Raw genomic sequence first — 113,195 nt, forward strand, 5'->3', positions numbered from 1 at the left:
CTGTCGCTGTCGCTGTCGCTGTCGCTGTCGCTGTCGCTGTCGCTGTCGCTGTCGCTGTCGCTGTCGCTGTCGCTGTCTAGCGTCTCGTCGGCGAGTGCATCCATCCAGGCGTCACCTTCGGCTTCGCTCATGACGGAACTGTACGGCAGCTCTGCGTGTCGCTACGGTACGAGACTCAGCCTCTGCTCTAGGTCAGGCTCCTGTGGTCTCATCCGTTGAGCTTCTTCGGGAAGTGCCCACCCAGCTCGCCGGTCGTGAACTGACACCGGTTGGGGCAGTTGATGCCCACCGCGTCTTCCCGGACCGGTCCGGCTGAGCCGAAGGCGTCGGCGCCACTCCAGGTGACGGCGGCGGCCTCGCCGCACTTGGGGCAGGTCTCGGAGGTAGTGCGCTGCGACATGGTGATCTCCTCATGTCTGAACTTGGGTTGGTGTGATGCCGATCACGACGGTAGGTCGAGCATCTGGCAAGGAGCTGTGAGTCGCAGCGAGGCTCCCATTGCGGGTGAACGCAGAACGGCCCCGCCTCCCAGGAGACGGGGGCGTTCTCGTGCGCAGCAGCAGTCAACGTGACGAGCGGAATCGCTCGGGAGCCGCCGGGGGTCCGTGAGTGCTCGGCATCGAAGATCTTGTTTCCTAGTTGCGCTGAGAGAACAGGCGGCGTAGCCGCTTCCTCTCGTCGGGCTGCGACGTTGCCGTTCGTTCTTCGTCGACCGTGCGGTGCAGTTCGAGAAGCACCTCGTTCGCTGCCCGCTGCCACTCGGGCAGCGACGAGTCGAGCGTCGCTCGGATCTCATCCAAGGAGTTCTTCGCGCGAACTCGGTAGGCGAGTGCGCCGAGGGCCTGTCGACCCGGTCAACCGTGCGGCCTGCCAGGTTGGGTTTGCTTATCGCGATCTGACCGCGCAAAGGTCAGCCCTTATCAATTGCTGACGAGAGTCACTTGCCATTTTTGGGCCGGGCACGATACAGAAGAACCCCGGTGGTAACACTCAACAACGCTATGACTCCGTACCAGATCTCTCTCAGGGGAGGGGGTTCAGCTGCTGCAAGAATAGTGACGAAGGCGGCGATTGCTGCCCCGCCGAGGAGGCTCGCAATGGCTAGCAGCCAAGCCGACCACGCGTCTGGTGGCTCCGAAAGGCTTCGGGCGGCCGTGCGGACGTCCTCAACGTCGACCACCGTCGCGTGTCGGTCGCGGGCGAACTGAACCGCCGTGACGCCTAAACTTCGCGTGAATTCATCGCCCCTGGCAATCAGTTCGCTCCGCGCTTCAACGACCCATCCGGATAGCGTGGGTGGGGCGGCCATTGCCTTGTTGATAGCGTCTGTGACTGCGGCCTCTGTCAGCGCTACGGCTGGGCTGATGTCGGCTTCGGGAAGCTTCGGCTCCCTGCTCTCTGTCACCTCTAGGTCTTCTCCCCGTCTTTAGCGACGCCATAGACAGGGCCATCTTCGGGGGGTGATTGCAGTTGATTGGCTATTGTGAATCGGCGACTCAGCAGCCAATCTTGGATCTCTGGTGCAATATCCGAGTCTAGGCGATGGGCCTCGAAGTTCCTAAGCTCGTTCGGCCCATAAGCTTCAAGTGAGGCCGTTAAGCGGTCAAGCGCTCTTGCCTGTAGCTCTATTCGAGCCTCCGCGATCAGTCGCTCCGCCTCGTGCGTCCTTCGAGCAGAAAAGAACCCGACGATTCTGCCGACGACGCCTGTCGCGGAAGCCCCAGCCAAAAGACCGGACAGTGTGGCAAGCAGGTGCGGGGAGAGGCTCACAAGGTCGATCGGCGCGCTGAGGATGTCGCCGACGCCTGTCATGCGGCGAATCTACCCTGCTAACGGATAGATCAGTATGGGATGGCACTGGCATGTGCCCCACCAGCAGTCTCCGGGGTCAACGCGGCGATCGGAGTCGCACTGGTTCTCCGGCGTTGCGCGGGCCGCGCCTCGCCAACGCCGTCGAGCAGCTCCGACGCCGCCGTGAGCGGGTAGTTCTCCGCCCGGTCGGGGCCGTCCTCGACGTCGACCGCGATGCGGCCAGCCTCGAAGTCGGAGGTGGCGCAGGCGAGCGAGGCGTCGGCGGGCGTCGTCGGCTCGACCGTCCTCCGGCGCTCCCTCCGACTGCTCCGCACCGCCCTCACGGCGACGACGCGCAGCGGCTCGACGGCGGAGGGCGGTCGGCGACAACGGGCTGAACATGGTCATCGAGGACACGCAGGCTTCTGCCGAGTAGGCCGCCTACGCTCGGGTCTGCCTCCGCCGGGTACCCCCGTGTCCGGCGGAGGCCCTCGTGTAGCTGCTCACTCAGCATGGTCCAGCGCTAAGCCTTACGGCACTGAGCCCCATCACCGTAATGACGGGGCTCAGTGCCGCACTGTCACTGTTGACCGCTAGCGCGGGTCGATCTCGCAGGCGATTCCGTCGTAGTCGCGGTCAAGCCTCGGCGCCTTATCCCGGTTCCCCGCGGCGGAGCGGACGGTTTCTGGTGTTCCAGACGTCCGTGCAGTTGTCGTAGTACGCGTTCACTGGAGGAGTGGTGCCGCAGCCGACGACGACAGTGCCGCCGCTTGGGGTCCACTGAATCGATCCGCATTGGAAGTCTTAGGCGCGACCACCGGGGATGGAGAACTCGTCGGTGACCGGGAAGCCGAGTGCGCTGTTCTCCCAGCCCAGCCGTGCCCAACGGTCGCGAATCGCTCCGCCGATGTTGTGCGCTCCGGTGGCGGAGACCAGTAGATCGAGCCGCCCTGGAAGTGGTTGTAGCGCCCGTACTTAAACGGTTTGCCGGACTCGTTGGTCAGCGGGAAGCCCAGGAACGAGTTCCCCAGCCCTGTGAACTCCACTTCTCCCAGATGGCGCCAGGCACTCCGTGTGCACCTGCCCCCGGCGTCCAGTAGATCCCCCCGTTCTGGAACAGGCTGTAGCGACCGAAGACAGCTGGGGTGACGCGCTCGTCCGTCAGCGGCAGCCCGAGCGCGCTCGCCGCACCACCGAGCGCACGGTAGTTGTGGAGGATGGCGCCTACTACTTGCCGGGTGCCACCATCCGGCGACGGATAGGGGTCGGCTGTGGCGGTCGGCGCCAGGGTGACTGCTGCGGCGGTCGTTCGTTGCTTGGACGCCCCGAGTCAGTACGGCGGGCACTGAGCCCCCGGCCTTGGTCGTTCGCTGGTGGCTGTGGTGCAGTCGGTCACCGCTCTGTTGGCCCTGTGACCGCTAAAAAGGTACTTGGCCACGCACGGGCCCGTTGGCCCGGAGTCCTGGGTCGACAAGCCACAGCTGCGTACGTGTCGCACGGACCCGAAGAACTGGCCCATACGATTCGGGGGCGTCCGTCCGAGAGTTGGCCGACCTGCCTAGCATGCGGGTAGGCATACGCGCCGTGCTGGGGCAGACCGAAGCCGGACAGTGCAATTAATCTTGTCGTACAGGCATCGCTTACTCATCGAAAACGTGCTGAGACGAGCTCATGCAGCCAACGTCGCCCAACGGTATACGTGCTGGTGAGAGCTAATGCTCGCCAATATCCAACGTTGATCAACTACGTCAAGATCAATTCGCAGGGTTATAGGTTCACGTCCTATCGGGGGAGCCGCGTCGGACCGCTCACCGGCGGAACGTCGATCCGGGGTGTCGGCTCGGCAGCCTCGACGTGATCGGATCGATCGACTTCGTGATCGGGCTCGCTGACTCGGGTCAGGGGCTCCGCCCTGAGGGCGTTGAGCGATCCAGCACCTACCCGGCGGCGCCGCTGCTGCGCGCACCGCTGCCGGACGGCGTCAACTGCTCGAGGCCTCTCGTGTCCGTCCTCGCCGCGGACCTCGGTGCGACCCCGGCACCATCGACCGCCGCGGTGGCCGGCCAGACGTCGTCGCGTGTCATCGGGGTGGCGCGTTCGGGGACCGAGTGCACCGCGCTCTCCAGATCGGGGCGGGTCGATGGGTCGTCGAGGCGAAGAACGCGATCCGCCCGGGCGAGGAACGCCGAGGAGTGCGTCGCCACGATCGTGACGCGGTCGTCGCGCTGCCGGTCGATGATGTCGAGCACCGCGGCTTCGGTGGCTGGGTCCAGGTGAGCGGTGGGCTCGTCGAGCAGCAGCAGTGGCCGATCGCTGGCGACGGCTCGAACGATGGACAGGCGTTGCCGTTCTCCGCCCGACAGGCTGGTACCGCTCCGTTCGAGGGGGGTGTTGAGCCCCTCGGCACTGAGGCGATCGGCGAGTCCGATCGCGGTGAGCAGGTCGAGCAGCGTGGAGTCATCCACCGATCCGGGTCCGCCCGGGGCGAGGAACGTGCGGATCGTGGCCCCCAGGGTCGGCGTTCCCTGCTCCACGTACGCGATGCTCCGCCAGAGGTCCGTGGGTGACCAGTCGGCCAGTTCGCGGCCCCCCACCGTGATGCGTCCGGATCGAAGTGGGGCGAAGCCGGCGATGGCCGACAGCAGCGTGGTCTTCCCCGATCCGCTGGGGCCGACGAGACACACGAGTTCCCCCTTCCTCGCCAGCACGGACACCGGGCCTATCTCGACGCCTTCACTCGCTGAGACGACGGCCTGCTCGATCTCGACCGAGGGAGCGGGCCGCGGCACATCGAGGGCGCTGTCACGGCGTTCGGGCCGCGAGGAGTCCGCAGGCAGTTCGTCCAGTCGCGTTTCGGCAGCACGTGCCCGCTGCACCTGCTGCAGCATGTCGGCATACCTCGCCGCGGGGGCGAGCAGGATCGCGAGCGCGCCGAGGAAGCCGGAGATCTCGGCTCCCGAGGCAGCTCCGCGGGACACGAGGACCATGCCGAACGATCCGAGGGAGATCAGCAGGAGCAGCGAGGTGGATTTCACGATGAGGTCGACCAGGGCCTGAGCGTGGCCGACCCGGCGTTCCGCCACGGCGACTTCCCCGAGTTTCGTGTCGAAGCGGCGCAGATAGTCGGGGGCCAGTCCGAAGACGGTCGCAGATCTGATGGACCGCAGGTACTCGCCGATGTCGGCCGTCGTGGCCGCCAACGCGCTGAGCCCCTGGGACGCGCGCTCCTTGACCGGGCGTATGACCACGCCGATCACGAGACCCACGATGATCAGAGCAGCGAAGAGCGCCAGGGTCAGTCGCCAGTCGAACACGACCATCAGCCCGAGGCAGCCGACGACGGTGATCACGGCCGTGCGCCGTCGGATCCGGTCGGCGGTCAGGAGCGGTTCGAGCTCGTTGACGTAGTGGCTGTAGAGCGCCGTGGCCTCTTCGACGCCGAGCCGCTCGACGTTGCGGGGCGCCAGCCGGATGAGGCGCTCTGCGACAGCGACCCGCAGTCGCTTCATCTCGGTCGCCGCAACGCGGGTCAGGAGCAGCACCTGCCCGGCCGCGAAGCCGCCGGCGACCAGCACGGCCAGCAGCATGGGGGCCCAGATGGGCGGTCCGATGGGGTCACCGTCGAGCACTCGAGCGACGCCGTAGGCGACTGCGACCGGCACGGCCAGCTCGACCACCGCTGCGAGCACCGCGAAGGCCTGCGCGATCCAGCGAGCTCGCCGGCTGACCCGGGCACCCGCGATCGGCGCTGGTCGACCGTCCTGCCCACTCGAGGTGCTCATCGGGCTGCCCGGTCGCGCCGGAGGCTGAGGACGGCCATGGTGGCGAGCACGAGCGCGCAGGCGACTGTGGGCGCCACGTGCGCCAGATCAGGTCCGGGCACCAGCAGTTCCGATGTCGCTGCCCGGGGCAGCCACACGCTCCCTCGACCGAGGAGACCGGTGAGCAGAGGTTCGAGTCCGACCAGGTAGACGATCATCGCGATCGTGATCGCGACCCACCGGCGGGTCAGGGCCGCCAGTCCGAACGCGATGAGACCGATGAGCACCCCTTGCGCGGCCGCTCCGGCAATGGTCGACCCAGCACTGTGCCACGCGGAGAGATGCGCGACCTCCGGTGCTCCCGAGATCGCCGCGTCAGTTCCGGCGAGCGCGACCACGGCCGATGCGGCACCAGCGACACCGACGAGGACGAGGACGATCCCGGCGCGCACGAGGAAGAGGCGCCGCAGGCGTCGGGTCGCCACCGCGAGCTGCAGCAGTGCCCCCGACGACATCTCGCCACCAGCAGCGCGTACGCCGAGGGCGATCGCCGCGATGGGGACGAGCATCGTCAGGCTGCTCCGGGCCATCGCGGCGAGCTCGTCGTCGGTGGAGCCGGCGTCGAGGACGGTGCTGGTCTGGAGCTGGAGTCCACCGCCCCCGGACGACGCGTCTCCCGTGGCGACGTTCACGGCGAGGTAGCTGAGCACCCCGCACAGACCGACGAGGGCGCCCATCGTGACGAGCGTGACCGGGTCACGGGTCCATCGGGGGAGTTCAGCCTTCACCGTGCGCAGGCTGTCGGGGACGGTCATGGAACCTCTCCTCAAGGGTCGCGTGGCGTTCCTCGGAAGTGAGCACGGGGATCCCTGCCTCGCCGAGGACCCGGTTCGCGGCGGAGGCGTCGTGGCTGAACACCACCGGGGCTCCGGAGCTGTCTCGTCGGCAGTGCAGGCCGGCGTGGGTGAGGAGGACCTGGGCGCGGTCCGTGTCGGCCCTGCTCATCCGCAAGATCGTCATCTGGTGCGTGCCGACGAAGTCGTTCGTCGGACCGCCGAAGACGAGCCGTCCTCGGTCGAGCACCAGCAGGTGGCTGCACGACGACTCGACCTCGTGCAGATCGTGGCTGGACAGCAGCACGGTCCGCCCCTCACCGGACAGCTGGATGAGGAGCTCACGTATCCGTTGGCGGGCGTCTGGATCCAGCCCGTTCATCGGCTCGTCGAGGAGCACGAGCTCGGTGCCGACCAGGATCGCGGCGGCGAGCGACAGGCGTTGCCTGTTGCCCAGCGACAGACGGCTCAGTCGGGTCCGCATCTCCGCGGCGATGTCGACCAGCTCGGCCACGCGGGCGACGTCCCCTCGTGAAGCGCCGGACAGTCGCGCGAGGTAGGTGAGGTTCTTCCGCACGGTCCACGTCGGCCACATCGCCATGCCGTCGGTGGCCGCGCCGACGCCCCGCCCCACCGATTCGTGAGCGGAGATGTCGGTGCCGAACTGCTCGACCCTCCCAGCCGATGCCCGCTGGACGCCGGCGAGGATCCGGAGCAGCGTCGACTTGCCGCTGCCGTTGGCTCCGACCAGGCCGACGACCGTTCCCCGGTGGAGGGAGAACGAGATGTCCTCCAGTGCGGTTCGGTCCCCGTAGACGTGGCGGAGGTGCTCGACGGTGCAGATCCCGGCTTCGTTGACGATGATCGTCTTCCTCCTGCATGGAGGGATGCCCCTCCCCCGGCGGGGAGCCGGAGGGAGGGACACCCTGTGAAGGTCGGACCGGCTCAGCCGCCGTAGCTGGCGCAGACGACCACACCGACGCTGACGCAGAAGCCCATGCGCGGGTCGAGACCCGGGCGGACCTGCACGAGCGGCGACTGCGAAGCGTGCCCGTCCTCGGGGAGCTCGAACTCCCGTGTCGTCAGACGGAGTCCCTCCGGGGTGGGCACGCCGTAGCTCTGGAGCGTGGGCACGTTGGCGGTCTCTGCCGTGTACTCACGCCGCTCCGAGTACGTCGGCATCGCGGCGATGCCGTTCACGTAGTCGAGGAACCCGTCCGTCGAGATGATGTCGATGAACTGGTCGATCTGCTTCGTGACCGCTTCCTTGTTGACCCGGTGGCGGATCTCGGCGATCGTCCGGTCCACCTCGGTGGGCTCGGCGGTGCGGGTGTCTGCGAGGGACATGACAGTTCCTTTCATCGGGGGACCTTCCATTGCTGGAACCTCAGGGAGTGCTAGGAGGACTGAGCCGCGTAGGCCTGGAGAGCGGGAAGCCACGTCGCGTCCTTCGTCGTGCCGGACCACCACGTGTAGCCGACCAGGACGGCGATGCGTTCGCCGCTCCTCAGGTCGAGCACCAGGGGAGCACCGAGGCGCTTGACGGCGCCGAAGGACGGAAATCCTCCACGGGCTCCGGCAGCGGTGACCCGGCTGTACTGCGGGAGGAACTCCATGGAGACGTTCAGCACGTCCGCGGAGGACAGAGTCCGCCACGAGCCGAGCGTGAGGACGTCACCCGCCAACTCGATTCGGCCGCGGTGGGGAAAGAGGACCCGCTGGTCCACGACAGCGGCGACCCGGCGGGGTTTCGTGCTCTTCCGGAGCTCGTCGACGGTCGCTGCGTGATAGGTGTCGGACAACGACGTTCGTCCCTGTGTCACGTTCGCCTCGACCACTTCCTACACCCCGGCAGGGATCGAGTCGCTGTCGAAGGTGTACGTGACCTTTCGGACGCCGTCCGGCATGAGCTTGGTGACGCAGAAGATCGTGGGCCGGTTGTCGCCGAACTGCGACCGCTGGATCTTCATGCCCTCGGGGATCGTGATGTTCCTGGCCCGGAGCCTGGCGCTGTCGAGCAGCTCGGTCCGGACGAACTCGTCGCGGTCTTCGGGTGCACGGTCGTAGAGGTCGCCCAGCAGGGTGATGAACTCGTCCGTGGTGATGAAGTCCCGGATCTCCTCGAGGCCTGCCCGAGCTTCGTTGCGCACTGCTTCACGAGTCAGGGGCGGCAAGGGCGAGTCGTCCTCGACCCTCGGGTAGTCGATCCGTTGCAGATTGGCGTACGAATGTGTGCGGTCGTCCATCGCCGTCCTCCAGGTGCGAAGCCGAAGTGCGACAGGATGTCCTGTCGAATTCGACCTTGTCAGCGATGGACGGTTGGTCACATCGGCCGCCTGGCCAGAGGTCGAGCCCGCCGACCGGGCTACTCCGGGCCTGCGGGAGATCCGCCGAACGGATCGGGCGGGCGTCCCCCGGCTCCTGTGGGCGGTTGCCGGCTTCGCGCCAATCGGGCAGCGGGAGCGGCCTGCAGACGAGTGGTCGCGGGCCCTCGAGTGGCCTCGCATGATGGCGGCCGTGGCCGGTCGGCCCACTACGATCGATGCGAGGTGAGACACAACGACCGCGCTGAAGTGACCGAGGGGCGGTGAGGTCGTGACCACGAGGTCGGCGCCGGATCGCGAGCGACGCCTCCGGTCATGGGCGTGGTCTGGGCTCTACCTCGTGGTCATCGCCTCGTTGACCGTCATCGCGACAAGTGGGATGGACGGTTGGCAGCAGACGGTGTTCCTCGCTCTCGCCGTCGCGGCCGGAGCTGCGACGCTGGTGCGCCATCGATGGCCGCATGCCCTCGTGGTGGTCGCCTGGACCACCACCGCGTTCGCGACGCAGGTGCTCCTCATCCCCGCGCTGTTCAACTTGGGCGTCCGGAGACGGCATCGTGGGGACCTGGTCGTGCTGGTCGCAACGGTTCTCCTGCTGGCGGCTGTTGCCCCCAGGGGAGAACGACTGGTGTCCATCGACGGCGTGGACCTCGAGAGCTGGATGAGTCTCGGCAGTTGGGTGCTCAACGGGATCGTCGTCGTCATCGTCCCCTACCTGATCGGCACGGCCATCGGCGTGCGTCGCGACCTGGTGGAGAGCTACCGGCTCCGTGCTGAGCACGCCGAAGCCGAGCGGACTGCGCGAGCGGCCGAGGCCGTGCTCCTCGAACGCGCTCGGATCGCGCGTGAGGCACACGACGTCCTCGGCCACAAGTTGTCGCTCCTGACCATGCAGGCCGGGGGTCTGGAACTCAACGCAGGCGCCGATGCCGAGGTGGTCGAGAAGCAAGCCCGGCTGATCCGGCAGAGTGCCCGCGATGCGCTGCAGGACCTGCGGTTCATCATCGGCTCCATCGAGACACCAGATCCACTCGCTCCCGGATACGGTGACCGCTCGCTGACACCCGAGGACCTCTGCGGAATACACAAGCTGGTGGGAGAGAGCGTGTCCAGTGGCGCGATCGTCGATCTGGCGGAGTCGAACCTCCGTCATCCCGAACAGTTGCCCCAGGACATCTCCCGAGCCGCCTATCGGGTGGTACAGGAGGGCCTCACCAATGCTCATCGGCATGCGCCCGGGGCGCCGGTGATCGTCTCGCTCTCCGGCGCCCCGGGGGAGCAGTTCGTGGTCGAGGTCCGGAACACCGTCACCGTGCCCGAGGGAAAGGACCATGCGGAGCACTCCGGGGGGCGGGGCATACCCGGCCTGGAGGAACGGGCGCGCGTCGTCGGGGGTGAGCTGACGGTGACGGAGGCCGATTCCGTGTTCATCGTCCGCGCACGGCTGCCATGGCAGGACACCCACGCTCAGCGAACGGAGAGACGACCGTGACGCGCATACTGATCGTCGACGACGACCCGCTCGTGCGGGCCGGTCTGCGTTTCATCCTCGGTACGGCCGACGACTTCGAGGTCGTCGGTGAGGCATCGGATGGAGCCGAGGGCATCGAGCAGACCATGCTCGTGGCGCCCGATGTCGTGCTCATGGACCTCCGGATGGCCGGCATGGACGGGCGTGAGGCGACCGCTGAGCTCATGACGTTGCCCGCTCCGCCGAAGGTCCTCGCCCTCACGACTTTCGACACCGATTCCCACGTCATCTCGGTACTCGATGCCGGGGCCAGTGGGTACCTGCTCAAGGACACGCCGCCGGCGGAGATCATCGATGCGGTCCGGGAGACAGCCAGAGGGGGCACGATCCTGTCGTCCCGCCACACCCGAGTCCTCCTGGACAAGTACTCCGAGAACAGCATGCACGCGCGTCACCACCAAGCCAGAGAGGCGCTCGACCGACTCACCCAACGTGAACGGGAAGTGGTGCGCTATGTGGCGGAGGGGCTCACGAACGCGGAGATCTCCGAACGCATCTACTGCTCACCCGCGACCGTGAAGGCGCACCTGGCGAGCATCTTCTCGCAGCTCCAGCTCGCCAATCGAGTGCGTCTGGCGATCATCGGCCACGACGCAGGCGTGCTCGAGGACAGGAACTAGTCCGAATCGCCGATCGCGCAGAGGCGCAGCGACCTGGGTCCCTCGGCCGGCAGCACGCACCGAGCGGTGTGCTGGACCACGTCGGCTCGGTGGGCGACTCCCAGGAGGACTCGACCTGCCGGACGGCGCCGACCCGCTGGCTGCCTGGGACGACTTCCTCGCCCGGGTCGGCGTGCCCTGAAGCCAGCGGAACTCCAGCTCGGCCCTCGAGGACCCGGACGGCGCCGGCCCGCGGCTGTCGTTCCAGCAGTCCCCGGAGGGCAAGGTCGCCACGAACCGGCTGCACCTCGACGTCCGGGCCGCTCCGGGGCTGGAGGGGGAGGAGCGGATGGCGGCGCTGGAGGCCGAGTGCGCCCGGCTCGTCGGGCTGGGCGCGACGCGAGTGCGCCGCGCCGAGCCCGAGCCGCCGTTGAGCCTCGGGTCCATCGTGCTGACCGACGCCGAGGGCAACGAGTTCTGCCTCGACTGAGCCGGGCGCTCAGTCCTCCAGCAGCCAGACGGCGGTGTTCGGCGGGAGGGCGATGGTGCCGGCCCGATCGTGCACCCGCGCGGCCGAGGCCAGCAGCACCGAGCCCGACGTCCGCTCCAGCACGGTCTCGCTGCCCATGTTGACCACGCAGCGCACCACCTCGTCGTCCCCGACGCAGCGCACGGTCAGCACGTCGCCCTGGGTGCTGACGACCGCTTCGCCGGAGCCGAGGGCCGGGTGTGCCGCCCGCAGCGCGAGCGCCCGGCGGTAGAGGGTGAGCATCGAGCCGCCGTCACGCGTCTGGGCGGAGACCGCGTAGCGGTCCCAGTCGGCCGGGATGGGCAGCCACGGTTCCGCGGAACCGTCGGGGGAGAAGCCGACGCCGTCCGAGGCGTTCCACGGCATCGGCACCCGGCAGCCGTCACGGCCGGCGCGGGCCCCGCCGCTGCGGAAGAAGATCGGGTCGGTCTTCGCCTCGTCCGGCACCACGGCCTGCGGCAGGCCCAGCTCGTCGCCGGCGTACAGGTAGGGCGAGCCGGGCAGCGCCAGCACCATGAGCGCGGCCGCCCGGGCCCGCGCGGTGCCGAGGTCGCCGCCGCCGAAGCGGGTGACTTGGCGGTCCTTGTCGTGGTTGCCCAGCACCCAGGAGACCGGGGCGCCGACCTGGCTGAACGCGTCGAGCGCGGTCTGCACGCCGTCGGCGAAGGCGGCGGTGTCCCACGGCGACTTCAGCAGCCGGAAGGAGAACGACTGGTGCATCTCGTCGGGGCGGGAGTACAGCGCCACCTGGCTCAGGTCGGCCAGGCAGACCTCGCCGACCAGCATGGCGTCCTCGTACTCGTCGCAGACCGACCGCCACTGGCGCCACACGTCGTGCACCTCGGGCTGGTTCCAGGTCATCGCCTGCTCCGGGCCGTGGCCGAACAGGGTGGGGGAGTAGGCGCCCGGGTTGTCGCGCAGCTGCGCGTCCTTGAACAGGCCGTAGGCGACGTCCACCCGGAAGCCGCTGACACCCCGGTCCAGCCAGAACCGCAGGGTCTTCTCGAAGTCGGCGGCCACCGCCGGGTCGCGCCAGTTCAGGTCGGGCTGCTCGGGGGCGAACAGGTGCAGGTACCAGCGGCCGTCCGGGGTGCGCGACCAGGCCGGCCCGCCGAACAGCGACTGCCAGTTGTTCGGCGGCTCCTCGGACGCGGGTGCGAAGTGGTAGCGGGACGCCTCGGGGGAGTCCGGGTCGGCCAGTGCCGCCTGGAACCAGGGGTGCCGGTCGGAGGTGTGGTTCGGGACGACGTCCAGCACCACCCGCAGGCCGAGCCGGCGGGCGTCGGCGACGAGGGCCTCCAGGTCGGCGACGTCGCCGTAGTCGGGGTCGACCGCCCGGTAGTCGCAGATGTCGTAGCCGCCGTCGGCACCGCCGGAGGGGTAGTGCGGGTTGATCCACAGCGCGTCGACGCCCAACCAGGACAGGTAGGGCAGCCGGGCGCGCAGCCCGGCCAGGTCACCGATGCCGTCGCCATTGCTGTCGGCGAACGAACGCAGGTAGACCTGGTAGACCACGGCCGTGCGCCACCAGGGCGAGGCCGAACGCTCGGGGGCGACCTGCTGCTCGGTCGCGGTCCCCACAGAGGCGAGCCGACGTGACATGTCGCCATCATCGGCACGCTCGTCGTCGAGTCGTGTGCTCTGGGTCACCAATGACGAATGAGATGTCTGTCGGATCTCGCCAACCAGCGGGCGTCTGCGCTGGTGGGCCTGGGTGTCCGGTGGTGTGCGACCGGATGTGCCACGCTGGGTTCAGGGCCCGACGCGGCCCCCGGACGAGGGTGCCGTACCCGGACTGCGACAAGACGGCACGGAGGAGACCCCCATGTCCTGGCTCGTGCTCGTGCTGTCCGGCGTCCTCGAGGCCGTCTGGGCCACCGCTCTCGGTCGGTCGGAGGGCTTCACCCGGCTCGTCCCGACGCTCGTGTTCGCCGTCTCCGTCGTCGCCAGCATGGTCGGCCTCGCCTACGCGATGCGCACGCTCCCGGTGGGAACGTCCTACGCGGTCTGGGTCGGCATCGGCGCCGCGCTCACCGTGGCCTACGCGATGGCCACCGGCGAGGAGGCGGCATCGGTGGCCAAGGTGCTGCTGCTGCTCGGCATCGTCGGCTGCGTGATCGGGCTCAAGCTGCTGCACTGACGCCGTTCACCTGATGGTTGAGCGGGTGTGGCCTGGGGCACACAGTCGAGCGTGAGCACGTACGCCGTCGGATTCGCCCGCCCCGACCGCAGGTCGTGGGCGCAGCCGGTCGACCAGCCGATGTCCTGGCACGCCGTGGAGGCGCACCGCCCCACCGACGAGCTCGACGGGGAGGTCGAGCTCGCCGTCTGCGGGGCGATCGTGCAGGTCTGGGGTGCCCAGCGCTGGGACCGGATGAGCGCCGGGCGGTCCACCTGCGGGGAGTGCCGGCAGCGGACCGCACCGGAGCTCCGGCGCGTCGGTTAGATCGACTGCGGCGGCTCGGCCGGCTTCTGCTCCGCGCGGGCCGACCGCCTGCCGGTGATCGCCGAGATTCCGGTGATGTCCCGGCCCACGATCAGCGCCTGCACGTGGTCGGTGCCCTCGAAGGTGTAGATCGCCTCGATGTCGGCGTGGTGCCGGGCGATGTGGTGCTCCAGCAGGATGCCGTCACCACCGAACAGGTCCCGGGCGTCGGCCACGATCTGCCGGGCCTTCTTGCAGTTGTTCATCTTCGCCATCGAGGCCATCGCCGCGGTCATCCGACCCTCGTCGGCCAGCTTGCTCAACCGCCAGCTCAGCAGCTGCATGCTGGTGATCTCGGCCAGCATCCGGGCCAGCTTCTCCTGCACCAGCTGGTAGCCGGCGATCGGCTGGCCGAACTGCTCGCGCTGCATCGTGTGCTCCAGCGCCAGCTCGTAGGCGGCCTCCGCGATGCCCAGCGCCCGCCACGCGACGGTGTACCGGGTGCGGTCCAGCACCACCGACACGTCCTTGAACGAGCGGCAGTTGGCCAGCTTGTTCTCCGCCGGCACCCGCACCTCGTCCAGGGTGATCTCCGCCTGCCACACCGCCCGCAACGCCGTCTTGCCGGTCATCCGGGTCGCCGTCCAGCCGATCGACCCCTTCGGGACGACGTAGCCGCCGACCGCGCCGTCCTCGTCCCGGGCCCAGATGAGCACCAGGTCGGCGATGGTGCCGTTGCCGATCCACTTCTTCGCACCCGTCAGCACCCACTCGTCGCCGTCGCGGCGGGCCCGGGTCTCCAGCGCCACGGCGTCCGAACCGTGCTGCGGCTCGGTCAGCCCGAAGGCGCCGATCAGCTCCATCCGGGCCATCGCCGGCAGCCAGCGCTCCCGCTGCTCCTCATCGCCCAGCAGCGCGATCGACTGCATCGCCAGGAAGCTGTGCACGCCATAGAAGGTGCCCAGGCTGCCGTCGGCGCGGGCCCACTCCGCGGCGACCAGGCCGGCGGCGACCGCGCTCATCCCGGCCGAGCCGTAGCCGGCCACGGTGCCGCCGGCGATGCCCAGCTCGGCAATCTTCGGCACCAGCTCAAAGGGGAACTCGGCCCGCTCCCAGTAGTCGTTGATCACCGGGGTGACCTCGCGGGTGCAGAACTCCCGGACCCGGTCGCGGACCTCGATCTCCGCAGGCTCCAGCAGGTCCTCGAGGGCGTAGAAGTCGGGGGTGGTGGCGTCGTTGCTCACCGTTCGGACGCTACCCGCGGGTGGCACTCAGTGCCGTGTGCTCATCGCCGCTCCAGCGAGCCCCGCAGCAGGGCGGCCTGCCCAGCGTGCTGCAGGTCGTCGGTGATCACGCTGACCAGCCGGACGCCGAGGGTGACCGGCGGGTCCCAGCGCTCGTCCACCACCCGGTCCAGGTCGGCGGGGGAGAGGCCGCGGACGAACTCGGCGGTGCGGGCGTGCACGTCGGCGTGGTGGTCGACGAGCAGCTGCGGGTCGGTGATGTGCGTGCGGGCGACGTCCTCGCTGCTGAACCCGTAGCCGATGGCGCCGGCGTCGAAGGGCAGCGCGAACCGGTCGGCCCAGCCGTTGGCCGTGTAGGCCTGCTCGACGCCGGCGACCTCGGAGACGTGGTCGTCCTGCACCCGGGTGAGGTGCCAGACCAGCCAGGCGATCGTGTTGGCCTCCGGGTCGACCCGGGCGGTGAGCAGCTCGGGGTCGATGCCGTCGAGGGCGCCGCGCACGGCCTCCTCGACGTTGTCGAACGCGGTCAGCAGCAGGTCGGTGGCATCCATGCGCGGCGGGCTACCCGAGCCCCGGCGCGGTCACTCGTCGGTCGGCTCGCTGGCCTGCTCGAGCTCCTCGACCTGCTCGGGGGTGGCCTGCTCCAGCGCGATGTCGCGGGGCTCGGGCAGGTCGTCGTCCATCGGGGTGGTCATGGCACCACCCTGACCCGGGACGGGTGCCCACGCTAGGTTGCCTGGACCCGTCCGCGCTGGCAGGAGACCCGTGTTCATCTTGTTCTCGCGCTTCACCCGTGTGGTGCAGGCGCGGCTGCACGGCTGGCGGCTGCCGCTGGCCGTGCTGGTCTTCGTCTTCCTGACCAGCTGGCCGGCGATGGCGCTGGTGGAGCCCGCCGGCAGCGATCTGGCCGCGCCGGGCAACTACTGGTGGTACTTCGTCGTCACCTCCGCGACGGTCGGCTACGGGGACTACTTCCCGGAGTCCGCCGCCGGCCACGTGGTCGGCGCGTACGTGATCATCGGTGGCATCGTCACGCTGACGTTGCTGTTCACCCGGCTGGCCGACTACCTGCAGTCGGTCCGCAGCAGGCGCCTGAAGGGTGTGGGAACGCTGGAGCTGACCGACCACGTCGTCGTCCTGGGGTACTTCCCGGGCCGGACCGAGCGGATGCTGGCCGAGCTCGCCGCGGAAGGGCGCAGCCGGGTCGCGCTGTGCGCCTGGGAGGACGTGCCGGAGGACCCGGTGCCCGAGCAGACCGAGGTGTCCTTCGTCCGCGGCGACCTCAGCCACGCCGACGTGATGACCCGGGCCAACGTGGCCGCGGCCCGGTCGGTGGTGATCGACGGGCGGGACGACAACGAGACGCTGGCGATCGCGGTCGCCGTCCACCACGCGGCCCCCGGGGTGCACAAGGTGGCGGCGCTGCGCGACCTCGACCGCCGGGACAACCTGCGCTACGTCGACCCCGGGATCGCCTGCGTGCAGTGGCACATGCCCTTCCTGATCACCGAGGAGGCGCTGGACCCCGGGCTCACCGACGTCTACGGCGACCTGATGAGCAGCCACGGGCACGGGAACACCTACTCGCTCCAGCTGCCCGCCGGGCACCCGTTCCGCACGTTCGGCGACTGCCAGACGCGCTTCGGCGAGGCGTTCGGGGCCACGGTCCTGGCACTCCGCGGGCCGGACGGGCTGACGGTCAGCCCGGCCTGGACCACGCCGGTGCCCGAGGGGACGACGCTGTACTACGTGGGCCGCGCCCGGATCCAACCGCGCGAGGTGCTGGCCTCCCGCTGAGTCCGGTCAGTCGGGCAGGAGCGTGCTCAGCATCCGGGCGGTCATCTCCACCAGCGGCAGGTGCCGGGCCAGCGTGCGGGGCTGCGCGCGGGAGGAGACCCCGCACAGCGTGCCGAAGACCTCGCCGGTCCGGGTGATCAGCGGGACGCCGAGGTAGGCGGCGACCCGCACCGGGAGTCCGGTCTGCAGGTCGGCGTAGGCCGGGGTCGCCGCGGCGACCGTGGCCACCCGCGGGCCCAGGCCGCTGACCATCGGGCGGCAGAAGCTGCGCTCCCAGGGCACCTCCGTGCCGCGCGGCATGAGGCCCTGCGGATGGGAGTGCAGCACCACCTGCATCGGCTCCTCGACGTGGGTCACCATCCACACGTCCAGCCCCACGGTGCGGTGCAGGAAGGCGACGGAGGCACGGGCCGCCGCCGTCCAGTCCTCGAAGGGGACGACGTCGTCCACGACGAGCGGGAACATGACCGCGATGATCCTCGCTGTCGGTCGCGGGTCAATGCTCCCGGCCGCTCGGGATCCGGTACGGCGGCGTCCTTCCCCATGGTGATCACGTGAGCGCTGGCTGTGAACGGGGCGTGCGGTACACAGGACGGGTGCCTCCCGAGCAGCCGACGACGGCCGACCAGCTCCACCGCCCCGGTCCGCTGCGCTGGCTCTGGTACGCCCTCGGCGGCGGGCTCCCCGCCCGGCACCGCAGCTGGGTGCTGCACGACACGACCACCGGCACCTGGGCGTACCGGCACGTGGCCCGCGCCGCCGTGCAGATGAGCATCCCGATCGCGCTGGTGCTGCTGCTGGTGCCCGGCCCGTTCTGGATCCGCGGCATGACCGCCCTCGGCGGGGTGCTGTTGGGGCTGATCTTCTCCACCGCCTACATGACCGAGACCACCGAGAACCGGGTGCGCAAGGCCGGCTACCCGGCCGGGACGGCGCAGGCGGTGCGGGACGAGGCGCAGCTGGGCCGGCAGGCCGCCGAGACGGCGAAGCGGCGGGCGGCCGCGGAGAAGCGCGCGGCCCGGTACCGCGAACGCCAGGGCCGCTGAGTCACCGCGGGTCGAAGAGCGAGACCCGGTCCGGCTGCGCGGTGAACGGGTTGGCCCACTCCGAAGCGGTGCCGGTGATCGGCTGGGCGTCGGTGACCACGACGAACGGCGTGCCTGGGTAGATCGCCAGCACCCGGGTGGGGGAGGAGAGCTCCTCGGTGCGCTCGATCAGCTCACCGCGGCGCAGCTGCTGCGTCGTCCGGCGGCCGCGCAGCTCCTCACCGACCGCGGCGACCCACTCGGCGCCGTCCTGGGGAAAGGCGATCCACCGCACGCGCTCCCCGGGCGGCGCCGGTTCGCAGCCGGCGAACTCGGCCAGCGCGTCGTAGAGGCGTTCGGCCTGCTCGTCGTCGTCGGCGCGCGGGAGGAAGAAGGCCACCATGCCCGCCATCCTCGCCGGTGGTGCTGACGGTTCAGCCCAGCCGGCGGCGGAGCAGCTCGTCCTCCTTGCGCAGCACGACCGCCATCAGCTCACGGACGGCGCCCTCCGCCTGCCGGCCGATCAGCGGGGCGTCGACCGTGACGTCGCCGGTGACCGTCGACCGGGTGCCGTCGCCGTCGGGGACGAGGCGCCGCTCCCCGGTCACCCGCACCTGGCGGCCGAAGACCTCGCTCGTCACGTCCAGGTCGCTGCGGTGACCGCCGGCGCCGTCCGGGGTCCAATCGCTGCGCTCGGTGACCGACACCGAGTCGCCGACGAAGCGGGCGAACACCGGCGGGATGCCGGTGGTGGGCGCCGACAGGCGGGTGGTCGTGGTCGCGCCCGACGTGCTCGCCTCCTGCACCTGCGCGCCGAGCGCCGCGGCTCGGTCGCGGAGGAACTGCTCGTCGGTGAGCAGGGCGAGGACGGCGTCCGGGGTCGCGGGGTAGGTGTTCGAGATGTCGATGGCCACAGCCCCATCCTCTGCCGAGGAGGAACGGCCCGCCCGCGCGGATGCACAGCGACGCGATCACCTGGCCCGCCCGCTGCGGCGAGGCCGACGACGCACCGTCGAGGAGCCGAGACCCGGGGCGGCCTCTGCTCCGGAGGTCAGTGGCGGCGGGCCAGTTCGTCGTCCCGGGGCGGGCACTTCCACTCGATGAGGAGGAGCGAGGCGTCGTCGCTGGTGCGTCCGCCGCGGGCGTCCATCAGGGCGTGGCTGAGCCGTCGGATGGTCTCCGCGGGGCTGAGTTCGTCCGCCGAGGCGTTCTCGATCAGCTCGCGCAGCCGCCCCTCCCCGAACTGGCGGCCGTCGTCGAGGCGTTCCTCGACGACACCGTCGGTGAAGAAGAGCACCCGGTCCCCGGGTTCCAACTGGGTGGTCTGGAGGCGGGCCCTGCCCTCACCGAACCCGACCGGCCGGGTGATGGGTCCGGTGAGCTCGGCGATGACCGTGCTGTCGCGGACCAGGAGGGCGGCCGGGTGTCCGGCATTGACCCACGTGAGCTGCCCGGTGACCGAGTCCAGCTCAGCCAGCTGCGCGGTGGCGAACCGCCCGGGGAACATCGTGCCCAGGACGTCGTCCATGTGCGTGTAGATGTCGGCCAGGGAGTTGTCGGAGCGACGGCCGTGCCGGTAGGCGGCCACGATCATGGTGGCCATCATGGCGGCCTCCAGGCCGTGGCCCATGGCGTCGAAGACCGCCAGGTGCAGGACGTGGTCGTTGAGCGCGTAGTCGAAGCTGTCCCCGCCGACGTCGTAGGCCGGTTCCAGGATGCCGGCCAGGGCGATGTCGGGGGTGGTCATCACCAGCGGGGGGAGCGTCTGCCACTGCAGGTGTGCCGGCAGGCTCATCGGCTGTGCGGTGCGCACCCGGGCGAAGGTATCGGTGTAGCCGGACTTGGTGACGACCAGATCCGCGGCGAGTCCGGCGATGCGCTGGGCGAGTCGCCGGTCGTTGTCGTCGACCTCGGGCAGCGTCAGGGCGAGCACCCCGACCCGGTCGGAGCCATCGAGCATCGGGACGTACATCCGGGTGGAGCCGTCGGGCTGTTCCTGCTCCTGCCGTGCGTCGGTCCGGAACGCCAGGCCGGCCCAGCTGGCGTCGATCGGGACCGCTTCACCGCTCAGCCCCGGGCCGGCCAGTGGCTGCATCGTGTTGTGGTCGTAGTCCTGCAGGTAGATGCTCACGTCGCTCCCACCGATCGACTCGAGCTCCTGGGCGATCAGCTGCCCGACCAGCCGCGGGGGCATGAGGTGCGCCCGGTCCAGCAACGACCCGAGGATGCGCTCGCCCAGGCTCTCCGTGCGTGACCGTTCGCGGGCATCGGCGAACCCCGCACCGCGGCTGCCGTCCGCTGCGCTGTCGGGGCCGAGGTCGGCCTGCTGCTCGTCGTGCGGCGCCGCGTGCTGGGTCATGTATCTCCTACGCAGTCGAGCCGTGCAGTGCGACGCCGTGGTGGTCTGCCTGCACGGCCTGCAGCGGTGTGAGACGTGCCGGTCGCGGCACGACCCAGCCGGTGCTGGTGTCGTTGCGATCGAGCCTAGCAACGGCGGAAGGACCCTCCGGCGGACGAGAACGACTCCCGGCTGGTGTCACTGCAGGCAGCGCCGGAGAACGACGAGGCGAGTCTCGGCTCTGCCCACCGGAGCCGTTGCTGGGCGTGACAGGCTCGGCCGGTGCTCACGGAGATCGCCCTGCGACCGGCCAGGCCGGAGGAGGCGCCGTTGCTCAGTGAGCTGGCGCTGCGCAGCAAGGGCCACTGGGGCTACCCGCCCGACTTCCTGGCCGCCTGCCGGGCCGAGCTCACCGTCGAGCCCGCCGACTGCGACGGCGTCACGGTCCGCCTCGCCGAGCGCGACGGTCGTCTGCTCGGGTTCTCTCGAGTCGTCTCCACCGACGACCCGGTGCGCGGCGAGCTGGCCGACCTGTTCGTCGACCCGGGGTCCATCGGCACGGGTGTCGGCCGGCTGCTGCTGACCGACGCACTGGACGGTGCCCGGGCGCGCGGCTGGCTCAGCCTCGAACTGGACGCCGACCCGCACGCCGAGGCCTTCTACCGGCGCCTGGGGGCCGTACGGATCGGGGAGTCCGCGAGCACGGCCGTGCCGGACCGTTCGTTGCCCCGGATGTCGCTGGCCGTGCGCCTGGCGCACCACGTCGTCTGCGGCGCACTCGTCCGCGACGGGCGCGTGCTGCTGGCACACCGGGCGCCCGGCCGGCGCTGGTACCCCGACGTGTGGGACCTGCCCGGTGGCCACGTCGAGGACGGCGAGGACGAGCTCGACGCACTCCGCCGAGAGCTGTGGGAAGAGCTCGGTGTGACGGTCACCGAGCTGGAGACAGAGCCGGTCGCCCGGCTGACGGAGGACGGCGTCCAGCTCGGGATCTGGCACGTGCACGGCTGGTCGGGCCGGCCGGTGAACCGCAGTCCTGACGAACACGACGAACTTCGTTGGGTCTCCGCCGACGAGTTGCGACGGCTCGACCTGGCGGACGGCCGGTACGTCGGAGTCTTGACACAGCTGCTCGGTGCGGCCGCGCTCGAGGAGAGCGGCGCATCCGCGGGGCCAGTGACCATGCGATGAGGCCTGGTGGGGCGGGTGGGGCTCGAACCCACGACCCAGGGATTATGAGTCCCATGCTCTGACCGGCTGAGCTACCGCCCCAGGGCGATCACGCTAGCGGTCGACCTCAGTCGCCCAGCACGGTGCTGCCCAGCACGGCGCCATCGGCGTCCAGCGCCTCCACCGCCAGGTACGCCGGGTCGCCGTCCACCGGCAGTTGCGTCTCGAAGCCGTCGCGGGCGACGGGCTGCCCGGGCGTCGCGCTCGCCTCGTCGTCCCCGGTGACCAGTCGCCAGGACGCCACCTCGGTCGCCCCGTTCCAGCTGACGTGCACCGACCCGTCGGCCAGCACCGCGTCCGGCGGGTCGGCCGGGGCGCCGGTCCAGGGAGCCCGCGAGGCGCGGTAGTTGTCGCCGCTGCCCAGGGCGACGTCGTAGAGCAGGGTGCCGTCGGCGGTGAACTCCGAGTAGAACGGCCGCGAGCCCCAGCCGATCAGCACGTTCCCGTCCGGCAGTTGCTCGAGGTTGCCCTGGCTGCCGGCGAGCCGGTCGGGGTCCGGGGGCAGGTACTCGGTCACCAGCGTCGCCGTCCGGGTGGCCTCGTCCAGTGTCAGGCGCAGGCCACGTGAGGTCGGGCCGATGTCGGGCTCGGACTGGTTGTCGAACAGCGTCAGCGTGCCGTCGGCCTGACGCTGGGCGTCGTGCTGCCAGGCGAACTCGACACCCGCACCGAGGGAGAAGTCGCTGGCCTCGCCACCCAGCGTCCACTGGACCTCGCCGGTGGTGCGGTCGATGTCGTACACGGCCCAGGTGTTGCGCGCCGACACCAGCAGCGACCCGTCGGCGTCCTCGGCGACCGAGTTGACGTGGAAGTAGTCGAACGGCTGCTCCTCCGTGCCGCCGTCCTCCGGAAGCTCGCTCTTGGTCTCCTCCAGCGGCACGTGGTCCAGCGACCGCCAGGTGAGCAGCACCTCGCCGGTGGCGACGTCCACCTCCTGGACGACGCCCTCCCACACCCAGCCGTCCGCCGGCCCGCCGACCGGGGTGAGGTCGGCCGGCTCCTTGACGTAGGCGGTGATCAGCGCGGTGCCCGCCGGGGTGAGCCGGCCCTCGTGGAAGTCGGCCTGTCCCGGATCGATGTCCCCGCCGGTCGTGATGGTGGCGATCTCCCGGTAGGAGTCGTCGACGACGACGAACTCGCCGGCGCCCAGGCCGACGCTCGGGCTGGTGCCCCGCCACCAGGTCAGCACTGGCTCGCCGTCGAGCTCCTGCACCCGGACGTCGTAGACCCGGCCCTCGGTCGGGCGCACCCAGATCGGCTCGCCGGCGTCGTCCACGAGCAGCGCACCGGTGAGCGGTGCGTCCTCACCCTTCGGTCCCAGGACGACGACCGTGCCGTCCGGCGTCCGGGGCGACACCGACCACGTGACGTCCAGGTCGGGCGGCGTGAGGTCGGGCCGGCTCAGGTAGGTCAGGCCCTCGACCGGGGGTGGTGCGGCCGCCTCGTCCGCGCTGCCGCAACCGGTCATCAGGGCGCCCAGGCAGGCTAGGGTCAGCAGGCCGACCAGCCGGCCGCGAGGACGTCGCATGGTCGGGAGCTTCTCACCGGACGGCGCAGCGGGCATCCGGGCGACACGGTGGACGATCGTCGGCAGAATCGTCCACGTGTCGCGGCGGTTAGCGCTCTGACCTGCTAGATCATCCGCCTCGTTGGACGCATCCCGTCACATCCGTCTCATCTGCACCGACTCGGGCTGGCGCGATCGGGTCACGATCCGGCAAACTCTTGCTCGGTTGCTCTGAGAGCCGCCGAGGTACGACCGCAGCATCGCGCGACAGGTCCGTTGGGGAAGACGAACCAGTCGAGTCGATGGAGGTGCGCCGTGCAGCGACGGTCAACCCAGGGTGTCGTCTTCGTGCATGCGTGCCCGAAGGCGCTCTGCCAGCATGTCGAATGGGCGCTCGAGCGCGTCGTCGGCGCGCCGGTGTCTTTGTCGTGGGCCGAACAGCCCGTGACGCACGGGTCCTACCGTGCCGAGGTCGCCTGGACGGGCGCGCCCGGCACCGGGGCCAAGCTCGTCGCTGCCCTCAAGCAGTGGCCGATGCTGCGCTTCGAGGTCACCGAAGAGGCCAGCCACGGCAACGACGGCGAGCGCATGTCCTACGTGCCCGGCCACGGCGTGCACCGCTCGCCGGTCAGCGCCAACGGCGACCTGATCATCACCGAGCAGCAGCTGCGCCACCTCGCGGCCACCGCCAGCTCGGTCGAGGCCTTCCGGCACGGGGTCGACCAGCTCCTGGGCGCCGCCTGGGACGCCGACCTCGAGGCCTACCGCCACGCCGGCGACGCCACCCCCGTCACCTGGCTGCACCAGGTCGTCTGACGTAGGACCCCGCTGTCTCGCAGCGGGGCCGGTGTCCCTCACGCTGCTGAGGACGCCCCGCGAACGACACGGCCCGGCACCCTCACGGGGGTTCCGGGCCGCAGGCGTGGCCGCATGATCGGACTGTGTCTCCAAGACGCGCGGCTGACAGGTGGGCGATCCTGGTGGGGTCACGCTCATGTCCGAGATCAGTGATCGCCGCTGGGCCTTGATCGAGTCGTTGATGCCGTCGGCGAACGGCCGAGCGATGCTGTACCGGGCTCACCGTCAGGTCGTCGAGGGCGTGTTGTACCGCTGCGGGATGGCCTGGTGAACCTCTGCAAGCGGTTCGAGCCGCTGGGAGATGATGACCGGATGCCCAGTGTCTGGGTGTCAGACACTGGGCATCCGGTTGAGCGCTGATCGATGTCATGGACGGAGGGGGCGAGCTCCGCCCTCCAGCTCCGGTGAGCTCAGCGGGGTGGGTAGCGCACCTGGTCCCTGTGGTGGGAGATCTCCCTCATCCCACGGCCTCCGACCCGGGCGGGGGATCGCAGTCGCTCAGCTGTGGATGAAGTCCGGGCTGCTGGTGGTCCCCGACAGATCTCCCTGGGAGGTCTTCACCCAGGTGCATGGGCTGTTGTAGTGCCCCTTCTCCCAGTGGATCTGGTAGCCGTAGCTGCCCATCTCGACCCAACCCTGGCCCGTCCCCGGGACGGTCCAGCTGTAGCCAGCGGTGGTCGTGACGGCCTTGCTCAAGGCGACCGACACTCCGACGGACGCGCTCACCTTCGAGAAGATGACACCGGCTTCGACCGATGCCGTGGTCTGCAGAGTGCCGGTGGTGGTGGTGGTCTGCCCCTTGGTGATGGTGATCGTGCCCCCACCCTGTCCGTAGGCGCGGTAGGCGCCCTTGGAGATGTGGATGCCCCTCTGGGTGGTCTGGGTCTGCGTTCCCGGCGCGGAGCACGCCTGGGTGGACATCGGGGCGGCCATGGCCGGTGTCGCCCCCCCGAGAACGATCGCGGCAGCTGCGCACAGCGCGGTCAGAGCGGACTTACCCTTGCGGCTCATCTCTTCCATCCTTTGTCGTGGTAATCACCTGGGAACTCCGTAGACAGTCACGAAGTATTCAATGCCGGCTGGAATGTCCGTCGTCAGTTCGGTGGGGACGGCTGTCTTCTCGATGGGAGGTGTCTCATAACTGACGACAGCGCCGCCGCTGCAGTCATCCGCGCCGGTGTAAGCCCCGGGGACCGCATTTTCATCAATGAGTTGCACTCGATATCTCGCTGGCTCCGCACACGTCAGAGAGAGGATCAGCGTTCCGGAGTTCGACGTCTCTTCTGGCAGTGTCAGGCTGGCCGGACCTGTCAACTTCTCGTTGACCAGGAGCTCGGCCCCCGCCAGATGAGGCGGGGCTTTGTCCGGGTTCTCTTCCCAGTAGTCAACCGGGTTGATCAACGGAGCCGAGGAGGTGGTCGGGTCGTTCCCCGTGTCGGTGGTCGGTTCCCCCCCGGGGTTGGAGGGGGGCGTGGCTGACGGAGATCCGTTCTCCGACGGATCTGCTTGCACGGCCGCTTCCCCCGTGCAGGCGACAAGGAGACAGCCGCCGGCGAATGCGAGAACCGTGGTCGCGGCCACTTGCCGCATTGCATTCATGGTCAACCCACCTTCATTGCAGAATGCGGCGCCGGCTGAGTCGGCGAACTCGTGATGCGGCGTCGGGCTGCGTCAGAGCATTGCATGAGGGAGGGTGGGTGGCCAGCACTTGTGGCGAGTCTTTTCGCGTCGGCACAGATGGGCCGGACAATCTCTCTCAGTCTTGAATGACCGGGTCATACGCCACCGCATTGGGATCGTTTTCAAGGCCCTCGCCCTGCGGAATTCCTTGACAGGACACAGTCCAAGCTGATAACAGGCTGTAGCTCGCCGATCACAAATCGTATTACCCGGGCGTCGGCGACGAAGGGGTGCCGCAGGCTGCCCGGGGCCACCGGGGACGGCAGTTCCCGGAGCCCGGCACAGCCGGCCCAGGTGCCGGCGAGCGTGGCGCTCTCGGCGCCGCCCCGTGCCGTCTGAGGCGAGGGAGGTCGACCCGATCGGCTGGACCAGGTCGTGCGACGCAGGACCCCGCTGCTCTCGCGGCGGGACCGGGACCGACGTCCCGCGCGCTGCTGAGGACGCCCCGCAAATGACAACGGCCCGGCACCTCCGCGAGGTGCCGGGCCGCTGTCGTGCTCGTCGGACTACAGCGGGATGTTGCCGTGCGCCCCGCGCCCGGACGGCGCCTCGGCCAGCGCCGCCACCAGCCGGCGCTTGGTCTGCGCGGGGTCCACGACGTCGTCGACGACGCCGATCTCCCGCGCCCGGTTGACCCCACCGGCGATCAGCTCGTGCTCGGCGGCCAGCTGGGCGTGCAGCGCCTCGCGCTCCCCGGGCGGGGCGGCGGCGAGCTTCTTGCGGTGCAGGATGCCGACCGCGGCCTTCGCGCCCATGACGGCGACCTCGGCACCCGGCCAGGCGAACACCGCGGTCGCGCCCAGCGAGCGGGCGTTCATCGCGATGTAGGCGCCGCCGTAGGACTTGCGGGTCACCAGCGTCACCCGCGGCACCACCGCCTCGGCGAAGGCGTGCAGCAGCTTCGCGCCGCGGCGCACCACGCCGTCCCACTCCTGGCCGACGCCGGGCAGGTAGCCGGGGACGTCGACCAGCACGACCAGCGGCACCCCGAAGGCGTCGCACATCCGCACGAACCGGGCCGCCTTCTCCGCCGAGGCGGAGTCCAGGCAGCCGCCCAGCCGCAGCGGGTTGTTCGCGATGACCCCGACGGTGCGCCCGGCCAGCCGGCCCAGCGTGGTGACCACGTTGGGGGCGAACCGCGGGTGCAGCTCCAGCCCCGGCCCGTCCAGCAGCGAGGCCACCACGGGCTTGACGTCGTAGGCCCGGTTGCGCTGCTCGGGCAGCAGCGCCATCAGGTCGACGGCCGGCTCGTCGGCGGCCGGGGCGAACGTGCCCTGGGCGGCCAGCAGGTCGACCGCGGTGCGCGCGGTCTCCAGCGCCTCGGCTTCGGTGTCGGTGACCACGTGCACGACGCCGGAGCGCCGTCCGTGGGTGTCCGGGCCACCGAGCTGCTCCTGGTCCACGACCTCGCCGGTCACCGAGCGGACGACGTCCGGGCCGGTGACGAAGACCCGCCCGGCCGGCCCCATGACCACCAGGTCGGTGAGCGCCGGGCCGTAGGCGGCGCCACCGGCGGCCGCGCCGAGCACGACGGAGACCTGCGGCACCCGCCCGGAGGCCCGCACCATGGCGGCGAACACCTCACCGACCGCGTGCAGGGCGGTGACGCCCTCGGCCAGCCGGGCACCGCCGGAGTGCCAGATGCCGACGACCGGCACCCGCTCGCGCAGTGCGGTGTCGATGGCGTCGACGATGTGCCGGCAGCCGTCGACGCCCATCGCGCCGCCCATGATCGTGGCGTCGGTGCAGTAGGCGATCGTGGGCGAGCCGGCCACGGTGCCGCGGGCGGCCAGCACACCTGAGGTGTCCCGGGCCGCCAGCGTCTGCATCGAGCCGGGGTCGAAGAACCGGGCCAGCCGGTCCTCGGGGTCGCGGGGGTCGACGGTGGTGGCCGGCGCCGGTGCGGCGTGCACGGTGGTCATGAGCAGCTCCTCAGAGCGTTCGAGCGGTGCCGGCCCCGTTGCAGGGGCCCGCCGCGAGCCTGCGAGTGATGGGGGGCAACGGGGTCCTTCATCAGACCGTCGTGAAGACCAGGGCCATGTTGTGGCCGCCGAAGCCGAACGAGTCGTTCAGCGCCGCGGAGAAGGTCGCCTTCCGCGGCTCGCGGCGGACGATGTCCAGCGCATGGACGGCCGGGTTGTCGTCCAGGTCGTCGAGGTTCGCCGTGGCCGGCACGATCTGGTCGCGCAGCGCCAGGATCGCGAACACCGACTCCAGGGCCCCGGCGGCGCCGAGCAGGTGGCCGGTCTGGCTCTTCGTGGCCGTGACCAGGGTGTGGTCGCCGATCGCGTCCCGGATGGCGGTGGCCTCGGCGGTGTCGCCCAGCGGCGTCGACGTGGCGTGCGCGTTGACGTGGCCGATGTCGGCGGGGGTCAGCCCGGCGTCCCGGATGGCGGCGCCGATCGCCCGGGCGGCGCCCTCGCCCTCCGGGTGCGGCGCGACGAGGTCGTAGCCGTCGGAGGTGCCGGCCGCGCCGGCGAGGCGGGCGTAGATCGTGGCGCCGCGGGCCTGGGCGGCGTCGGCGCGCTCCAGCACCAGCGCCGCGGCGCCCTCGCCGAGCACGAAGCCGTCGCGGCCCTTGTCGAACGGGCGGGAGGCGCGCTCGGGCTCGTCGTTGCGGGTGCTCATCGCGCGCATCGCGGCGAACCCGGCCATCGGCAGCGGGTGCACGCAGGCCTCGGTGCCACCGACCACGACCATGTCGGCGCGGCCCAGGCGCAGCAGGTCCAGGCCCCAGCGGATGGCCTCGGCGCCGGAGGCACAGGCGCTGACCGGGGCGTGCACGCCGGCGCGGGCGCCGACGGCCAGCCCGACCGCGGCGGCCGGACCGTTGGGCATGAGCATCGGGATGGTGAAGGGGGAGACCCGCTTGGGGCCCTTCTCCTCCAGGATGTCGTCCTGGCCGAGCAGGGTGAGCGCGCCGCCGATGCCGGTGCCGAAGACGACGGCGATCCGCTCGGGGGCGACACCGGAGTCGGCCCCGGCCGCGTCGCGCCAGGCCTCCTCGGCGGCGACGACGGCGACCTGCTGGCTGCGGTCGAGGCGCCGGGTGCGGACCCGGTCGAGGGTCTCGGCCGGCTCGCTGGTGAGCCGGGCGACGAGCTGGGCGGGGAACTCCTTGACCCAGTCGTCGGTGAGGCGGCTCACCCCGGACCGGCCGGCCAGCAGTGCCTCCCAGGTGGAGGCCACGTCACCACCGAGGGGCGTGGTGGCGCCGAGCCCGGTGACGACGACGTCGGCTGTGGGCGTGCTCATGGGACGTTCCTTCCTGGGACTGTCTGGCCGGACGGCCTGGTGCGGTGCTTCGGCCACCCTTCAGGGGCCCGCGCCGAGCCTGCGAGGCGTGGGGGGAAGGGTGGTCCTCCTACTGGTTCTTCTCGATGTAGGACATGGCGTCGCCGACGGTCTTGATGTTGGCGAGCTCGTCGTCCGGGATCGCGACGCCGAACTTGTCCTCGACGGCGGTGGCGATCTCGACCATCGACAGCGAGTCGACGTCGAGGTCCTCGGTGAAGGACTTCTCCGGGGTGGCGTCGGCGGGGGTGACGCCGGCGACCTCCTCCAGGATCTCGGCGAGACCGGCCTGGATGTCTGCGGTGCTGGGCACGCGGGGTCCTCTCTCTGGCTGGTGGCGGCGGCCCGGGTGCGGTCCGCCGTCGTCGTCCGGGACGGGTGTCCCGGCAGTTGGTGTGCCCCTCAGGGCAGCCGGATCACCTGACCGGCGAAGGTGAGCCCGGCGCCGTAGCCGAGTACCAGGGCCAGGTCGCCGGACTTGGCCTCGCCGGACTCCATCAGCGCGGTCAGCGCCAGCGGGACGGAGGCGGCCGAGGTGTTGCCCGACTGCACGATGTCGCGGGCGATCGCGGTGTCGGGACCGAAGCCGAGCTTCTTGGTCATCGACTCGACGATGCGCAGGTTGGCCTGGTGCGGGGCGAAGACGTCGATGTCGGCGGCGGTGACGCCGGCCTTCGCCATCGCCTCCTCCAGCGTGGCGGTGAGCTTGGTGGTGGCCCAGCGGTAGACCGCCTGGCCGGCCATCGTCATCGTGGAGCGACCGGCGGCGATCTCGATGGCGCTGTACTGGTCGCCGTCCGAGCCCCAGGCGACCGGGCCGATGCCGGGCTCGTCGGACGCGCCGATCACGGCGGCCCCCGCCCCGTCGGCGAAGATCACCGCGGTGCCGCGGTCGGTCTGGTCGGTGACGTCGGTCAGCCGCTCGACCCCGACCACCAGCGCGTTGCGCGAGGAGCCGCTGCGGATGGCGTCGTTGGCCACGCCGAGGGCGTAGCAGAACCCGGCGCAACCGGCGTTCAGGTCGAAGGCGCCCGGCCGGGGGATGCCGAGGCGGTGCGCCACCTGCGGGCCGATGCCCGGGATGGGGGCCTGGAGGCTGGCGCTGGCCAGGATCACCAGGTCGACCTCGTCGGGGGCCAGGCCGCTGGCCGCGAGCGCCTTGCCGCCGGCGGCGACGGCCATCTCGACGAGGGTCTCGTCCTCGGAGGCCCAGCGGCGCTCGGCGATGCCGACCCGGCTCTGGATCCACTCGTCGTTGGTGTCCATCACCTGGGCGAGCTCGTCGTTGGTGACCCGGCGGCGCGGGCGATAGGCGCCCAGGCCGAGGATCCGCGCGCCGGGCGTGCCTTCCTGCAGCTCGATCGTGCTCACTGGGACACCTCCGGGTAGAGACGGGCGATCGGGTCCCCGGCGTCGACCAGGTCCCCCTCGTGCACCAGCCACTCGGCGAGGACGCCGTCGTAGCCGGCCGAGACGTTGACCTCTTCGCGCCGGCTGCGGATGGACCCCAGCGGGCTGCCGGCGGGCAACCGGGTGCCCTCGGCGACGTCGGCCGGGCTGACGGTGCCGCGCACCGGGGAGACCACCACCCGCCAGTCGGGGGAGTGCTCGGCCTCCGCGCGGCCGCGCTCGGCGGCGATGAGCTCGCGGGCGCGGTCCAGCTCGGCCGGGCCGGTCAGGGCCAGCACCTCGATGCCGGCGCCCTTCCACTCCCGCTTGGCCAGGCCGGCCAGCGCGCCGGCCGGCGGCAGCTCGAGGACGGCGGTGACGCCCAGGTCCCGCAGGGTGGCCAGGCACGCGTCGAAGCGCACCGGGCTGGTCACCTGGCTGACCAGCCGGGAGACGACCTCGGCACCGCTGCTGACGGCCGCGCCGTCGGCGTTGGACAGCAGCAGCCGGCTCGGGTCGGCCGGGCGCAGACCGCCGACCAGCGCCTCGAGCTCCTCGCGGGCGCTGGCCATGTACCGGGTGTGGAAGGCGCCGGCCACCGACAGCGGCATGATCCGGGCCTTCGCGGGCGGGTCGGCCTTGAGCGCGGCCAGGCCGTCCAGCGAGCCTGCGGCCACGATCTGGCCGCCGCCGTTGCGGTTGGCCGGCACCAGGCCGTGCCGCTCGATCGCGGCCAGCACCTCGGCCTCGTCGCCGCCCAGGACGGCGGACATGCCGGTCGGCGTCTGGGCGCAGGAGCGGGCCATCGCCCGGCCGCGGACCGCGGTCAGCGCGATCGCCGCCTCGACGGAGAGGACGCCGGCCAGCGCGGCCGCGGTCAGCTCGCCGACGCTGTGCCCGGTGATGACGACGTCCCGGCCGGCGTGCGGGGAGTGGACCACCGGGCCGGGCATGCCGCCCAGCTCGCGGGCGATGAACAGGCTCATCGCGACGACCAGCGGCTGGGTCACCGCGGTGTCCTTGATGGCCTCGGCGTCGCCGGTGGTGCCCAGGGTCAGCAGGTCGGCGTCGGCGATCGCCCCGGCCCAGCGGAAGAACGACTCCGCTCCGGGCAGGTCGAGCCAATCGGTGAGCATCCCGGGCTTCTGAGCACCCTGTCCGGGGGCGAGTACGGCCAGCACCCGTTCACCGTGCCAGCAACGTGGGCTCGGCAGGGGTGGGATGCCCGACGAAGAACCACACCGGTGTCTTGGAGGATCCCTACAAGAGGGAGACGCGCAAGCCGGGTCGGGCCCGCGTGTCGGTGGGGGAGGGCACAACTCAGTGCCAGAGCGAGCGGTCACCCTCCAGCTGGGCCAGGGCCAGCGCGACCTGCAGCGTCCACGCCCCGCGCGGGTCGGTGGCGGAGTAGCCGGTGAGCTCGCCGGCCCGCTTCAGCCGGTACCGCACGGTGTTGGTGTGCACGAACAGCGCGCGGGCGGTGGCCTCCAGGTTGCCGCCGTTGCCGAGCACCGCGCGCACCGTCTCCAGCACCTCACCGCCGGCGCCCTGCAGTCGGAGCGCGACCCGTTCGGCCAGCGCGGTGCGGGCCAGCGGGTCGCCGTCCAGAGCGCGTTCGGGCAGCAGGTCCTCGGACTCGACCGGGCGGGGAGCGTCGGGCCAGGCGGGCGCGGCGCGCAGCCCGGCCAGCGCGGTGGCCGCGGACTCCCCGGCATGAGCGAGGGAGTCCACCCGCGGGCCGAGGACGACCGGCCCGGGGCCGAACTCGCGGCACACCCGGCTGGTGACCGCGGCGAGGTCGGTCGCGCCGCCGAGGACGACGACCAGCTCGTCGGCGTGCACCCCGACCAGCACCTCGCAGCCCAGTGACCGGGCCGCCCGGCGGACCGCGGCCCGGGAGTCCTCCGCCCCCGGCGGCGCCGAGCCGACCAGGACGGCGACCGGCTCGGTCTCCGTCCAGCCCAGCGCCGCCGCCCGGCCGGGGAGCTCGTCGGAGCGGTCACCGCGCACCAGGGCGTCGACGACCAGCGCCTCCAGCCGCGCGTCCCAGGCGCCGCGGTTCTCGGCGAAGCTGGCGTAGACGTGCGCCGCGGCGAAGGCGATCTCCCGGCTGAACTGCAGCACGGTGATCCGCAGCCGCTCGGCGTCCCCGGGCTCGGCGACCTGGTCGACCCGGTCCTCGACGACCTCCACGGTCACCTTGATCAGGTCGACCGAGCGCTTGAGCGGCACGGCGTGCATCAGCTCGCGGGGGGCGGCGCCGAACACCTCGCCGGTCAGCCGCGGCGGCCGGCCGGGGTTGCGGCACCACTCGACCAGGGAGGCGATGCCGGCCTGCGCGACGAGGGTGACCCAGGAGCGCTGGGCCGCCGGCATGGAGCGGAACCAGCTCAGCTCGTCGTCCATCCGGGCCACCGCCTGGGTGGCCAGCGCACCGGAAGCCCGCTCGAGCCGGCGCAGCGTCGCTTCCGAGGGGTGCGTGGCCCCCCGGGCTGCCGCTGCGTCCTCCACCGCTCCAGCGTGTCATGACGCCGGCGCGTCGGGGGTCGCGGCGCCGGGCGCACCGCCCGTCCGGGTACCTCCGCCGTCCCGGTGCGGGTGGCGTCGACCCGGCGGTCGGGCGGCATCGCACCCCCGGTCGGGCGGCATCGCGCCCCCGGTCGGGGACGATGGCCGCATGACCGGACTCGACTCCCGGGTGCTGCTGGACCCTGCCGACGGCTCGCTGGGCCCGCTGCTGCGGCTGGCCGACGACCGGCTGGACGGCGGCGCGGGGTACGGGCGGCACGCGCACGCCGCCGTCGACGTGGTCGCGGTCGTGCTGGCCGGGTCGCTGCGGCACGCCTGGGGCCGCGAGGCCGTGCTCGGCCCGGGGGACGTCGCGGTGCTGCGTGCCGGGCGGGGCCTGGAGCACGACGAGGTCGCGGGTGCCGACGGCGCGCACGTGCTGCAGACCTACCTGCGGTCGGCGGAGCCGGGTGCACAGCCGGCGCACGACGCGCTGCTGCGACCCCGCGGCTGGGTCGACCTGGGCCGCGCCGACGCCCGGCTGTGGGTCGGCTCCTCCGACGACGCCGACGACGTCCCGCCCGGCCTGCGGGTGGTGCTGCGGGACGGCGAGGTGACCGCCACGCCGGGGGAGGGGCCGGTGGCGGACGCCGCGACCGTGCTCGTCTGGCAGCTGGACGCCGCCCGCCCGGCGTGGGCCGAGTGACCCTTCCACGATCGTGAGCACTGCTACAGACTGAGCCGCATGCCCGCCGACGCATCCGTTGCCGCTGACCTGCTCGCCGCCGCCACCGCCGACGCCGCCTTCACCGTCGACCTGCGCCGCCGGCTGCACCGCCACCCCGAGATCGGGCTGCAGCTGCCCACCACCCAGGCGATGGTCCTGGAGGCGCTGGCCGACCTGCCGATCGAGGTCAGCACCGGCACCACCACCAGCTCGGTGGTCGGGGTGCTGCGCGGCGCCCGCCCCGGCCCGACCTACCTGCTGCGCGGGGACATGGACGCCCTGCCCGTGGCCGAGGACACCGGCCTGGACTTCGCCTCCGAGGTGCCCGGCGTGATGCACGCCTGCGGCCACGACACCCACGTCGCGATGCTCGCCGGCGCCGCCCGGCTGCTGTCCGCGCGCCGCGACTCCCTCGCCGGGCAGGTCGTGTTCATGTTCCAGCCCGGTGAGGAGGGCTTCCACGGCGCCCGGTTCATGCTCGAGGAAGGGCTGCTGGACGTCGTCCCGGAGGCTCCGGTCAGCGGCGCGTTCGCGCTGCACATCACCACGATGTTCCCCACCGGCACGATCAACGTGCGGCCCGGCCCGATGATGGCCTCGGCCGACCAGTTCCGGATCACCCTGCACGGCCGGGGCGGGCACGCCTCCACCCCGCACATGGCCGCCGACCCGGTGCCGGTCGCCGCGGAGGTCATCCTGGCGCTGCAGTCGATGGTGACCCGCCGCGTCGACGTCTTCGACCCCGCCGTCGTCACCGTCGGGCACCTGGAGGCCGGCCGGACCGACAACATCATCCCGGAGACCGCGCTGGTGCACGGCACGATCCGCACCCTGTCCGCGGAGCGCCGGGCCGACATGGTGGCCTCGGTGCAGCGGGTGGGGGAGCACGTCGCCGCCGCCCACGAGCTGCGGGGCGAGTTCGAGCGGGTCGAGGGCTACCCGGTCACCGTGAACGACGCCGGCGTCGCCGCGCAGGTCACCGCCACCGCCGCCGCACTGCTGGGCGAGGACGCCAGCGCCGTCATGGAGTGGCCGCTGATGGGCGCCGAGGACTTCTCCTACGTCCTGGAGCGGGTGCCCGGCGCGATGGCGTTCCTCGGCGCCTGCCCGCCCGACCTCGACCCGGCCACCGCGCCGGGCAACCACTCCAACCTGGTCGTCTTCGACGAGGCGTCCTTCCCGGCCGGCGTCGCGATGTACGCCCAGATGGCCCTCACCGCCCTCGCCGGCTGACCGGGCTCGCCCCCCCCGGCTGACCTGGGTCGACCCCCGCCTGACCTGGGTCGTCCTCGCCGGCTGACCGGGTCGACCCGCTCGGGTCGGGGTGGAGCCGCGGTCGCACGCGGCCCCACCCTGCCCGACGCGGCTCAACCCTGACGCGGCTCAACCCCGGTGCGGCTCCGCCTGGTCCGGGGCGGACGACGGAACGGCCCGCCTCCCCGAGGGGAGACGGGCCGTTCGTGTCCACGACCTGCGGTCAGGTGGCCGGGTGGTCGTCCGTGCGCTCCTCGGCGGGCGCGGCCTGCTCGTCGCGCTCCTGGTACTTCTCCAGGGCCTGCCGGACGACGTCGCGGTCGATCTCACCGCGCTGCGCCAGCGAGGCCAGCGTGCGGACGACGATCGCCTCGGCGTCGACGTGGAAGTGCCGCCGCAGCGCCGGGCGGGTGTCGGAGAGCCCGAACCCGTCGGTGCCCAGGCTGGCCATCCCACCGGGGACGAAGGGCGCGATGAGGTCGGGGACGGCCTTCATCCAGTCCGACACCGCGACGATCGGGCCCTCGACGCCGGAGAGCTTCTGGGTGACGAAGGGGACCTTCGGCTCCTCGGCCGGGTGCAGCAGGTTCCACTCGTCGGCCTCGAGCGCCTCGCGGCGCAGCTCGGTCCACGAGGTCACCGACCACACGTCGGCCGACACCCCCCAGTCGTTGGCCAGCAGCTCCTGGGCGCGCAGCGCCCACGGCACGGCGACACCCGAGGCCAGCACCTGCGCCTTGGGGCCCTTCACGTCGGGGCCCTCGGCGTAGCGGTACATGCCGGCCAGCAGTGAGGCGACGTCCAGGTCCTCGGGCTCGGCCGGCTGCCGGTAGGGCTCGTTGTAGATCGTCAGGTAGTACATGACGTTCGGGTCGCGGTGCCCACCGAGCGGGGCGCCCGGGTCGTTGCCGTACATCCGCGCCAGGGCGTCCCTGGTGATGGCCCCGACCTCGAAGGAGAACGCGGGGTCGTAGGTGACGACGGCGGGGTTGGTCGCCGCCAGCAGCAGCGAGTGCCCGTCCTCGTGCTGCAGGCCCTCGCCGTTCAGCGTGGTGCGGCCGGCGGTGGCGCCGAGCAGGAAGCCCCGGGTCATCTGGTCGGCGGCCGCCCAGATGGAGTCGGCGGTGCGCTGGAACCCGAACATCGAGTAGAAGATGTAGATCGGGATCATCGCCTCGCCGTGCGTGGCGTAGGAGCTGCCCGCGGCGATGAAGGAGGCCGTGGAGCCGGCCTCGTTGATCCCCTCGTGCAGGATCTGGCCCTGCTCGGACTCCTTGTAGGCCAGCATGAGCTCGCGGTCGACCGACGTGTAGTTCTGCCCGTGCGGGTTGTAGATCTTGATGCTCGGGAAGAGCGAGTCCATCCCGAAGGTGCGGGCCTCGTCGGGGATGATCGGCACGAACCGCGGAGCCAGCTCCTTGTCCTTCATCAGCTCCTTGAGCAGCCGGACGAAGGCCATCGTGGTGGCCACCTCCTGCTTGCCCGAGCCGCGCTTGAGGACGTCGAAGGCCTTGTCTTCCGGGGCCTTGAGCGGCTTGTGCTCCGACCGGCGGCGGGGCACCGCCCCACCCAGCTGACGACGCCGCTCGAGCATGTACTGCATCTCGGGGGAGTCCGGGTCGGGCTTGTAGTAGGGCGGCAGCGTCTTGTCCAGCTGCTCGTCCGGGATCGGGATCTCCAGCCGGTCGCGGAAGCCCACGATGTCCTCGGCGGTCAGCTTCTTCATCTGGTGCGTGGAGTTGCGGCCCTCGAAGTGGCTGCCCAGCGTCCAGCCCTTGATCGTCTTGGCGAGGATGACCGTGGGCTGGCCCTTGTGGTCCATCGCGGCCTTGTAGGCGGCGTAGACCTTGCGGTAGTCGTGCCCGCCACGGGCGAGGTCCCAGACCTCCTGGTCCGACATGCCCTCGACCAGCTTGCGGGTGCGCGGGTCACGGCCGAAGAAGTGCTCGCGGACGAAGGCGCCGTCCTCGGCCTTGTAGGTCTGGTAGTCGCCGTCCGGGGTGCTGTTCATCAGGTTGACCAGCGCGCCGTCGCGGTCGGCGGCCAGCAGCTTGTCCCAGCCGTGGCCCCAGATCACCTTGATGACGTTCCAGCCGGCGCCGCGGAAGAAGGACTCCAGCTCCTGGATGACCTTGCCGTTGCCGCGGACCGGGCCGTCCAGGCGCTGCAGGTTGCAGTTGATGACGAAGGTGAGGTTGTCCAGCTCCTCACGCGCGGCCAGGCCGATCGGGCCCAGCGACTCCGGCTCGTCGGTCTCGCCGTCGCCGAGGAAGGCCCACACGTGCTGGTCGGCGGTGTCGGCGATACCGCGGTTGTGCAGGTAGCGGTTGAACCGCGCCTGGTAGATCGCGTTCATCGGGCCGAGGCCCATCGAGACGGTGGGGAACTCCCAGAAGTCCGGCATCAGCCGGGGGTGCGGGTAGGACGACAGCCCGCCGCCGGGGTGGCTGACCTCCTGGCGGAACCCGTCGAGCTGGTGTTCGGTCAGCCGGCCCTCGAGGAAGGCGCGGGCGTAGATGCCGGGGGAGGCGTGGCCCTGGAAGTAGATCTGGTCCCCGCCGCCGGGGTGGTCCTTGCCGCGGAAGAAGTGGTTGAAGCCGACCTCGTACAGCATCGCGGACGACGCGTAGGAGGAGATGTGGCCGCCGACGCCGATCCCCGGCCGCTGCGCCCGGTGCACCATGATCGCGGCGTTCCAGCGGATGGCGTGGCGGATCTTCCGCTCCGCCTCCAGGTCGCCGGGGAACCACGGCTCCTGCTCCGGGGAGATCGTGTTGATGTAGTCGGTGCTGCGGAGCGCGGGGACGCCGACCTGCTGCTCACGGCTGCGCTCGAGCATCCGGAGCATGAGGTAGCGGGCCCGGTTGCGACCGGCGTGGTCGACGACCGCGTCGAGCGACTCGATCCACTCCTGGGTCTCGTCCGGGTCGGTGTCGGGGAGTTGGCTGGCCCGCCCATCGGTGATGACCGCGCGGGGGGTGCCGATGGTGCGGGCGGGGTCTCCGTCCGACTGCTGCGGTGCGCTCATGCCCCCATCGTCTCCTGCCGGGGCGGCGTACGTCACGTCTGCCCCGTGTCGCGTCCTGCCAGACGGGACGACGGCCCGCCCACCGACCTCGTCGCGGGGCCTTGCGCGTGGTCCTCCATGGCCTACGCTCCGCTCCAACGGTGGCCCCGGTGGTGGTCGACCCGGAACGCCGGCCGAGCCGGGGGACGGGCTCCGCAGGGCCTCCGTCACCCCACGGAACGGGTGGCTGGGGGGTCCCGGGCGGGCAGGACGGCCCGGGACAAGGCACCATCCCCCCAGAGCCAACGCCCCGCCGCACACCGCGACGGGGCACCGCACACCGCACCGCCCGAGCAGACCGGGCAGACGAGCACACGGAGGAACAGCAGGGATGAGCGTCGACTCGGGGAGCACCAGCATGGCTGCCCGGCTGGGGATCAAGCCGGGCATGGTCGTGCAGGAGCTCGGCTGGGACGAGGACGCCGACGAGGACCTGCGTGACTCGGTCGTCGAGCTGTCCGGTGGTGAGATGGTCGACGAGGACTCCGACGAGGTGGCCGACGTCGTCCTGCTGTGGTGGCGCGAGGAGGACGGCGACCTGATCGACGCCCTCGTCGACTCCATCGCCTCCCTTGCCGAGGACGGTGTGGTCTGGCTGCTCGTGCCCAAGTCCGGGCGCCCCGGCCACGTGGAGCCCGGTGACGTCACCGAGGCCGCCCCCACCGCCGGGCTGCAGCAGACCTCCAGCATCTCCGCGGCCAAGGACTGGTCGGGGATCCGGCTGGTCACCCCGAAGGCCGCCCGCTCCCGCCGCTGAACAAGGACCCCCTCGCCCCCACGCCTCGCAAGCTCGGCGCGGGCCCCTGCGAGGGGGCCGGAGGGTGCTGCCCGTCGTGGGTGCGGCACCATCGGGGGATGACCGTCTCCGTCGGTGACACCGCGCCTGAGTTCAGCCTCCGCGACCAGGACAAGCAGGTCGTCTCGCTGTCCGGGCTGCGGGGTGCCCCGGTGCTGGTGGTGTTCTTCCCGTTCGCCTTCTCCGGCACCTGCACCGGCGAGCTCTGCCAGCTGCGCGACGAGCTGACCACCTACACCGACGCCGGAGTGCAGGTGGTGGCGATCTCCACCGACCCGACCTTCAGCCTCAAGGCCTTCCGCGAGGCCCAGGGGCTCACCTTCCCGCTGCTGTCGGACTTCTGGCCGCACGGGGCGGCCGCCCAGGCCTACGGGGTGTTCAACGAGCGGGCCGGGATGCCGCTGCGCGGCACGTTCCTGGTCGACGCCGCGGGCACCGTCGTGTTCACCGAGGTGAACGAGGTCGGCGACCCGAGGCCGCAGTCGGGCTGGAAGGACGCCGTCGCGCAGCTGGCCACGGCGGCCTGATGCACACCCCCGTCCTCCTCGGGACGGGGCCGACGGGCGCGTAGCTCAGCGGTAGAGCGCTCGCCTTACAAGCGAGTGGTCGGGGGTTCGAACCCCTCCGCGCCCACCCCGCCGCCGCCCCGCGCCGGTTCACCCGGAGGGGTGGCCCCAGCTCAGCCGGCGTCCGCACCGCGTCGATCACCACGCCATGCGCCTCCAGCCGTCGTCCCGACCGCGCCGTGGCGTGCCCCTGTGGGTGCACCTGCTGGCACTCGTCCTGGTGCCGCTGGTGGGCGTGCTGGCGCTGACCGCGGTGATCGTCCGGACGGCGGTCTCCGAGGCGCGGACCGCCGAGCGGGCCGAGGCCGCCGTGCAGGCCGTGGCGCAGCTGGACGCCGCGCGCAGCGGGATCGAGCACGAGATCGTGCCGGTGCTGTCCGTCGCGGTGCTCAGCGACCCGGCGTTCTCCGCGGCGGTGGGCATCAGCCCGCTGCAGGCCCAGGTGCAGCTGGTGAACGTGGAGCGCACCCGGGACGAGGCGCAGGTGCTCACCGACCTGGCGCTGGCCGCGGTGCCGGCCGGTTCGCCGGGTGCCGCATCGGTCGAGCTGGCCGCCGGCCGGCTCGCCGACCTGCGGGCCGGTTCCGCGGCGCAGCAGGCCGCCCCCCAGGACACCTACGCGGGGTACTTCGCCGTCTCCGGCATGCTGATGGACGCCCAGCAGGCCGCGGCGGCGTCCACCACCGGGGAGGACGTCTCGATCGGCACCTACGAGGCGGCGCACGACGTGGCGCTGGTGGCCCGGGCAGCCCGCACGGCCAGCCGGATGATCCCGCTCTACGTCGGCACCCAGCTCCCCCTCGGCGGGGCCGAGGGCGGGCAGGCGGGGTGGCACGCCGCCTGGCAGGACTACCTCGACGCCAAGCGCGGGCTCGACCAGCTCGCCACACCCGGGGCAGCGGCGGCCTGGGAGGTCGTCCGGAACTCCCTGGCGGTCGTCCAGGTGGACGCCCAGCTCGCCGAGCAGCACGCCGCGGGGACGGCTGCCCCGCTCGCGCAGGTGGTCTCGCTGGTCAGCCAGAGCACCGTGCGGGACGCCGCCTACACCGACCTGCTGGACAGCGCGGTCGGCACCGCCCGCGCCGCTGCTGCTGCCGACCGCGACGCCGCCACCGACCGCCGGACGAGGACCCTGCTGGCCGGGCTGGGCGTGCTGCTGGTCGCCGGCCTGGCCGTCGGCCTCCTCGGCCGCAGCGTCACCCGCTCGCTCCGGGTGCTGGCCGGGCAGGCCGTCCGGGTCAGCCGGGGCGAGCTGGTCGAGGTCGGCAGCGGCGGTCCGCGCGAGGTGCGCACCGTCTCCGCGGCGCTCGACTCCGCGGTGGCCAGCCTCCGCCGGATCCAGGACCAGGCCCGCGCGGTCGCCCGCGGGGACCTGTCCAACGCCCTGCTCGACGAGCCGTTGCCCGGCCCGCTCGGTGAGGTCGTGCACGCCTCGGTCCGGCAGATCGTGTCCTCCGTCCGCCAGCGCGAGGAGCTGCAGTCCGCCCTGGCCCACCAGGCCTCGCACGACCCGCTCACCGAGCTGCCCAACCGGGCGCAGGCGCTGCAGCTCACCGCGGCGGCGCTGTCCCGTGGTCAGCGGTCGGGGTCGATGACCGGGCTGCTGTTCGTCGACCTGGACGGCTTCAAGGCGGTCAACGACAGCCTGGGGCACGCCGCCGGCGACGACGTCCTGTGCGAGGTCGCCGTCCGGCTGCGGGACGCCGTGCGCGCCGGGGACGTCGTCTGCCGGCTGGGCGGCGACGAGTTCGTGGTGCTGGTCGAGGGGGTGGACGACGAACGGACGCTGGTCGAGCTGGCCGAACGGCTGATCGACGCGGTCAGCGGTCCGCTGCTCGTCGGGGGCCAGCCGGCGTCGGTCGGCGCGAGCGTCGGGGTGGCGGTCAGCCGGGACGGCGTCACCGATCCCGACGTCCTCCTCGTCGAGGCCGACACCGCCGCCTACCGGGCCAAGCGGCACGGTCGCGGCCGGGCGGAGGTCTTCGACGAGGCGCTGCGGGCTCAGCTCGCCGAGCGCGCCGCCCTCGAGGCGGCGATCGCCGCTGGGCTGGCCGGCGGGGAGATGGTGCTGCACTACCAGCCGGTGATCGACGTGGCCGGCAGCCGGCTCACCGGTTACGAGGCGCTGGTGCGCTGGGAGCGGCCGGGCCACGGCATGGTCCCGCCGGACCTGTTCATCCCGGCGGCCGAGGAGTCTCGGCTGATCTGCGAGCTGGACCGCTGGGTGCTGCACGAGGCCACCCGGCAGCTGGCCGAGTGGCGGGCCGACGCCGGGGTGGCGGACGGCGAGCCCGAGCCGACCATCGCCGTGAACATCTCCGGCCGGCATCTCGCCGACCGGCGGGTGGTGGCCGACGTCGCCGACGCGCTGGCCGCCTCCGGGCTGCCGGCCCACCTGCTGGTCCTCGAGGTCACCGAGACGGTGCTGGTCGACGACCCGTCGGCGATCGACAACCTGGCCGCCCTGCGCGCGCTGGGCGCGGCCATCGCCATCGACGACTTCGGCACCGGGTACACGTCGATCGGCCAGCTCCGGCACATGCCGGTGGACACCCTGAAGATCGACCGCAGCTTCATCGCCTCGGGAGAGCCGGGGCACGGCGAGCTCGTGGCACTGATGATCCGCGCAGCGCACACCTTCGGCATGACCGTGGTCGCCGAGGGCGTGGAGGAGCCGGCGCAGCTGGCCCGGCTGCGGGCGGAGTCCTGCGACCAGGCCCAGGGCTACCTGCTGCACCGGCCGCTGCCGGCCGCCGCTGCCGGTGCGCTGCTGCAGGCCCGGCACCCGGTGGCCGGCCCGGCCTGACGGGACGGCGGGCCGGTTCCGCAGCCCGGTGTGCCGGCGGCCCGCACGGCCACCGGCACACCGGTTCAGCTGATCGGCGCCCCGGAGGTGGTCTGGCCCGGTGCGGTGGTGAGGACGACGGTCGCGCCCCCGGCCTCCACCGCCTGCAGCGTCCGCAGCTGCAGCAGGGCCGGCTGCTCGGCGACCATCCGGGCCGCGTTGGCCAGCGCCCGGGTCGCCGCCACCTCCGACCGCGCCCGCTCCAGGGCGGCCAGCCCCTGCGCCCGGGCGGTGGCGACCTCCGCCGCGGCCCGCCGCAGCTCGGCCGGCACCATCACGTCGCGCACCGCGACGTCCGCCACGGTGACGCCGACCGCCGCCGCCCGGGCCGCGACCGGCTCGCGCACCGCGGACGGCAGCGACTCGCGGTCGGTCAGCAGCTCGTCGAGGGTCCGGCCCGCGACCGCCTCCCGCAGCGCCACCTGGAGGGCTGCGTAGACGAACGCGTCGGCGTCCTGGACCGCCTCGTGCCAGCGGCGGGGGTCGGTCGTGGCGCAGGTGGCGAAGAGGCTCACCCGGACGGTCAGCCCGTCGGCGGTCAGCACCTCCTGACCCGGCACCACCAGCAGCCGCGGGCGGACGGCGACCCGGACGTACCGCTGCCGCCGCCGCGGCCGGCGGTGCCGCCCCGGTGCCAGCACCTCGGTGAAGCGGCCGTCCCGGTAGGCCAGGACCCGCTCCCACTCCTCGACGACGATGCGCACGTCCCCGCCTCCCTCCACTGCTCGCTCGGCTGCCTGCGCCGGGGCGACCGGCCGGCGCGTGGTCGGGCACGGACGGGGGACGCCGAGACGCCGCAGGCCGACCGCACCGCCGATGACCGCGCGCCGGACGGCCTGGGGAGTCGAACCCCGGACGTTCCGCAGACGTCTGCCCTGACATGGCACGTCCGGGGCCGACCCGCAGGACCTGCGACGGCGATGCCACCCGGCTGCTGACCCCGAACGGGGAGGACGGTAGGCGGCCGGCCGGTGCCCCGGCCAGCGGTTTTCAGTCGTCGGCGCCCCGGACGCCGGTGCGCCGTCCGGGGGTGGTCTCCCGGACCAGCCGGCGGGCGGCGTCGACCTCCCGGGCGACCGGGGCGAGCACCCCCTCGGCGTGGATCTCCGCGTCGTCGGGGAGCCGGTGCTCGCGCAGGTCCTGCTCCAGCTCCCGGACCGCCTTGCGCAGCACGGCCACCTGCGCGGGGTCGGGGGTGGGCTCACCGGCGCGCATCGCGATCACCGCCTCGGTCACGGCGTCCGACGTCCGCTCCAGCTGCACGATCACCGGCCACCAGGCGGCGGCGCGGGTGCTGATCGGCGGCGGCTCGGCGAGCCGGCGCTGGAGCTGGGTCTGCACCTCGGTCAGCGCCCGGTAGCTGCCCCGCCGGGCGCGGCGGGTGGCGTCCGGGCCGGCGGTGAACGCGGCGTCGACGAACCGGTCCAGGGCCAGGGTGGCGGCGCGCAGGGCGTCGTCCAGCGGGGCCCGCCAGGTCTGCGGCCACAGCAGGTAGCCGAACACCAGCACGATGCCGCAGCCGATCAGGGTGTCCACCAGCCGGGCGCCGACCAGCTCCGCGCCGCTGGGGGTGGCCAGGTCCAGCAGCAGGATGATGAACGGCGTCTGGAAGACCGAGAACAGGCCGAAGTTGCCGCTGCGGGCCCACGGCAGCGCGCCGGCGGCCAGCGCCATCGGCAGCAGCACCCAGGCGTCCCGGTGCAGGAAGGTCAGCAGCAGCGACCCGATCAGCACGCCGAGCAGCGTGCCGGCCCCGCGCTGCACGGCGCGGGTGAACACCGAGCCGTAGTCGGGCTTGAGGATGATCGCCACGGTCAGCAGCACCCAGTAGGGCCGCTCGATCGGCAGCAGCTGCCGGGCCACCTCGGCCACCGTCATGCACAGCGTCAGCCGGACGACGAAGGCGCGGGAGTCGGCGTTGCCCACGGTGCGGTCCAGCAGGTCGTGCCACCGCACCCGCCACTCCAGCTCGGCGCGCACCACCGCCGCCGAGGCCCGCTCCTCGGGGTCGCCGACGACGTTCCAGACCAGGCGCAGGCCGTGCCGCACCGCGCGGCGGGGGGCGGGCCCGTCCTCCACCGGGGGCGGCCGCTCGCCGAGCAGGGGACGCCGCTCGGTGACGGCGGTGGCCAGCGCGTGCGCGGCGCCGATGTCGCGGGAGTCCGGCGTCACTCCGCCGCGAGCGCTGGCCACGGCGGCCTCGATCAGCGGCGCGGCGGCGTTGAGCACCCCGGCCAGCTCCGCGAGCTCCCGGCTGCGGCCGGCCGAGCGGCTGCGCGCGTGGATGACCCGGTCGTACCCGGCGTTCAACGCCAGGGTGAGCTCCCGGCGGGCCTCCTCGACACGGTCGCCGCCGATCGCCTCGAGCAGCTCGGCGACCCGGCGGAAGACCGCCCCCACCGCCGACCGGTCCGGGTCGACCTGTTCGGTGCGCGCCTGCACCAGCACGGCGAGGGTGCCCCAGGCGGCGCCGGCCAGGAAGAAGCCCAGCTCGACCACCGGCGACAGCGGGGTGACCAGCCCGGAGGAGATGGCGGTGTAGACCAGCAGCTGCAGCGCGCCGAGGGAGAACGCCCCGCTGATCGAGCTGAGCAGGGCCGCGATCGCCGACACCGCCGCGAGCAGCAGCACCGGCTGCCAGCCGCCGCCGGTGAGCGCGTGCCCGACGAGCAGGCCGGTGCCGCCCAGCAGCGAGGCGGCGGCGACCCGGCGCAGCCGCACCCGCAGCGGCCCCGACTGCGGGGCGAGGGTGGCCGCCAGCGACCCCATGGTGGCGAACACCCCGGCGCCCAGCGCCGAGCCCTGCATGCCGCCGACCGCCAGCGCGAGGGCCAGCGGTGCGGGGATCACCAGGGCGAAGCGGACGACGTCGCGCCACGGCACCCCGGCCGGGCTGGTGCGCACCAGCTCCTCCAGCCACGCCGGTGCCCGCAACCCCCGCTCCGCCACGGACCGGAGCCTCCCACCCCGGGCAGGGCGCGGCCGGGCAGGGCGTCGCACACTGGACGTCGTGCCGCGCCCCCTCGTCGTCCCGCCCGGGCCGGCGGGACACCGGTGACGGCCACCGCCGAGCGGGCGCCGGGCCGGCGGTCGGTGCCGGTCGAGCCGGTGCCCGAGGGCGGCTGGTTCCGCCGGCTGGTCGGCTACTGCCTGCGCCACCGGGGCGACCTGGTCGGGGCGTTCACCGCAGCGCTGATCGGCTCGGTGATCGCCGCCGGGGTGCCGCTGCTGACCCGCGAGGTGGTCGACCGGGTGGTCGCCGGCGCCGAGGCGGGCACGCCGGTCGACGTCACCCCGTTCGTGGTCGCCCTGGTGCTGGCCGGCGTGGTGCGGTTCGCCGCCGGGTTCGTCCGCCGCTACCTGGCCGGGCGGCTGTCCCTGGACGTGCAGGTCGACCTGCGCAACGACGTGGCCACGGCGCTGTCCCGGCTGGACGGCCCGGGGCAGGACCGGCTGCAGACCGGCCAGACGGTCAGCCGGTCGATCAGCGACATCACCCTGGTGCAGGGGCTGCTGGCCTTCCTGCCCAACCTCGCCGGCAACGCGCTGCTGTTCGTCGTCTCCCTCGGCGTGATGGCCTGGCTCTCCCCGCTGCTCACGGTGGTGGCGCTGGCCGTGGGCCCGGCGCTGTGGTGGCTGGCGCTGCGCTCCCGCCGCGACCTCTTCCCGGCCAACTGGGCCGCGCAGCAGCAGGCCGGGGTGGTCGCCGGCGACGTGGAGGCCGCGGTCAGCGGCGTCCGGGTGGTCAAGGGCTTCGGCCAGGAGGACCGCGAGCTCGACCGGGTCGAGGGCGACGCCCGTCGGCTGTTCGGCGCCCGGATGCGGGTCGTGCGGTACACCGCCCGCTACAACCCGCTGCTGCAGGCCGTCCCCGCGCTGGGCCAGGTCGGCGTGCTCGCGCTGGGCGGCTGGCTGGCCCTGCGCGGGTCGATCACCCTGGGCACGTTCCTGGCCTTCGCCACCTACCTCGCCGCGCTGGTGTCACCGGTGCGGCAGCTGGCCGCGGTGCTCACCATCGGCCAGCAGGCCCGGGCCGGGGTCGAGCGGGTGCTGGAGATCGTCGACGCCCGCCCCACGCTGGTCTCCGGCACCCGGCCGCTCCCCGCCGGCCCGCTGACCGTCGAGCTGGACGAGGTCACCTTCGGCCACTCCGCCGACCGGCCGGTGCTGTCGGGGGTGTCGCTGCGGATCGAGCCGGGGGAGACCCTCGCCCTGGTCGGCAGCTCCGGGGCGGGGAAGTCCAGCGTGGTCAGCCTGCTGCCGCGCTTCTACGACGTCTCCGCCGGCGCGGTGCGGGTCGGCGGCATCGACGTCCGCGACCTGGAGCTGGGCTCGTTGCGCTCGGCGCTCGGCGTGGTCTTCGAGGACAGCTTCCTGTTCTCCGACACGGTGCGCGCCAACATCGCCTTCGGCCGCCCGGACGCCACCGACGCCGAGGTGCGCGCCGCCGCCCGCGCCGCGCAGGCCGACGGGTTCATCAGCGAGCTGCCCGAGGGCTACGACACCGTCGTCGGCGAGCAGGGGCTCACCCTCTCCGGCGGGCAGCGGCAACGGGTCTCACTGGCCCGCGCGCTGCTCACCGACCCGCGGGTGCTGGTGCTCGACGACGCCACCTCCGCGGTCGACGCCGCGGTCGAGGCCCGCATCCACGCCGCGCTGCGCACCGCCGTCCGGGGCCGGACGACGCTGCTGGTGGCGCACCGCCGCTCGACGCTGGCCCTGGCCGACCGGGTCGCGGTGCTGGACGGCGGCCGGGTGGTCGACGTCGGCACCGCCGCCGAGCTGGAGGCCCGCTCCCCGCTGTTCCGCCTCCTGCTCTCCGGCGACGGCCCCACCCCCGACCACCAGGATGGCCGTTCTGGTGGTGGTGAGGTGACGCCGGAGGGCACCACCCCGGCGGCGTGGCCGGACCCCGCGCCGGTCACCGAGGACGGCGGCCCGGCGCGGCCGGCGGCCACCTCGATCGGGGGGCGCGGCTCCGCGCTGGCCTCCGCTGCGCCCACCCCGGCGCTGCGGGCCCTGGTGGACCGGCTGCCCCCGACGGTGGACGAACCCGACGTGCCGACCGGCCGGGCCCGCGCCGCCGACCCGCACTTCTCGCTGTGGGGGCTGATCCGCCCCTTCCGCTGGGCGCTGGCGGGCGCGCTGGTGCTGGTCGCGCTGGACACCGGCGCCCAGCTGGCCATCCCGGCGCTGGTGCGCGAGGGAGTCGACGACGGGATCGTGGCCGGCTCGACGTCGCTGCTGCTCGGCGTGGCCGGCATCGCGCTCGCCGTCGTGCTGGCCGACCTCGTCGTCGCCCGGGGAGCGGCCTGGCTGACCGGTCGCACGGGTGAGCGGCTGCTCTACACGCTGCGGGTGAAGACCTTCGCCCAGCTCCAGCGGCTCGGTCTGGACTACTACGAGCGCGAGCTCGGCGGTCGGATCATGACCCGGATGACCACCGACGTCGACGCGCTGTCGGCGTTCCTGCAGACCGGGCTGACCACCGCGGTGATCAGCGTGCTCACCCTGGCCGGGGTGCTGGTCGTGGTCTTCGTCTACGACGTCGAGCTGGCCCTGGTGCTGGTCGCCTCGCTGCCGGTGCTGGTGGTGGCCACCGTGTGGTTCCGCGCCCGCTCGGTGCCGGCCTACACCGAGGCCCGTGAGCGGGTGAGTGCGGTCAACGCCCGGCTGCAGGAGGACGTCGCCGGGCTGCGCACCACCCAGGTGTTCGACCGCACCGAGCGCTCCACCGAGGTGTTCCGCGAGCACGCCCAGGCCTACCGGGACGTGCGGCTGCGGGCGCAGCGCTACATCGCCACCTACTTCCCGTTCGTGGAGTTCCTCTCCGAGGTGGCCGCGGCCGCGGTGCTGGCGGTGGGTGCCGCCCGGCTGGCCGACGGCGACATCACCGCCGGCGTGCTGCTGGCCTTCGTCCTCTACGTCTCCACGTTCTTCGCACCCGTCCAGCAGCTGTCCCAGGTGTTCGACAGCTACCAGCAGGCCGCCGTGGGCCTGCGCCGGCTGCGCGACCTGCTGCGCACCCCGACGTCCACCCCGGCCGCCGCCGACCCGGCACCGGTGGGCCGGCTGCGCGGTGAGGTGCGGCTGGCCGACGTCACCTTCACCTACCGCGGCGCCCCGGCGCCGGCGCTGCGCGGGGTCTCGCTGACCGTCGCGCCGGGGGAGACGCTCGCGCTGGTCGGGGAGACGGGGGCCGGGAAGTCCACGGTGGTGAAGCTGGTGGCCCGGTTCTACGACCCGACGTCCGGTGCGGTGTGCGTGGACGGCGCGGACCTGCGCTCGCTGGACCTGCTGCAGTACCGGGCCCGGCTGGGCGTCGTCCCGCAGGAGGCGTTCCTGTTCGCCGGCACGGTGCGCGACGCGATCGCCTACGGCCGGCCGGACGCCTCCGACGCCGAGGTGGAGGCCGCCGCCCGGGCCGTGGGCGCGCACGAGATGGTGGCCGGGCTGGAGCACGGCTACCGGACCCGGGTGGGGGAGCGCGGCCGGTCGCTGTCGGCCGGGCAGCGTCAGCTGCTGGCACTCGCCCGCGCCGAACTGGTCGACCCCGACGTGCTGCTGCTGGACGAGGCCACCGCCTCCCTCGACCTGGCCACCGAGGCGGCGGTGACCCGCGCGTCCGACGCCGTCGCCCGGCGGCGGACCACGCTGGTCGTCGCCCACCGGCTCACCACCGCCGCCCGGGCCGACCGGGTCGCGGTGCTGGACGGCGGCCGGGTGCTCGAGGTCGGCACGCACGCCGAGCTGCTGGCCGCCGGCGGCGCCTACGCCACGTTGTGGGCGGCCTACACCGCCGACGAGGACGCCGACCCGCTGATGGACTGAGCCGGTCCCCGCTCGCCAGCCCCCGAGCCGGCCATGTTGGCGGACATGGCCGGGGATCAGGACTGGTCGGCCGGGCAGTGTGCGGTGGCGGCCCACTCCGGCCCGGTATTGGGCACCCCGTGCACATCGCCCAGCGCGACGGCACGTCGAGGGCGCGGTCGACCGACGCAGCCGCACGTGGCGGGCGCCGCATGGCACCGTGGCGCCGTGACCGTCGTGCGCGTCGCCCGCCCCGCGGACCTGGCCCGGCTCCGCGACGTCGAGGTCGCCGCCGACGAGCTGTTCGTCCCCCTCGGGATCACCGACCTGCCTGCGCCCGCGTCGGCAACCGAGCGGGCGCGGTCCTGGCGGGTGCTGGTGGTCGGTGAGCCGGTGCAGGGTTTCGCCGTCCTCGAGTTGCTCGACGGGGCGGTGCACCTGGAGCAGCTGTCGGTCGACCCGGAGCACGGCCGGCGCGGTCTGGGTGCCGCCCTGCTCGCGGCCACGGTGCAGGCCGCGGCGGAGCAGGGCGCCGACCGGGTCACCCTGCTCACCTACGCCGACGTGCCGTGGAACGCGCCGTTCTACGCCCGGCACGGCTGGCGGGAGACCGGCGAGCTCACGCCGGGCCTGCGGGCGCTGCGCCGCCGCGAGGAGGAGCTGGGGCTGGACCGGCACGGACGCCGGGTGGCGATGGTGCGGTCGCTCACCACCGGTTAGCGCCGCGCCCGCAGTGGGCACCGGTCGTGCATGACCGAGATGCGCACCGTCCCCTCGACCGACGCCGACGGGCTCCAGACCGACCGCCCGCTGGGCGAGCTGGAGGTCGTCCACGCCTTCACCGAGGGTCCGATGCCGACCGGTGTCTCGGTGTCGCACACCGGCCGGGTGTTCGTGAACTTCCCGAAGTGGGGCGACGACGTGCAGTTCACCGTCGCCGAGATCCGCGACGGCCAGGTCGTCGCCTTCCCCGACCAGGCCTGGAACGACCCGCGCACGGACGACGACCGCGAGGCGTTCGTCAGCGTGCAGAGCATCGTCGTCGACCCCGCCGACCGGCTCTGGGTGCTGGACACCGGCTCCCCGCTGTTCCAGCCCACGCAGGTCGGCGGCCCGAAGCTCGTCTGCATCGACCTGAGCACCGACACCGTGGTGCAGACCATCGTCTTCCCCCGGGAGGTCGCGCTGGAGACGACCTACCTCAACGACGTCCGCTTCGACCTGCGGCGCGGGGAGGCCGGCGTCGCCTACATCACCGACTCGGCCGACTCCGGCGAGAACGCGATCATCGTGGTCGACCTGGCCACCGGGGAGTCCTGGCGGCGGCTGCGCGACCACGCCTCGACCAAGGCCGTCACCCCGCCAGAGCTGCTCCTGATGGTGGAGGGCCGGCCCTTCCTCGAGCAGCCCGAGCCCGACGCCGAGCCGCAGCCGGTCGCGATGGGCGCCGACGGCATCGCCATCTCCGCCGACGGTGAGCGGCTCTGGTACTGCCCGCTCGCCGCACGGCACTGGTACAGCGTGGCCACCGACGCCCTCCTCGACCGGAACCTGGACGACGACGCGGTTGCGGCCACCGTCGTGGACGAGGGCGACAAGGGCAGCGCCGGCGACGGCCTGGAGACCGATGACGCCGGCAACCTCTACGCCACCGCCGGTGAGCAGAACGCCGTGCTGCGGCGCCGCCCCGACGGCACGATCGAGACGGTGCTGCACGACCCGCGGCTGCTGTGGCCGGACACCATGTCCGTGGCGGCAGACGGCCACCTCTACGTCACCGCCAACCAGCTGCACAGGCAGGCCCGGTACGCAGGTGGCGTGGACGGACGCCGGTACCCCTACCTCCTCGTGCGCACCCCCATCGGCGCCGGCCCCGTGCGGCTGGTCCGTTGACCGCGGGAGCGGCGTCCGCCGACCGGCAGATGCGGCACGCCGACCCATCCGGAGCGGACTCCGGACACGAAGAACGGAACGTGACCACGGTGAGCCATCCCCCGTCCGAGGGACTTCCGGCCGATGCGACGTCGATCATGTCGCGCACAACGGGCCGGCTCCGGCGGGCTGACCTACAGTCCGATCTCGTGGCTCTCCCGGTGTCCGACGAGACGGCGACGGCCCAGGTCCGGGAGCTGCCGCTCCCCGGCGTGGCCCTCGGCGAGGTGATCGCCGCGCTGGAGTCGCGCTACGACCCGGCGCTGGCCGAGGACTGGGACGCCGTCGGCCTGGTCTGCGGAGACCCCGAGGAGCCCGTCCGGTCGGTGATGTTCGCCGTCGACCCGACCACGGAGGTCGTCGACGAGGCGATCGCCGCCGGGGTCGACCTGCTGGTGACCCACCACCCGCTGCTGCTCACGCCGGTGCACGGCGTCCCGGCCAGCGACCCGAAGGGCCGGTTGGTGCACCGCATGGTCCGCGCGGGTGTGGCCCACTTCGTGGCGCACACCAACGCCGACCGGGCCGCCGACCACGGCGTGAACGACGCGCTGGCGGCCGCGCTCGGCCTGGTCGACACCCGGCCGCTGGAGTCGGTCCCGGCCCCGGACACCGACACCCTCGTCGTCTTCGTCCCGGTCGGGGTGACCGACGAGCTGGTCGACGCGCTCTCCGACGCCGGCGCGGGGGTGATCGGCGACTACACCCGCTGCGTCTGGCAGACCACCGGTACCGGCACGTTCATCCCGGGGGAGGACGCCCACCCCACCATCGGCCGGGAGGGGCACGTCGAGCGGGTGCCCGAGGTGCGGCTGGAGATGGTCGTCCCGCGCGACCGGCGTGCCGCGGTGCTGCGCGCCCTCCGTGATCTGCACCCCTACGAGGACCCGGGCTACACCTTCTTCGAGAACTCGGTCACGCCCAGCCGGGCGGGGCTCGGCCGGGTGGGGGAGCTGCCCTTGCCGGTGACCCTGCGGGAGTTCGCCGAGCGGGCGGCCACGGCGCTGCCCACCACGCCCGGTGGCGTGCGGGTCGCCGGCGACCCCGAGCGGCTCGTGCGCACCGTCGCCGTCTGCGGCGGCAGCGGCAGCTCGCTGCTCGGTGAGGCGACGTCGGCCGGCGCCGACGTCTTCCTCACCAGCGACCTGAAGCACCACACGGTGTCCGAGGCCATGGAGGCCCCCGGCCCGGCCCTGTGCGACGTGGCGCACTTCGCCTCCGAGCACCCCTGGCTGTCCTGCGCGGCCGACCTGCTGCGCCGTGACCTGGGTGCGCGGGTCGAGGTGACGGTCTCTGCCCGGCGCACCGACCCGTGGACCTGGCAGGCCGGGGGCGCCGGTGCCGACCCCACCCGCCTGCACCCGGCCGACTGAGGCCGCACGACCTCCGGGCCCGCTCCGCGCTGCGCGGAGCGGGCCCGGTGTGTCTCGGCGGCCGGTGCACGCGGGTAGTCGAAGGACCCCCGTGCCCCCCACCACTCGCAGGCTCGCGGCGGGATCCTGCACGGGGGCCGACGAGCGAGGATGCGCCCGGTAGGTTGTCGGGGTGCAGGCTGATCACTTCGTCCAGCAGAGACTGCTGACCCTCGCTGCGGAGGACGTCGCCCTCGCGCAACTCGCCCACCGCAAGCGCACCCTCCCCGAGCTCGCCGCCGTCGACGCCGCCGTGGAGGCGCAGCGGGCCCTGGCCGACGACGTCGTCCGGGCCGAGACGCAGGTGCGCGACCTCGACCGCGAGCAGAAGCGGCTGGAGTCCGACGTCGACACGGTGCGCCAGCGCGCCGCGCGTGACCAGGCGCGGATCGACTCCGGTGGGGCCACGCCGAAGGAGATCACCGGCCTGCAGCACGAGCTGGAGTCGCTGAACCGGCGGCAGGGCGACCTGGAGGACCAGGTGCTCGAGCTGATGGAGCGCCGCGAGGCCGCCGACGCGGCCCTGGCCACCGCTCAGGGCGGGCTGGCCGGCGCGCAGGCCCAGCAGGAGCGGGCCGAACAGGCACGGGACGAGGCCCTGGCGCAGATCGCCGAGGCCACCACGGCCCACCAGGCCACCCGCGACGAGGTGGCCGCCACCATCCCCGCCGACCTGCTCAAGGTCTACGACCGGGTCGCCGCGCAGACCGGGAGCACCGGCGCGGCCGAGCTCAAGGCCCGCCGCTGCCAGGGCTGCCGGATCGAGTTCTACGGCACCGAGCTGGCCTCCTACCGCAACGCCGACCCGCACACCGTGCTGCGCTGCGAGAACTGCGGCCGGGTGCTGGTGCGCACCGCCGAGTCCGGGCTGTGACCCGGCGCGTCATCGTCGAGGCCGACGGCGGGTCGCGGGGCAACCCGGGGCCGGCCGGCTACGGCGCCCTGGTCCGGGACGCCGAGACCGGCCGGGTGCTCGCCGAGCGGGCCGAGTCGGTCGGCCGGGCCACCAACAACGTCGCCGAGTACGGCGGCCTGGTCGCCGGGCTGCAGGCCGTGCTCGACCTCGACCCCACCGCCAGCGTCGAGGTCCGGATGGACAGCAAGCTGGTCGTCGAGCAGATGTCGGGGCGCTGGCAGATCAAGCACCCGGACATGAAGAAGCTCGCCGTGCAGGCCCGCGACATCGCCCGTCAGCTCGGCTCGGTCCGCTACACCTGGGTGCCCCGCGCGCAGAACGGCGCCGCGGACGCGCTGGCCAACAGCGCGATGGACGGCAAGCCGGTCCGCCGGGACCTGGCCGCCGAGCCGGTCGTGGTCGAGGACGACGTCCAGCCGGCCACCGAACCCGCCCCCGTGGTCACCACGCTCACCCACCTGCTGCGGCACGGGCGCACCGAGCACACCCCCGAGCGCCGGTTCAGCGGCAGCAGCGACCTGCCGCTGTCCGAGCTGGGCCGGGCGGATGCGGCCGCCGCGGCCCAGCACCTGGCCGGCCGGGGCATCGACGTGATCGTCAGCTCGCCGCTGCAGCGCACCCGGCAGACCGCCGAGGCCGCCGCCGCGGTGCTCGGCGTCCCGGTGGAGGTCGACACCGACCTGCGCGAGCTGGACTTCGGCGCCTGGGAGGGGCTCACCGCCGCGGAGGCCCAGCAGAAGAGCCCGCTGGCGTTCCGGCGCTGGTCCGGGGCCACCGACGTCCGCCCACCCGGTGGCGAGTCGATCGCGGACGTCTCCGCCCGGGTGGCCCGTGCCCGAACCCGCATCCTGGAGCGGCACGCCGGGAAGACGGTGCTGCTGGTCAGCCACATGATGCCGATCAAGCTGCTGCTGGCCGCCGGGCTCGGGGTCGGTGACGACGTCGTCCACCGGGTGTTCCTGGAGGCGGCCTCGCTGTGCACGGTGACCTGGTCCTCCGACGGCCGCGCCACCGTGCGGCTGGTCAACGACACCAGCCACCTCGGCTGACCCAGCCGCCCCACCCGCAGGTCACGCCCACCGGCACCGGCCCGGGAGCGTGGACACTGGGTCCGACAGGTGACCAGCCGCCAGCCAGGAGCGCCCGCATGACCGTCACGACCGCGCCAGCCACCCTCGTCGGGGACGAGCGCACGATGAGCGCCGCCGAGTACGAGAGATGGGCTGCCGAGGTGCGCCGGCTGGCCGACGAGCGTGGTGCCGTCGTCCTGGCGCACAACTACCAGGTGCCCGAGATCCAGGACGTCGCCCACCACACCGGCGACTCCCTCTACCTGTCCCGGGTCGCCGCGCAGACCGACGCCCGGGAGATCGTCTTCTGCGGCGTCCACTTCATGGCCGAGACGGCGAAGATCCTCTCGCCGGACAAGACCGTGCTGCTGCCCGACCACGCGGCCGGCTGCTCGCTGGCCGACAGCATCACCGCCGAGCAGCTGCGCGAGTGGAAGGCCGAGCACCCCGGCGCCGTCGTGGTCAGCTACGTGAACACCACGGCCGCGGTGAAGGCCGAGACCGACATCTGCTGCACCTCGTCCAACGCCGCCGACGTGATCCGGTCCATCCCGGCCGACCGGGAGATCCTGTTCCTGCCCGACCAGTTCCTCGGTGCGCACGTCAAGCGGGTCACCGGGCGGTCGAACATCTCGATCTGGGCAGGGGAGTGCCACGTGCACGCCGGCATCAGCCCGGCCGACGTCCGGTCGCAGGTCGCCGCCCACCCGGACGCCGACATCCTGGTGCACCCCGAGTGCGGCTGCACCACCTCGGTGCTGGACCTGGTCAGCCACGGTGACCTGCCCGCCGAGCGCACCCGGGTGCTCTCCACCGGCGGCATGGCCGAGGCCGCGGCGGCCACCCGCGCACCCCAGGTGCTGGTCGCCACCGAGGTCGGCATCCTGCACCAGCTGCGGGCGCTGAACACCGGCACCCAGTTCATCCCGATGAACGACCGGGCCGCCTGCCGCTACATGAAGATGATCACCCCGGCGAAGCTGCTGCACACGCTGCGCACCGGCGAGGGCGCGATCGACGTGGACGCCGAGGTGGCCACCCGCGCCCGTCGTGCGGTCGAGGCGATGATCGCCATCGGCGAGCCGGGCCGCGGCGGCGAGTAGCCGCCTCCTCGGGCCCCCAGCCGGCGGCCCCCTGGGTCAGCCGCGGAAGAACAGGTAGATCGAGACCGCGACGCCGAAGACGACGATCAGGACCCGCAGCGGGGTGCTCGGGATGCGCGTGGCGACCCTGGCGCCCAGGAACCCACCGAGCAGGCTGGCCGGGGCGCAGACCGCGACGTACTCCCAGGCGACCGGGCCCCAGATGCCGAAGACGACCACCGTCACCGATGCGGTGACCAGCGAGATCGCGCTCTTCATCGCGTTGGCCAGCTTCAGCCGGCCCAGCCCCAGGCCCAGCACGCCGACCAGGATCACGCCGAGCGCGCCGCCGAAGTAGCCGCCGTAGACGGTGGCCAGGAACAGGGCGACGTAGAGCCAGGCCGGGTCGCCGGGGCGGCCGGCCTCATCCCGGCGCTTGAGCCGGGTGGTCACCAGGGGCTGGGCGGCCAGCAGCAGGCTGGCCAGCAGCACCAGCACCGGGACGACGGTGTCGAAGGCCTCCGACGGCGTGGTGAGCAGCAGCACCGACCCGGCTGTGCCGCCGAGCACCGCGACGAGCCCGAACCGGATCATCCGGCCGCGCTGGCCCGCGTACTCCTTGCGGAAGCCGAGGACGCCGCCCACGTACCCGGGCCACTGGGCGATCGAGTTGGTGACGTTCGCGGCGACGGTGCCCAGGCCGAGGCCGACCAGGACGGGGAAGAGGATCAGCGACCCGCCGCCGGCGATGGAGTTGATCCCGCCGGCGAGGAGGGCGACCCCGGCGGCGATGAGGAGGTCGGCAACGGACACGGCCGCCGAGCCTACGGTGTCGGGCATGCCGAAGGACGTGCGCGCACTGGTCATGGCCGCCGGGATGACCGGCACCGGGGTGTTCCACCTGGTCCGCCCGCAGGCCTACGACTGGATGATCCCGCCGGAGCTGGGCCCGGCCCGCCCGTGGGTGCTGGGCAGCGGCGTGGCCGAGCTGGTCACCGCCGGGCTGCTGGCCGCGCCGGCCACGCGCCGGGCCGGGGGATGGGCGGCGGTGGGGCTGCTGCTCGGCGTCCTCCCCGCGCACGCGCAGACGCTGCGGGTGTTCCGCCACCGGCCGGGCAAGCTGGCGGTCGCTGCGGCCCGGATCCCGTTCCAGGTGCCGATGCTGCAGGCCGCCCTCCGCGTCGCCCGCGCCCGCTGACCGCGGGGCTCAGCGGCCGCGGGCCGGTGGCGGCTCGGGGTCGGTGAGCCGGGGGCCGTCCATCCGGCTGCCGGCCTGCTTGACCCGGCGCAGCACGGTGGCGGTCTCCATGCTGCGCACCGGCAGCGCGCCCACCCGCTCGGTGAGGAAGCGGTAGAGGTGCGCGGTGTCCCGGCAGGTCACCGCCACCATCAGGTTGACCGGGCCGGTGACCACCGCGGTGAAGGCGGTCTCCGGCTCGCGGGCCAGTGACTCCCCGACGTGGGCGATGTCGGCGGGGGCCACGCCCAGCCAGAGCATCGCGCTGACCGGGTGCCCGAGCAGCTCGTTGGCGATCTCCAGGTCGAAGTACAGCGCCCCGGCCGCGCGCAGCGCCTCCACGCGGCGGGCGACCCGGCTCTCCGACCAGCCGGTCACCCCGGCCAGTTCGGCGTAGGTCAACCGCCCGTCGGTGGCCAGCGCCGCGAAGAGCAGCTCGTCGTCGGTGTCCAGGGCCAGCGGGCTGGTCGGCGTCGTGGCCGGGACGGGCCGCAGCGCGGCGAGCTGGTCGTCGGTCAGCGGGTCCTCGAACCCGGTCCACTCGTACTTGCCGCCGACGTAGGCGTGCAGCACCGAGAACGCGGTCAGGTCGATCACCTGCACGGTGCGGGGCAGCCGGTCCAGCAGCAGCGCGTCGCGCTGGCGGGGCGTGCGGGGCCGGGTCGAGCAGGTGATCTCCGCACCCCCGGCGGTGATGCTGACCCAGGAGACCTCCGGACGACGGGCCAGCGCCTCGGCCACCGCGCCGGCCGCGGCCGGCTGGACCCGCACCCGGATGTGCCAGCTCGGCTCGGTGGTGGCGGGCGTCGCGAGGCCCAGGACGCGGACCACGCCGTCGGCCCGCAGTCGCCGCCAGCGGCGGGCCACCGTCTGCTCGGAGACGCCCAGCACGCCGGCCACCCGGCTGAAGGGCGCCCGACCGTCCACCTGCATGGCGTGCACGATCTGGCGGTCGATGGCGTCGATCACGGTGACGATCCTGCACCAGTCGGGTCTGCCGTGGAGGATCCCGTCACGACCGCCAGGTCGGTACGCGTGTTGTCACGGGCAACCGTCACAGTGGCGACATGCGCAAGTGGTTGCCGCTGGTCGCGATCTGCACCGGCACGTTCATGCTCCTCATCGACGTCACCATCGTGAACGTCGCACTGCCCGACATGGCCACCGACCTGGACACCAGCTTCGGGCAGCTGCAGTGGGTGGTGGACGTCTACGCCCTCGCCCTCGCCGCGCTCGTGCTCGGCGCCGGCTCGCTCGCCGACCTGTTCGGCCGGCGGAAGCTGTACCTGATCGGGCTGGTGCTCTTCGCCGTCGCGTCACTGGGCTCGGGCCTGGCCCCCGACGCGGGCTCCCTCATCGCGGCCCGCGCCCTGCAGGGCGTCGGCGGGGCGGTCATGTTCGCCACCACCATCGCCCTGATCAACACCAGCTACGAGGGTCGCGACCGGGGGACCGCCTTCGGCATCTGGGGCGCGGTGGTCGGTGCCTCGGCCGCGCTGGGGCCGATCCTCGGCGGCGCGCTCACCGAGCTCTCCTGGCGGTGGATCTTCTTCGTCAACCTGCCGGTCTGCGTCCTCGCCGTGGGGCTGACGCTGGCCGCGGTGCAGGAGGCCCGGCAGCCGAACGCCCCGCGCCCCGACGTCCCGGGGATCGCGCTGTTCACCCTCGGTGCCGGTGGGGTCGTGTTCGGCCTGGTGCGGGCGGCATCGGACGGGTGGAGCGCGCCGGTCTCCTGGGGGCCGCTGGTCGCCGGCCTCGCCGTCCTGGCCGGTTGGGTGCTGGTGGAGCTGCGCCGCCCGGCGCCGATGCTGGACGTCCGGTTGTTCGGCAGCCGGTCCTTCACCGGGATCATGGTCGGGGCGCTGGTGCTCAACGGAGCCGCCTTCGCCAACCTGATCTACACCTCGCTGTGGCTGCAGTCGATCGGTGGGCTGTCCCCGCTGCAGGCCGGCTGCGTGTTCATCCCGCTGTCGGCACTGAGCTTCGGCGTCGCCGCAGGGGCCGGCCGCTTCCTGCAGACCCGGCCGCCGCGGCTGGTCCTCGGCGGCGGGCTGCTGCTGGTCGGTGCCGGCGGGCTGCTGCTGGGCCTGGTCGACGCCGACTCCACCTGGCGGGTGCTGGTGCCCGGTCTCGCCGTCCTGGGCGCCGGCGTCGGGATGGCCAACCCGACCCTGGCGTCCGCGGCGCTGGCCGCGGTGCCGCGCGAGCGCAGCGGGATGGCCTCCGGTGCGGTGAACACCGCCCGGCAGCTCGGCTTCGCCCTCGGCGTCGCGGTGCTGGGCAGCATCTTCACCGCCCAGGCCGCCTCGGTGCTCCGCGACGCCGGCGCGACCGACCCGGCCGACACCGCCTCGGCCCTCACCGCCGGGCAGGCCGGTCAGCTGATCGGCTCCGCCCCGTCCTCGGCACGGGCCGACCTCGCCGACCTGCTGGGCACCGCCTACGCCGGCGGCCTGCGCGAGGTCTTCCTCGCCTGTGGGGTGAGCGGCATCGTCGGCGGGCTGCTGGTGCTGTGGCTGGTCCGCGCCGCCGCGCCGAGTCAGGGCCACCAGGCGCCGCGGCCGGCGGAGCGGCCGCAGGACGTGGCGGCGCACTGACCGGGCAGACTCCGGGCATGGCCACCGACTCGCTCCCGTTCCCCGACGACTGGCACCGCGCGCTGGTCGTGGCGGCACATCCGGACGACATCGAGTACGGCGCGGCGGCGGCGGTCGCGGCGTGGACGGCGGCCGGCAAGGAGGTGCACTACCTGCTGGCGACCCGCGGCGAGGCGGGCATCGCCGGGCTGCCGCCCACCGAGGCCGGCCCGCTCCGGGAGGACGAGGAGCGGCGGTCCGCAGCCGTGGTGGGTGTGTCGGAGGTGGAGTTCCTCGACCACCGGGACGGCGTCCTGGTCGCCGACCTCGAGCTGCGCCGGGACCTGGCCGCGGCGATCCGCCGGCACCGCCCGGACCTGGTGGTCACCACGTGGGGCGGGGACACCTGGACCCCGCCGGCGGTGTCGCCGGGGGCGCTCAACAGCCCCGACCACCGGGCGCTCAGCCGGTCGGTCCTCGATGCGGTGGCCGACGCGGCCAACGAGTGGATCTTCCCCGACCTGGCGGAGACGCCGTGGTCGGGCGTGGAGTACGTCGCCGTCCACACCGTCGAGCGGCCGGCGCCGCACGTCGTCGACGTCGGCGATGCGGTCGAGACCGCGGTCGCCTCGCTCACCGAGCACCGCCGGTACCTGGCGGCGCTGTCCGACGACCCGGTCGAGGAGCAGGCCCGTCGACAGGTCGACATGGCGACGCTGACCGAGGACGGCGACCGCCGGGTGGGCTTCCGGCTGTTCTGGGGATGACCGCCAGGTAGGCTGCCCGGCACGACGGACGAGTCGGCTGGGCGGTCGCGTCGGTGGGGGAGACCCTGCCGCCGAGGAACGTCCGGGCTCCACAGGGCAGGGTGGTCGTCAACAGCGACCCGGGGTGACCCGCGGGAAAGTGCCACAGAGAACAGACCGCCAGTGCTCGCACTGGTAAGGGTGAAACGGCGGTGTAAGAGACCACCGCACACCGGGTGACCGGTGTGGCTCGGTAAACCCCACCCGGAGCAAGGTCGAAAAGGGACGGCGGCCCGCCGTCGTCCTGCGCAGGCGATCGAGGGCTGCCCGCCCGAGCCTGCGGGTGGACCGCTCGAGCCTGCCGGCAACGGCAGGCCTAGATGGATGACCGCCCATCGGGACGCCGCGAGGCGCCCGGGGACAGAACCCGGCGTACAGGCCGACTCGTCCGTCGCCCCCGTCGCACCCGGGCCGCCAGCCCGCGGTGCGGCGTTCCCGTCAGCGCAGCGAGTCGCCGGCGACGTCGTCCACGATCGCCCGGAACGTGCGGGTGTCCACCTCGTCGTCCACCGTGACCCGGACGATGTCGCTCACCTGCTGCCGGGACGTCGTGCGGCAGGCGCTGACCCGCGCGGCGGCGATCAGCCGCAACTGGTGCAGGCGGGCGGTGGAGTCGGGGACCGGGGGAAGGCGGCGCTCGGGCATGGACGGACGGTAGGCAGTCCGTCCACCGTCGTCCGGCAGGTTCCGGCACCGTGTCGTCTCGAGTTCGTCCCTCCCGTCCCACCCGGCGCCAGGGCCCCGGTGGTGTCAGGCCCGGACGCCGGCGCGCAGCCGCTCGCGGACGGCGAGCCAGGCCTCCAGCTCGGCGGCCGGCAGCGGTGGGGAGTGCAGGTAGCCCTGGCTCTCGTCGCACTCCAGCGCACGCAGGTGCACCAGGGTGGCGGGGTCCTCGACGCCCTCGGCGACCACCCGCAGCCCCAGCTGGTGCGCCAGCCGGATGGTGCTGGCCACGATCGCCGCCGCGCGGTCGTCGGTGAGCAGGTCGGCGGTGAACGACCGGTCCAGCTTGAGCTCGGCCACCGGCAGCCGGTGCAGGTAGGTCAGCGACGCGTAGCCGGTGCCGAAGTCGTCGATGCTCACCGTCGCCCCGAGGTCGGCCAGCGCCGCGACAACGGCGAGGCTGCGGTCGGGATCGCTGAGCAGCACCGTCTCGGTCACCTCGAGCACGAGGGCGGACGACGGCAGGTCGTGGACGCGCAGCAGCTCGGCGACCCGCTGGGGCAGGCCGGTGTCGAGCAGGTTGCTGGCCGACAGGTTCACCGAGACCCGCAGGTCCCGGCCGGCCCGGTGCCAGACCGCTGCCTGGGCGACGGCCTGGGCCAGCACCTCGTTGGTCAGCGGGCCCATCAGCCCGTGCACCTCGGCCAGCGGCAGGAAGTCGCCGGGCTGCAGCAGCCCGCGGGTGGGGTGCTGCCAGCGGACGAGCGCCTCGACGCCCACGGTGCGTCCGGTCGCCACGTCGACCTGCGGCTGGTGGTGCAGCACGAGCTCACCGCCGACCACCCCGGCCCGCAGCTCCTCGACCAGGGCCAGCCGGCCGCTGCTGTCCCCGTGCCGGTCGGCCTCGTAGTGCACGACCCGGCTGCCCGACCGCTTGGCGTCGTACATCGCGGCGTCGGCCTGGCGGAGCAGCGCCTCCGGTGGCACGGGGGCGCCGGCGTGGCAGGTCAGCCCGAGGCTGAGCGCCACGTGCACGGTCAGCCCGCCGACCTCGAACGGCGCAGCCATGCAGTGCTGCAGCTCCCGGCCCAGGGCAGCGGCGCGTTCGGCGGGCGAGCCACCGGGGGACACCGTGGCGATGAGGGCGAACTCGTCGCCGCCCAGCCGGCCGAGCGCGTCGTCGGTGCCGAGCACCTGCTGCAGCCGCTGGGCCACCAGGCGCAGCAGGTCGTCGCCGGCGGAGTGGCCGAGGCCGTCGTTGACCTCCTTGAACTTGTCCAGGTCCAGCACGCCGACCGCCAGCGGGGTGCCCTGGGCGCACAGCTCCTCCACCCGGCGGAGCACGGCCCGGCGGTTGGCCAGGCCGGTGAGGTCGTCGGTGAGCGCCTCCCGGCGGCTCTGGGTCAGCTGGGCGAGATCGCGCACGTTGAGCAGCAGCCGGATGCCGGAACCGGTCGCGGCGATGCCACCGCACCAGGCCGCGGTGGGCCCGGCGTCGCAGAGCGCGAGCACCACCAGCACCACGGTCGAGGCGACGAGCACCACGAAGGCGCCGATGGTCGTGGTCGAGGGGTCGGTCGTCGTCCGGGGGACCGGAGTGCTCCGGAGGACGGCGGCCACGCTGAGGCAGCAGGCCCCGACGGCGGCCGCCGCCCAGCCCTGTGGGTGGCCCGCGGCGACGGCCGCGCCGGCGGTCACCTGGGCGGCCAGCGCCGCCGTCAGCCACCAGGCGCGCGGGTCGCGGGACATCCCGGAGATGAAGGGCACGGTCGCGGCCGTCCCCAGCAGCACGAGGCCGGCGGCCGTCTGCATCAGCGCCGGCTGCACCTGCCACCAGGAGGCCGTGGTCAGGCCGCCGACGTGGCCGAGCACGGTGTCGGTGACGGCGACGACGGCCAGTACCGCGGCGGCACCGAGCAGGGTGTCGCTCGGGTCGGCGACGGCCGTGCTGTCCCGGTTCCAGAGCACCATCCCGCCGTAGACGAGCGGGAACGCAGCGAGGTGGGCGACGGCCAGCGGCACGGTGGTGGCGGTGCCGGCACCGTGGGCGGCGGTGAGCACGGCGGAGGTGGCCAGCCCGGCGGCAACCAGCCCGGCGGCGACGGCCAGGCGCTGCCACAGCGAGCGGTCGGCACCGCCTCGGCGCACCCGCCAGACCAGCAGTGCGGCAACGGCGAGCTGGAGGGTGAGTGCGAGGACCAGCAGCACCACCCCGCCGGCGAGCTCGCGGCCAGGGGAGAGCGCCAGCGCGACCTGGGCGCCGGCCAGGACGCCGACGGTGCAGACCAGCCCACGCGGCATCCCGGTGAGGAGCTGCGGGCTGCGGGCGGCGGGCATGCAGCAGTCATCGGGTGCCCTGGCGGCGGAGTGGAGCGGGATCCGGGGGATTCACCCGATGGAGCGCTCCGGGCACGGCCGCGGGACGGGAGCCGACCCGGCCCCTCGGTGCGCTCCGGACCGCCGGAGCCCCGCCACCTGCACCTCGTCCGGAGCTCCGACTGCGCCAGGATGGTGCCGTGGACGCCTGGTGGCGCGGTCTGGCCGTGGTCGCCGTCGGGGTGCTGCTGAGCTGGTCGGTGCTCGTGCTGCTGGCCCGCCGGCTGCCGCCGGGCACGGCCCGGGACCTCGCCCGGTTCCTCCCGGACTCGGTGACCGCGGTCCGGCGGCTGCGCCGGCATCCGGCGGTGCCGCGGCGGGCGAGGGCGGCGCTGCTCGTCGCCGGGCTGTGGGTGCTCTCCCCGGTCGACCTGATCCCCGAGTTCCTGCCGGTGATCGGTCCGCTGGACGACGTCGTGGTGGTGGCGCTGGCCCTGCGCTACGCCGGCCGCCGGGTCCCGCGGGACGTGCTGCTGGCTGCCTGGCCGGGGGACCACCGGCTGCTGGAGCGGCTGCTGGGCCCTGCCGCCGCACCCTGATCGACGAGGCGCCGGCGCCCGGCGGGCCGAGCTGGCCTGCCGGGCGCCGGCGCGCGACGTCGAGCAGCGTGCGGCCCGGCGGCATCACGACGCCGCCGGGCCGGACCGACCGGACCTCAGCGGGGCTGCGCCGGGTTGGTCGGGTCGCCCTGCGACGGCGGGTTGATCTTCGGGCCGGTGGTCGCCTCGGAGACGGCCGAGCCACCGGACGGTGCGGGGGCCTGCTCCGGCTGGGTGCCGGCCGGGTCGCCACCGGAGGGCTGCGCGCCCGCCGACAGCTGGCCGAGCCGGTGGTCCATCGCCTGCACCACCTGGATGCGGTTGGCGTGGGCCTTCTCGTAGCTCAGCAACGTCCGCAGGTCGTCGACGTCCAGCGTGCGGATGCGGGAGGTGAGGCTCCCCACGGGCAGGTGGTCGTAGTCGGGCAGCGGGAGGGTCTCGTGCTCGGGCATCCCGGCTCCTTCCTGTTGTGCTTCTCGGCCCTCCTGCAGGGTCCCGCCGCGAGCTGGCGAGTGGTGGGGGGCAGGAGGGTCCTTCTGCTACCCGGGCGGCGCGGGATGACACACGGGTGTGAACGGGTCGCCGGCGTGGGTAGGCCGCGACGACGCACCGTCCGGGGCCCAGCCACGGCCCCGCCCGTACTCCCGAACACACGAAGGAGCTCCCCGTCCCATGGACGTGACCTTCCTGCAGCCGGTCTTCGCAGCCTCCGGCCCCTACGCCACGGTCTGCGCCGACATCACGCACAACACCGAGAACGCCGACACCGAGGTGGGTCTCCGGGTCCGCGCGGTGGGCGAGCAGCTGACCGAGCAGGGCGCGCCGGCCCAGGTCGTCGACGCGGTGCGCGAGCGTCTCCTGCAGACCAACGACGGCGGTCAGCTGGCCACCCTCCGCGGTCGCGCGCTCGTCGTGGCCGCCGACGGCTCGGTGGTGCTGGACGAGGTCCTCGCCGACGCGCCGCGCGACCCCGTCGCCCGCTGGTCGCCCGCCCCGGACCTGATGCCGGTGCTGCGCCAGCTCGCCGGCCGGGTGCCGCACGTGGTCGTCTTCGCCGACCGGATCGGCGCCGACGTCGCGGTGGCCACCCTCGCCGACCACCCCGAGGACCAGGACACCATCGAGGGCGACGGCTTCCACGCCCGCAAGGTGAAGGTCGGCGGCTGGGCGCACAACACCTACATGCACACCGCGGAGAACCAGTGGGAGGAGAACGCCGACAGCGTGGCGGGCGAGCTCCACTCGCTGGTCACCCGGGACGCGGCGCAGTTCGTCCTGCTCGCCGGTGACGTGCGGGCCCGCCAGCTGATCAGCGACAAGGCCAGCAAGGAGGTCGGCGACGTCCTCGTCTCGATCGAGGAGGGCGGCCGGGCCGCCGGCGCCGACCGGGAGGTCGTCGAGCAGCGCGCCGTCGAGCTGGTCGCCGAGCACGAGGCCCACGAGCAGGCCCGTGTGGTCGAGCAGGTGCAGGCAGCCTCCGCGCACGGCCTCGCCGTGACCGGGACGGCGCTGGTCGTCGAGGCGCTGCGCAAGGCCCAGGTCGAGACGCTGGTGCTGGCCGACCAGCTCGACGACGAGCAGCTGTTCGTCGGCTCCGACCCGCTGCAGGTCGGGGTGGGTGCCGACGACATGGCCGCCCTCGGGGTCGGCGACGCCCAGCGCGTCCCGGCCGACCAGGCGCTGCTGCGCGCTGCGGTCGGCAGCGACGCTGCGGTCGTCGTCGTGCCCCGCACCGCGATGCCCGGTGACATCCCGGTGGCCGCGGTCCTCCGCTACACCGACGACTCGACGCCCAGCTGACCCCGGTCGGCACCCATCCCACCGGCCGCGATGCGGCCACTGGACAGAACGGAGCACCACCATGACCGACCCCCACCAGGCCGCCACCCCGCCGGGCACCGACCCGGCCGACATCGAGCAGCGGGGCGCCATCGCCGAGGCGCTGGGCAAGGAGGTGTGGCCGGCCGACAAGGACGCCCTCGTCGCCAAGGCCCAGGAGTCCAACGCCCCCGACCGCGTCCTCGCCTCGCTGAACCGGCTGCCGGCGCACGCCCAGTTCGCCAACGTGCAGGACGTCGCCGAGGCCCTGGGCATCGGCACCGAGCAGCAGCGCTTCTGACGAAGGACCCCCTTGCCCCCCCCACCACTCGCGAGCTCGTGGCGGGACCCTGCAAGGGGCCAGCGGGGCGCGGTGTCGTCCATCGCTCCCGGGGTAAGGGGGACCTCATGCCCGACATGAAGGACCCCTCGCCCGAGGCGATCGCCAACGTCACCGAGCACAACGTCGAGACCCGGGCGCAGCTGCTGCCCGAGGAGCGCTCCAGCGGGCCGAGCGCCGACCCGGAGAAGCAGGCCGCGGTCATCCTGGCCGAGTCCGAGGAGCGCACCGTGCACGCCGACCCGGACGACGCGCAGGGTGGTCACCGGCAGTCCTCCGACACCGCCGACTGACCCGCACCGCCGACCGACCCGCACCGCCCCGGGGGCTCAGCGCCCCCGGGGCGGTGCGGTGCTCTCCCGGACCACCAGCGCCGTGGCCAGCTCCAGCCGCGGCACCTCCAGCTCCTCGCCACGGACCAGCCGCAGCACGGTGCGCGCGGCCAGCGCGCCCATCTCCGACAGCGGCTGGTGCACCGTGGTCAGCGGGGGAGAGGACCAGCGGGCACCCGGCAGGTCGTCGAAGCCCACGATGCTGACGTCCTCCGGTACCCGAAGACCCCGCTGCCGCACCGCCTCGTAGGCGCCCAGCGCCATCTGGTCGTTCGCCGCGACGATCGCCGTCGGCGGCTCGGGGTGGGCCAGCAGCTCGGCGCCGAGCCGGAACCCCGACTCGTGCTCGAAGTCGCCGACGAGCAGCAGTTCCGGGTCGACGGTGAGCCCGGCCGCCTCCACCGCGGCGCGGTGCCCGTCCAGCCGGGCGCGGCTGGCCAGCAGGGCCGGGATGCCGGCGATCACGCCGATCCGCCGGTGCCCGAGCCCGATCAGGTGCTCGGTGGCGCTGAGCCCGCCGGCCCAGTTGGTCGCCCCGATCGTGGGCACGTCCATCGCCGGGACGCCGGCCGGGTCGATGACCACCGCCGGGACGTGCAGCCGGCGCAGCTCCGCGGCCAGCGTCGGGTCGACCTCGTTGGTCACCAGGATGGCGCCGTCGCTGGCCCGGCCGGCCAGGTTGTCCAGCCAGCTGCGGGTGTCGCTGGCCCGGCGGTGGGTGGCGGTGACCACCGTGCCCACCCCCTCGGCGTGGGCGGCGTCCTCGACGCCCCGGATGATCTCCACCGCCCACGGGCTGTCCAGGTCGTTGAAGACCAGGTCGATCAGCCGCGCGGTGGTGCTCGTCCGGCCGCCCCGGCGGCGGTAACCGTGGTCACGCAGCAGCTGCTCCACCCGTTCCCGGGTGTGCGGGGCGACGTCGGAGCGGCCGTTGAGCACGCGGGAGACCGTCGGCACGGAGACCCCGGCCTCCGCGGCGATGGTCGCGATCGTGACGCCGCGGGCCGGGGTGTCGGTCACTGGGTCCTCCTCATCCGCCGACAGCCTAGGGCGCGAGCACGCAGCGCATGGTGCGCGTGCCCGCTGGGTAGACCCGGGCGCGACGAGAGGAGCCACCATGCCGAAGACGACGAAGAGCGGCGACGCGAAGCAGGACGAGATCCCCAGCACCCTGCAGCGCTCGGACGAGAAGGCCCAGCGCACGTTCGCCAAGGCCCACGACTCGGCCGCCGAGGAGTACGGCGACGAGCAGCGGGCCAACCGGGTCGCGTGGGGCGCGGTCAAGCACACCCACGAGAAGGTGGGCGACCACTGGGAGCCCAAGGACCACGAGGGGCCCAGCGACCAGCAGTCGGCCGAGGGCAACGCCGACACCGATCTGGACAGCAAGGGCGGGGTCGACGCCAACGCCTCCAAGGCCCACCTCTACGACCTCGCCAAGGACGCCGGCATCGAGGGTCGCTCGACGATGGACAAGGAGGAGCTGGCCGACGCGCTGCAGAAGTCGAACGACCGGAAGACCGCCGAGGCCCGCGGGAAGTGACCCGGCCAGACTGACCGGGTGACTCGGGAGGACCTGCGCCGGCGCTACGAAGAGGTCAGCCAGTGGCCGCTGGTGGTGCTGGCGCTGCTGTTCGTGGCGGCCTACGCCTGGGGAGTGTTGCGGCCGGACCTGCCCGGCTGGCTCCGGAGCGCCCTCGCGCTGGTCACGCTGGTGACCTGGCCGGTGTTCCTGGCCGACTACCTGCTGCGGCTGGCGCTCGCCGAGCAGCGCTGGCGGTTCGTCCGGCAGAACTGGGTGGACGGCGTCGCGGTGCTGCTGCCCCTGCTGCGGCCGCTGCGCATCGTCAGCCTGGTACGGGTCGCCCGGGTGCTCGACCGCCGGCTCACCGTCACCCTGCACGGCCGGGTCGCCGCCTACGTCACCCTCACCGCCTCGCTGGTCGTCTTCATGGCCTCCCTGGCCGCCTACGACGCCGAACGCGGCGCCCCGGACGCGCAGATCACCAGCTACGGCGACGCCCTGTGGTGGGCGCTGACCACGATCACCACGGTCGGCTACGGCGACGAGTACCCGGTCACCACCGAGGGCCGGCTGGTCGCCGGGCTGCTCATGGTCGGGGGCATCGCCCTGCTCGGTGTGGTCACCGCCGCGGTCGCCTCCTGGTTCGTGGGCCGGGTCGCCGACGCCGCCCGGGCCGAGGACGACGCCGCGGACGCCGCTGCCGACGAGGCGATGCGCGCCGAGGTGCGCGCGCTGGCCGAGGAGGTGCGCCGGCTGCGCGCCGAGCTGGCCGGGGACGGGCCCACCGCCCCGGCCCCGGCCCCGGCCGCTGGGGTCAGGCCGACGGGATGAGGATCAGCTCGGTCTGCCGCCGGTCCAGGTACTCCACCCCGGCCGCGGTGAGCGCGATGCCCTGCTCCAGCGCCATCCGGACCAGCTGACCGCCCCACTCGGGCACCGGCACCCGCACGCACAGCTCGAGGGCGTAGACGGTGTCCAGGTGCACGGGGGCCTGTCCCGCGCCGGGGACGCCGTCCTGCTGGTCCCACATGCCGATCGCCGGGCCCGCCCCGTGGCCGTGCACGCCGACCGGGTGGGAGTAGACGTCGCCGTCGATCCCGGCGGCGGCCGCGGCGGCGCGGGCCGCGGCCAGCACCTCGTCCCCGGTGCGGCCGGGGCGCAGTTCCGCGGTGGTCAGGTCCTGCATGCGATTGCCGACGCCCAAGGCGGCGACCAGCCCGGCCGGCGCGGCCGTCTCACCCGGGCGCAGCACGTAGGCGTTGCGCTGGGTGTCGGTCATCAGGCCCAGGCTGGACAGGCCCACGTCGCAGTGCACCAGGTCGCCGGGCTGCACGACGGCGTCGTAGGGCACGCCGGGCAGCACGGTGCCGCGCTCGTCGGCCAGCGGGCTGCCGGCGCGCTGCAGCCCGACGGTGGGCTGGAACCACGGGTCGACGCCGAGGTCGGCGAAGCGCTGCCGGATCCACCAGGCGACGTCCAGGGCGGTGGTCTCCCCGACGGTGATCACGGCGGGGGAGAAGGCCTCGTCGATCACCTCGTGCACCAGCCGGTTCATCGCGTGCAGCGCGCCGATCTCCTCCGGCAGCCGGGTCTCCAGCCAGCCGACCGCCAGCGCCTCGGCCGAGACCAGCTTCTCCGCGTGCGGCCCCAGGGCCCCGACCAGCAGCTGGTGCTCGGTGTGGGAGAGCCCGTCGGCGTGGGCGAACACCCGGGAGACGTCGACGCCGATGGTGCGCGGCGCGGCCTGGTCCACGAACCGGCGGACCGCCGCCCACTGCGCGTCCTCCGCGGAGAGCCCCTGCTGGTCGTCGGCCTCCCAGGCGGGGAGGAACTGCCCGACCGGGTACCGGGAGACGGCGACCGCGGTGACGCCGTCGTCGCTGCGGTGGAACATCAGGATCGTGCGCCGCCGGGCCGACAGCCAGGTCGCCGGCAGCAGCGTCGGGAGCACCGGGTCCTCGTTGTACTCCCGGCCGATGACCACCCACAGGTCGATCCCGGCCCGGTCCATCAGCCCGGGCAGGAGGTCCAGCAGCCGCTGGGTCAGCCAGCGGTCGCGGACGTCGGCCTGGTCCCGGAGGGGGAGGGGCACCGTGCGGGTGGGGTCCGGGGTGGCGCGCTCGGCGATCACGGTCATGCAGGCAGGAAAGCAGACCGGCCGCCGTCCTGCTCGGAGTGCGCCCGCGGGGGCCGGCCGGTCAGGCCATGCCCCCGGCGGTCGGGTGGGAGCTGCCGATCCTGCGGAACGGGACGACCGTGCCGCCGGCCACCACGACCCGGTCACGGCCGCCCTGCTTGGCCTGGTACATCGCCGCGTCGGCCCGGTCGACCAGCCGCCACAGGGCGTCGGTGGGGTCCTCGCCGTCCGCCGGGCCGGTCAGGGCCACCCCGATCGAGACGGTCACCTGGTGCTGGCCGACCACGCTGCCCTTGACCGCCAGCCGGAGCCGCTCGGCCAGCCGCCGCGCCTCACTGGGGTCGGCGACCAGGCCGAGCACAACCAGCTCCTCCCCGCCGGTGCGGGCCAGCACGTCCGGTGGGCGCACCGACGCCGCCAGCGCCGAGCCGACACCGCGCAGCACCGCGTCGCCCACGGCGTGCCCGAACTCGTCGTTGAGCCGCTTGAAGTGGTCCAGGTCGAGCACCAGGGCGCCCACCCGCAGGCCGTCGCGGCGGGCCTGGCGCCAGATGCGCGGGGCCTGGTCGACCAGCGAGCGGCGGTTGGCCAGCCCGGTCAGCGGGTCGGTGGAGGACATCTCCTGGGTGACCGCGAGCAGCCGCTGCACCCGGCGGCGCAGCAGGAACACCCCCAGCGTCGCGACGTCGAGGGTCAGGGCGCTGACCGCCACGTGCACCAGCAGCGAGGGGGTGCCCGGGTAGCTGCCGGCCAGGGCCACCCAGCAGGCGGCGACCACCGCCAGCATGTGCGCGGCCAGCGCCCGGGCGCCCAGGAACCAGGCGGCCATGAAGCAGCAGAACAGCAGCATCAGCGGCGGCGCGTGCCGCAGCGGGTCGCCGGTGGCCCAGGCCAGCAGCACGTAGGTGGCGTCACCGAGCAGCACCAGGACGGCGGTGAGCGTCTCCCCGGCGCGCTGCCGGACGACCAGCGCCAGGGCGATGAGCAGGCAGGCGCCCAGCGCGCCGGCGTAGAGCGGGCGGCTCACCGAGTCCCGCAGCGCGCCGTCGACGAGCAGGTTGATCGAGCCCAGCGCGGCGCCGGCGCAGAACAGCGCGGCCAGGCACCAGGCGACCAGGCGGTGCTCGCCACCCCGCTCGGGGCGCGGCAGGTCGTCGACCGGCCTGGACCGCTCGCGGTGCCGGTGACCCGTACCGGGCCGTCGCGCCCCCACCATGCGCAGCAGCATGCCGCAGCCCGGCCGCTGGCATAACCGGCTGGGGCGCGCCATTTCCGGAACCCGCAGCTCCGTTGGTGCCGCTGTGACAGGAGGGGCGTGCCGGCCCGCCGGGTGCCAGGCTGGACGGCGCACGTGCACCCATCCGGAAGGAGAGCGACGTTGACCCAGGGGCCCTGGTTCTTCTGCCTGAAGCACCACACCGTCGAGGACCGGGACGGCTGCGCCGAGCGCCACCGCCTCGGCCCGTACGCCACCCGTGCCGAGGCCGAGTCCGCGCTGGAGAAGGTCGCCGAGCGCAACGAGCAGCAGGACGCCGCCGACGAGGCGTGGGAGGAGGGCCGGCGCTGACCCGCGACCGGCCCGATCGGCCGGGTCGCGACGGTCGGGGCATGATCCTCGGGGGAGCGTCCGGCAGGGCGCCCGAGGGACTGGAGGGGTCGTGACGGACGGACGTGCGGTGGAGGACCTCGTGGTCGGCGTGCTCGGGGGCACCGGGCCGCAGGGCCGTGGGCTCGCGGTGCGGCTGGCCGCCGCCGGGCAGCGGGTGCTGCTCGGTTCCCGGGACGCCGAGCGCGCCGAGCAGGTGGCGGCCGAGGTCGCCGTCCGGGCCGGCGCGGCGGCCGGCGGGGTCGAGGTGTCGGTGCGGGGCGGATCCAACACCGACGTCGCCGGTGCCGCCGACCTGGTGATCATCGCCGTTCCCTACGCCGGGCACGCCGACACCCTCGCGGAGCTCGCCACCCCGCTGGCCGGCAAGGTCGTCGTCGACTGCGTGGTGCCGATGGGCTGGGACGAGCTCGGCGCCTACGTGCTGGACGTCGCCGAGGGCAGCGTCTGCCAGCAGGCCGCCGTGCTGCTCCCGGACAGCTCCGTCGTCGGCGCCTTCCACCACCTGTCGGCGGTGACGCTGGAGGACCTCTCCACGCCCACCCTGGAGGGCGACGTCATGGTCGTCGGCGACGTCCGCGAGGCCACCGACGTCGTGCAGGCGCTGGCCGGGCGGCTGCCCGGGATGCGCGGCGTCTACGCCGGCCGGCTGCGCAACGCCCGCCAGGTCGAGGCGCTCACGATCAACCTGGTCTCGGTCAACCGCCGCTACAAGGCCCACGCAGGCATCCGCATCACCGACGTGTGAGCATGCGCGTCTGAGGCAGCTCCCGGGAGCAACACGCACCTCAGACGCACATCACCGAAGGCAGGACGGACGGAGCGGCTCAGCGGCACCCGGGACGGCACCTGGCCGCGGTGCGATCCGGAGGATCGCTACTCGAACGAGTGCTCGGTGGTCGGGAACGTGCCCTCGCGGACCTCGGTGGCGTACTCCTGGGCGGCGCGCAGCAGCTCACCGCGCAGGTCGGCGTACTTCTTCACGAACTTCGGCACCCGGCCGGCGGTCATCCCGGCCATGTCCGGCCAGACCAGCACCTGGGCGTCGCAGTCGGCTCCCGCGCCGATGCCGATCGTCGGGATGGCCAGCTCCTTGGTCACCTGCCCGGCGATCCCGGCCGGCACCATCTCCATGACCACGGCGAACGCGCCGGCCTCCTGGACCGCGTGCGCGTCGGCGAGCAGCTGCTCGGCGCCCGCGCCCCGGCCCTGCACCCGGAACCCGCCGAGGGCGTGCTCGCTCTGCGGGGTGAAGCCGATGTGCGCCATCACCGGGATGCCGGCCTGGGTCAGCGCCCGGATCTGCGGGGCCACCCGGACGCCGCCCTCCAGCTTGACCGCCTGCGCGCCGCCCTCCTTCATCATCCGCACCGCGGTGTCGAAGGCCTGCTGCGGACCGGACTCGTAGCTGCCGAAGGGCAGGTCGGCGACGATCAGCGCCCGCGTCGTCGAGCGGGTGACCGCCTTGGTCATCAGCAGCAGGTCCTCCACCGTCACCGCGACGGTGGAGGTCTGGCCCAGGACGACGTTGCCGGCGGAGTCACCGACCAGCAGCACCGGGATGCCGGCCTCCTCGAACACCGCTGCTGCGTAGGTGTCGTAGGCAGTGAGCATCGCCCACTTCTCGCCCCGCTCCTTGGCCTGGCGCAGGTGGTGGATGCGGACCCGGGCGGTCGAGGTGCCGCCGTAGAGCACCGACTCGGTCATGCTCTGCTCCCTGCTGGGCTCGCGACCGCGGTCACGACGCCCCGTCGCGGACGCTGGGCGGGGTCTCCCGCCAGCGGTTGGTGATCGGCAGCCGGCGGTCCCGGCCGAAGGCCTTCAACGAGATCTTGGTGCCGGGCGCGGACTGACGGCGCTTGAACTCGGCCAGGTCGACCAGCCGCAGCACCCGGGCCACCACCGCCGGGTCGTGGCCGCGCTCGAGCAGCTCGGCCAGGCCGAGGTCGCGGTCCACGTAGTCGGCGATGACGGCGTCCAGCTCCTCGTAGGAGGGCAGCGAGTCGCTGTCCTGCTGGCCGGGGGCGAGCTCGGCCGACGGCGGCTTGTCGATCGAGTTCTGCGGGATCGGCTCCACCTGGCCGCGGTCCCGGGCGTAGGAGTTGCGCCAGCGGGCGAGGTCCCAGACCAGGGTCTTCAGCACGTCCTTGATCGGGGCGAAGCCACCCGCGGCGTCCCCGTAGAGCGTCGAGTAGCCCACGGCGACCTCGCTCTTGTTGCTGGTGGCCAGCAGCAGGTGGCCGTGCTGGTTGGACAGCCCCATCAGCAGGGTGCCGCGCACCCGGGCCTGCAGGTTCTCCGCGGCCACCCCGGTCAGCTCCACCGAGCCGCGGTAGGCCTCCACCATCGGCGCGATCGGGACGACCGAGTAGTGCATGCCCAGCCGCTCGGCGGAGTCCGCCGCATCGGTGAGCGAGTGCTCGCTGGAGTACTCGCTGGGCAGGCCGACCCCGTGCACCCGGTCGGCGCCGAGCGCGTCCACGGCGAGGGCGGCGACCAGCGCGGAGTCGATCCCGCCGGACATCCCCAGCACCACCGAGGGCATGCCGTTCTTGTCGATGAAGTCCTTCAGGCCCAGGACCAGCGCCCGCCAGACCTCCTCGAGGTCGGTCAGCGGCTCGGCGACCGTGCCCGGCCGCGGCTCGTAGCGGGCGACCGGGGCGTCGGAGACCAGGTGCCGGGTGACCGTCATGGGGCCGAGCCGGCCCTCCCGCCGGTCGGGCACGGAGGTCGGGTCGATCGTCAGGTCGACGGTCAGCAGGTGCTCGACGAACTGGGAGGCGCGGGCCAGCAGCTCGCCGCTGGGGGAGACGGCGAGCGAGTCACCGTCGAACACCAGCTCGTCCTGCCCGCCGACCTGGTTGCAGTAGACGATCGTCGCCCGGGCCTCGGCGGCGCGGCGCCGGACCAGCGGCAGCCGCAGGTCGTCCTTGGCCCGCTCGTAGGGGGAGGCGTTGGGGGAGACGACCAGGTCGACCCCGGCCTGCCCGGCGACCCCGCACGGGCCGCCCTCGACCCACAGGTCCTCGCAGATGGTCAGTGCCACGTCGACGCCGTGCAGCCGGACGACCGGCAGCTCGGTGCCCGGCACGAAGTAGCGCGCCTCGTCGAACACGCCGTAGTTGGGCAGGTGTCGCTTGTGGTAGCGGGCCACCACGGTGCCGCCGTGCAGCAGCGCCGCGGCGTTGCGCGGTGCGCCGCGGCGGGGGTTGGCGTCGCCGGGGGAGTCGTCGGCGTCGGTCGGTGCCTGGTCCACCGGCGCCGGACCGCTGCCCTCGGTGTGCGCCAGGTAGCCCACGACGACGGCGGTGCCGCCCAGGCCCTCGGCGTCGAGGGTGGCGGCCAGGTCGACCAGGGCCTGCTCACTGGCCCGGGCGAAGGACTCGCGCAGCACCAGGTCCTCGGCCGGGTAGCCGGTCAGGGTCATCTCCGGGAAGACCACGAGGTGCGCGTCGCGCCCAGCGGCCTGCCGGGTCCGGTCGACGACCAGCTCCGCGTTGCCCGCCAGGTCGCCGACCCGGGTGTCCACCTGGGCCAGGGCGACCCGCAGCTGCCGTGTCGACTCCGCCGTCCGCTGCTGCTCACTCACGGCCCAGAGTCTGGTCGTCGCTCCCGGGTCGCGGCCAGGCGGGGATCCCGGCCGGCTGTGTGGGCTGTCACACCCGGGTCCCGGCCTGCCGATGGGGGAGGCGTCACGCCCCCCTGAGCCCCTGGGACCTGCCATGTCCGGTGTCCGCCCCGTCCGGTCCGCGCTACTGCTGTCCCTCGTCGTCCTCGTGCTGCCCGCCTGCACCGGCGCCGAGGCGGAGGAGCAGCCCGCCGCAGCGCCGACCACGGCCGTGGCGACCGCCCCGGAGCCGGTCGAGCCGGCGGTGGTCAGCGTCGACCCGCCGCTGGGCTCGGCCGACGTCGCCCCGGTCACCCCGCTGCACGTCGACGTCGGGCACGGGACGCTCACCGAGGTGCTCGTCACCGACGAGGACGGCGCCGTGCTGCCCGGCGCGCTGGACCCCACCGGCACCTCCTGGCAGGCCACCGCCGACCTGGCCCACGCCACCACCTACACCGTGGGCGTCACCGCGGTGGACGCCGCGGGGACGCCGACGACCACCAGCGGCACCGTCACCACCGTCACGCCGCGCACGTTCACGCTGGCCACCGTCTTCCCGACCGCGGAGACCGGGACCGTCGGCGTCGGGCAGCCCGTCTCGGTGACCTTCGACGAGGACGTCACCGACCGGGCCGCGGTGGAACGCCGGTTGCAGGTGACCAGCTCCCCGGCGGTGACCGGTTCGTGGTCGTGGCTGTCCGACCGCACCGTGCAGTACCGCCCCGAGCAGTACTGGCCGGCGCACACGCACGTGGCGGTGGACGTCGACCTCTACGGCGTGGACGTCGGCCAGGGCATCCGCGGGCAGCGCAGCGAGCACGTGGAGTTCGACGTCGGGTCCCGGCGGGTGGCGGTCGTGGACGCCACCGAGCTGGTGCTGCGGCTCTACGTCGACGACCAGCTGGTGCGGACGATGCCGACCTCGCTGGGCAAGCGCGCCAGCCCGACCCCCAGTGGCACCTACGTGGTGATGCAGCAGTCCCGGGAGTACACGATGCGCTCGGCCAGCTACGGCGTCCCGCTGGACTCCCCGGACGGGTACGAGACCCCGGTCCAGTACGCCTCGCGGCTGTCCAACTCCGGGATCTTCGTGCACGGCGCCCCGTGGTCGGTCGGTGACCAGGGACGCCGCAACGTCTCGCACGGCTGCCTGAACGTCTCGGTCGCCGACGCCGGCTGGTTCTACGAGAACTTCGGCCGGGGCGACGTCGTGGAGGTGGTCGGCGCCGGGTCCCCGCTGGAGGTCACCGACGGCTTCGGCGCCTGGAACGCCGGCTGGGACGAGTGGCGGGCCGGCTCCGCGCTCGCCCACTGACCCCCGCCACTGCGGCCCCGCCTGTTCCCTCCGGGCACCCGGAGGAGGCAGGCTGAGGGGGCCGTAACACCCTCGTCACGACCGGAGTGCAGCATGACCGGCATGGACCGCCAGCAGGAGTTCGTCCTGCGCACCCTGGAGGAGCGCGACATCCGCTTCGTGCGGTTGTGGTTCACCGACGTGTCGGGCTACCTCAAGGCCGTCGCGGTCGCCCCGGCCGAGATCGAGGCGGCCTTCGCCGAGGGGATCGGCTTCGACGGCTCCGCGATCGAGGGCTTCGCCCGGGTCTACGAGTCCGACATGCTGGCCAAGCCCGACCCGGCCACCTTCCAGGTGATGCCCGGCTCCCGGGGGCAGGCGAGCGAGACGGCGCGGATGTTCTGCGACATCACGCTGCCCGACGGCTCCCCGGCCTGGGCCGACCCGCGGCACGTGCTGCGCCGGGCGCTGGCCAAGGCCGCGGACATGGGGTTCACCTTCTACACCCACCCCGAGATCGAGTTCTTCCTGCTCAAGGACCTGCCCAGCGACGGCAGCCCGCCCGAGCCCGCCGACGTCGGTGGCTACTTCGACCTCTCCACGCACAACGTGGCGCACGACTTCCGCCGGGAGGCGGTCTTCGCACTCGAGGCGATGGGCATCTCGGTGGAGTTCAGCCACCACGAGGTCGCGCCGGGCCAGCAGGAGATCGACCTGCGGTACGCCGATGCGCTGTCGATGGCGGACAACATCATGACGTTGCGGCACGTCGTCCGTGAGGTCGCGCTGGCCCAGGGCGTGCACGCCACGTTCATGCCCAAGCCGTTCACCGAGCTGGCGGGCTCCGCGATGCACACCCACGTCTCGCTGTTCGAGGGCGACCGCAACGCCTTCTCCGACCCGGCCGACCCGATGCGGCTGTCGACCACCGGCAAGCAGTTCATCGCCGGGCTGCTCACCCACGCCCGGGAGATGACCGCCGTCACCAACCAGACGGTGAACTCCTACCGGCGGCTGCTGGCCGGCACCGAGGCGCCCACCGCGGCGACCTGGGGACGGGCCAACCGGTCGGCGCTGGTCCGGCTGCCCTCCTACAAGCCCAACAAGGGCAACTCCGCGCGGGTGGAGGTGCGCTCGCCGGACTCGGCCTGCAACCCCTACCTCACCTTCGCCGTCCTGCTGGCCGCCGGCCTGCGCGGCATCGAGAAGGGCTACGAGCTCCCGCCCGAGGCCGAGGACGACGTCTGGTCGCTCACCGACACCGAGCGCCGGGCCGCCGGCTACGAGGACCTGCCGGTCTCCCTGGGTGAGGCGCTGACCGCGATGCAGGGCAGCGAGCTGGTCGCGGAGACCCTCGGCGAGCACGTCTTCGACTTCTTCCTGCGCAACAAGTGGGAGGAGTTCAACTCCTACCGCCAGAACGTCACCCCCTTCGAGCTGAAGCGCTACCTCCCCGGCCTCTGAAGCCAGCCGCACGACCACCACAATGGCCATTTTGGTGGTCGTGCGGCGGTGGGAACTAGCCTCTCGGCATGGCCCGCCTGCTCGTCGTCGTCCCCTCCGACACCGACCCGCCGACCCGGCTGGGGGAGTGGCTGCGCGACGCCGGGCTGGAGCTGGACGAGCGGCGGCTGTCCCAGGGGCACGAGCTGCCGGCGGACCTGACCGGTTTCGACGGGCTGCTGGTCATGGGCGGCCCGCAGTCGTCGCTGGACGACGAGCAGACCGCACCGGAGCTGGTCGGGGTGCGGCACCTGCTGGGCCAGGCGGTGGCGGCCGACCTGCCGACGCTGGCCATCTGCCTGGGTGCCCAGCTGCTGGCCCAGGTCGGCGGCGGCAGCACCCGGGTCGGCGCGGACGGTCCCGAGGTCGGCGCCACCCTGGTCGCCAAGCGGGACGCCGCCGACGCGGACCCGCTGTTCGGGCCGGTCCCGCTGTCCCCGGACGTGCTGCAGTGGCACCACGACGAGGTCGACCGGCTGCCGGCCGGGGCCACCCTGCTGGCCAGCAACCCGCGCTACGAGAACCAGGCCTACCGGGTCGGCCGGCACGTCTACGGGCTGCAGTTCCACATCGAGACCGACGAGGCGCTGGTGCGGCAGTGGGCCACCGGGGATGCCGTCGGGGTGGCCGCCAGCGGCCTGGACGTGCCGACCATCTGCGCCCGGGCCGCCGCCGTCCTCGACGACCTGGCCGAGGTCTGGGCGCCGTTCGCCGCCCGCTTCGCCGACCTGGTCCGCGCCCGCACCGCGACCGGGGCTTGAGCCGTGTCGACCGCTCCGCAGGTCGACGACGAGGTGCCCCGCCGCGCGGTCGTCCGGCTGGTGCGGCTGGGCTTCCACGACGGTGCCCGGGCCGCCCGGCTGCTCGCCTCGCCGGCGCTGGGGCTCTGGGACCTCGACCGCAACGAGCCGGCCGACCCCGAGGCCGCGCCGGTGGTCTCTGCGCTGGCCCGGGCCGGTGACCCCGACCTCGCCGTCCGCTCGCTGACCCGGCTGGTGGAGGCCCTGGACGACGCCGACCCCGACGGCGGCCTCGCCGCGGCGCTGCTGGCCCGGCTGCGGGGCTCGGCCGGGGTGCGCGCCCGGCTGATCGCGGTGCTGGGTGCCTCCGCCGGGCTGGCCGACCACCTGGCCGCCCACCCGACCGACTGGGTCGTGCTCGACGTGGAGGACCGCGGGGCGCCGCGCCCCAGTCCGCAGGAGCTGGAGCAGCAGCTGCTGTTCGCGGTGGGCGCCGACCCCGACGACCCGCCGTGGGGCGTCCGGCTGGGCAGCGCCGCCCCGGACGCGAGCCCCGCGCGGGTGCGCGACCTGCGGCACGCCTACCTGCGCGCCGTGCTGTCCCTGGCCGGCCGCGACCTGGCCGACGGCCTGCCCGCCGACGAGGTGGCCGGCGAGCTGGCCGACATCGCCGGGGCGGTGCTCACCGCCGGGCTGGCGCTGGCCGTGGCCGAGCAGCCCGCCGACGCCGCACCCTGCCGGCTGGCGGTGATCGGGCTGGGCAAGTGCGGCGGCCGGGAGCTCAACTACGTCAGCGACGTCGACGTCGTCTTCGTCGCGGAGCCGGTGGAGGAGGGCGAGGACGACGCGGCCGCCGTCGCCAGCGCCGCCCGGGTCGCCGGCGCGCTGATCCGGATCTGCGGGCAGGCGGCCTGGGAGGTCGACGCCGCGCTGCGCCCGGAGGGCAAGCGCGGCCAGCTGGTGCGCACCCTGGCCGGGCACCGGGCCTACTACGACCAGTGGGCCAGCACCTGGGAGTTCCAGGCGCTGCTGAAGATGCGCCCGGTGGCCGGTGACCCGGCGCTGGGCCGGGAGTACGTCGAGGAGCTGTGGCCGCTGGTCTGGAAGGCCGGTGACCGGCCCGGCTTCGTCGGTGAGATCCAGGCGATGCGCCGGCGGGTGGAGCAGAACATCCCCGCCGCGCAGGCCGACCGGCAGCTGAAGCTGGGCCGTGGGGGGCTGCGCGACGTCGAGTTCAGCGTGCAGCTGCTGCAGCTGGTGCACGGCCGGGCCGACGTCTCGCTGCGGGTCGGCGGCACGATCCCGGCGCTGACCGTGCTGGGCGCGGGGGGCTACATCGGCCGGGAGGACGCCGCGACGCTGGTCGCCTCCTACCGCTTCCTGCGCACCGTGGAGCACCGGTTGCAGCTGCTCCGGCTGCGGCGCACCCACCTGCTGCCGGTCGCCGACGACCAGCTGCGCTGGCTGGCCCGCTCGCTGGGCTACAAGCCCGACGACCGCGGCGACTCGGTGGCCGTGCTGCAGGCGGAGCTGGCGCTGCACACCCGGGTGGTGCGCCGGCTGCACGAGAAGCTGTTCTACCGGCCGCTGCTGTCCTCGGTGGCCCGGGTGCCCGGCGAGCAGCTGGCGCTGGGGCCGAAGGCGGCGGGGGAGTGGCTGCGCGCGCTGGGGTTCGCCGATCCCGACGGCGCGCTGCGGCACCTCACCGCGCTCACCGGCGGGCTGAGCCGGTCGGCGTCGATGCAGCGCTACCTGCTGCCGGTGCTGCTGCAGACCTTCGCCTCCTGCGCCGACCCCGACGCCGGGCTGCTGGCCTACCGCAAGGTCAGCGAGGCGCTGGGCAACGACCAGTGGTTCCTGCGGCTGCTGCGGGACGAGGGCCAGACCGCCGAGCGGCTGGCCGTGCTGCTCGGTTCCAGCCAGTACGTGGCCGGGCTGCTGACCCGCACTCCGGAGGCGATGCGGCTGCTGGCCGACGATGCCCAGCTGGAGCCGCGTGGCGCCGAGGCGCTGTGCACCGCCTGGCGGCAGGCGGTGGCCCGGGCCGGAGACGCGTCGTCCGGGGTGCGGGTGCTGCGGTCGCTGCGCCGCCAGGAGCTGTTGCGGATCGCCTGCGCCGACCTGCTCGGCCGGCTCGACGTGCTCCAGGTGGGCCGGGCGCTGCACGACGTCGCCGTCGCCACCCTGCAGGCCGGGCTGGACGCCGCGGTGCGCAGCTGGGCCGCCGAGTCCGGCACCGACGTCGCCGACGTCCCGGTGGACGTCGCGGTGATCGGGATGGGCCGGCTGGGCGGGGCGGAGCTCGGCTACGGCTCGGACGCCGACGTGCTGTTCGTGCACCGGGTACGGCCCGGGCACGACGAGACCCGGGCCAGCCAGGTCGCCAACGCCGTCGCGCACGCGCTGCGCCGGCTGCTCAGCGAGCCGGCGCCGGACCCGGCCTTCGAGGTGGACGCCAACCTGCGCCCCGAGGGCCGGCAGGGGGCGCTGTCGCGCAGCCTGAGCGCCTTCGCCGAGTACTACCAGCGGTGGGTGTTGACCTGGGAGGTGCAGGCGCTGCTGCGCGCCGAGCCGGTCGCCGGGGACGAGGCGCTCGGCCGGGAGTTCGTCGCGCTGATCGACCCGCTGCGCTACCCGGCCGAGGGGCTCACCGCCGAGCAGGTGGCCGAGATCCGGCGGATCAAGGCCCGGGTGGACAGCGAGCGGCTGCCCCGCGGCGCCGACCCGGCCACGCACACCAAGCTCGGCCGCGGCGGTCTGGCCGACGTGGAGTGGACCGTGCAGCTGCTGCAGCTGCAGCACGCCGCGGCGCACCCCGAGCTGCGGATCACCCCGACGGTGCCCGCGCTCACCGCCCTCGGCGACGCCGGCCTGCTGGACGCCGGCCAGGTCGAGGCGCTGCAGGCGGCCTGGGAGCTGGCCAGCCGGGCGCGCAACGCGGTGTTCCTGGTCCGCGGCCGGCCCGGTGACCAGCTGCCTCGGCAGGGGCTGGAGCTCAACGGGGTGGCCCGCGCCTGCGGCTACGGCCCGGACGTCGACGCCGGCCAGTTCGTCGACGACTACCGCCGGGTCACCCGGCAGGCCCGTACCGTCGTCGAGCACGTCTTCTACGGCCGCGAGGAGGCCTGAGCCCCGTGTACGTGCCCGCCCAGTTCACCGCCCCGGACGACGCCCTCGCCCAGCTGCTCGCCGCCCCGGGCGCGGTAGACCTGGTCAGCAGCACCCCCGACGGGCTGACCGCCACCACGCTGCCGATGCTGCACGACCCGGTGGCACGCACGCTCACCGGCCACCTGGCCCGCAACAACACCCAGTGGCGGGACACGGTGGGGGAGGTGCTGGTCATCGTCCGCGGGCCGGACGCCTACGTGTCGCCGTCCTGGTACGCGTCGAAGGCCGAGCACGGCCGGGTGGTGCCGACCTGGGACTACGTCGTCGCCCACGTGCACGGCGAGCTGGTGGCGCACACCGACCCCGAGTGGCTGGCGGCGCACGTCGCCGGTCTGACCGGCGCGCACGAGGCCGGCCGTGCGCAGCCGTGGGCGGTCACCGACGCGCCGGAGCGGTTCGTCGCCGGGCAGCTGCGGGCCATCGTCGGGGTCGAGGTGCGGATCAGCCGGGTCGAGGCGAAGTGGAAGACGTCGCAGAACCGTCCGGCCGCCGACGTGGACGGCGTGGTCGCCGGGCTCCTCGCCGACGGGGAGGCCGCCACCGCCGCGGCCGTGCAGCTCACCCACCCGGGCGAGCGGGGTTGAGCGGCGCCCCCGCCGGGCACGACGGACCGGTGCCCGAGGACCCGCAGACCACCGCCGCCCAGCTCCCGGCGGCCGACGACGTCACCGACGAGGCCGTCACCGACGAGGCCGTGCGCGACGAGCCGCCGGCCGACGAGCCGACGGCGACGATCACCCCCTACCGCGACGGGCCGCTGATCGTCCGCGGGGACTTCCGGCTGGTCGACACCGACGGCAACGAGATCGACCCGGGCCGCAAGACCGTCGCGCTGTGCCGGTGCGGGAAGTCGGGCATCAAGCCGTTCTGCGACGGCACGCACAAGCGGGCCGGGTTCCACTCCGGCAGCGCGCCGTCCCGCCCGCGGCCGGCCGCGCGGATCTTCCGGGAACACCAGGGCTGATCCCGGCCCGCCTCGTCCGGGTCACCCGGAGTTCGCCGTCCGGTCACCCGGCGCACCCCGGCGGGCAGCAGGGTCGGCGGCGACCCCGACCCGAACTCCTGAGGTGGCCCGTGCTCCGTCGTCCGCTCCGTCCCGTCTCCGCCGTCCTCTCCCTCGGCACGCTCGCCGTGCTGGCCGCGGCCGGCCCGGCCACCGCCGCCCCGGCGCGCACCTTCGCGCCGCTGTCCACCGTCGAGGTGGGTGGCGAGGTCGCCGAGATCCTCTCCGCCACCCCGGACGGGCGCACGGTCGTCTACACCGACTCCGAGCTCGGCCGGATCGGTCTGGTCGACCTGAGCCGGCCCGCCGCCCCGCGGGACCTCGGGTCGATCGACGTGGGCGGCTCGCCGACGTCGGTCACCGTGCTCAGCAACGCGCGCTACGCCCTGGTCGCCGTGGACACCACCACCGACCTGACCCGGCCGTCGGGCCACCTGGCGGTCGTCGACCTGCCCCGCCGCGCGGTGGTGCGCACCATCGACCTGGGCGGCCAGCCCGACTCGATCGACGTCGGCCCGAGCGGGGTGTTCGCCGCCATCGCCATCGAGAACCAGCGCGACGAGGACATCGAGGTCGGCGACGTCGAGGGCGGCCTGCCGCAGCTGCCGGCCGGCTTCCTCTCCGTGGTCGACCTGCGCGGCCCGGTCAGCGCCTGGACCGCCGCGCGCGTCGAGCTGACCGGCCTGCCCGGCGCGGTGTTCGCCGAGGACCCGGAGCCGGAGTTCGTCGACGTCGACGGCCGGGACATCGCCGCGGTCACCCTGCAGGAGAACAACGCCGTCGCGCTGGTCGACCTGGCCCGTCAGCGGGTGGTCGGCTCCTTCTCGGCCGGCACCGTCACCCGCACCGACGCCGACCTGGTGGACGACGACGTGATCGCCTTCGACGACACGCTGGTCGCGCCGCGCGAGCCGGACGCCGTGCAGTGGACGCTGCGCGGCAACCTGGTCACCGCCGACGAGGGCGACCTGGCGCAGGAGCCCGCCGGCGGCCGCGGCTGGACGGTCTTCGACCAGACCGGCACGGTGCTCTACAGCAGCGGCGGGTCGGCCGAGCAGGCGCTCGCCGCGGCCGGGGCGTACCCGGACGGGCGCAGCGACGACAAGGGCGCGGAGTTCGAGGGCGCGGAGGTCGCCCGCATGCGCGGGGTCGACTACACCTTCATCGGCTCCGAGCGCGGGGACGCCGTCCTGGTCTACGACACCGACCGGGACGCCGCGCCCGAGCTGCTCCAGGTGCTGCCCGTCGGCGATGCCCCCGAGGGGCTGCTCGCCATCCCCTCCCGCGGGCTGTTCGTCACCAGCAACGAGGACGACGGCACCCTGTCGGTCTTCGGCCTCCGCTGAGAGAAAGGACCCCCCTGCCCCCCACCACTCGCACGCTCGTGGCGGGGCCCTGCAGGGGGGCCGAGGAGGACCCGGTCGTCGCTACGCGGCGACCGGGTCCTGCTCCCGCAGGCCGGAACGGCCGGCCTGCCAGGCGCCGAGCAGGTGCTCCGCGGTGAGCCCGTCCAGGGCCAGCGAGCACCGCGCGCCGAACAGCACGTCGGCGGCCAGGGACGGGTCCTCGGCGACCAGCGAGCCGCACATGTCCACCGAGGCGATCTGCTCGTGCACCGCGTCGGCCTCCACGTGCTCGTCGTAGAAGACCGTGGTCCGCTCGCCGAAGCCGAGGCGGCGCAGCCCCGCGGAGTACCGCCGGCTGGGCTCCGACGAGGTCATCTCGACCGCGGCGAGGTGGCCCAGGCAGGCGCCCCGCAGCGCCCGGTGCAGCCCGAACAGCGACATCGTGTTGACCGAGGTGAAGGCCACCGCAGGGGCGTCGTCCCAGAGCGCGCCGTAGCCGGTGTCCAGGTCCAGATCGGCCATCATCCCGGCGAACAGCTGGCTGTGCATGCGCTCGACCGCACCGCCGCCGTACTCGTCGGCCTGGATCTCCACCATCGCCGCCTTGGCCCGGCCGCCGATCCGCGGGATGGCCCAGGTGTGCGGGTCGCCCTCCTTGAGGTGGTAGACCGACCGCAGGGTCAGGTACTCCCGCCACTGCTCGAGGGTGCCCTCCTTGGCCAGGTACCTCGACAGCGACGGGCCGTCGTCGGCGTCGATGACCGCGGTCAGCTGCTGGTCCACCGGCTCGTCGGTGACCTCGACCGGGCTGACCAGCTCGCGCAGCGCGGCCAGGTGCCGCTGCTCGAGGAGCGCCCGCAGCCGCAGCAGGTCCGGGGCCCACTCCCAGGCGTCGTCCACGTCGTCGAAGCCGCGGTAGTGCAGCTCGTAGCAGATGGCCAGGCTCAGCTGCAGGTCGTCGTCGGTGAGCGGGCTGGTCGCCGAGGCCGCCAGCCCCTCGGCGGCGGCGAGGGTGCGCGGGCTGATGGTCGACCCGGCGGTGAGGTCCGCGCTCAGCGCGGCGCTGACGGGGCCCCGAGGCTTGGGAAGGCGCATGGGCCGATCATGCCCAGGCCGTCGCCGTCCGGAACCTCCGTCAGCCGATCGGTCGTGCGCCACATGCTGCGGAGCCCCGCACCTCGGTGAGGGGCGGGGCTCCGGGGCGTGCGGGTCAGACCTGGCGGTCGAACGCCGAGGCCATCCGGGCCTGCTCCTCCAGCACCTCGCCCATCCGCGCCTGGACGGCGTCGAGCTGGCCGATGATCTCGCTGGTGGTGTGGATGCCCTCTGCGACGGCCTTGCTGCTGGCCTGGATGCCGGCGATCTGGTCGGAGACCTTCTGGGTGGCGTTGGCGGTCTCCCGGGCGAGGTCCTTGACCTCGCTGGCGACGACGGCGAAGCCCTTGCCCAGCTCGCCGGCGCGGGCGGCCTCGATGGTGGCGTTGAGGGCCAGCAGGTTGGTCTGGTCGGCGATGCCGGAGATGATCCGGATGACCTCCCCGACCGCGGCCGAGGCCTCGTCGAGGGCCTCGACCTCACCGGTCATGGTGGAGGCCTGGCTGACCGCGTGCTCGGCGACCCGGCCGGCGTCACCGGCGGCCTCGCGGAGTCGGGAGACGGTGTCCAGCAGTTCGCGGGCGTTGTCGGCGGACTCCTCGGTGCGGCGCAGCACGTCCAGTCGCTGGGAGACCAGCTGCTGGACGTTGCGCAGCGCGGCGGCGCGGGAGTCGGACAGGTCGATGGTCTCGGTGACGAAGAAGTCCATCGTGCCGATCACCCGGCCGCCGACCATCAGCGGGAAGCACACCCCGGACTTGACCCCGGCGCGCTGGGCGGCCGGCCGCCGCACGCAGTCGGTCATCTCGCCCAGGTCGCGGACGAAGAAGAGGTCCCGGGCCTTCCAGGCGCGGCCGGAGATGCCCACCCCCTCGGCGAAGGAGGCGGCGAGGGTGACCTTGCGGAACTCCTCACCGGCCGAGCCGGACTCCTGCTGGAAGCGCAGCACATTGGCCTCTTCGTCCAGCTTCCAGAACGAGCCGTAGGCCCAGCCGAAGGCCTCCCGCACGGTGTCCAGGGCGATCCGCAGCGCGTGCTCCTGGTCCCGGGCGGCTCCCAGCTCGGTGACCACGGAGGTGACCGCGACCCGGTCGTCGAGGGTCTCCTTCAGCTGGGCGGTGGCCAGCGCGGAGCGGCGGGCGTGGCTGAGCAGCCGGCCCAGGGAGTCCCACTTGCCGGCGCGGTTGCCGCCGAAGGGCATCTCGGCGAGGCCGTAGTACTCGTAGAGGGCGATGACGGTGCCGTTCTCGACCGTGGGCAGCACGCAGCCGTGGGTCGCGCCCGCGGCCAGCGCGCCGGCCCAGCGCAGGCAGCCCGGGTCGCTGCTCTCGTCCACCAGGACGGCGGCCTTGGTGCGGATCGCCTGGCCGCCGTAGCCGTCGGCCGAGGTGACGCTCTGCACCCGGGCCGCCTGGGTGCCGGCCAGCGCGGAGGTCAGCGTGCCGGCCTCGGCGACCAGGTGAAAGGCGCCGCCCGGGCCGGGCAGCCAGGTGCCGCCGTAGCTCAGGCCGAGCTCGTCGACCAGCGTCGCGGTGATCGTGCGGTGGGCGTCCAGGGCATCGGTGACCCCGCGGTCGAGGACCGCGATGACCTGCTCGACCGCCTCCACGTCCCGGGGCATCTCCGCCGGGGTCAGCACGGCCGTGTTCGGGGTGCTCGCGCGCCGCCTCATCCATGTCCTCCATCGCCTGACCGGCACCGCCGGCGGGTGTCCTGTCCCCGGCCACCCGTGCCACGGGTGACGTCTCCTCCGACATCGGCAGGCGGCGCCCGGACTTGACCCGGATTCGCGGAGGTGCGGCATCCGATGGTGTGCGGCCGGCCTGCGGGCAGACCCGTCGCGTCGTCCTCCGGAAGGCGGTCCCGTTCGTTCCGGATGGTCCTAAGCTCCGTGCTCGACGGCGTCGACGAGGACGCCGCAGTGCTCGGAGGCGCTCATGTCCACGACGGTCACCAGGGACGACGCACACGGCGGTGGCGGGCACCGCGATCCGGGCGGCGGGCGCCGGCTCCCGCTGCGCTCGGTGCTCATCTGGACGGCGGTGGCCGCGGTGGGCGCGGTCGCCTGGACCGTGCTCGCGCTGGCCCGCGGTGAGGCGGTGTCCGCGCTGTGGATCCTCTTCGCCGCGCTGTGCTCCTACGCCATCGCCTACCGGTTCTACGCCCGCTTCATCACCTACAAGGTGCTGCGCACCGACGACCGCCGGGCCACCCCGGCCGAGCGGCTGCAGAACGGGGTCGACTACGACGTCACCGACCGGCGGGTGCTCTTCGGCCACCACTTCGCCGCGATCGCCGGTGCCGGTCCGCTGGTCGGGCCGGTGCTCGCGGCGCAGATGGGCTATCTGCCGGGGACCATCTGGATCGTCGTGGGCGTCATCTTCGCCGGCGCCGTCCAGGACCTGACGGTGATGTTCTTCTCGATGCGCCGCAACGGGAAGAGCCTCGGTCAGATGGTCCGCGAGGAGATCGGCATCGTCGGCGGCATCGCGGCGCTGATCGCCGTCTTCGCCATCATGATCATCATCCTCGCGGTGCTGGCGCTGATCGTGGTCAACGCCCTGGCCGAGTCCCCGTGGGGCGTCTTCTCCATCGCGCTGACCGTGCCGATCGCGTTGTTCATGGGTGTCTACCTGCGCACGCTGCGGCCGGGCAGGGTGCTGGAGGCCACCGGCATCGGCGTCGTCCTGCTGCTGCTGGCGATCATCGGCGGCGGCTGGGTGCAGGAGAGCGGCCTGGCCGACGCGCTGACCCTGTCCAGGGAGTGGCTGGTCCTGGCGCTGGTCGTCTACGGGTTCGTCGCCTCGGTGCTGCCGGTCTGGCTGCTGCTCACGCCCCGCGACTACCTGTCCACCTTCATGAAGATCGGCGTCATCGCCCTGCTGGCGGTGAGCCTGCTGATCGCCCGCCCGGTGCTGCAGGCCGACGCGGTCACCGACTTCGCCCGGGAGGGCACCGGCCCGGTGTTCGCCGGGTCGCTGTTCCCGTTCGTGTTCATCACCATCGCCTGCGGCGCGCTGTCCGGCTTCCACGCGCTGATCTCCTCGGGCACGACGCCGAAGATGGTGGCCAAGGAGAGCCAGATCCGGCTGATCGGCTACGGCGGCATGCTGATGGAGTCCTTCGTCGCGATCAGCGCGCTCATCGCCGCCTGCGTCATCGACCAGGGCCTGTACTTCGCGATGAACAGCCCGGCCGGGGCCACCGGCGGCACGGTCGAGTCGGCCGCCGCGTTCGTCAACGGGTTCGGCTTCGACACCACCGCCGCCGACCTCGCCGCCGCCTCGGCCGCGGTGCAGGAACCCACGCTGGTCTCGCGCACCGGCGGTGCGCCGACGCTGGCGGTCGGCATCTCGCAGATCTTCAGCGACGCGTTCGGCGGTGGGCTCCAGGCCTTCTGGTACCACTTCGCGATCATGTTCGAGGCGCTGTTCATCCTCACCGCCGTCGACGCCGGCACCCGGGTGGGCCGGTTCATGCTCCAGGACACCATCGGCAACGTCTGGAAGCGGTTCGGCGACCTGTCCTGGCGGCCGGGCAACCTGATCGCCAGCGCCGTCGTCGTCGGGCTGTGGGGTTCGGTGCTCTACATCGGCGTCACCGACCCGCTCGGCGGGGTCAACCAGCTGTTCCCGCTGTTCGGCATCGCCAACCAGCTGCTCGCGGCGATCGCACTGACGCTGGTGACGGTGCTGCTGATCAAGCACGGCAAGGCGCGCTACGCCTGGGTCTCCGGGGTGCCGCTGGTCTGGGACCTGATCGTCACCATGACGGCGAGCTGGCAGAAGGTCTTCTCCGACATCCCGGCGATCGGCTACTTCGCCCAGGCGCAGCGCTACCGCGACGCCCGGGACGCCGGCGAACTGCTCGCGCCGGCGCAGGACCAGGGGCAGATGGACCAGGTCGTCTTCAACTCCACCCTCAACGGCGTGCTGCAGAGCTTCTTCGCGGTGCTGGTGATCGTGGTCGCCGCCAACGCCGCGGTGGTCGTCGTCCGGGCCCTGCGGGCCGGTGGGCTGCCGACCACGGAGGAGCCGGCCACGCCGTCCCACCTGGTCGAGCCGGCCGACCTGTTCGCCACCGCGGAGGAGAAGCGGGCCATGGCCGAGCACCGCGCGATGGCCGGCGCGGGGGAGGGGACGTGGCGGTGACCGCGGTCCGGGAGGCGGTCGTCCGGGCCGCGCGCGGGGTGCGCTGGTACCTGCGCGAGTTCAGCGGGGAGTCCCGCTGGGACGAGCACCTGCGGGAGTGCGCCGCCCATGGGCACCAGCCGCTGAGCCGGCGGGAGTTCGAGCGCCGCCGGTCCGACGCGCTGGAGCGCACGCCGCTCAGCCGCTGCTGCTGACCCGCACGCACAGCGGCCCCCGACCTCGGTGAGGTCGGGGGCCGCTGTGCGTGAGCCGGTGGATCAGATGTCGTAGTACATCGCGAACTCGTGCGGGTGCGGGCGGAGGCGGATCGGGTCGATCTCGTTCTCCCGCTTGTACTCGATCCAGGTCTCGATCAGGTCGGAGGTGAACACGCCACCGTCGAGCAGGTAGTCGTGGTCCACCTCGAGCCGGTCGAGCACCGCGTCCAGCGACGCCGGCACCTTCTCGATGCCCAGGGCCTCCTCGGGCGGCAGCTCGTAGAGGTCCTTGTCGATCGGCGCCGGGGGCTCGATCTTGTTCTTGACGCCGTCGAGGCCGGCCATCAGCATCGCCGAGAAGGCGAGGTAGGGGTTGGCCGACGGGTCGGGCACCCGGAACTCGATGCGCTTGGCCTTCGGGCTGTCACCGGAGATCGGGATGCGGGTGCACGCCGACCGGTTGCGCGCGGAGTAGACCAGGTTGATCGGCGCCTCGTAGCCGGGCACCAGCCGGTGGTAACTGTTCACCGTGGGGTTGGTGAAGGCCAGCAGCGACGGGGCGTGGGCGAGCAGGCCACCGATGTAGTGCCGGGCCATGTCGGACAGCCCCGCGTAGCCGGTCTCGGCGTGGAAGAGCGGCTGGCCGTCCTTCCACAGGCTCTGGTGGCAGTGCATGCCCGAGCCGTTGTCACCGAACAGCGGCTTGGGCATGAACGTCGCGCTCTTGCCGTGCGCCCAGGCGGTGTTCTTCACGATGTACTTGAAGAGCATCAGGCTGTCGGCCGAGCGCAGCAGCGTGTCGAACTTGTAGTTGATCTCGGCCTGGCCGCCGGTGCCCACCTCGTGGTGCCCGCGCTCGAGCTCCAGCCCGGCGTTGGCCAGGTTGACCATCATCGTGGCGCGCAGGTCGCTCTGGTGGTCGTAGGGCTCGACCGGGAAGTACCCGCCCTTGGGCCGGGTCTTGTAGCCCAGGTTGGGGCCACCGTTCTCGCCGGTGAGCGACCCGGTGTTCCAGGAGCCCTCGACCGCGTCGATGTGGTAGTAGCCCTCGTTGATCGAGGTGTTGTGCCGCACCGAGTCGAAGACGTAGAACTCGGCCTCGGGGCCGAAGTACGCGGTGTCGGCGATCCCGCTGGCCGCGAGGTAGGCCTCGGCCTTCTTCGCCACGTTGCGCGGGTCGCGGCTGTAGGCCTCGCGCGTGATCGGGTCGTGGATGAAGAAGTTGATGTTCAGCGTCTTGTGGATGCGGAACGGGTCGACGAAGGCGCTGCTCGCGTCGGGCAGCAGCAGCATGTCGGACTCGTTGATCGCCTGGAAGCCGCGGATCGACGAGCCGTCGAAGCCCAGGCCGTCGGCGAAGGTGTCCGGCCCGAACGTCTCCGCAGGGATGGTGAAGTGCTGCATGACGCCGGGGAGGTCGCAGAACCGGACGTCGACGAACTTCACGTCGTTGTCGCGGATGTAGGCGGTGACCTCTTCGGGACTGTTGAACATCGATCCTCCGGGAGTGGACGGCCAGCTCAACGGCAAGCTACGAGCGGGGGGTTGCCCTGCGGTGTCCCGCGTGTTTCCTGCCGGTAACACCGCCTCCCGGCGTGTCGCCAGGAGACGGCCGCCACGGCCGGTCACCCCGCTCAGCGGTCCCGGCCGGGACGGCGCCGGGGAGGTCCTACGCTGGCGGGATGGCCGCGGACGACGCCCCACCCTCTCAGCAACGCACCCGTGGCGCCGCACTGGGGCTGCCCGCGGACGGCCCCGGATCGCTGGCCGGGTTCGGGCAGCGCAGCGTCGCCTTCCTCCTCGACGCCTTCGCCGCCGCGCTGATCGCCGGGCTGGTGACCGCCCCCGAGCTGCCGCGCAACTGGAGCCTGCTGTCCTTCGGCCTGGTCACCGTGGGCTTCCTGGTGCTGACCGGGCAGACCCCGGGCATGCGGTTGATGGGGCTGCGGCTGGCTCACCCCCGGGCGGGACAGCGGCTGGCGCCGTGGCGGGCCGTCGTCCGCACGGCGCTGCTGATGCTGCTGCTGCCGGCCCTGGTCGTCGACTCCGACGGGCGTGGGCTGCACGACCGGCTCACCGACACCGCGGTGGTCCGCGACCGCTGACCCGGCCTCCGCCCGGGCGTCGTCAGACGCAGAACGCCCCCGGGCCGGATCGGCTCGGGGGCGTTCGGTGCGGTGCGGGGCGGTTCAGCGGCGGCGGACCTGACGCTGGCTCACCGACATCTGCCGGCCGCCGGGCAGCGGGCCGCCGGGGACCGGCATCCGGGCGCCACCGAGGGCGGCCATCCGCTTGCCCAGGGCGTTGACCTCGGCGCCGGAGAGGTTGCGGGGCAGCTTCATCACGTGCGCGCTGAGCTTCTTCAGCGGGACCTGGCCCTCGCCGTCGCCGACGACGACGTCGTAGATCGGGGTGTCCCCGACGACCTTGGCGATCCGGCGCTTCTCCCCGGCGATCAGACCACGCACCCGGCCGGGGTTGCCCTCGCCGACCAGCACGATCCCCGGCCGGCCGAGCACGCGGTGCACGGCGTCCAGCTCGCGGTTGCCGGCGACGCCGGAGCTGACACGCCAGTCACCGCGCATCCCGTCCAGCACCCAGGACGCCGCACCCGGCTGGCCCTCGACCTGCCGGTACGCCGACCCCTGCGCGCGACGGCCGAAGACGATCAGCGCCGCCAGCAGGCCGAGCAGGATGGCGATCGGCAGCAGGAGGAACGGGGAGCTGAGCAGCACACCGATCAGCTCGATCACCGCGAACACCACCACGAAGGCGATGAGCATGAACCACGGCAGCTTCGGGTCGTTCTTGTAGGTCATCGTGTAGGCCTGGCGCATCATGCCGGCCTGGCCCTTGAGCTTGGTCAGCCGCGAGGTCTTCGGCTTGCCGTCCTTGCCGAGCTTGGGCGTCTTGCCCGGCTTGGCGGCCTTGCTGTCCTTGCCCTTGCCGGGAGCGCCTACCGCGGTGGCGCCGGTTCCGCGAGCGGGCGCTGAGCCGGCCGGGCCGCGCCCGGCGGCGCCGGAGGGGGCGGAGGAGTCGGTGGACCTGCTGCGTGCCATGCCCCCAGAGTAAGACCCTGCTGTGCCCGCCCCGCGCGACGCGCGCCGCGACCGCGCGGGGCGGTGCGGTCAGCGGGTGGTGACGGCCAGCCCGCGGGCCTCGGCGGCCTGCTGGTAGAGCCGCCCGGCGCGGTAGGAGCTGCGCACCAACGGGCCGGAGAGGACGCCGGCGAAGCCGATCCGCTCCGCCTCGGCGTTGAACCCGACGAACTCCTCGGGCTTGACCCACCGGACCACCGGGTGGTGCCGGACGCTGGGCCGCAGGTACTGGGTGATGGTCAGCAGGTCGCAGCCGGCCTCGTGCAGCGCCTGCATCGTCTCCACGACCTCGTGCGGCTCCTCGCCCATGCCCAGGATCAGGTTGGACTTGGTGACCAGGCCGGCCTCGCGGGCGGCGGTGATGACCGACAGGGACCGCTCGAACCGGAAGCCGGGGCGGATCCGCTTGAAGATGCGCGGCACCGTCTCGACGTTGTGCGCCAGCACCTCGGGGCGTGAGGAGAAGACCTCGGCGAGCTGGTCGGGCTCGGCGTTGAAGTCGGGGATGAGCAGCTCGACACCGCAGCCGGGCAGCGCAGCGTGGATCTGCCGGACCGTCTCGGCGTACAGCCAGGCACCGCCGTCGGGCAGGTCGTCGCGGGCGACGCCGGTGATCGTGGCGTACTTCAGGCCCATCGTTGCGACGCTCTCGGCGACCCGGCGCGGCTCGTCGGCGTCGAAGTCGGCGGGCTTGCCGGTGTCGATCTGGCAGAAGTCGCAGCGCCGCGTGCACTGGTCACCGCCGATGAGGAAGGTCGCCTCGCGGTCCTCCCAGCACTCGTAGATGTTGGGACAGCCCGCCTCCTCGCACACGGTGTGCAGGCCCTCGCGGCGGACCAGCGACTTGAGCTCGGTGTACTCCGGCCCCGTCTTCAGCTTGGTCTTGATCCACTCGGGCTTGCGCTCGATCGGTGTCTGGCTGTTGCGGACCTCCAGGCGCAGCAACTTGCGGCCGGCCGGTTCGGTCGGGGACGACGTGTCCGGGGTCGCCGGTGACGCCTCCTCCATGCCCAGGCTCATGTCCAGCACGGTACTCCCGCCTCCCGGCCGTCCCCGGAGACGCCGGAGGGGGCCCAGCCGATGGCTGGACCCCCTCCGGGTGACGCGGCGTGTATCAGCCGCGGGTGTTGCCGGGCGTGCCGGCCGGCCCCTCGTCGTCACCGGTCGGACCGGCCGAGGCCACCGGGGTGTCGGGGTCGTTACGGGTGCTCGTGGACGGCTCGGGAGCCGACTGGTTGCTCGGCTCGCCGGGGCCGGAGGCCGGCTGGGCCTCCAGCGCGCCGATGTCGGTGTCCGTCGGGCTCGAGTCGGAGGGAGCCGTCTCGGCGGTGGAGACGGTCTTGCCCTGGGCCTCCGCCGACTCGGTGCCGCCTGCGGGGGTGCTCGGGGAACTGGACACGGGGTCCTCTCGGTAGCTGGGCACGGGGCCGTCGCCGGTCGGCGCCGGGGTCCACTGGTCCTCGGGGGCGTTGCGGCGGATCAGGATCGCGACACCCGCGGCCAGCACGGCCAGGGCGGCGACCATCCACGGCCAGCGGCGGGGCTGCTTCTCGATCCCCACGCTCCGCTTCACCGAGGTGACGGTGGTGGCGGTGCGCTTGCCGGCCTCCTTGCGGGCCCGGCCGGCCGCCTTCTCCAGCTCGGCCCGGCGCTTGGCCGCCTTCTTGCCGAGCTTGTCGGCCTTCTTGCCGAGCTTCGCCGCCTTCTTGCTGGCGGCCGCCCGGTTGGCGTCGGCGACCGTGCGCAGCGCGACCACCCGGGCCGCGGCCTGGTCACGGGCCGCCTCGGCCGCTGCCACGGCGTCCTGGCGCACCTTCTCGCCCTGCTTGGCGGTCGCGGCGCCCACCGTGCCGGCGGTGGTGGCCAGCTCGGCGGTGCGGGCCTCGAGCAGCGCGCGGGCCGACTCGGCCTGGGCGATCAGGTTCGCCCGGGCGCTGTCCAGCGCCGGGCCGGCCGCGTCGCGCGCGGCGGTCACCCGGGGCACGGCGTAGGCCGCGGCCGCCGAGGTGGCGGCGCTCAACTTCGGGCCGGCGGCGTCGCGGGCGGCCTCGATCCGCGGGGTGGCCGCGGCGATGGCCGACTCGAGGTTGGCGCGCGCGGTCTTGGCGGCGGCCTCCAGCGCCGGGCCGCTCGCCTCGCGGGCGGCCTCGATCCGCGGCGTCGCTGCCGCGACGGCCGTCTCCAGGTTGGTCCGGGCGGCCTTGGTGGCGGCCTCCAGGCGCGGGACCACATCGGCCTCGTAGGCCTTCTGGGCGGCCTCCAGCCGGGGGGTGAGCGTCTTCTGTGCCGCCTCCAGCCGGGGGACCAGCACCTCGCGGGCGGCGTCCAGCTGCGGCGCGAGGGCGGCGACAGCCGCGCCCACCCGCGGGGCGACGTCGGCCTCGTACGCCTTCTGGGCGGCCTTGGTGGCCGCCGTCACCTGGGGCGCGAGCTGCTCCGCGGTCGCCCGACGGGCCTCGGTGACCGCGGCGCCGATGTGGGCGAACCCCTCTTGCAACTCGGTCCCGATGACCTCTGTCGAGCTCTTCTTGCGGAACACTCCAGCACCTCCGAGTTGATCGCTTCGGCGATCATCCTGCCCGTCATCGCCCGTGGGCACACCCCGAGGGCCCGTGGGACGTCGCCCACGGGGCGCGGGACGGCGGGGCTGGCTAGGTTCGGCGTGTGCAGCTACGGATCTTCACCGAACCCCAGATGGGCGCCAGCTACGACGACCTGCTCGCGGTGGCCCGGCGCACCGAGGAGACCGGCTTCGACGCCTTCTTCCGCTCCGACCACTACCTGACCATGGGCGGGGACGGGCTGCCCGGCCCGACCGACGCCTGGGTGACCCTGGCCGGGCTGGCCCGGGAGACCAGCCGGATCCGGCTGGGCACGCTGATGACCGCGGCGACCTTCCGGTTGCCGGGGCCGCTGGCCATCTCGGTGGCCCAGGTCGACCAGATGAGCGGTGGCCGGGTGGAGCTCGGCATCGGCTCGGGCTGGTTCGCCGAGGAGCACCGCGCCTACGGCATCCCGTTCCCCGAGCTGGGTGAGCGGTTCGACCGCTACGAGGAGCAGCTGGCGGTGATCAGCGGGCTGTGGGGGACGCCGGTGGGGGAGACCTTCGAGTTCGACGGCGAGCACTACCAGCTCACCGGGTCCCCGGCGCTGCCCAAGCCGGTGCAGCCCGGCGGCATCCCGATCCTGGTCGGCGGCAGCGGGAAGAAGCGCACCCCGCGGCTGGCGGCCCGGTACGCCGCCGAGTTCAACGTGCCCTTCGCCTCGGCCGAGGAGAACGCCCGGCTGTTCGCCGGCGTCCGGGACGCCTGCACCGAGGCCGGTCGGGACCCCGGCGAGCTGGTCTACAGCTCGGCCCTCGTGCTGTGCGTCGGCCGGGACGACGCCGAGCTGGCCCGCCGAGCCGCGGCCATCGGCCGGGACGTCGACGAGCTGCGGGCGCACGGGGTGGCCGGCACCCCGGCCGAGGCCGTGGACACCCTCGGCCGGTACGCCGAGGCCGGCGCGAGCCGGGTCTACCTGCAGGTGCTCGACCTGGCCGACCTGGACCACCTGGACCTGGTCGCGGCCGAGGTCGCCCCGCAGCTGGGTTGACCGGCGCAACACCCCGCCCGCCGGGTGGCGGGCGGGGTGTCGCGGGCTCAGCCGAGCTCGGAGGCCAGCGGCTCCAGCGCCGCGCGCGACCCCAGCCAGGTGTTGGCCCGCTGCAGGTCGTCGTCGAAGTCGACCTCCACGGCGGAGAACCGGGAGATGTCCAGCGGCCGGAACCGGACGCCGGCCTGCTGGATGGCCAGCTCCATGCCGCGCTCGAAGTAGTCGGTCGCCTCGCAGGCGGCCAGGTGCTCGATCAGCGCGGGCTTGTCGGCCCCGGAGACGTAGTTGATGCCCACGGCCTCGCCGAGCCCGCCGACCACGGTCTTGGACAGTGCGGCGATGAACCCGTCCTCGTCCAGGGTGTACTTGACCTCCTCGTCGGCCACCGTGGAGGTGTCCACGCAGACGAAGCTCTGGTCGGCCTGCACCAGCGGCGCGGCGTGGTCGAGCACCGCCGGGTCGAACACCACGTCGCCGTTGAGCCACAGCACGCCGCCGGGCTGCGACGTCCGCAGCGCCCGCAGCAGGCTCTGCGAGGTGTTGGTCACGGCGAAGTCGGGGTTGAACGCGAACAGCAGGTCCGGCTGGGCGCGCATGACCGCCTTCGCCCGGTAGCCCACCACCGCGGTGACCGGGGCGGCGTCGCCGAAGACGGCGCGGACGCCGTCCAGCTGCTGCTGCATGATGCTGCGGCCGTCCATCAGCGGGGTGAGCGGCTTGGGCAGCTTGCGGCCCAGGCGGGTGCCCATGCCGGCGGCCAGGACGACCACCTGGGGGGCGGTCGGGGCCACGGCGGGGCGGAGGGCGACCAGGGAGTGCGACCGCTGATCGCGGCCCCCGGTCAGGATCGGGTCAGCAGTGCGCATGCTCATCTCCTCGGTTCGTCGTTCGTGGTCTCGGTGGTGGTGCCGGGCCGGGCAGGGGTGCCGGCCGGGGGGAAGAGCAGCTGGAGGACCCGCTCGGTGGCGCCGCCGTCCTCCAGCGAGCAGAACCTCTCCCGGAAACGGTTGTACCGCTCCGGGGGTGCCCACGGCCGGCTGCCGAGCTCGGCGATCGCCGCGAGCACCTCCTCGCTGGTGGTCCACAGCGGCCCCGGGGCGATCTCGGCCAGGTCGAAGTAGAAGCCGCGCAGGTCGTCCCGGTAGTGCTCGAGGTCGTAGGTGAAGTGGACGATCGGCTTCCCGGTGACCGCGAAGTCGAACATCGTCGAGGAGTAGTCGGTGACCAGGACGTCGGCGGCCAGGTAGAGCTCGCTGACGTCGGGGTACCGGGAGACGTCCAGCAGCGGCGCCGGGCCCTGGACGTCCAGTCGGTCGGACACCATCGCGTGCAGCCGGACCAGCAGCACGTGGTCGGGGCCCAGGCCACGGGCCAGGTCGCCCAGGTCGACCGGGAAGACGTGCGAGGGGCCGTCGTCACCGAGCACCAGGTCGTCCCGCCAGGTGGGGGCGTAGAGCACCGCGCTCACGTGGTCGGCGATGCCCAGGGCGGCGCGCACCCGGGCCCGGCGGGCGTCCCGGTCCGGGGCGCTGAGCACGTCGTTGCGCGGGTAGCCGGTCTCGTGCACCGGCCCGGTGAACCCGAACGCGCTGCGCAGGTGCGGCGTGCTCGCCGCGTTGGGCGACAGCAGGTGGTCCCAGCGGGCGATGTCCCGCATGATCATCTCCAGCCGGCCCTCCGGCGCCCAGACCGCGTCCCGGTGCAGGCGCTTGAGCGGCGTCCCGTGCCAGGTCTGCAGGTAGGTCGTCGTCGGCTGCTTGTCCCACTCCCGGGAGAGCCCGTCGTTGGAGACGATCACGTCGGCGGACTCGAGCGCCGCGCGAGCGCCGGGCCCCCAGTGCTCCTCGGTCGCCACGCCGGCGGGGAAGTCGCCCCGCAGCTCGGGGCGGGCCAGCCAGACGGCGTCCATCTCGGTGCCGCGGGCGACGAGCGCCTCGTAGATCGCCCGTGGGTTGTCGGAGTACCGGCCGCCGAAGCTGCTGAAGACGGCCCTCACCGGCGTCGGCCCGGCACGGAGGTGACCCGAGCCGCCCGGCGCGGGGTGCACCGCACGGCCTGCCGGCGTGCTGCGCGCTGTCTCATGCTCACTCCTCCTCCGTGTCCCGGCTCGACCCTCCCGGCTCGACCGCTGCGTGTGGCTCGGCGCCGGTCGCGCTCGGCGAGGGCGACCAGCGGGGTCGTGCGCCGGGTGCTCAGCCGCTCTGGTCGGGGCGTCGTCGCACCCGGCCGGCACCGGGTCGGGCCCCCGGTCGCGCTGCCGCCTGCCGAGCGGCGCTGCGGAGTCCGGTGGACCTCGACGACCCGGGGCGAGCGGGTCCTGCTCGTCCGGCCGGGGTCGTTCCAGGCCGGAGTCGCGTGCCCGGTTGCGGTCGAGCCAGTGCAGGCTACGGGCTGAACGGCCCCGGAGTCGAGCTGGGGGCCGTGGCCACGCGCTAGGATCGCTCCGTGACCGGCGGACTCCTGCTTCCCCAGCCGTGCTGATCTGACCTGACCCAGACCAGCACGGCGACCCCTCCTGTGTGAGGGGTCTTTTCATGTCCGCCCCTCGTACCCGGGAGCACCGACCATGAGCCAGACGGCCAGCCAGTCCATCGAGCCCCCCGCCGACGGGGTGCCGCCGCACCGTTACACCCCGGCGCTGGCGCAGGAGATCGAGCTCGCCTGGCAGGACCGCTGGGAGGCCGAGGGCACGTTCCACACGCCCAACCCGGTCGGCCGGCTGAGCGAGGGCTTCGACCGCGTCGCCGACCGGCCCAAGGCCTTCCTGATGGACATGTTCCCCTACCCCTCGGGCGCCGGCCTGCACGTCGGCCACCCGCTGGGCTACCTGGGCACCGACGTGACCAGCCGCTTCCTGCGGATGGACGGGCACAACGTGCTGCACCCGATGGGCTACGACGCCTTCGGGCTGCCCGCCGAGCAGTTCGCCGTGCAGACCGGGCAGCACCCGCGGGTCACCACCGAGGCCAACATCGCCGCGATCAGCGCCCAGCTGCGCCGGCTGGGCGTCGACCACGACACCCGCCGCACCTTCGCCACGATCGACCCGGGCTACTACAAGTGGACCCAGTGGATCTTCCGGCAGGTCTTCGAGTCCTGGTTCGACCCGGAGACCGACAAGGCCCGCCCGATCACCGAGCTGGTCACCGAGCTGGACGCCGGCACCCGCGAGCCCGCCCCGGGCACGCTGCCCGAGGGCCGCAGCTGGGCGCAGCTGACCGACGTCGAGCGCCGCCGCGTCGTGGACGCCCACCGGCTGGCCTACCTGCACGAGGCCCCGGTGAACTGGTGCCCCGGGCTGGGCACCGTGCTGTCCAACGAGGAGGTCACCGCCGACGGGCGCTCCGAGCGGGGCAACTTCCCGGTGTTCCGGCGTCCGCTGACCCAGTGGATGATGCGGATCACCTCCTACGCCGAGCGGCTGCTGACCGACCTGGACCGGCTGGACTGGTCGGACTCGCTGAAGCAGATGCAGCGCAACTGGATCGGCCGCTCGACCGGCGCCCGGGTCCGCTTCGCGGTGGCCGAGGAGACCGTCGAGGTCTTCACCACCCGGCCGGACACGCTGTTCGGCGCCACCTACCTGGTGCTGGCGCCCGAGCACCCGCTGGTCGGCACGCTGACCGCCGGGGCGTGGCCGGAGGGCACCGACCCGCGGTGGACCGCCGGGGCGGCCACCCCGGCCGAGGCGGTCGCGGCCTACCAGCGGCAGGCCTCCCGCCGCTCCGAGCTGGACCGGCAGGCCGAGGGCCGGGAGAAGACCGGGGTGTGGCTGGGCGTCACCGCGCGCAACCCGCTGACCGGCGCCGACCTGCCGGTGTTCATCGCCGACTACGTGCTGACCGGCTACGGCACCGGCGCGATCATGGCGGTGCCCGGTGAGGACGCCCGCGACTGGGACTTCGCCAGTGAGTTCGGGCTGCCCGTCGTCCGCACCGTGCAGCCGCCGGCCGACTTCGACGGCGGCGCCTACACCGGCACCGGCCCGATGATCAACAGCTCGAACGAGCAGCTGTCCCTGGACGGGCTGGACAAGGTCGCCGCGATCGCGAAGGTCACCGAGTGGCTGGTCGCCACCGGCGCCGGTGAGGCGACCACCACCTACAAGCTGCGGGACTGGCTGTTCAGCCGGCAGCGCTACTGGGGCGAGCCGTTCCCGGTCGTCTACGCCGTCGACGGCGAGGACGCCGGCCTGCCGGTCGCCGTCCCCGAGTCGATGCTGCCGGTGCTGCTGCCCGAGGTCGACGACTACTCGCCGAAGACCTTCGCCGACGACGACGCCGACTCCGCGCCCGAGCCGCCGCTGTCCCGGGCCACGGAGTGGACGACGGTCACCCTGGACCTGGGTGACGGGCCGCGGGAGTACCGCCGCGAGACGAACACGATGCCCAACTGGGCCGGCTCGTGCTGGTACTACCTGCGCTACCTGGACCCGGCCGACGACGAGCGCTTCGTCGACCCGGAGCTGGAGGCCTACTGGATGGGGCCGCGCGGGCCCGGCGACGTCGGCGGCGTGGACCTGTACGTCGGCGGCGTCGAGCACGCCGTGCTGCACCTGCTGTACGCCCGGTTCTGGCACAAGGTGCTGTTCGACCTGGGCCACGTGTCCAGCGAGGAGCCCTTCCGCCGGCTGGTCAACCAGGGCTACATCTCCGCCTTCGCCTACACCGACGCCCGGGGCTTCTACGTGCCCGCCGCCGAGGTGGTGGAGAAGGACGGCCAGTTCCTCTACCAGGGGGAGCCGGTCAACCGGGAGTACGGGAAGATCGGCAAGAGCCTGAAGAACATGGTCACCCCGGACGAGATGATCGGGCAGTACGGCGCGGACACGTTCCGGGTCTACGAGATGTCGACCGGGCCGTTGGACCAGTCCCGGCCGTGGGAGACCAAGGCCGTGGTGGGCTCGCAGCGGCTGCTGCAGCGGGTCTGGCGGGTCGTGGTCGACGAGGAGACCGGCGACGTGCGCGCCGCCGACGTCGCCCCGGACGACGACACCTCCCGTGCGCTGCACCGGGCGATCGAGGCCGTGCGCGACGGCATGACCACGCTGCGGTTCAACATCGCCATCGCCCGGATCACCGAGCTCACCAACCACCTGACCTCGACCTGCCCGCCGGGGACGCCGGTGCCGCGCTCGGTCGCCGAGTCCCTGGTGCTGCTGGTCGCACCGCTGGCCCCGCACCTGGCCGAGGAGCTGTGGGCGCGGCTGGGGCACGACGGCTCGGTGGCCTGGGCGTCGTTCCCGGTCGCCGACCCGCAGTGGCTGGTCGACGACACCGTGCAGGTCGCCGTGCAGGTCAACGGCAAGGTGCGTGCGCAGGTCGCGGTGCCGGCCGACGCGGACGCCGCAGCCCTGGAGGCGGCGGCCCGGGCGGACGAGAAGGTGGCCGCGCAGCTGGCGGGGAAGACCGTGCGCCGGGTGATCGCGGTCCCCGGCCGGCTGGTCAACTTCGTCGTCGCCTGACCCCACGATCGACCTCGTGGCTCCGGTCACCTGGTCCGCGACGGCCCTCCCGCACCGACGTCGGTGCGGGAGGGCCGTCTGCGGTGCGGGAGGGCGGCTGCCAGGCACGACCGGCTCTCCGCCGGTGATCGACGCCGGTGCAGGCGCAGTTCCGGCACGGGCCGTGCACCCGGGACCGGTGCGCCGCTCAGTCCCCGGCGGTGATGCGGATCAGGGCCCGGCGTTCGCGGCCGCGGTGGGTGACCAGCGCGGCGAGCCGGGAGGTGGCGTAGGTGATCCGCCACTGCCAGCCGTAACGCCGGGCGAGCGCCGCCAGCGCGGCGGGCCACTCGGCCGGATCGAGCAGCTCGGCGACCGCCTCGACCGCCGGGCCCTCGGGCCTGCCGCGCCGGTCGCAGGGCCCGACCGTGACCCGGCTGGTGTGCCGCAGCCGCTTGACCTTGCCGGAGTCAGCGCTGGTCCAGACCACCAGGGCGCCGGCCCCGTCCGGTCCCGGCGCGGGGTCTCCGACCGGCGCCGCCCAGACCGGCGTGGGCACCGCCGCCCCGGTGCGGCGGAACGTGGTGAGACGGACGTAGCGGCTGGTCGGGAGCGCGGTCATGCCACCGGCGTGCCGGTGAGCACGCGGCGCATGACGGCCTCGACCGCGTCGATCACCTCGGCGACGGGGACGTCGCGGCCGAGCTCGGCGCTCAGGGACGTCGCCCCGGCGTCCGGGATGCCGCAGGGGACCATGTTGGTGAAGGCCGCCATGTCGGGATCGCAGTTGAGCGCGAAGCCGTGCATGGTCACCCCGCGGGCCACCCGCACGCCGATCGCAGCGATCTTGCGGTCCGGTCCGCGCTCGTCGGCCCGCACCCAGACGCCGCTGCGCCCGTCGACCTGCTCGGTCGCCAGGCCGAAGCTGCCGCAGACCTCCATCAGGGCCCGCTCCATCCGGCGGACGTGGGCCACCACGTCGACCGGGTCGGGCAGGGCGACGATCGGGTAGCCGACCAGCTGCCCCGGACCGTGCCAGGTGATCTTGCCGCCGCGGTCGACGTCGATGACCGGGGTGCCGTCGAAGGGCCGCTCGTGCGGTTCGGTGCGCTTTCCGGCGGTGTAGACCGGCGGGTGCTCGAGCAGCAGCAGCGTGTCGGGGCCGGTGCCGGCGACGCGCTGCTCGTGCAGTTCACGTTGCCGCTGCCAGGCCTCCTCGTAGGGAACCAGACCCGCCCGGACGACCACCAGCTCGCTCATGCCGGCGAGCCTATGCCCGTCCGGCGCACAGCCGGGAGCGTGCCGGCGGGCCCGCTGCGGTGCGGTCGGCTGGTGGCCGACGCCCCGACGGCGGGGCCGGTCGGTACCGGAGGGGAGAGCGGCGTCAACGGGCCTGCAGGCCCAGGTGACGCAGCACGGCCCGGGCGGTGCGGGCACCACTGGCCATCGCGCCCTGGATCGACGGGGTGTCGCGGTGGTCCCCGCAGACGAACACCCCGTCGCCGAGGTCGACCGGACGGCGGTGGTGCAGCGGGGGAGTGGCCGCCGGCTGTGCCCCGGTGACCGTGACGCTGGTCAGGTGCTCCAGGTCGCCGGGGGAGACGTCGTGCAGACCGGCGACCTCGGCCCGGACGTCGGCCTCCCCGGTGGGGGCGAGCGTGGAGCTGGCGACCAGGGCGCGGCCGTCGGGGCTGTAGGCGGGCTGGGCGTCGGAGACCACCACGCTGTTGACCAGCTGACCACCCGGTTGCCCCAGCACGATCAGCGGGTCGGGCCACGGCGACTCGGGCAGCACGTGCAGGTGCGTGGTCACCTGCCGCGGCGCCGACGCCTGCACGGCCGGGAGGAGGACCGCGGCGGTGTCGGGGTCGGTGGCCACGACGACCACCTGCGCCGTCGTCGTGCCGGAGTCGGTGCGCACCACCCCGCTCCCGACGCCGGTCACCCGCACGCCGAGGTGCCGCCGGTCGGTGGGGAGCCGGTCGGCGAGCTGCTGGCCGACCGCCTGCATGCCGGCAGCCGGCAGCCCGACCCGCCCCCGCACGAAGCTGCGCCAGACCAGGTCGAGGTACCGGCTGGACGTCTCCAGCCCGTCCTCCAGCAGGACGCCGGCGAGGAACGGCCGGAGGAAGACCTCGAGCGCGCGCTCCCCGACGCCGGCTGCCCGCAGCGCCTCGGCGGCGCTGCGTTCCCGGGCCCCCAGCAGCCGGGAGACCGGGGCGTAGCCCGCGCGGGCGGAGAAGGCGCCGAGCGCCGCCTCCCGCAGCGGACCACCCAGCGGGGCACGCAGCGTGTCGGGCAGGGTGCCGGGGTGCTGCCGGGGGTCGACCACCCGGTGGGCCCGGCCGTCGACCCGCAGCACGGCACCGGTCCAGAACCAGCCCATGTCCAGGGCGGGGAGGTCGAGGTCGGCGACCCGCGGATAGCCGGTGTTGAGCACCTGGAAGCCACGGTCGACGAGGAACCCGTCGACCCGGGCCGTCGACAGGCGGCCACCGGGGTGCTCGCTCGCGTCGAGCAGGTGGACGTCACGGCCGGCGGCGGCCAGCCGGGTGGCCACGCTGAGCCCGGCCAGGCCGGCGCCCACGACTACGACCTCGGCACGGGACGGCGGTGACATGGAGCCGAACCTAGGTGGTCGGGGAGCGGATCGCCGGGCCGACCGCCGGACCCGTGGACGGGGCACCGGCCTGTGGACGGCGCGCACGCGCGGACCGCTCGACGTCCTACCGTCCCGGCATGCCTGCGCCCGTGCCCCTCTCGGCTGCTCCCGTCGTGCCCGGCTACGTGCTGGAGGAGCTGCTCGGGCAGGGCGGCTCCGGGCAGGTCTGGCGGGCCCGGCCCAGGTCCGGCGGGCCGCCGGTCGCGGTGAAGGTCCTGGTCCGCGGTGACCCGGGGCGGCAGGAGCGGGAGGCCGCGATGCTCGGCGAGCTCGACCACCCGCACCTGGTCCGGTTGCACGAGGTGGTGCGCCGGGAGGTCCGCGAGGGGCCGGCGCAGGTCGCCCTGGTCCTCGACCTGCTCGCCGGCGGGAGCCTCGCCTCGCTGCTGGCCCGCCGGGGGCGGCTGCGGCCGGGGGAGGTGGTCACCACCGTCGCCCCGGTGGCGGCCGCACTGGCGCACGCCCACGAGCGCGGGGTGGTGCACGGCGACCTCTCGCCGGGCAACGTGGTGTTCACCGCGGAGGGGCGGCCGGTGCTCACCGACCTCGGCACGGCCCGGATCGTGGGCGACACCGCGCGGGCGGAGATGACACCGGCCTACGTCGACCCGGTGGTGGCACGCGGGGGTGCTCCGGGCCCGGCCTCGGACGTCTTCGGCGTCGCCGCTGCTGCCTTCCACGCGCTGACCGGGGTGGCGCCCTGGAACGCGGCCGGGCCCGGGGCCACGCTGAGCGTCGCCGCGGCCGGGCAGCTCCCCGATCTCGCCCTGCTGGCCCCGGAGGCCCCGGAGGAGCTGGTCCGGGTCGTGCTCCGCGGCCTGTCCGCCGAGCCGCACCTGCGCGGGTCGGCCGCCGCGTTCGCGCTCGACCTGCGGCACGCCTGCCGTCCCGAGCCGGTCCGGCTGCCGGTGGGCGGAGTGCCCGACGAGGAGCTGGGAGCGACCGGTCGCGGACCACGCACCGAGCTGACCCACCAGGTGCCCGGACGGCGCCGGGTGGCCGGGCACTCCGCCCCGGAGCCCGCCGGCCGGCTGACCCGGCTGCGGGCCGGTGTGCAGGGCCGCTGGCGGACCCTCGGTCATCCGGACCCGGACGGTCGGCTGCCGGCACGGGCAGCGGCCCGGCGGGTGGGGGTCGGGCTGCTGGTGCTGGCCGGCATCGCGGCCGGGCTGGCGGCCGCGGTCTGGGCCGGGACGAGCTGGGGTGGAGGGCCGGCACAGGGGCCGGTCCCGGCGGCCGAGAGCGCGGTGATCACCGCGGCTGCCGGACCTGCGGCAGCGGAGACGCCGGCCGACCCGGTCCCCGAGCCGCCGGGCACCGGATCGCCCGCCGCCGATGCGGATCGGCCGGGCACCGGATCGCCCGCAGCGGCTGCCGAGCCGTCAGGCGCCGGCCCGGCTGCCGCGGACAGCAGCGTGCCCGCCGCGCCCGCAGGTCCGCCGGAGCCGGCGGCGGGCAGTCCGTCACCGGAGGACCCGGTCGACGCCCGGGGCTGGGCCGACCTCGTCGACGGCCTCTACGACCAGCGGGCGGCTGCCTTCAGCGAGGGTGCGCCCGGCGGGCTCGACGCGGTCTACGCCGCGGACGCCGCGCTCCTGGCCCGGGACACGGAACAGCTGACCGCCCTGGCAGCGGCCGGACAGGTCGTGCGGGAGTTCGCCCCGCTGGTCGTGGAGGTCCGCGACGTGCAGTGGCAGGAACCGGGCCAGGTCCGCCTGCTCCTGGTCGACGTCATGCCGGACTACCGGGTGCAGACCCGGACCCCGGCGGGGGAGGTCGGGGACCCCGTCACCGTGCCGGGGCGCGGGGAGGCCGAGGTGGAGATGGTGCTGGACCGGGGACCTGACGGCTGGCGGATCGCCGACGCGTCCCTGGTCGGCTGACGGAGCTGCCCAGCGGGGTCAGCCGCGGGTCAGCGCGGCGGCCAGGGCACCGGGGAGCTCCGGCTGGCGGAACCGGAAACCGGCGGACTCCAGCACCGCCGGCACGGCCCGCTGGCCGGCCAGGACGCCGACCCGGGCGAACTCGCCGAGCACCAGCTGCAGGGCCGGGCCGGGCACGGTCAGCACCGCGGGACGGTGCACCGCCGCGGCGAACGCGGCGGTGAACTCGGCGTTGGTCACCGGCGTGGGCGCGCTCAGGTTGACCGGCCCGGACACGGATGCGGTGAGCAGGAAGCGGATCGCGTCCACCTCGTCCTGCAGGCCGATCCAGGGCATGTACTGGTCGCCCGAGCCGAGCTTGCCGCCCAGGCCCAGCCGGAACAGCGGAGCCAGTCGCCCCAGCAGACCACCGGGGCCGAGGACCAGTCCGGTGCGCAGCGTCGCCACCCGGACGCCGGCGTCCGCGGCCGGTGCGGTGGCCGCCTCCCACTCGACGCAGACCCGCGCCAGGAAGTCGTCGCCGGCCGGGTCCTCCTCGGTCACCACCCGCGAGCCGGTGTCGCCGTACCAGCCGACGGCGGAGGCGGAGAGCAGCACGCGGGGTCGGGTGGGGTCGGCGGCGGCCCCCTCGGCCAGCGCCCGGCTGACCGTCGTCGTGCTGTCGACGCGGCTGCGGAGCACCTGCTCCTTGTGCTTCGCCGTCCAGCGGCGGTCGCCCACGCCGACCCCGGCCAGGTTCACCACCGCGTCGACGTCGTCCAGCAGGCCCGGCGGGATGCGGTGCAGCCCGGGCTCCCACCGGTGCTCGTCGGCCGTGCGGGGGGTGCGGCGGACGAGGCGCAGCACCTCGTGCCCGTCGGCGGCCAGTGCGCGGACCAGCGCCGACCCGATCAGTCCGGACGAGCCCGTGACGGCGACCTTCATCGAGTGCTCCCTGGGACGGGGCGGGCTGCGCCGCGGACGGACGACGAGGGGCCCCGGCGTGTGCCGGGGCCCCCATCCCCGTCCGGCGCCCCGCCCCGCGGGTGCGGGGGACGAGGCGCCGGACGGGGTCCTGCGTCAGGCGAGACCGAGCTCGCCCTCGAACTGACCGCCCTCCAGGCGCTCCTTGACCGTGGTCAGGAAGCGAGCGGCGTCGGCGCCGTCCACGATCCGGTGGTCGTAGCTCAGGGCCAGGTAGACCATCGACCGGATCGCCACGACCTCGCCCAGCTCCGGGTCCTTGATGACGACCGGGCGCTTGACCACCGAGCCGACGCCGAGGATGGCGACCTGCGGCTGGTTGATGATCGGGGTGTCGAACAGGGCGCCCCGGCTGCCGGTGTTGGTCAGCGTGAACGTCCCGCCGCCGAGCTCGTCCGGGGTCACCTTGTTGATCCGGGTGCGCTCGGCCAGGTCGGCGATCTTCCGGGCGATGCCGGGGACGTTCAGGTCACCGGCGCCCCGGATGACCGGCACCAGCAGGCCACGCTCGGTGTCCACGGCGATGCCCAGGTTCTCGGCGTCGTGGTAGGTGACCGTGCCGGCCTCGAGGTCGACCGAGGAGTTCACCACCGGGTGGGCCTTCAGCGCCTCGACGGTCGCCTTGGCGAAGAACGGCAGGAACGACAGCTTGACGCCCTCGCGGGCGACGAAGTCGTTCTTCACCTGGTCACGCAGCCTCGCGATCTTGGTGACGTCACCCTCGACCACCGTGGTCAGCTGGGCACTGACCTGCAGCGACTCGACCATCCGCTTGGCGATGACGGTGCGCAGCCGGGAGAGCTTCTCGGTGCGGCCGCGCAGCGAGGAGTCCGGGGTGGCGGCCGGCGAGGGCCGGGTGCCACCGGCGGCCGCCGGAGCAGCGGCGGCGGGCTTCGCGGCCTGCTCGGCTGCGGCGACCACGTCCTGCTTGCGGATCCGTCCGCCCACACCGGTGCCGGAGACCGACGCCAGGTCGACGCCGCGCTCGGCCGCCAGCCGGCGGACCAGCGGGGTCACGTAGGCGCCGCCGCCGTCCGGGGCCGGGGCCGCCGCCGGACGGGACGCCGGAGCCACCGCCTCGGCCGGGGAGGGCTGGTCGGTGGGCGACTGGGTCGGCATCGCGCCGCTGGAGCCGTAGTCGGCGCCGGGCTGACCGGTGTCGGTGTTCGCCTCCACCGGGGTGGGCTGCGCCTGCTCGGCCTTCGGCTCCTCTGCGGCCTTCGGCTCCTCGGTGGCCTTCGGCTCCTCGGCCGGGGCCTGCTGCTGCGGCTGGGCCGGAGCCGAGGACGGCGCGGCACCGGCGGTGCCGATGACGGCGAGCTCCGCGCCGACGTCCACGGTCTCGTCCTCGTTGACCGTGATCGACAGCAGGGTGCCCGACACCGGGGCTGGGATCTCGGTGTCCACCTTGTCGGTGGAGACCTCCAGCAGCGCCTCGTCGGCGGTGACCTCGTCCCCGACGGCCTTCAGCCAGCGGGTCACGGTGCCCTCGGTGACGCTCTCGCCCAGCGCCGGCATGGTCACCGAGGTGCCCTCGCCGCCACCCGAGCCACCCGAGTCACCGGACGGCGTCGGTGCCTCCTGGGCAGAAGCCTCCTGCGCGGGGGCCTCCTCGGCCGGGGCCTCCGCAGCGGGTGCCTCCTGCGCCGGCGACTCCTCGGCCGGGGCCTCCTGCGCCGGGGCCGGCGAACCGCCGTCCTCGCCGCCGATCACCGCCAGCTCGGCGCCGACCTCGACCGTCTCGTCCTCGGCGACGACGATCTTGGTGAGCACGCCGGCCGCGGGCGAGGGGATCTCGGTGTCCACCTTGTCGGTGGACACCTCCAGGAGCGGCTCGTCGACCTCGACCTGATCACCCTCCTGCTTCAGCCATCGGGTGACCGTGCCCTCGGTGACGCTCTCGCCCAGGGCGGGCATGGTGACGGACGTCGGCATCGAAGACAGGTCTCCTCAGGTCGTGGGGGTGGAGCAGCGGGTGGGGGAGCGGAAGGGCAGGGGTCAGCTGTGCGCGTGCAGTGGCTTGCCGGCCAGCACGAGGGCGGCCTCGCCGAGGGCCTCGCTCAGCGTCGGGTGCGGGTGGATCAGCTGGGCGACCTCCTCGGGCAGGGCCTCCCAGTTGTAGACCAGCTGGGCCTCGGCGACGAGGTCACCGACGCGGCTGCCGACCATGTGCACACCGACGACCGGGCCGTTGTTGGCGACCCGGATGAGCTTCACGGCGCCGGCGGTCTTGAGGATCGCGGCGCGGCCGTTGCCGGCCAGGTCGTAGGTGGCGATCTCGACCTCGCCGTGCTTCTCCTTGGCCTGCGCCTCGGTGAGGCCGACCGAGGCGACCTCGGGCTCGGAGTAGGTGACGCGCGGGACGCCGGCGTAGTCGATCGGCACGACCGGCAGGCCGGCGAGCCGCTCGGCGACGAGGATGCCCTCGCCGAAGCCGACGTGGGCCAGCTGCAGGGTCGGCACCAGGTCCCCGACGGCGGAGATGGTCGGCACGTTGGTCTGCATGTACTCGTCGACGAGGACGTAGCCGCGGTCCATGGCGACCCCGGCCTCCTCGTAGCCCAGGCCCTGGCTGACCGGCCCGCGGCCGACGGCGACGAGCACCAGCTCGGCCTCGTGGGACTTGCCGTTCTCCAGGGAGACCTTCACGCCGTCGGCGGTGGTCTCGACCTTGGCGACCCGGCTGCCCAGGGAGAAGTCGATCTTGCGACGGCGGAAGGCCCGCTCCAGCAGCTTGGAGGAGGACTCGTCCTCCAGCGGCACCAGGTGCGGCAGGCCCTCGACGATGGTCACGTCGACGCCGAAGGACTTCCAGGCGCTGGCGAACTCGCAGCCGATGACGCCGCCGCCGAGGATGATCGCCGAGCCGGGCACCCGGTCGAGCTTGAGCGCGTGGTCGCTGGTGATGACCTTCGTGCCGTCGATCTCGATGCCGGGCAGCGAGCGGGCGTAGGAGCCGGTGGCCAGCAGGACGTGCTTGCCCTCGTAGGTCTGGTCGCCGACCTGGACGGCGGTCGGGGAGACCAGCCGGCCCTCGCCGGTCACGTAGGTGATGCCGCGGCTCTTGATCAGGCCCTGCAGGCCCTTGTGGTTCTTGGAGATGACGCCGTCCTTGTAGGCGTTCACCCCGTCCATGTCGATGCCCGACAGCGTGGACTTGACGCCGAACTGCTCGCCCTCGCGGGCGTTGTCGGCGACCTCGGCGGTGTGCAGCAGCGCCTTGGTCGGGATGCAACCGCGGTGCAGGCAGGTGCCGCCGACCTTGTCCTTCTCGATCAGGACGACGCTCATGCCGAGCTCGGCTGCCCGCAGTGCCGCGGCGTAGCCACCCGAGCCACCACCGAGGATGACCAGGTCAGCGGGGGTGGTGGGTGCGCTCACAAGTGCTCCTCAGTGCTGGGTGACCCGGTGTGGTGCCGGGCACAACGATCGTGCGCCTGCCCATCCTGCCACTCCCGGGAACGGTGCGTTCGGATGCTCCGTTGATCCCCTCTGGAGCGTCGCGGAGCCACCCGCGACCCCGGGGACGGGAGCAGGGCATGGGGTTGTTCGACCGGCTGCGCGGTCGCCGCGCCGGAGGCGGCGGTCGTGACCGCCGCGGCACGCTCGACCGGGCGTCCGGTGGGGCCGACCTCAGCCACCTGGAGCAGTTCGTCGCGACCCGCCGCGGGGTCGAGGGGTACGTCGAGCCGCGGACGGCGGTGACCGAGACGACGATCCTGCTGGTGGCCGCCGACGGGGAGTGGACGCGGCGGCGGATCGACGGCCCCGAGACCGCCCGCAAGCTCTCCCGCGACCTCGCCGTCCCGGTGTACGACGCGCAGGTGACCGGCTACCCGCAGCGGATGCGCGACTGGAGCGCCCGGCAGAAGGACAACCGGCTGTCCTGAGCCGCGACGCCAGGAGGCCCCCGACCCGACGGATCGTCGGGTTGGGGGCCTCCTCGCGCGGGTGAGGCAGGCCGTCAGTCGTCCAGCAGGCCCTCGATGGTGGCCAGCAGCGTGCGGACGGGGACCCCGGTGCCGCCCTTGGGCGTGTGGCCCCACGGGGCGCCGGTGTTGTACGCCGGCCCGGCGACGTCGATGTGCGCCCAGGGCAGCCCGGCCGGGACGAACTCGGCCAGGAAGTGCCCGCCGACGAGCATCCCGCCCATCCGGTCGGCGTTGGCGTTGACCATGTCGGCGACGGGGGAGTCCAGGCCACGGCGCAGCTCCGGGGGCAGCGGCATGCCCCACATCGGCTCACCGCTGCGCCTGCTCGCCTCGACGACCGCGTCGCGCAGGTCGTCGCTGCCCATGACCCCGGCGGTGCGGGTGCCCAGCGCGACCAGCTGGGCGCCGGTGAGGGTGGAGGTCTCCAGCAGGTAGGCGGGGGAGTCCTCGACGGCGCGGCAGATCGCGTCGGCGAGCACGACCCGGCCCTCGGCGTCGGTGTTGGTGATCTCGGCCTTCCGGCCGTTGCGGAAGGTGACCACGTCGGCGGGGCGGTAGGCGGTGCCGCTGGGCATGTTCTCCGCGATCGGCACGGTCGCGGTGACGTCGACCGGCAGGCCGAGCTCGGCGACCAGGCAGACGGTGGCGATCACGGCCGCGGCGCCGGCCATGTCGCTCTTCATGTCCTCCATCTTCGCCGCGGGCTTGATCGAGATGCCGCCGCTGTCGAAGGTGATGCCCTTGCCGACCAGCGCCACGCTGGTCTTGGCCTTCTTGCCCTTGTACTCCAGGCGCAGCAGCCGCGGACCGCGCACCGAGCCGCTCCCGACGGCGAGGATGCCGCCGTAGCCGCCGGCGGCGAGGCCCTTCTCGTCGAGCACCTCGACCGACAGCCCGGCCTTCTTGCCGGCGGCGGCACCGCGGGCGGCGAGCTCGGCCGGGTACAGGTCGTTGGGCGGGGTGTTGACCAGGTCGCGCACCAGGTAGACCGCGTCGACGACGGCGCGGACCCGGGCCAGCGGGGCCTTGGCGGCCGCGGCGTCGGGGACCACCAGCTCCACCGAGGACGGCGGGGTGGGCCGGTCGGCGGGCAGCTGGGACTTGTAGGCGGTGAACTCGTAGGCGCCCAGCAGCGAGCCCTCGCCGACGGCGTGCAGCCGGTCGGCGTCCGGGGCCCCGCCGACGGCCGCCAGCAGGCTGACCAGGGAGCTGCGGCCGGTCAGCGCGCGGCTGGCGGAACCGGCCGCGCGGCGGAGCGCCTCGGGGGAGTACCCCCCGGCCGGCTGGGGAGCGCCGAGGCCGACGACCGCGACCACCGGGAACGGGCCCTGACCGAAGGTCGGCAGCTTGGTGACCTCGTCCTCGCCGCCACGGGCGCCCAGGTCGGCGAGCGCGGTGAGCAGGCGGCCACCGAGCAGGCGGTCGACCGCATCGGCACCCGGTGTGCTGAGCAGCCCGTCGGGTCCCTTCCCGACGCCGACGACGACGGCGTCGGCGCTGAGCTTCTCGAGCGGGCGGTCGGTGGCGGAGACAGTCGGAGGCACGCGTCCGATCCTAGGGAGGTGGTGAGCACCGCGTAGGACCGGAGTCGGACCGGTCGCCCCCGTGCTGGTCACGGGCTCGGGGACCCGACCGTCCGGGTGCTCCACTAGCGTGCTGCCGGTGAGCCCGCTGACCTCCCCCCTGCACGAACGCCACGCGGCCGCCGGCGCCAAGTTCGCCGACTTCGGCGGCTGGTCCATGCCGATCGAGTACGCCGGCGGCGGGGTGCTGGCCGAGCACACCTCGGTGCGCGAGGGCGTCGGCCTCTTCGACGTCTCGCACCTGGGCACCGCCACCGTCCGCGGACCCGGGGCGGCGGCGTACGTCAACGCCTGCCTGACCAACGACCTCGGCAAGATCGGACCGGGGCAGGCGCAGTACACGCTGTGCTGCGTCGCCGACGGTCAGCCCGACGCCGGCGGGGTGGTCGACGACCTGATCGTGTACCTGCACGGCCCGGACGACGTCCTGCTGGTGCCCAACGCCGCCAACGCCGCCGACGTCCTGGCCCGGCTGGCGGCCGATGCCCCGGCCGGTGTGACGGTCACCGACCGGCACACCGAGGTCGCCGTCCTGGCGTTGCAGGGGCCGCGGTCGGCCGAGGTCCTGGCCGCCGTGGGGCTGCCCGGTGGGCTGGACTACATGTCCTTCGCCGAGACGCCGGGCACCGGCGGCGACGAGGTGACCGTGTGCCGCACCGGCTACACCGGGGAGCACGGCTACGAGCTGCTGGTGGCCGCCGACCGCGCCGGGCGGCTGTGGGACGCGCTGCTGGCCGCCGGGGCCCCGGAGCAGATCCGGCCCTGTGGTCTGGGCGCCCGGGACACCCTGCGCACCGAGATGGGCTACCCGCTGCACGGCCACGAGCTGGCC

At 73.5% G+C, this 113,195-nt stretch carries 101 protein-coding genes, 2 tRNA genes, 1 other RNA gene, 3 pseudogenes and 1 riboswitch (1 of these 108 running past the window's edge); of the genes and pseudogenes, 50 read left to right on the forward strand and 57 right to left on the reverse strand.

Translation table 11 applies throughout. The features are described 5' to 3' along the window. Positions 1–208: 208 nt before the first annotated feature. The 12 genes and pseudogenes from Q1A09_RS12425 to Q1A09_RS12465 form a co-directional block, all read right to left on the reverse strand. The gene (locus tag Q1A09_RS12425; RefSeq protein ID WP_299955344.1) at positions 209–400 is read right to left on the reverse strand and encodes a hypothetical protein; all 192 of its coding nucleotides are present in this window, start codon (positions 398–400) and stop codon (positions 209–211) included. Between the two features lie 537 nt (positions 401–937). Further along, entirely contained in the window at positions 938–1,405 is a 468-nt protein-coding gene (locus Q1A09_RS12430) for a hypothetical protein (RefSeq protein WP_299955346.1), read from the reverse strand. Between the two features lie 2 nt (positions 1,406–1,407). After that, on the reverse strand, positions 1,408–1,812 hold the full coding sequence (locus tag Q1A09_RS12435; protein ID WP_299955348.1) for a hypothetical protein: 405 nt from the start codon (positions 1,810–1,812) through the stop codon (positions 1,408–1,410). A 572-nt stretch (positions 1,813–2,384) separates the two neighbouring features. Further along, positions 2,385–2,489: pseudogene (locus tag Q1A09_RS22620) on the reverse strand (excalibur calcium-binding domain-containing protein); the annotation flags it as partial. Between the two features lie 106 nt (positions 2,490–2,595). Beyond that, positions 2,596–2,837, reverse strand: a pseudogene (locus tag Q1A09_RS22625) (hypothetical protein). Continuing rightward, on the reverse strand, positions 2,792–3,079 hold the full coding sequence (locus Q1A09_RS22630) for a hypothetical protein (RefSeq protein ID WP_366139785.1): 288 nt from the start codon (positions 3,077–3,079) through the stop codon (positions 2,792–2,794). The pseudogene Q1A09_RS22625 and the gene Q1A09_RS22630 overlap by 46 nt, the downstream one beginning before the upstream one ends. A gap of 649 nt (positions 3,080–3,728) precedes the next feature. Next, the gene (locus Q1A09_RS12440) at positions 3,729–5,573 is read right to left on the reverse strand and encodes an ABC transporter ATP-binding protein (RefSeq protein ID WP_299955350.1); all 1,845 of its coding nucleotides are present in this window, start codon (positions 5,571–5,573) and stop codon (positions 3,729–3,731) included. Then, positions 5,570–6,367 carry a hypothetical protein gene (locus tag Q1A09_RS12445; protein ID WP_299955352.1) on the reverse strand — a complete coding sequence of 266 codons (798 nt, stop codon included), beginning with the start codon at positions 6,365–6,367 and terminating at the stop codon, positions 5,570–5,572. The genes Q1A09_RS12440 and Q1A09_RS12445 overlap by 4 nt, the downstream gene beginning before the upstream one ends. Further along, positions 6,330–7,310, reverse strand: coding sequence for an ABC transporter ATP-binding protein (locus Q1A09_RS12450; RefSeq protein ID WP_299955354.1), 981 nt, complete (start codon positions 7,308–7,310; stop codon positions 6,330–6,332). Before Q1A09_RS12450 ends, Q1A09_RS12445 begins: the two co-directional genes overlap by 38 nt. Positions 7,311–7,330: 20 nt before the next feature. Further along, on the reverse strand, positions 7,331–7,732 hold the full coding sequence (locus tag Q1A09_RS12455) for a hypothetical protein (RefSeq protein ID WP_299955356.1): 402 nt from the start codon (positions 7,730–7,732) through the stop codon (positions 7,331–7,333). Between the two features lie 50 nt (positions 7,733–7,782). Next, positions 7,783–8,223: a hypothetical protein gene (locus Q1A09_RS12460; RefSeq protein WP_299955358.1), complete on the reverse strand. Its 441-nt coding sequence runs from the start codon at positions 8,221–8,223 to the stop codon at positions 7,783–7,785. A gap of 3 nt (positions 8,224–8,226) precedes the next feature. Beyond that, positions 8,227–8,631 (reverse strand): hypothetical protein, encoded by a 405-nt coding sequence (locus Q1A09_RS12465; RefSeq protein ID WP_299955360.1) that lies wholly within the window; start codon positions 8,629–8,631, stop codon positions 8,227–8,229. A 418-nt stretch (positions 8,632–9,049) separates the two neighbouring features. On the opposite strand from Q1A09_RS12465, the gene Q1A09_RS12470 reads away from it, so the two are divergent. The 3 genes and pseudogenes from Q1A09_RS12470 to Q1A09_RS12480 form a co-directional block, all read left to right on the forward strand. Beyond that, on the forward strand, positions 9,050–10,201 hold the full coding sequence (locus tag Q1A09_RS12470; protein WP_299955362.1) for a sensor histidine kinase: 1,152 nt from the start codon (positions 9,050–9,052) through the stop codon (positions 10,199–10,201). Continuing rightward, the gene (locus tag Q1A09_RS12475) at positions 10,198–10,860 is read left to right on the forward strand and encodes a response regulator transcription factor (RefSeq protein WP_299955364.1); all 663 of its coding nucleotides are present in this window, start codon (positions 10,198–10,200) and stop codon (positions 10,858–10,860) included. Before Q1A09_RS12470 ends, Q1A09_RS12475 begins: the two co-directional genes overlap by 4 nt. A 211-nt stretch (positions 10,861–11,071) precedes the next feature. Next, positions 11,072–11,329: pseudogene (locus Q1A09_RS12480) on the forward strand (VOC family protein); the annotation flags it as partial. A 9-nt stretch (positions 11,330–11,338) separates the two neighbouring features. On the opposite strand, the gene Q1A09_RS12485 reads toward Q1A09_RS12480, so the two are convergent. Continuing rightward, on the reverse strand, positions 11,339–12,949 hold the full coding sequence (locus Q1A09_RS12485; RefSeq protein WP_299955366.1) for a glycoside hydrolase family 13 protein: 1,611 nt from the start codon (positions 12,947–12,949) through the stop codon (positions 11,339–11,341). 171 nt (positions 12,950–13,120) lie between these two features. Further along, positions 13,121–13,183, forward strand: a riboswitch (guanidine-III (ykkC-III) riboswitch). Between the two features lie 10 nt (positions 13,184–13,193). Here Q1A09_RS12485 and Q1A09_RS12490 point away from each other — a divergent pair. Further along, entirely contained in the window at positions 13,194–13,508 is a 315-nt protein-coding gene (locus tag Q1A09_RS12490; RefSeq protein ID WP_299955367.1) for a multidrug efflux SMR transporter, read from the forward strand. 51 nt (positions 13,509–13,559) lie between these two features. After that, complete coding sequence (locus tag Q1A09_RS12495) at positions 13,560–13,814, forward strand: hypothetical protein (protein ID WP_299955368.1); 255 nt, start codon at positions 13,560–13,562, stop codon at positions 13,812–13,814. Here Q1A09_RS12495 and Q1A09_RS12500 read toward each other — a convergent pair. Together Q1A09_RS12500 and Q1A09_RS12505 are read right to left on the reverse strand one after the other, a co-directional pair. Next, positions 13,811–15,037, reverse strand: coding sequence for an acyl-CoA dehydrogenase family protein (locus tag Q1A09_RS12500; RefSeq protein WP_299955369.1), 1,227 nt, complete (start codon positions 15,035–15,037; stop codon positions 13,811–13,813). The two genes, Q1A09_RS12495 and Q1A09_RS12500, sit on opposite strands and share 4 nt — an antisense overlap. Positions 15,038–15,078: 41 nt before the next feature. After that, positions 15,079–15,588: a mycothiol transferase gene (locus tag Q1A09_RS12505; protein WP_299955370.1), complete on the reverse strand. Its 510-nt coding sequence runs from the start codon at positions 15,586–15,588 to the stop codon at positions 15,079–15,081. A gap of 214 nt (positions 15,589–15,802) precedes the next feature. Here Q1A09_RS12505 and Q1A09_RS12510 point away from each other — a divergent pair, with 214 nt between their 5' ends. Then, positions 15,803–16,834, forward strand: coding sequence for a potassium channel family protein (locus Q1A09_RS12510; RefSeq protein ID WP_299955371.1), 1,032 nt, complete (start codon positions 15,803–15,805; stop codon positions 16,832–16,834). A gap of 6 nt (positions 16,835–16,840) precedes the next feature. Here Q1A09_RS12510 and Q1A09_RS12515 read toward each other — a convergent pair whose 3' ends face one another. Continuing rightward, complete coding sequence (locus Q1A09_RS12515) at positions 16,841–17,299, reverse strand: GAF domain-containing protein (protein ID WP_299955372.1); 459 nt, start codon at positions 17,297–17,299, stop codon at positions 16,841–16,843. 131 nt (positions 17,300–17,430) lie between these two features. Between Q1A09_RS12515 and Q1A09_RS12520 the strand changes: the two genes are divergently transcribed. After that, positions 17,431–17,880, forward strand: a complete 450-nt coding sequence (locus Q1A09_RS12520) for a DUF5313 family protein (protein ID WP_299955373.1) — start codon at positions 17,431–17,433, stop codon at positions 17,878–17,880. 1 nt (position 17,881) lies between these two features. Here Q1A09_RS12520 and Q1A09_RS12525 read toward each other — a convergent pair whose 3' ends face one another. From Q1A09_RS12525 to Q1A09_RS12535, 3 genes are all read right to left on the reverse strand, one after another. Continuing rightward, entirely contained in the window at positions 17,882–18,262 is a 381-nt protein-coding gene (locus Q1A09_RS12525; protein WP_299955374.1) for a hypothetical protein, read from the reverse strand. A 31-nt stretch (positions 18,263–18,293) separates the two neighbouring features. Continuing rightward, on the reverse strand, positions 18,294–18,773 hold the full coding sequence (locus tag Q1A09_RS12530) for a DUF2505 domain-containing protein (RefSeq protein WP_299955375.1): 480 nt from the start codon (positions 18,771–18,773) through the stop codon (positions 18,294–18,296). 137 nt (positions 18,774–18,910) lie between these two features. Continuing rightward, positions 18,911–20,218 (reverse strand): PP2C family protein-serine/threonine phosphatase, encoded by a 1,308-nt coding sequence (locus Q1A09_RS12535; protein ID WP_299955376.1) that lies wholly within the window; start codon positions 20,216–20,218, stop codon positions 18,911–18,913. A 261-nt stretch (positions 20,219–20,479) separates the two neighbouring features. On the opposite strand from Q1A09_RS12535, the gene Q1A09_RS12540 reads away from it, so the two are divergent. Further along, a complete protein-coding gene (locus Q1A09_RS12540) occupies positions 20,480–21,388 on the forward strand; it encodes a GNAT family N-acetyltransferase (RefSeq protein WP_299955377.1) in 909 nt (302 codons plus the stop codon). A gap of 4 nt (positions 21,389–21,392) precedes the next feature. Here Q1A09_RS12540 and Q1A09_RS12545 read toward each other — a convergent pair. Both Q1A09_RS12545 and Q1A09_RS12550 read right to left on the reverse strand, forming a co-directional pair. After that, positions 21,393–21,469, reverse strand: a tRNA-Ile gene (locus Q1A09_RS12545). A 25-nt stretch (positions 21,470–21,494) separates the two neighbouring features. Beyond that, complete coding sequence (locus Q1A09_RS12550) at positions 21,495–22,955, reverse strand: arylsulfotransferase family protein (protein ID WP_299955378.1); 1,461 nt, start codon at positions 22,953–22,955, stop codon at positions 21,495–21,497. 327 nt (positions 22,956–23,282) lie between these two features. On the opposite strand from Q1A09_RS12550, the gene Q1A09_RS12555 reads away from it, so the two are divergent. Both Q1A09_RS12555 and Q1A09_RS12560 read left to right on the forward strand, forming a co-directional pair. Beyond that, positions 23,283–23,750, forward strand: a complete 468-nt coding sequence (locus Q1A09_RS12555) for a DUF3145 domain-containing protein (protein ID WP_299955818.1) — start codon at positions 23,283–23,285, stop codon at positions 23,748–23,750. A gap of 178 nt (positions 23,751–23,928) precedes the next feature. Continuing rightward, positions 23,929–24,063 carry a hypothetical protein gene (locus tag Q1A09_RS12560; RefSeq protein WP_299955379.1) on the forward strand — a complete coding sequence of 45 codons (135 nt, stop codon included), beginning with the start codon at positions 23,929–23,931 and terminating at the stop codon, positions 24,061–24,063. Positions 24,064–24,290: 227 nt separating this feature from the next. On the opposite strand, the gene Q1A09_RS12565 is transcribed toward Q1A09_RS12560, so the two are convergent. The 8 genes from Q1A09_RS12565 to Q1A09_RS12600 form a co-directional block, all read right to left on the reverse strand. Next, entirely contained in the window at positions 24,291–24,803 is a 513-nt protein-coding gene (locus Q1A09_RS12565) for a hypothetical protein (RefSeq protein ID WP_299955380.1), read from the reverse strand. A 24-nt stretch (positions 24,804–24,827) separates the two neighbouring features. Further along, positions 24,828–25,373 carry a hypothetical protein gene (locus Q1A09_RS12570; protein ID WP_299955382.1) on the reverse strand — a complete coding sequence of 182 codons (546 nt, stop codon included), beginning with the start codon at positions 25,371–25,373 and terminating at the stop codon, positions 24,828–24,830. A gap of 605 nt (positions 25,374–25,978) precedes the next feature. Continuing rightward, the gene (locus Q1A09_RS12575) at positions 25,979–27,394 is read right to left on the reverse strand and encodes an acyl-CoA carboxylase subunit beta (protein ID WP_299955384.1); all 1,416 of its coding nucleotides are present in this window, start codon (positions 27,392–27,394) and stop codon (positions 25,979–25,981) included. Between the two features lie 91 nt (positions 27,395–27,485). Continuing rightward, entirely contained in the window at positions 27,486–28,727 is a 1,242-nt protein-coding gene (locus tag Q1A09_RS12580; RefSeq protein ID WP_299955386.1) for a beta-ketoacyl synthase, read from the reverse strand. 109 nt (positions 28,728–28,836) lie between these two features. Beyond that, complete coding sequence (locus tag Q1A09_RS12585; RefSeq protein ID WP_299955388.1) at positions 28,837–29,079, reverse strand: acyl carrier protein; 243 nt, start codon at positions 29,077–29,079, stop codon at positions 28,837–28,839. 89 nt (positions 29,080–29,168) lie between these two features. Further along, the gene (locus tag Q1A09_RS12590) at positions 29,169–30,137 is read right to left on the reverse strand and encodes a beta-ketoacyl-ACP synthase III (RefSeq protein ID WP_299955390.1); all 969 of its coding nucleotides are present in this window, start codon (positions 30,135–30,137) and stop codon (positions 29,169–29,171) included. Beyond that, positions 30,134–31,336: an acyltransferase domain-containing protein gene (locus Q1A09_RS12595; RefSeq protein ID WP_299955392.1), complete on the reverse strand. Its 1,203-nt coding sequence runs from the start codon at positions 31,334–31,336 to the stop codon at positions 30,134–30,136. Before Q1A09_RS12595 ends, Q1A09_RS12590 begins: the two co-directional genes overlap by 4 nt. Positions 31,337–31,475: 139 nt before the next feature. After that, positions 31,476–32,666: a CdaR family transcriptional regulator gene (locus tag Q1A09_RS12600; RefSeq protein ID WP_299955393.1), complete on the reverse strand. Its 1,191-nt coding sequence runs from the start codon at positions 32,664–32,666 to the stop codon at positions 31,476–31,478. Positions 32,667–32,832: 166 nt separating this feature from the next. Here Q1A09_RS12600 and Q1A09_RS12605 point away from each other — a divergent pair, with 166 nt between their 5' ends. After that, positions 32,833–33,369, forward strand: coding sequence for a pirin family protein (locus Q1A09_RS12605; protein WP_299955395.1), 537 nt, complete (start codon positions 32,833–32,835; stop codon positions 33,367–33,369). A gap of 39 nt (positions 33,370–33,408) precedes the next feature. After that, positions 33,409–34,623 carry a M20 family metallopeptidase gene (locus tag Q1A09_RS12610; protein WP_299955397.1) on the forward strand — a complete coding sequence of 405 codons (1,215 nt, stop codon included), beginning with the start codon at positions 33,409–33,411 and terminating at the stop codon, positions 34,621–34,623. Between the two features lie 244 nt (positions 34,624–34,867). On the opposite strand, the gene aceE is transcribed toward Q1A09_RS12610, so the two are convergent. Beyond that, complete coding sequence (aceE, locus tag Q1A09_RS12615) at positions 34,868–37,672, reverse strand: pyruvate dehydrogenase (acetyl-transferring), homodimeric type (RefSeq protein ID WP_299955399.1); 2,805 nt, start codon at positions 37,670–37,672, stop codon at positions 34,868–34,870. A gap of 370 nt (positions 37,673–38,042) precedes the next feature. Here aceE and Q1A09_RS12620 point away from each other — a divergent pair, with 370 nt between their 5' ends. The 4 genes from Q1A09_RS12620 to Q1A09_RS12635 all read left to right on the forward strand — a co-directional run bounded on the left by Q1A09_RS12620 (position 38,043) and on the right by Q1A09_RS12635 (position 41,879). Then, positions 38,043–38,468 carry a DUF3052 domain-containing protein gene (locus Q1A09_RS12620; protein ID WP_026845370.1) on the forward strand — a complete coding sequence of 142 codons (426 nt, stop codon included), beginning with the start codon at positions 38,043–38,045 and terminating at the stop codon, positions 38,466–38,468. 98 nt (positions 38,469–38,566) lie between these two features. Next, positions 38,567–39,034, forward strand: coding sequence for a peroxiredoxin (locus Q1A09_RS12625; protein ID WP_299955405.1), 468 nt, complete (start codon positions 38,567–38,569; stop codon positions 39,032–39,034). A gap of 34 nt (positions 39,035–39,068) precedes the next feature. Next, positions 39,069–39,140, forward strand: a tRNA-Val gene (locus Q1A09_RS12630). A 117-nt stretch (positions 39,141–39,257) separates the two neighbouring features. After that, positions 39,258–41,879: a bifunctional diguanylate cyclase/phosphodiesterase gene (locus Q1A09_RS12635; protein ID WP_299955407.1), complete on the forward strand. Its 2,622-nt coding sequence runs from the start codon at positions 39,258–39,260 to the stop codon at positions 41,877–41,879. Between the two features lie 65 nt (positions 41,880–41,944). On the opposite strand, the gene Q1A09_RS12640 is transcribed toward Q1A09_RS12635, so the two are convergent. Both Q1A09_RS12640 and Q1A09_RS12645 read right to left on the reverse strand, forming a co-directional pair. Next, a complete protein-coding gene (locus Q1A09_RS12640; RefSeq protein ID WP_299955409.1) occupies positions 41,945–42,622 on the reverse strand; it encodes an SPFH domain-containing protein in 678 nt (225 codons plus the stop codon). Positions 42,623–42,908: 286 nt separating this feature from the next. After that, positions 42,909–44,867 carry an FUSC family protein gene (locus tag Q1A09_RS12645; protein WP_299955411.1) on the reverse strand — a complete coding sequence of 653 codons (1,959 nt, stop codon included), beginning with the start codon at positions 44,865–44,867 and terminating at the stop codon, positions 42,909–42,911. Between the two features lie 105 nt (positions 44,868–44,972). Between Q1A09_RS12645 and Q1A09_RS12650 the strand changes: the two genes are divergently transcribed. From Q1A09_RS12650 to nadA, 7 genes are all read left to right on the forward strand, one after another. Further along, positions 44,973–48,749 carry an ABC transporter ATP-binding protein gene (locus tag Q1A09_RS12650; protein WP_299955413.1) on the forward strand — a complete coding sequence of 1,259 codons (3,777 nt, stop codon included), beginning with the start codon at positions 44,973–44,975 and terminating at the stop codon, positions 48,747–48,749. A 207-nt stretch (positions 48,750–48,956) separates the two neighbouring features. Continuing rightward, positions 48,957–49,448, forward strand: coding sequence for a GNAT family N-acetyltransferase (locus Q1A09_RS12655; protein ID WP_299955415.1), 492 nt, complete (start codon positions 48,957–48,959; stop codon positions 49,446–49,448). Between the two features lie 30 nt (positions 49,449–49,478). Next, on the forward strand, positions 49,479–50,621 hold the full coding sequence (locus tag Q1A09_RS12660; RefSeq protein WP_299955417.1) for an L-dopachrome tautomerase-related protein: 1,143 nt from the start codon (positions 49,479–49,481) through the stop codon (positions 50,619–50,621). Between the two features lie 188 nt (positions 50,622–50,809). After that, a complete protein-coding gene (locus tag Q1A09_RS12665; RefSeq protein ID WP_299955419.1) occupies positions 50,810–52,033 on the forward strand; it encodes a Nif3-like dinuclear metal center hexameric protein in 1,224 nt (407 codons plus the stop codon). 172 nt (positions 52,034–52,205) lie between these two features. Then, a complete protein-coding gene (locus tag Q1A09_RS12670) occupies positions 52,206–52,946 on the forward strand; it encodes a zinc ribbon domain-containing protein (RefSeq protein ID WP_299955421.1) in 741 nt (246 codons plus the stop codon). Then, positions 52,943–54,037 (forward strand): bifunctional RNase H/acid phosphatase, encoded by a 1,095-nt coding sequence (locus Q1A09_RS12675; RefSeq protein WP_299955423.1) that lies wholly within the window; start codon positions 52,943–52,945, stop codon positions 54,035–54,037. The genes Q1A09_RS12670 and Q1A09_RS12675 overlap by 4 nt, the downstream gene beginning before the upstream one ends. A 98-nt stretch (positions 54,038–54,135) precedes the next feature. Then, positions 54,136–55,161, forward strand: a complete 1,026-nt coding sequence (gene nadA / locus Q1A09_RS12680) for a quinolinate synthase NadA (protein WP_299955425.1) — start codon at positions 54,136–54,138, stop codon at positions 55,159–55,161. Positions 55,162–55,197: 36 nt separating this feature from the next. Here the strand turns inward: nadA and Q1A09_RS12685 are convergent, their stop codons facing one another. Continuing rightward, the gene (locus tag Q1A09_RS12685; RefSeq protein WP_299955427.1) at positions 55,198–55,953 is read right to left on the reverse strand and encodes a sulfite exporter TauE/SafE family protein; all 756 of its coding nucleotides are present in this window, start codon (positions 55,951–55,953) and stop codon (positions 55,198–55,200) included. Positions 55,954–55,978: 25 nt separating this feature from the next. Here Q1A09_RS12685 and Q1A09_RS12690 point away from each other — a divergent pair, with 25 nt between their 5' ends. After that, entirely contained in the window at positions 55,979–56,338 is a 360-nt protein-coding gene (locus Q1A09_RS12690; protein WP_299955429.1) for a hypothetical protein, read from the forward strand. Positions 56,339–56,347: 9 nt separating this feature from the next. On the opposite strand, the gene Q1A09_RS12695 is transcribed toward Q1A09_RS12690, so the two are convergent. Continuing rightward, complete coding sequence (locus Q1A09_RS12695; protein ID WP_299955431.1) at positions 56,348–57,346, reverse strand: Lrp/AsnC family transcriptional regulator; 999 nt, start codon at positions 57,344–57,346, stop codon at positions 56,348–56,350. A gap of 98 nt (positions 57,347–57,444) precedes the next feature. Between Q1A09_RS12695 and Q1A09_RS12700 the strand changes: the two genes are divergently transcribed. The 3 genes from Q1A09_RS12700 (at position 57,445) to rnpB (ending at position 60,150) form a co-directional block, all read left to right on the forward strand. Next, positions 57,445–58,974: an MFS transporter gene (locus Q1A09_RS12700; RefSeq protein ID WP_299955432.1), complete on the forward strand. Its 1,530-nt coding sequence runs from the start codon at positions 57,445–57,447 to the stop codon at positions 58,972–58,974. Between the two features lie 17 nt (positions 58,975–58,991). Next, positions 58,992–59,720, forward strand: a complete 729-nt coding sequence (locus Q1A09_RS12705) for a PIG-L deacetylase family protein (RefSeq protein WP_299955434.1) — start codon at positions 58,992–58,994, stop codon at positions 59,718–59,720. Positions 59,721–59,749: 29 nt separating this feature from the next. After that, an RNA gene (rnpB, locus tag Q1A09_RS12710) (RNase P RNA component class A) lies at positions 59,750–60,150 on the forward strand. Positions 60,151–60,197: 47 nt separating this feature from the next. On the opposite strand, the gene Q1A09_RS12715 is transcribed toward rnpB, so the two are convergent. After that, on the reverse strand, positions 60,198–60,404 hold the full coding sequence (locus tag Q1A09_RS12715) for a hypothetical protein (protein WP_299955436.1): 207 nt from the start codon (positions 60,402–60,404) through the stop codon (positions 60,198–60,200). A 105-nt stretch (positions 60,405–60,509) separates the two neighbouring features. Then, entirely contained in the window at positions 60,510–62,759 is a 2,250-nt protein-coding gene (locus tag Q1A09_RS12720) for a bifunctional diguanylate cyclase/phosphodiesterase (protein WP_299955438.1), read from the reverse strand. A gap of 179 nt (positions 62,760–62,938) precedes the next feature. Here Q1A09_RS12720 and Q1A09_RS12725 point away from each other — a divergent pair, with 179 nt between their 5' ends. Continuing rightward, positions 62,939–63,337: a YkvA family protein gene (locus Q1A09_RS12725; protein ID WP_299955440.1), complete on the forward strand. Its 399-nt coding sequence runs from the start codon at positions 62,939–62,941 to the stop codon at positions 63,335–63,337. A 116-nt stretch (positions 63,338–63,453) separates the two neighbouring features. On the opposite strand, the gene Q1A09_RS12730 is transcribed toward Q1A09_RS12725, so the two are convergent. After that, entirely contained in the window at positions 63,454–63,789 is a 336-nt protein-coding gene (locus Q1A09_RS12730) for a hypothetical protein (RefSeq protein ID WP_299955441.1), read from the reverse strand. Positions 63,790–64,009: 220 nt separating this feature from the next. On the opposite strand from Q1A09_RS12730, the gene Q1A09_RS12735 reads away from it, so the two are divergent. From Q1A09_RS12735 to Q1A09_RS12745, 3 genes are all read left to right on the forward strand, one after another. Then, complete coding sequence (locus Q1A09_RS12735; protein ID WP_299955443.1) at positions 64,010–65,137, forward strand: Vms1/Ankzf1 family peptidyl-tRNA hydrolase; 1,128 nt, start codon at positions 64,010–64,012, stop codon at positions 65,135–65,137. Positions 65,138–65,198: 61 nt separating this feature from the next. Further along, positions 65,199–65,456 (forward strand): DUF2795 domain-containing protein, encoded by a 258-nt coding sequence (locus tag Q1A09_RS12740; RefSeq protein ID WP_299955445.1) that lies wholly within the window; start codon positions 65,199–65,201, stop codon positions 65,454–65,456. A gap of 107 nt (positions 65,457–65,563) precedes the next feature. Next, positions 65,564–65,788 carry a hypothetical protein gene (locus tag Q1A09_RS12745; RefSeq protein WP_299955446.1) on the forward strand — a complete coding sequence of 75 codons (225 nt, stop codon included), beginning with the start codon at positions 65,564–65,566 and terminating at the stop codon, positions 65,786–65,788. A 36-nt stretch (positions 65,789–65,824) separates the two neighbouring features. Here the strand turns inward: Q1A09_RS12745 and Q1A09_RS12750 are convergent, their stop codons facing one another. Then, on the reverse strand, positions 65,825–66,847 hold the full coding sequence (locus tag Q1A09_RS12750) for a LacI family DNA-binding transcriptional regulator (protein ID WP_299955448.1): 1,023 nt from the start codon (positions 66,845–66,847) through the stop codon (positions 65,825–65,827). A gap of 97 nt (positions 66,848–66,944) precedes the next feature. Here Q1A09_RS12750 and Q1A09_RS12755 point away from each other — a divergent pair, with 97 nt between their 5' ends. Beyond that, entirely contained in the window at positions 66,945–67,370 is a 426-nt protein-coding gene (locus tag Q1A09_RS12755; protein ID WP_299955450.1) for a ChaB family protein, read from the forward strand. Between the two features lie 18 nt (positions 67,371–67,388). Then, entirely contained in the window at positions 67,389–68,183 is a 795-nt protein-coding gene (locus Q1A09_RS12760) for a potassium channel family protein (RefSeq protein WP_299955451.1), read from the forward strand. Here Q1A09_RS12760 and Q1A09_RS12765 read toward each other — a convergent pair. Together Q1A09_RS12765 and Q1A09_RS12770 are read right to left on the reverse strand one after the other, a co-directional pair. Further along, positions 68,167–69,489: a M24 family metallopeptidase gene (locus Q1A09_RS12765; protein ID WP_299955453.1), complete on the reverse strand. Its 1,323-nt coding sequence runs from the start codon at positions 69,487–69,489 to the stop codon at positions 68,167–68,169. The genes Q1A09_RS12760 and Q1A09_RS12765 overlap by 17 nt on opposite strands. 61 nt (positions 69,490–69,550) lie before the next feature. Further along, entirely contained in the window at positions 69,551–70,717 is a 1,167-nt protein-coding gene (locus Q1A09_RS12770; RefSeq protein ID WP_299955455.1) for a diguanylate cyclase, read from the reverse strand. A 150-nt stretch (positions 70,718–70,867) separates the two neighbouring features. Between Q1A09_RS12770 and Q1A09_RS12775 the strand changes: the two genes are divergently transcribed. Together Q1A09_RS12775 and npdG are read left to right on the forward strand one after the other, a co-directional pair. Further along, positions 70,868–71,056 (forward strand): hypothetical protein, encoded by a 189-nt coding sequence (locus tag Q1A09_RS12775; protein ID WP_222193388.1) that lies wholly within the window; start codon positions 70,868–70,870, stop codon positions 71,054–71,056. A 91-nt stretch (positions 71,057–71,147) separates the two neighbouring features. Beyond that, on the forward strand, positions 71,148–71,843 hold the full coding sequence (gene npdG / locus Q1A09_RS12780) for an NADPH-dependent F420 reductase (RefSeq protein ID WP_299955457.1): 696 nt from the start codon (positions 71,148–71,150) through the stop codon (positions 71,841–71,843). Between the two features lie 128 nt (positions 71,844–71,971). Here npdG and panB read toward each other — a convergent pair whose 3' ends face one another. Both panB and Q1A09_RS12790 read right to left on the reverse strand, forming a co-directional pair. Next, positions 71,972–72,802 (reverse strand): 3-methyl-2-oxobutanoate hydroxymethyltransferase, encoded by an 831-nt coding sequence (gene panB / locus Q1A09_RS12785; protein ID WP_299955459.1) that lies wholly within the window; start codon positions 72,800–72,802, stop codon positions 71,972–71,974. Between the two features lie 31 nt (positions 72,803–72,833). Then, positions 72,834–74,684 (reverse strand): NAD+ synthase, encoded by a 1,851-nt coding sequence (locus tag Q1A09_RS12790; RefSeq protein ID WP_299955460.1) that lies wholly within the window; start codon positions 74,682–74,684, stop codon positions 72,834–72,836. Positions 74,685–74,817: 133 nt separating this feature from the next. Here Q1A09_RS12790 and Q1A09_RS12795 point away from each other — a divergent pair, with 133 nt between their 5' ends. The 7 genes from Q1A09_RS12795 to Q1A09_RS12825 all read left to right on the forward strand — a co-directional run bounded on the left by Q1A09_RS12795 (position 74,818) and on the right by Q1A09_RS12825 (position 83,762). Then, positions 74,818–76,020 carry an Ig-like domain-containing protein gene (locus Q1A09_RS12795; RefSeq protein ID WP_299955462.1) on the forward strand — a complete coding sequence of 401 codons (1,203 nt, stop codon included), beginning with the start codon at positions 74,818–74,820 and terminating at the stop codon, positions 76,018–76,020. A gap of 93 nt (positions 76,021–76,113) precedes the next feature. Further along, positions 76,114–77,463 (forward strand): glutamine synthetase family protein, encoded by a 1,350-nt coding sequence (locus tag Q1A09_RS12800; protein ID WP_299955464.1) that lies wholly within the window; start codon positions 76,114–76,116, stop codon positions 77,461–77,463. 68 nt (positions 77,464–77,531) lie between these two features. Then, the gene (locus tag Q1A09_RS12805) at positions 77,532–78,263 is read left to right on the forward strand and encodes a type 1 glutamine amidotransferase (protein WP_299955466.1); all 732 of its coding nucleotides are present in this window, start codon (positions 77,532–77,534) and stop codon (positions 78,261–78,263) included. Between the two features lie 3 nt (positions 78,264–78,266). Next, positions 78,267–81,371 (forward strand): bifunctional [glutamine synthetase] adenylyltransferase/[glutamine synthetase]-adenylyl-L-tyrosine phosphorylase, encoded by a 3,105-nt coding sequence (locus tag Q1A09_RS12810; protein ID WP_299955468.1) that lies wholly within the window; start codon positions 78,267–78,269, stop codon positions 81,369–81,371. A gap of 5 nt (positions 81,372–81,376) precedes the next feature. Further along, the gene (locus Q1A09_RS12815) at positions 81,377–81,997 is read left to right on the forward strand and encodes an FMN-binding negative transcriptional regulator (protein WP_299955470.1); all 621 of its coding nucleotides are present in this window, start codon (positions 81,377–81,379) and stop codon (positions 81,995–81,997) included. Beyond that, positions 81,994–82,377: a CDGSH iron-sulfur domain-containing protein gene (locus Q1A09_RS12820; RefSeq protein ID WP_299955472.1), complete on the forward strand. Its 384-nt coding sequence runs from the start codon at positions 81,994–81,996 to the stop codon at positions 82,375–82,377. The genes Q1A09_RS12815 and Q1A09_RS12820 overlap by 4 nt, the downstream gene beginning before the upstream one ends. Before the next feature lie 110 nt (positions 82,378–82,487). Further along, the gene (locus Q1A09_RS12825) at positions 82,488–83,762 is read left to right on the forward strand and encodes a hypothetical protein (RefSeq protein WP_299955474.1); all 1,275 of its coding nucleotides are present in this window, start codon (positions 82,488–82,490) and stop codon (positions 83,760–83,762) included. Between the two features lie 81 nt (positions 83,763–83,843). Here the strand turns inward: Q1A09_RS12825 and Q1A09_RS12830 are convergent, their stop codons facing one another. Next, a complete protein-coding gene (locus Q1A09_RS12830) occupies positions 83,844–84,857 on the reverse strand; it encodes an iron-containing redox enzyme family protein (RefSeq protein ID WP_299955476.1) in 1,014 nt (337 codons plus the stop codon). A gap of 115 nt (positions 84,858–84,972) precedes the next feature. After that, entirely contained in the window at positions 84,973–86,529 is a 1,557-nt protein-coding gene (locus Q1A09_RS12835) for a methyl-accepting chemotaxis protein (protein WP_299955477.1), read from the reverse strand. A gap of 265 nt (positions 86,530–86,794) precedes the next feature. Here Q1A09_RS12835 and Q1A09_RS12840 point away from each other — a divergent pair, with 265 nt between their 5' ends. Beyond that, positions 86,795–89,008, forward strand: a complete 2,214-nt coding sequence (locus tag Q1A09_RS12840; RefSeq protein ID WP_299955479.1) for a carbon starvation CstA family protein — start codon at positions 86,795–86,797, stop codon at positions 89,006–89,008. Continuing rightward, positions 88,999–89,202 (forward strand): CstA-like transporter-associated (seleno)protein, encoded by a 204-nt coding sequence (locus Q1A09_RS12845; RefSeq protein WP_299955481.1) that lies wholly within the window; start codon positions 88,999–89,001, stop codon positions 89,200–89,202. The genes Q1A09_RS12840 and Q1A09_RS12845 overlap by 10 nt, the downstream gene beginning before the upstream one ends. Positions 89,203–89,265: 63 nt before the next feature. Here Q1A09_RS12845 and glnA read toward each other — a convergent pair whose 3' ends face one another. After that, entirely contained in the window at positions 89,266–90,699 is a 1,434-nt protein-coding gene (gene glnA, locus Q1A09_RS12850) for a type I glutamate--ammonia ligase (protein ID WP_299955483.1), read from the reverse strand. A gap of 188 nt (positions 90,700–90,887) precedes the next feature. Between glnA and Q1A09_RS12855 the strand changes: the two genes are divergently transcribed. Continuing rightward, a complete protein-coding gene (locus Q1A09_RS12855) occupies positions 90,888–91,310 on the forward strand; it encodes an RDD family protein (RefSeq protein WP_299955485.1) in 423 nt (140 codons plus the stop codon). An 84-nt stretch (positions 91,311–91,394) separates the two neighbouring features. On the opposite strand, the gene Q1A09_RS12860 is transcribed toward Q1A09_RS12855, so the two are convergent. The 3 genes from Q1A09_RS12860 to Q1A09_RS12870 all read right to left on the reverse strand — a co-directional run bounded on the left by Q1A09_RS12860 (position 91,395) and on the right by Q1A09_RS12870 (position 94,842). After that, entirely contained in the window at positions 91,395–92,264 is an 870-nt protein-coding gene (locus tag Q1A09_RS12860; protein WP_299955487.1) for a DUF4191 domain-containing protein, read from the reverse strand. A 69-nt stretch (positions 92,265–92,333) separates the two neighbouring features. Further along, entirely contained in the window at positions 92,334–93,323 is a 990-nt protein-coding gene (gene lipA, locus Q1A09_RS12865) for a lipoyl synthase (protein ID WP_299955489.1), read from the reverse strand. 94 nt (positions 93,324–93,417) lie between these two features. After that, positions 93,418–94,842, reverse strand: coding sequence for a hypothetical protein (locus Q1A09_RS12870; protein WP_299955491.1), 1,425 nt, complete (start codon positions 94,840–94,842; stop codon positions 93,418–93,420). Between the two features lie 125 nt (positions 94,843–94,967). Here Q1A09_RS12870 and Q1A09_RS12875 point away from each other — a divergent pair, with 125 nt between their 5' ends. Next, positions 94,968–95,897 (forward strand): LLM class F420-dependent oxidoreductase, encoded by a 930-nt coding sequence (locus Q1A09_RS12875; RefSeq protein WP_299955493.1) that lies wholly within the window; start codon positions 94,968–94,970, stop codon positions 95,895–95,897. 47 nt (positions 95,898–95,944) lie between these two features. Here the strand turns inward: Q1A09_RS12875 and Q1A09_RS12880 are convergent, their stop codons facing one another. Continuing rightward, entirely contained in the window at positions 95,945–96,763 is an 819-nt protein-coding gene (locus Q1A09_RS12880; protein ID WP_299955495.1) for an NTP transferase domain-containing protein, read from the reverse strand. Positions 96,764–96,765: 2 nt separating this feature from the next. Then, on the reverse strand, positions 96,766–97,893 hold the full coding sequence (locus tag Q1A09_RS12885) for a CDP-glycerol glycerophosphotransferase family protein (protein ID WP_299955497.1): 1,128 nt from the start codon (positions 97,891–97,893) through the stop codon (positions 96,766–96,768). Positions 97,894–98,463: 570 nt separating this feature from the next. Between Q1A09_RS12885 and leuS the strand changes: the two genes are divergently transcribed. Then, positions 98,464–101,361 (forward strand): leucine--tRNA ligase, encoded by a 2,898-nt coding sequence (leuS, locus tag Q1A09_RS12890; protein WP_299955498.1) that lies wholly within the window; start codon positions 98,464–98,466, stop codon positions 101,359–101,361. 187 nt (positions 101,362–101,548) lie between these two features. Here the strand turns inward: leuS and Q1A09_RS12895 are convergent, their stop codons facing one another. The 3 genes from Q1A09_RS12895 to Q1A09_RS12905 all read right to left on the reverse strand — a co-directional run bounded on the left by Q1A09_RS12895 (position 101,549) and on the right by Q1A09_RS12905 (position 103,960). Further along, entirely contained in the window at positions 101,549–101,962 is a 414-nt protein-coding gene (locus Q1A09_RS12895) for a PPOX class F420-dependent oxidoreductase (protein WP_299955500.1), read from the reverse strand. Further along, positions 101,959–102,600 carry a lipoyl(octanoyl) transferase LipB gene (gene lipB / locus Q1A09_RS12900; protein ID WP_299955502.1) on the reverse strand — a complete coding sequence of 214 codons (642 nt, stop codon included), beginning with the start codon at positions 102,598–102,600 and terminating at the stop codon, positions 101,959–101,961. The genes Q1A09_RS12895 and lipB overlap by 4 nt, the downstream gene beginning before the upstream one ends. Before the next feature lie 124 nt (positions 102,601–102,724). Further along, complete coding sequence (locus tag Q1A09_RS12905; protein WP_299955505.1) at positions 102,725–103,960, reverse strand: NAD(P)/FAD-dependent oxidoreductase; 1,236 nt, start codon at positions 103,958–103,960, stop codon at positions 102,725–102,727. A 119-nt stretch (positions 103,961–104,079) separates the two neighbouring features. Between Q1A09_RS12905 and Q1A09_RS12910 the strand changes: the two genes are divergently transcribed. Next, entirely contained in the window at positions 104,080–105,885 is a 1,806-nt protein-coding gene (locus Q1A09_RS12910) for a serine/threonine-protein kinase (protein ID WP_299955507.1), read from the forward strand. Positions 105,886–105,903: 18 nt separating this feature from the next. Here the strand turns inward: Q1A09_RS12910 and Q1A09_RS12915 are convergent, their stop codons facing one another. From Q1A09_RS12915 to lpdA, 3 genes are all read right to left on the reverse strand, one after another. Next, positions 105,904–106,809, reverse strand: a complete 906-nt coding sequence (locus tag Q1A09_RS12915) for a TIGR01777 family oxidoreductase (protein ID WP_299955509.1) — start codon at positions 106,807–106,809, stop codon at positions 105,904–105,906. A 135-nt stretch (positions 106,810–106,944) separates the two neighbouring features. Beyond that, positions 106,945–108,783 carry a 2-oxoglutarate dehydrogenase, E2 component, dihydrolipoamide succinyltransferase gene (gene sucB / locus Q1A09_RS12920; protein WP_299955511.1) on the reverse strand — a complete coding sequence of 613 codons (1,839 nt, stop codon included), beginning with the start codon at positions 108,781–108,783 and terminating at the stop codon, positions 106,945–106,947. Between the two features lie 63 nt (positions 108,784–108,846). Continuing rightward, positions 108,847–110,229 carry a dihydrolipoyl dehydrogenase gene (gene lpdA / locus Q1A09_RS12925; RefSeq protein ID WP_299955512.1) on the reverse strand — a complete coding sequence of 461 codons (1,383 nt, stop codon included), beginning with the start codon at positions 110,227–110,229 and terminating at the stop codon, positions 108,847–108,849. Positions 110,230–110,387: 158 nt separating this feature from the next. Here lpdA and Q1A09_RS12930 point away from each other — a divergent pair, with 158 nt between their 5' ends. Continuing rightward, positions 110,388–110,738: an oxidoreductase gene (locus Q1A09_RS12930; RefSeq protein ID WP_299955514.1), complete on the forward strand. Its 351-nt coding sequence runs from the start codon at positions 110,388–110,390 to the stop codon at positions 110,736–110,738. Between the two features lie 74 nt (positions 110,739–110,812). Here the strand turns inward: Q1A09_RS12930 and Q1A09_RS12935 are convergent, their stop codons facing one another. Next, on the reverse strand, positions 110,813–112,324 hold the full coding sequence (locus Q1A09_RS12935) for a leucyl aminopeptidase (protein WP_299955516.1): 1,512 nt from the start codon (positions 112,322–112,324) through the stop codon (positions 110,813–110,815). Between the two features lie 118 nt (positions 112,325–112,442). Between Q1A09_RS12935 and gcvT the strand changes: the two genes are divergently transcribed. Further along, positions 112,443–113,195, forward strand: the 5' portion of a protein-coding gene (gene gcvT / locus Q1A09_RS12940; protein ID WP_299955518.1) for a glycine cleavage system aminomethyltransferase GcvT. 366 nt of this gene lie beyond the right edge of the window; the window shows 753 of its 1,119 coding nt (coding positions 1–753); the start codon lies at positions 112,443–112,445; its stop codon lies beyond the right edge, outside the window.

Source organism: uncultured Modestobacter sp. (assembly GCF_947486615.1).
Lineage (GTDB): Bacteria > Actinomycetota > Actinomycetes > Mycobacteriales > Geodermatophilaceae > Modestobacter.

Excerpts from the sequence above, each read along its gene's own strand:
- Q1A09_RS12425 (WP_299955344.1), bottom strand. The coding sequence starts at position 400 with ATGTCGCAGCGCACTACCTCCGAGACCTGCCCCAAGTGCGGCGAGGCC.
- Q1A09_RS12435 (WP_299955348.1), bottom strand. The coding sequence starts at position 1,812 with ATGACAGGCGTCGGCGACATCCTCAGCGCGCCGATCGACCTTGTGAGC.
- Q1A09_RS12440 (WP_299955350.1), bottom strand. The coding sequence starts at position 5,573 with ATGAGCACCTCGAGTGGGCAGGACGGTCGACCAGCGCCGATCGCGGGT.
- Q1A09_RS12445 (WP_299955352.1), bottom strand. The coding sequence starts at position 6,367 with ATGACCGTCCCCGACAGCCTGCGCACGGTGAAGGCTGAACTCCCCCGA.
- Q1A09_RS12455 (WP_299955356.1), bottom strand. The coding sequence starts at position 7,732 with ATGTCCCTCGCAGACACCCGCACCGCCGAGCCCACCGAGGTGGACCGG.
- Q1A09_RS12465 (WP_299955360.1), bottom strand. The coding sequence starts at position 8,631 with ATGGACGACCGCACACATTCGTACGCCAATCTGCAACGGATCGACTAC.
- Q1A09_RS12490 (WP_299955367.1), top strand. The coding sequence starts at position 13,194 with ATGTCCTGGCTCGTGCTCGTGCTGTCCGGCGTCCTCGAGGCCGTCTGG.
- Q1A09_RS12505 (WP_299955370.1), bottom strand. The coding sequence starts at position 15,588 with ATGGATGCCACCGACCTGCTGCTGACCGCGTTCGACAACGTCGAGGAG.
- Q1A09_RS12515 (WP_299955372.1), bottom strand. The coding sequence starts at position 17,299 with ATGTTCCCGCTCGTCGTGGACGACGTCGTCCCCTTCGAGGACTGGACG.
- Q1A09_RS12525 (WP_299955374.1), bottom strand. The coding sequence starts at position 18,262 with ATGGTGGCCTTCTTCCTCCCGCGCGCCGACGACGACGAGCAGGCCGAA.
- Q1A09_RS12535 (WP_299955376.1), bottom strand. The coding sequence starts at position 20,218 with ATGACCCAGCACGCGGCGCCGCACGACGAGCAGCAGGCCGACCTCGGC.
- Q1A09_RS12550 (WP_299955378.1), bottom strand. The coding sequence starts at position 22,955 with ATGCGACGTCCTCGCGGCCGGCTGGTCGGCCTGCTGACCCTAGCCTGC.
- Q1A09_RS12560 (WP_299955379.1), top strand. The coding sequence starts at position 23,929 with ATGTCCGAGATCAGTGATCGCCGCTGGGCCTTGATCGAGTCGTTGATG.
- Q1A09_RS12565 (WP_299955380.1), bottom strand. The coding sequence starts at position 24,803 with ATGAGCCGCAAGGGTAAGTCCGCTCTGACCGCGCTGTGCGCAGCTGCC.
- Q1A09_RS12575 (WP_299955384.1), bottom strand. The coding sequence starts at position 27,394 with ATGACCACCGTGCACGCCGCACCGGCGCCGGCCACCACCGTCGACCCC.
- Q1A09_RS12580 (WP_299955386.1), bottom strand. The coding sequence starts at position 28,727 with ATGAGCACGCCCACAGCCGACGTCGTCGTCACCGGGCTCGGCGCCACC.
- Q1A09_RS12605 (WP_299955395.1), top strand. The coding sequence starts at position 32,833 with ATGACCGGACTCGACTCCCGGGTGCTGCTGGACCCTGCCGACGGCTCG.
- Q1A09_RS12610 (WP_299955397.1), top strand. The coding sequence starts at position 33,409 with ATGCCCGCCGACGCATCCGTTGCCGCTGACCTGCTCGCCGCCGCCACC.
- aceE (WP_299955399.1), bottom strand. The coding sequence starts at position 37,672 with ATGAGCGCACCGCAGCAGTCGGACGGAGACCCCGCCCGCACCATCGGC.
- Q1A09_RS12620 (WP_026845370.1), top strand. The coding sequence starts at position 38,043 with ATGAGCGTCGACTCGGGGAGCACCAGCATGGCTGCCCGGCTGGGGATC.
- Q1A09_RS12625 (WP_299955405.1), top strand. The coding sequence starts at position 38,567 with ATGACCGTCTCCGTCGGTGACACCGCGCCTGAGTTCAGCCTCCGCGAC.
- Q1A09_RS12660 (WP_299955417.1), top strand. The coding sequence starts at position 49,479 with ATGACCGAGATGCGCACCGTCCCCTCGACCGACGCCGACGGGCTCCAG.
- nadA (WP_299955425.1), top strand. The coding sequence starts at position 54,136 with ATGACCGTCACGACCGCGCCAGCCACCCTCGTCGGGGACGAGCGCACG.
- Q1A09_RS12690 (WP_299955429.1), top strand. The coding sequence starts at position 55,979 with ATGCCGAAGGACGTGCGCGCACTGGTCATGGCCGCCGGGATGACCGGC.
- Q1A09_RS12700 (WP_299955432.1), top strand. The coding sequence starts at position 57,445 with ATGCGCAAGTGGTTGCCGCTGGTCGCGATCTGCACCGGCACGTTCATG.
- Q1A09_RS12705 (WP_299955434.1), top strand. The coding sequence starts at position 58,992 with ATGGCCACCGACTCGCTCCCGTTCCCCGACGACTGGCACCGCGCGCTG.
- Q1A09_RS12715 (WP_299955436.1), bottom strand. The coding sequence starts at position 60,404 with ATGCCCGAGCGCCGCCTTCCCCCGGTCCCCGACTCCACCGCCCGCCTG.
- Q1A09_RS12720 (WP_299955438.1), bottom strand. The coding sequence starts at position 62,759 with ATGCCCGCCGCCCGCAGCCCGCAGCTCCTCACCGGGATGCCGCGTGGG.
- Q1A09_RS12730 (WP_299955441.1), bottom strand. The coding sequence starts at position 63,789 with ATGCCCGAGCACGAGACCCTCCCGCTGCCCGACTACGACCACCTGCCC.
- Q1A09_RS12735 (WP_299955443.1), top strand. The coding sequence starts at position 64,010 with ATGGACGTGACCTTCCTGCAGCCGGTCTTCGCAGCCTCCGGCCCCTAC.
- Q1A09_RS12740 (WP_299955445.1), top strand. The coding sequence starts at position 65,199 with ATGACCGACCCCCACCAGGCCGCCACCCCGCCGGGCACCGACCCGGCC.
- Q1A09_RS12745 (WP_299955446.1), top strand. The coding sequence starts at position 65,564 with ATGCCCGACATGAAGGACCCCTCGCCCGAGGCGATCGCCAACGTCACC.
- Q1A09_RS12755 (WP_299955450.1), top strand. The coding sequence starts at position 66,945 with ATGCCGAAGACGACGAAGAGCGGCGACGCGAAGCAGGACGAGATCCCC.
- Q1A09_RS12765 (WP_299955453.1), bottom strand. The coding sequence starts at position 69,489 with ATGACCGTGATCGCCGAGCGCGCCACCCCGGACCCCACCCGCACGGTG.
- Q1A09_RS12770 (WP_299955455.1), bottom strand. The coding sequence starts at position 70,717 with ATGCTGCTGCGCATGGTGGGGGCGCGACGGCCCGGTACGGGTCACCGG.
- panB (WP_299955459.1), bottom strand. The coding sequence starts at position 72,802 with ATGACCGAGTCGGTGCTCTACGGCGGCACCTCGACCGCCCGGGTCCGC.
- Q1A09_RS12795 (WP_299955462.1), top strand. The coding sequence starts at position 74,818 with ATGTCCGGTGTCCGCCCCGTCCGGTCCGCGCTACTGCTGTCCCTCGTC.
- Q1A09_RS12800 (WP_299955464.1), top strand. The coding sequence starts at position 76,114 with ATGACCGGCATGGACCGCCAGCAGGAGTTCGTCCTGCGCACCCTGGAG.
- Q1A09_RS12805 (WP_299955466.1), top strand. The coding sequence starts at position 77,532 with ATGGCCCGCCTGCTCGTCGTCGTCCCCTCCGACACCGACCCGCCGACC.
- Q1A09_RS12830 (WP_299955476.1), bottom strand. The coding sequence starts at position 84,857 with ATGCGCCTTCCCAAGCCTCGGGGCCCCGTCAGCGCCGCGCTGAGCGCG.
- Q1A09_RS12835 (WP_299955477.1), bottom strand. The coding sequence starts at position 86,529 with ATGAGGCGGCGCGCGAGCACCCCGAACACGGCCGTGCTGACCCCGGCG.
- Q1A09_RS12840 (WP_299955479.1), top strand. The coding sequence starts at position 86,795 with ATGTCCACGACGGTCACCAGGGACGACGCACACGGCGGTGGCGGGCAC.
- glnA (WP_299955483.1), bottom strand. The coding sequence starts at position 90,699 with ATGTTCAACAGTCCCGAAGAGGTCACCGCCTACATCCGCGACAACGAC.
- Q1A09_RS12855 (WP_299955485.1), top strand. The coding sequence starts at position 90,888 with ATGGCCGCGGACGACGCCCCACCCTCTCAGCAACGCACCCGTGGCGCC.
- Q1A09_RS12860 (WP_299955487.1), bottom strand. The coding sequence starts at position 92,264 with ATGGCACGCAGCAGGTCCACCGACTCCTCCGCCCCCTCCGGCGCCGCC.
- lipA (WP_299955489.1), bottom strand. The coding sequence starts at position 93,323 with ATGAGCCTGGGCATGGAGGAGGCGTCACCGGCGACCCCGGACACGTCG.
- Q1A09_RS12880 (WP_299955495.1), bottom strand. The coding sequence starts at position 96,763 with ATGCGCACTGCTGACCCGATCCTGACCGGGGGCCGCGATCAGCGGTCG.
- leuS (WP_299955498.1), top strand. The coding sequence starts at position 98,464 with ATGAGCCAGACGGCCAGCCAGTCCATCGAGCCCCCCGCCGACGGGGTG.
- Q1A09_RS12895 (WP_299955500.1), bottom strand. The coding sequence starts at position 101,962 with ATGACCGCGCTCCCGACCAGCCGCTACGTCCGTCTCACCACGTTCCGC.
- lipB (WP_299955502.1), bottom strand. The coding sequence starts at position 102,600 with ATGAGCGAGCTGGTGGTCGTCCGGGCGGGTCTGGTTCCCTACGAGGAG.
- Q1A09_RS12905 (WP_299955505.1), bottom strand. The coding sequence starts at position 103,960 with ATGTCACCGCCGTCCCGTGCCGAGGTCGTAGTCGTGGGCGCCGGCCTG.
- Q1A09_RS12910 (WP_299955507.1), top strand. The coding sequence starts at position 104,080 with ATGCCTGCGCCCGTGCCCCTCTCGGCTGCTCCCGTCGTGCCCGGCTAC.
- Q1A09_RS12915 (WP_299955509.1), bottom strand. The coding sequence starts at position 106,809 with ATGAAGGTCGCCGTCACGGGCTCGTCCGGACTGATCGGGTCGGCGCTG.
- sucB (WP_299955511.1), bottom strand. The coding sequence starts at position 108,783 with ATGCCGACGTCCGTCACCATGCCCGCCCTGGGCGAGAGCGTCACCGAG.
- Q1A09_RS12930 (WP_299955514.1), top strand. The coding sequence starts at position 110,388 with ATGGGGTTGTTCGACCGGCTGCGCGGTCGCCGCGCCGGAGGCGGCGGT.